Source organism: Ornithinibacillus sp. 4-3 (genome assembly GCF_040958695.1).
In the GTDB taxonomy this organism is placed as follows: domain Bacteria; phylum Bacillota; class Bacilli; order Bacillales; family Amphibacillaceae; genus CALAMD01.
In genome coordinates, this window is the sequence record NZ_CP162599.1 from 2,479,870 (window position 1) to 2,595,212 (window position 115,343).

The 115,343-nt window shown below is 35.2% G+C and carries 115 protein-coding genes and 1 riboswitch (2 of these 116 only partly in view); of the genes, 28 read left to right on the forward strand and 87 right to left on the reverse strand.

The window, feature by feature from the left end:
• Positions 1 to 924, reverse strand: partial view of a metallophosphoesterase gene (locus AB4Y30_RS12165; RefSeq protein ID WP_368652501.1) — the 5' portion only. Its footprint begins 126 nt before the window's first position; the window shows 924 of its 1,050 coding nt (coding positions 1–924); the start codon lies at positions 922 to 924; its stop codon lies off the left edge, out of view.
• 161 nt (positions 925 to 1,085) lie between these two features.
• Between AB4Y30_RS12165 and AB4Y30_RS12170 the strand changes: the two genes are divergently transcribed.
• A complete protein-coding gene (locus AB4Y30_RS12170) occupies positions 1,086 to 1,640 on the forward strand; it encodes a flavodoxin family protein (RefSeq protein WP_368652502.1) in 555 nt (184 codons plus the stop codon).
• Between the two features lie 65 nt (positions 1,641 to 1,705).
• A complete protein-coding gene (locus AB4Y30_RS12175) occupies positions 1,706 to 2,449 on the forward strand; it encodes a sulfite exporter TauE/SafE family protein (protein ID WP_368652503.1) in 744 nt (247 codons plus the stop codon).
• Between the two features lie 38 nt (positions 2,450 to 2,487).
• Here AB4Y30_RS12175 and AB4Y30_RS12180 read toward each other — a convergent pair whose 3' ends face one another.
• A complete protein-coding gene (locus AB4Y30_RS12180) occupies positions 2,488 to 2,844 on the reverse strand; it encodes a DUF4367 domain-containing protein (RefSeq protein ID WP_368652504.1) in 357 nt (118 codons plus the stop codon).
• Positions 2,845 to 3,156: 312 nt separating this feature from the next.
• On the opposite strand from AB4Y30_RS12180, the gene AB4Y30_RS12185 reads away from it, so the two are divergent.
• The 3 genes from AB4Y30_RS12185 to AB4Y30_RS12195 all read left to right on the forward strand — a co-directional run bounded on the left by AB4Y30_RS12185 (position 3,157) and on the right by AB4Y30_RS12195 (position 6,580).
• Complete coding sequence (locus AB4Y30_RS12185; protein ID WP_368652505.1) at positions 3,157 to 4,017, forward strand: PhzF family phenazine biosynthesis protein; 861 nt, start codon at positions 3,157 to 3,159, stop codon at positions 4,015 to 4,017.
• Positions 4,018 to 4,092: 75 nt separating this feature from the next.
• Positions 4,093 to 4,548: an ASCH domain-containing protein gene (locus tag AB4Y30_RS12190; RefSeq protein ID WP_368652506.1), complete on the forward strand. Its 456-nt coding sequence runs from the start codon at positions 4,093 to 4,095 to the stop codon at positions 4,546 to 4,548.
• A gap of 385 nt (positions 4,549 to 4,933) precedes the next feature.
• Positions 4,934 to 6,580 (forward strand): catalase, encoded by a 1,647-nt coding sequence (locus tag AB4Y30_RS12195; RefSeq protein WP_368652507.1) that lies wholly within the window; start codon positions 4,934 to 4,936, stop codon positions 6,578 to 6,580.
• A gap of 68 nt (positions 6,581 to 6,648) precedes the next feature.
• Here the strand turns inward: AB4Y30_RS12195 and AB4Y30_RS12200 are convergent, their stop codons facing one another.
• Positions 6,649 to 8,697: a catalase gene (locus tag AB4Y30_RS12200; RefSeq protein ID WP_368652508.1), complete on the reverse strand. Its 2,049-nt coding sequence runs from the start codon at positions 8,695 to 8,697 to the stop codon at positions 6,649 to 6,651.
• Between the two features lie 172 nt (positions 8,698 to 8,869).
• The gene (locus tag AB4Y30_RS12205) at positions 8,870 to 10,027 is read right to left on the reverse strand and encodes an alanine--glyoxylate aminotransferase family protein (RefSeq protein ID WP_368652509.1); all 1,158 of its coding nucleotides are present in this window, start codon (positions 10,025 to 10,027) and stop codon (positions 8,870 to 8,872) included.
• A 510-nt stretch (positions 10,028 to 10,537) separates the two neighbouring features.
• On the opposite strand from AB4Y30_RS12205, the gene AB4Y30_RS12210 reads away from it, so the two are divergent.
• Positions 10,538 to 11,737 (forward strand): benzoate/H(+) symporter BenE family transporter, encoded by a 1,200-nt coding sequence (locus AB4Y30_RS12210; RefSeq protein WP_368652510.1) that lies wholly within the window; start codon positions 10,538 to 10,540, stop codon positions 11,735 to 11,737.
• Between the two features lie 98 nt (positions 11,738 to 11,835).
• Here the strand turns inward: AB4Y30_RS12210 and AB4Y30_RS12215 are convergent, their stop codons facing one another.
• The 32 genes from AB4Y30_RS12215 to AB4Y30_RS12370 all read right to left on the reverse strand — a co-directional run bounded on the left by AB4Y30_RS12215 (position 11,836) and on the right by AB4Y30_RS12370 (position 47,931).
• Positions 11,836 to 13,506 carry a DUF2207 domain-containing protein gene (locus tag AB4Y30_RS12215; protein ID WP_368652511.1) on the reverse strand — a complete coding sequence of 557 codons (1,671 nt, stop codon included), beginning with the start codon at positions 13,504 to 13,506 and terminating at the stop codon, positions 11,836 to 11,838.
• 121 nt (positions 13,507 to 13,627) lie between these two features.
• Positions 13,628 to 14,620, reverse strand: a complete 993-nt coding sequence (locus AB4Y30_RS12220) for an LLM class flavin-dependent oxidoreductase (RefSeq protein ID WP_368652512.1) — start codon at positions 14,618 to 14,620, stop codon at positions 13,628 to 13,630.
• Between the two features lie 206 nt (positions 14,621 to 14,826).
• Positions 14,827 to 16,800, reverse strand: coding sequence for an iron ABC transporter permease (locus AB4Y30_RS12225; RefSeq protein WP_368652513.1), 1,974 nt, complete (start codon positions 16,798 to 16,800; stop codon positions 14,827 to 14,829).
• A complete protein-coding gene (locus AB4Y30_RS12230) occupies positions 16,787 to 17,764 on the reverse strand; it encodes an ABC transporter substrate-binding protein (RefSeq protein WP_368652514.1) in 978 nt (325 codons plus the stop codon). Before AB4Y30_RS12230 ends, AB4Y30_RS12225 begins: the two co-directional genes overlap by 14 nt.
• Before the next feature lie 6 nt (positions 17,765 to 17,770).
• The gene (locus AB4Y30_RS12235; protein ID WP_368652515.1) at positions 17,771 to 18,577 is read right to left on the reverse strand and encodes an ABC transporter ATP-binding protein; all 807 of its coding nucleotides are present in this window, start codon (positions 18,575 to 18,577) and stop codon (positions 17,771 to 17,773) included.
• Positions 18,578 to 18,754: 177 nt separating this feature from the next.
• Positions 18,755 to 20,263 carry a gluconokinase gene (locus AB4Y30_RS12240; RefSeq protein WP_368652516.1) on the reverse strand — a complete coding sequence of 503 codons (1,509 nt, stop codon included), beginning with the start codon at positions 20,261 to 20,263 and terminating at the stop codon, positions 18,755 to 18,757.
• A 13-nt stretch (positions 20,264 to 20,276) separates the two neighbouring features.
• A complete protein-coding gene (gene gnd / locus AB4Y30_RS12245; RefSeq protein ID WP_368652517.1) occupies positions 20,277 to 21,173 on the reverse strand; it encodes a phosphogluconate dehydrogenase (NAD(+)-dependent, decarboxylating) in 897 nt (298 codons plus the stop codon).
• Between the two features lie 183 nt (positions 21,174 to 21,356).
• Entirely contained in the window at positions 21,357 to 22,145 is a 789-nt protein-coding gene (locus AB4Y30_RS12250) for a polysaccharide deacetylase family protein (RefSeq protein ID WP_368652518.1), read from the reverse strand.
• Between the two features lie 370 nt (positions 22,146 to 22,515).
• On the reverse strand, positions 22,516 to 23,802 hold the full coding sequence (locus AB4Y30_RS12255) for a (Fe-S)-binding protein (RefSeq protein WP_368652519.1): 1,287 nt from the start codon (positions 23,800 to 23,802) through the stop codon (positions 22,516 to 22,518).
• The gene (locus tag AB4Y30_RS12260; protein ID WP_368652520.1) at positions 23,795 to 25,204 is read right to left on the reverse strand and encodes an FAD-binding oxidoreductase; all 1,410 of its coding nucleotides are present in this window, start codon (positions 25,202 to 25,204) and stop codon (positions 23,795 to 23,797) included. The genes AB4Y30_RS12255 and AB4Y30_RS12260 overlap by 8 nt, the downstream gene beginning before the upstream one ends.
• 126 nt (positions 25,205 to 25,330) lie before the next feature.
• Complete coding sequence (lipA, locus tag AB4Y30_RS12265) at positions 25,331 to 26,275, reverse strand: lipoyl synthase (RefSeq protein ID WP_368652521.1); 945 nt, start codon at positions 26,273 to 26,275, stop codon at positions 25,331 to 25,333.
• Positions 26,275 to 27,114, reverse strand: coding sequence for a biotin/lipoate A/B protein ligase family protein (locus AB4Y30_RS12270; protein WP_368652522.1), 840 nt, complete (start codon positions 27,112 to 27,114; stop codon positions 26,275 to 26,277). Before AB4Y30_RS12270 ends, lipA begins: the two co-directional genes overlap by 1 nt.
• Before the next feature lie 250 nt (positions 27,115 to 27,364).
• Positions 27,365 to 27,982: a kinase gene (locus tag AB4Y30_RS12275; protein WP_368652523.1), complete on the reverse strand. Its 618-nt coding sequence runs from the start codon at positions 27,980 to 27,982 to the stop codon at positions 27,365 to 27,367.
• A 160-nt stretch (positions 27,983 to 28,142) separates the two neighbouring features.
• Positions 28,143 to 28,697: a cupin domain-containing protein gene (locus AB4Y30_RS12280; RefSeq protein ID WP_368655222.1), complete on the reverse strand. Its 555-nt coding sequence runs from the start codon at positions 28,695 to 28,697 to the stop codon at positions 28,143 to 28,145.
• 440 nt (positions 28,698 to 29,137) lie between these two features.
• On the reverse strand, positions 29,138 to 29,701 hold the full coding sequence (locus AB4Y30_RS12285) for a hypothetical protein (RefSeq protein WP_368652524.1): 564 nt from the start codon (positions 29,699 to 29,701) through the stop codon (positions 29,138 to 29,140).
• Positions 29,702 to 29,902: 201 nt separating this feature from the next.
• The gene (locus AB4Y30_RS12290) at positions 29,903 to 30,664 is read right to left on the reverse strand and encodes a MerR family transcriptional regulator (RefSeq protein ID WP_368652525.1); all 762 of its coding nucleotides are present in this window, start codon (positions 30,662 to 30,664) and stop codon (positions 29,903 to 29,905) included.
• A gap of 381 nt (positions 30,665 to 31,045) precedes the next feature.
• Positions 31,046 to 32,379 (reverse strand): IS3 family transposase gene (locus AB4Y30_RS12295; protein WP_368652526.1). Its coding sequence is split into 2 segments (ribosomal slippage): positions 31,046 to 31,995 and positions 31,995 to 32,379, totalling 1,335 coding nucleotides; the frame shifts between segments, so codons are not numbered across the junction.
• A 118-nt stretch (positions 32,380 to 32,497) separates the two neighbouring features.
• Positions 32,498 to 33,895, reverse strand: coding sequence for a Fe-S cluster assembly protein SufB (gene sufB / locus AB4Y30_RS12300; RefSeq protein WP_368652527.1), 1,398 nt, complete (start codon positions 33,893 to 33,895; stop codon positions 32,498 to 32,500).
• 34 nt (positions 33,896 to 33,929) lie between these two features.
• On the reverse strand, positions 33,930 to 34,400 hold the full coding sequence (sufU, locus tag AB4Y30_RS12305) for a Fe-S cluster assembly sulfur transfer protein SufU (protein ID WP_368652528.1): 471 nt from the start codon (positions 34,398 to 34,400) through the stop codon (positions 33,930 to 33,932).
• A complete protein-coding gene (locus AB4Y30_RS12310; protein WP_368652529.1) occupies positions 34,390 to 35,610 on the reverse strand; it encodes a cysteine desulfurase in 1,221 nt (406 codons plus the stop codon). The genes sufU and AB4Y30_RS12310 overlap by 11 nt, the downstream gene beginning before the upstream one ends.
• The gene (gene sufD / locus AB4Y30_RS12315; RefSeq protein WP_368652530.1) at positions 35,610 to 36,917 is read right to left on the reverse strand and encodes a Fe-S cluster assembly protein SufD; all 1,308 of its coding nucleotides are present in this window, start codon (positions 36,915 to 36,917) and stop codon (positions 35,610 to 35,612) included. Before sufD ends, AB4Y30_RS12310 begins: the two co-directional genes overlap by 1 nt.
• A 21-nt stretch (positions 36,918 to 36,938) precedes the next feature.
• A complete protein-coding gene (gene sufC / locus AB4Y30_RS12320; protein WP_368652531.1) occupies positions 36,939 to 37,724 on the reverse strand; it encodes a Fe-S cluster assembly ATPase SufC in 786 nt (261 codons plus the stop codon).
• A 424-nt stretch (positions 37,725 to 38,148) separates the two neighbouring features.
• Positions 38,149 to 38,469, reverse strand: a complete 321-nt coding sequence (locus AB4Y30_RS12325; RefSeq protein WP_368652532.1) for a thioredoxin family protein — start codon at positions 38,467 to 38,469, stop codon at positions 38,149 to 38,151.
• Positions 38,470 to 38,492: 23 nt separating this feature from the next.
• Positions 38,493 to 38,849, reverse strand: a complete 357-nt coding sequence (locus tag AB4Y30_RS12330) for a toprim domain-containing protein (RefSeq protein ID WP_368652533.1) — start codon at positions 38,847 to 38,849, stop codon at positions 38,493 to 38,495.
• A 184-nt stretch (positions 38,850 to 39,033) separates the two neighbouring features.
• Positions 39,034 to 39,417 carry a glycine cleavage system protein GcvH gene (gene gcvH, locus AB4Y30_RS12335; protein ID WP_368652534.1) on the reverse strand — a complete coding sequence of 128 codons (384 nt, stop codon included), beginning with the start codon at positions 39,415 to 39,417 and terminating at the stop codon, positions 39,034 to 39,036.
• Between the two features lie 149 nt (positions 39,418 to 39,566).
• Positions 39,567 to 39,923, reverse strand: coding sequence for an arsenate reductase family protein (locus tag AB4Y30_RS12340; RefSeq protein WP_368652535.1), 357 nt, complete (start codon positions 39,921 to 39,923; stop codon positions 39,567 to 39,569).
• Between the two features lie 228 nt (positions 39,924 to 40,151).
• Complete coding sequence (lhgO, locus tag AB4Y30_RS12345) at positions 40,152 to 41,345, reverse strand: L-2-hydroxyglutarate oxidase (protein ID WP_368652536.1); 1,194 nt, start codon at positions 41,343 to 41,345, stop codon at positions 40,152 to 40,154.
• A gap of 270 nt (positions 41,346 to 41,615) precedes the next feature.
• Positions 41,616 to 43,190: an ABC transporter substrate-binding protein gene (locus AB4Y30_RS12350; RefSeq protein ID WP_368652537.1), complete on the reverse strand. Its 1,575-nt coding sequence runs from the start codon at positions 43,188 to 43,190 to the stop codon at positions 41,616 to 41,618.
• An 81-nt stretch (positions 43,191 to 43,271) separates the two neighbouring features.
• On the reverse strand, positions 43,272 to 44,099 hold the full coding sequence (locus AB4Y30_RS12355) for a carbon-nitrogen hydrolase family protein (RefSeq protein WP_368652538.1): 828 nt from the start codon (positions 44,097 to 44,099) through the stop codon (positions 43,272 to 43,274).
• A 130-nt stretch (positions 44,100 to 44,229) separates the two neighbouring features.
• Positions 44,230 to 44,934, reverse strand: coding sequence for a FadR/GntR family transcriptional regulator (locus AB4Y30_RS12360; protein WP_368652539.1), 705 nt, complete (start codon positions 44,932 to 44,934; stop codon positions 44,230 to 44,232).
• A gap of 190 nt (positions 44,935 to 45,124) precedes the next feature.
• Positions 45,125 to 46,474, reverse strand: a complete 1,350-nt coding sequence (locus tag AB4Y30_RS12365) for a M20/M25/M40 family metallo-hydrolase (protein WP_368652540.1) — start codon at positions 46,472 to 46,474, stop codon at positions 45,125 to 45,127.
• Positions 46,475 to 46,566: 92 nt separating this feature from the next.
• Positions 46,567 to 47,931, reverse strand: a complete 1,365-nt coding sequence (locus AB4Y30_RS12370; protein WP_368652541.1) for a M20/M25/M40 family metallo-hydrolase — start codon at positions 47,929 to 47,931, stop codon at positions 46,567 to 46,569.
• A 301-nt stretch (positions 47,932 to 48,232) separates the two neighbouring features.
• Here AB4Y30_RS12370 and AB4Y30_RS12375 point away from each other — a divergent pair, with 301 nt between their 5' ends.
• On the forward strand, positions 48,233 to 49,042 hold the full coding sequence (locus tag AB4Y30_RS12375) for a hypothetical protein (protein ID WP_368652542.1): 810 nt from the start codon (positions 48,233 to 48,235) through the stop codon (positions 49,040 to 49,042).
• Between the two features lie 60 nt (positions 49,043 to 49,102).
• Here AB4Y30_RS12375 and AB4Y30_RS12380 read toward each other — a convergent pair whose 3' ends face one another.
• The 5 genes from AB4Y30_RS12380 to AB4Y30_RS12400 form a co-directional block, all read right to left on the reverse strand.
• The gene (locus AB4Y30_RS12380; RefSeq protein ID WP_368652543.1) at positions 49,103 to 49,396 is read right to left on the reverse strand and encodes a hypothetical protein; all 294 of its coding nucleotides are present in this window, start codon (positions 49,394 to 49,396) and stop codon (positions 49,103 to 49,105) included.
• A gap of 44 nt (positions 49,397 to 49,440) precedes the next feature.
• Positions 49,441 to 49,572: a hypothetical protein gene (locus tag AB4Y30_RS12385; protein ID WP_368652544.1), complete on the reverse strand. Its 132-nt coding sequence runs from the start codon at positions 49,570 to 49,572 to the stop codon at positions 49,441 to 49,443.
• Positions 49,573 to 49,674: 102 nt separating this feature from the next.
• A complete protein-coding gene (locus AB4Y30_RS12390; protein WP_368652545.1) occupies positions 49,675 to 50,856 on the reverse strand; it encodes a CaiB/BaiF CoA transferase family protein in 1,182 nt (393 codons plus the stop codon).
• Positions 50,857 to 50,993: 137 nt separating this feature from the next.
• Positions 50,994 to 51,782: an enoyl-CoA hydratase-related protein gene (locus AB4Y30_RS12395; RefSeq protein WP_368652546.1), complete on the reverse strand. Its 789-nt coding sequence runs from the start codon at positions 51,780 to 51,782 to the stop codon at positions 50,994 to 50,996.
• Between the two features lie 17 nt (positions 51,783 to 51,799).
• Positions 51,800 to 52,474 (reverse strand): GntR family transcriptional regulator, encoded by a 675-nt coding sequence (locus AB4Y30_RS12400; RefSeq protein WP_368652547.1) that lies wholly within the window; start codon positions 52,472 to 52,474, stop codon positions 51,800 to 51,802.
• A gap of 236 nt (positions 52,475 to 52,710) precedes the next feature.
• Between AB4Y30_RS12400 and AB4Y30_RS12405 the strand changes: the two genes are divergently transcribed.
• The 8 genes from AB4Y30_RS12405 to AB4Y30_RS12440 all read left to right on the forward strand — a co-directional run bounded on the left by AB4Y30_RS12405 (position 52,711) and on the right by AB4Y30_RS12440 (position 59,651).
• Positions 52,711 to 54,129 (forward strand): amidase, encoded by a 1,419-nt coding sequence (locus AB4Y30_RS12405; RefSeq protein ID WP_368652548.1) that lies wholly within the window; start codon positions 52,711 to 52,713, stop codon positions 54,127 to 54,129.
• 419 nt (positions 54,130 to 54,548) lie between these two features.
• Positions 54,549 to 55,724, forward strand: coding sequence for a M20 family metallopeptidase (locus AB4Y30_RS12410; protein WP_368652549.1), 1,176 nt, complete (start codon positions 54,549 to 54,551; stop codon positions 55,722 to 55,724).
• Between the two features lie 190 nt (positions 55,725 to 55,914).
• Positions 55,915 to 56,853: a metal ABC transporter solute-binding protein, Zn/Mn family gene (locus tag AB4Y30_RS12415; RefSeq protein ID WP_368652550.1), complete on the forward strand. Its 939-nt coding sequence runs from the start codon at positions 55,915 to 55,917 to the stop codon at positions 56,851 to 56,853.
• 16 nt (positions 56,854 to 56,869) lie between these two features.
• Positions 56,870 to 57,625 (forward strand): metal ABC transporter ATP-binding protein, encoded by a 756-nt coding sequence (locus tag AB4Y30_RS12420; protein WP_368652551.1) that lies wholly within the window; start codon positions 56,870 to 56,872, stop codon positions 57,623 to 57,625.
• Positions 57,626 to 57,640: 15 nt separating this feature from the next.
• Positions 57,641 to 58,489 (forward strand): metal ABC transporter permease, encoded by an 849-nt coding sequence (locus AB4Y30_RS12425; protein WP_368652552.1) that lies wholly within the window; start codon positions 57,641 to 57,643, stop codon positions 58,487 to 58,489.
• Between the two features lie 18 nt (positions 58,490 to 58,507).
• The gene (locus AB4Y30_RS12430; protein ID WP_368652553.1) at positions 58,508 to 58,933 is read left to right on the forward strand and encodes a Fur family transcriptional regulator; all 426 of its coding nucleotides are present in this window, start codon (positions 58,508 to 58,510) and stop codon (positions 58,931 to 58,933) included.
• Positions 58,909 to 59,307: a fluoride efflux transporter CrcB gene (gene crcB, locus AB4Y30_RS12435; RefSeq protein ID WP_368652554.1), complete on the forward strand. Its 399-nt coding sequence runs from the start codon at positions 58,909 to 58,911 to the stop codon at positions 59,305 to 59,307. The genes AB4Y30_RS12430 and crcB overlap by 25 nt, the downstream gene beginning before the upstream one ends.
• Complete coding sequence (locus AB4Y30_RS12440; RefSeq protein WP_368652555.1) at positions 59,304 to 59,651, forward strand: CrcB family protein; 348 nt, start codon at positions 59,304 to 59,306, stop codon at positions 59,649 to 59,651. The genes crcB and AB4Y30_RS12440 overlap by 4 nt, the downstream gene beginning before the upstream one ends.
• A gap of 327 nt (positions 59,652 to 59,978) precedes the next feature.
• On the opposite strand, the gene AB4Y30_RS12445 is transcribed toward AB4Y30_RS12440, so the two are convergent.
• The 5 genes from AB4Y30_RS12445 to AB4Y30_RS12465 all read right to left on the reverse strand — a co-directional run bounded on the left by AB4Y30_RS12445 (position 59,979) and on the right by AB4Y30_RS12465 (position 66,200).
• On the reverse strand, positions 59,979 to 61,178 hold the full coding sequence (locus AB4Y30_RS12445; protein WP_368652556.1) for a DUF4129 domain-containing protein: 1,200 nt from the start codon (positions 61,176 to 61,178) through the stop codon (positions 59,979 to 59,981).
• Positions 61,168 to 62,376, reverse strand: coding sequence for a DUF58 domain-containing protein (locus tag AB4Y30_RS12450; RefSeq protein WP_368652557.1), 1,209 nt, complete (start codon positions 62,374 to 62,376; stop codon positions 61,168 to 61,170). The genes AB4Y30_RS12445 and AB4Y30_RS12450 overlap by 11 nt, the downstream gene beginning before the upstream one ends.
• Positions 62,376 to 63,317 carry an AAA family ATPase gene (locus AB4Y30_RS12455; RefSeq protein ID WP_368652558.1) on the reverse strand — a complete coding sequence of 314 codons (942 nt, stop codon included), beginning with the start codon at positions 63,315 to 63,317 and terminating at the stop codon, positions 62,376 to 62,378. Before AB4Y30_RS12455 ends, AB4Y30_RS12450 begins: the two co-directional genes overlap by 1 nt.
• A 199-nt stretch (positions 63,318 to 63,516) precedes the next feature.
• Complete coding sequence (locus AB4Y30_RS12460) at positions 63,517 to 64,818, reverse strand: CapA family protein (protein WP_368652559.1); 1,302 nt, start codon at positions 64,816 to 64,818, stop codon at positions 63,517 to 63,519.
• Between the two features lie 26 nt (positions 64,819 to 64,844).
• Positions 64,845 to 66,200 carry a M20/M25/M40 family metallo-hydrolase gene (locus AB4Y30_RS12465; RefSeq protein WP_368652560.1) on the reverse strand — a complete coding sequence of 452 codons (1,356 nt, stop codon included), beginning with the start codon at positions 66,198 to 66,200 and terminating at the stop codon, positions 64,845 to 64,847.
• 619 nt (positions 66,201 to 66,819) lie between these two features.
• On the opposite strand from AB4Y30_RS12465, the gene AB4Y30_RS12470 reads away from it, so the two are divergent.
• Positions 66,820 to 68,121, forward strand: a complete 1,302-nt coding sequence (locus AB4Y30_RS12470; protein ID WP_368652561.1) for an amidohydrolase — start codon at positions 66,820 to 66,822, stop codon at positions 68,119 to 68,121.
• Positions 68,122 to 68,177: 56 nt separating this feature from the next.
• Here AB4Y30_RS12470 and AB4Y30_RS12475 read toward each other — a convergent pair whose 3' ends face one another.
• Together AB4Y30_RS12475 and AB4Y30_RS12480 are read right to left on the reverse strand one after the other, a co-directional pair.
• Complete coding sequence (locus AB4Y30_RS12475) at positions 68,178 to 69,596, reverse strand: amidase (protein ID WP_368652562.1); 1,419 nt, start codon at positions 69,594 to 69,596, stop codon at positions 68,178 to 68,180.
• An 85-nt stretch (positions 69,597 to 69,681) separates the two neighbouring features.
• Positions 69,682 to 70,887 (reverse strand): MFS transporter, encoded by a 1,206-nt coding sequence (locus AB4Y30_RS12480; protein ID WP_368652563.1) that lies wholly within the window; start codon positions 70,885 to 70,887, stop codon positions 69,682 to 69,684.
• 185 nt (positions 70,888 to 71,072) lie between these two features.
• Between AB4Y30_RS12480 and AB4Y30_RS12485 the strand changes: the two genes are divergently transcribed.
• Positions 71,073 to 71,654 (forward strand): TetR/AcrR family transcriptional regulator, encoded by a 582-nt coding sequence (locus AB4Y30_RS12485; protein WP_368652564.1) that lies wholly within the window; start codon positions 71,073 to 71,075, stop codon positions 71,652 to 71,654.
• 74 nt (positions 71,655 to 71,728) lie between these two features.
• Here AB4Y30_RS12485 and AB4Y30_RS12490 read toward each other — a convergent pair whose 3' ends face one another.
• The 11 genes from AB4Y30_RS12490 to AB4Y30_RS12540 form a co-directional block, all read right to left on the reverse strand.
• On the reverse strand, positions 71,729 to 73,024 hold the full coding sequence (locus tag AB4Y30_RS12490) for a hemolysin family protein (protein ID WP_368652565.1): 1,296 nt from the start codon (positions 73,022 to 73,024) through the stop codon (positions 71,729 to 71,731).
• Positions 73,025 to 73,375: 351 nt separating this feature from the next.
• Positions 73,376 to 73,963 carry a nitroreductase family protein gene (locus AB4Y30_RS12495; protein ID WP_368652566.1) on the reverse strand — a complete coding sequence of 196 codons (588 nt, stop codon included), beginning with the start codon at positions 73,961 to 73,963 and terminating at the stop codon, positions 73,376 to 73,378.
• Positions 73,950 to 74,072, reverse strand: a complete 123-nt coding sequence (locus AB4Y30_RS12500; RefSeq protein ID WP_368652567.1) for a hypothetical protein — start codon at positions 74,070 to 74,072, stop codon at positions 73,950 to 73,952. The genes AB4Y30_RS12495 and AB4Y30_RS12500 overlap by 14 nt, the downstream gene beginning before the upstream one ends.
• 47 nt (positions 74,073 to 74,119) lie before the next feature.
• Positions 74,120 to 75,436, reverse strand: a complete 1,317-nt coding sequence (locus tag AB4Y30_RS12505) for an NlpC/P60 family protein (RefSeq protein WP_368652568.1) — start codon at positions 75,434 to 75,436, stop codon at positions 74,120 to 74,122.
• 370 nt (positions 75,437 to 75,806) lie between these two features.
• Positions 75,807 to 76,448 carry a response regulator gene (locus AB4Y30_RS12510; RefSeq protein WP_368652569.1) on the reverse strand — a complete coding sequence of 214 codons (642 nt, stop codon included), beginning with the start codon at positions 76,446 to 76,448 and terminating at the stop codon, positions 75,807 to 75,809.
• The gene (locus AB4Y30_RS12515; RefSeq protein WP_368652570.1) at positions 76,441 to 77,478 is read right to left on the reverse strand and encodes a sensor histidine kinase; all 1,038 of its coding nucleotides are present in this window, start codon (positions 77,476 to 77,478) and stop codon (positions 76,441 to 76,443) included. The genes AB4Y30_RS12510 and AB4Y30_RS12515 overlap by 8 nt, the downstream gene beginning before the upstream one ends.
• Entirely contained in the window at positions 77,475 to 78,206 is a 732-nt protein-coding gene (gene liaF, locus AB4Y30_RS12520) for a cell wall-active antibiotics response protein LiaF (protein ID WP_368652571.1), read from the reverse strand. The genes AB4Y30_RS12515 and liaF overlap by 4 nt, the downstream gene beginning before the upstream one ends.
• Positions 78,207 to 78,498: 292 nt before the next feature.
• On the reverse strand, positions 78,499 to 79,134 hold the full coding sequence (locus tag AB4Y30_RS12525; protein WP_368652572.1) for a PspA/IM30 family protein: 636 nt from the start codon (positions 79,132 to 79,134) through the stop codon (positions 78,499 to 78,501).
• 28 nt (positions 79,135 to 79,162) lie between these two features.
• Entirely contained in the window at positions 79,163 to 79,507 is a 345-nt protein-coding gene (locus AB4Y30_RS12530) for a flagellar basal body rod protein (protein WP_368652573.1), read from the reverse strand.
• Positions 79,508 to 79,692: 185 nt separating this feature from the next.
• A complete protein-coding gene (locus AB4Y30_RS12535) occupies positions 79,693 to 80,031 on the reverse strand; it encodes a hypothetical protein (protein WP_368652574.1) in 339 nt (112 codons plus the stop codon).
• 80 nt (positions 80,032 to 80,111) lie between these two features.
• The gene (locus AB4Y30_RS12540) at positions 80,112 to 80,636 is read right to left on the reverse strand and encodes a GNAT family N-acetyltransferase (protein ID WP_368652575.1); all 525 of its coding nucleotides are present in this window, start codon (positions 80,634 to 80,636) and stop codon (positions 80,112 to 80,114) included.
• Between the two features lie 467 nt (positions 80,637 to 81,103).
• Positions 81,104 to 81,199: riboswitch (guanidine-I (ykkC/yxkD leader) on the forward strand.
• A 65-nt stretch (positions 81,200 to 81,264) separates the two neighbouring features.
• On the opposite strand from AB4Y30_RS12540, the gene AB4Y30_RS12545 reads away from it, so the two are divergent.
• Together AB4Y30_RS12545 and AB4Y30_RS12550 are read left to right on the forward strand one after the other, a co-directional pair.
• Positions 81,265 to 81,606, forward strand: a complete 342-nt coding sequence (locus tag AB4Y30_RS12545) for a multidrug efflux SMR transporter (RefSeq protein ID WP_368652576.1) — start codon at positions 81,265 to 81,267, stop codon at positions 81,604 to 81,606.
• Positions 81,606 to 81,920 carry a multidrug efflux SMR transporter gene (locus AB4Y30_RS12550; protein WP_368652577.1) on the forward strand — a complete coding sequence of 105 codons (315 nt, stop codon included), beginning with the start codon at positions 81,606 to 81,608 and terminating at the stop codon, positions 81,918 to 81,920. Before AB4Y30_RS12545 ends, AB4Y30_RS12550 begins: the two co-directional genes overlap by 1 nt.
• Positions 81,921 to 81,971: 51 nt before the next feature.
• Here AB4Y30_RS12550 and AB4Y30_RS12555 read toward each other — a convergent pair whose 3' ends face one another.
• From AB4Y30_RS12555 to AB4Y30_RS12585, 7 genes are all read right to left on the reverse strand, one after another.
• Positions 81,972 to 82,739 carry a class I SAM-dependent methyltransferase gene (locus AB4Y30_RS12555; protein ID WP_368652578.1) on the reverse strand — a complete coding sequence of 256 codons (768 nt, stop codon included), beginning with the start codon at positions 82,737 to 82,739 and terminating at the stop codon, positions 81,972 to 81,974.
• Positions 82,740 to 82,832: 93 nt separating this feature from the next.
• Complete coding sequence (locus tag AB4Y30_RS12560; protein WP_368652579.1) at positions 82,833 to 83,258, reverse strand: DUF6157 family protein; 426 nt, start codon at positions 83,256 to 83,258, stop codon at positions 82,833 to 82,835.
• An 88-nt stretch (positions 83,259 to 83,346) separates the two neighbouring features.
• Complete coding sequence (gene menG, locus AB4Y30_RS12565) at positions 83,347 to 84,057, reverse strand: demethylmenaquinone methyltransferase (protein ID WP_368652580.1); 711 nt, start codon at positions 84,055 to 84,057, stop codon at positions 83,347 to 83,349.
• Between the two features lie 190 nt (positions 84,058 to 84,247).
• Positions 84,248 to 85,348, reverse strand: coding sequence for a P1 family peptidase (locus tag AB4Y30_RS12570; RefSeq protein WP_368652581.1), 1,101 nt, complete (start codon positions 85,346 to 85,348; stop codon positions 84,248 to 84,250).
• 87 nt (positions 85,349 to 85,435) lie between these two features.
• The gene (locus AB4Y30_RS12575; protein ID WP_368652582.1) at positions 85,436 to 85,666 is read right to left on the reverse strand and encodes a hypothetical protein; all 231 of its coding nucleotides are present in this window, start codon (positions 85,664 to 85,666) and stop codon (positions 85,436 to 85,438) included.
• The gene (locus AB4Y30_RS12580) at positions 85,663 to 86,163 is read right to left on the reverse strand and encodes an RNA polymerase sigma factor (RefSeq protein ID WP_368652583.1); all 501 of its coding nucleotides are present in this window, start codon (positions 86,161 to 86,163) and stop codon (positions 85,663 to 85,665) included. The genes AB4Y30_RS12575 and AB4Y30_RS12580 overlap by 4 nt, the downstream gene beginning before the upstream one ends.
• Entirely contained in the window at positions 86,150 to 86,521 is a 372-nt protein-coding gene (locus tag AB4Y30_RS12585; RefSeq protein ID WP_368652584.1) for a hypothetical protein, read from the reverse strand. Before AB4Y30_RS12585 ends, AB4Y30_RS12580 begins: the two co-directional genes overlap by 14 nt.
• 109 nt (positions 86,522 to 86,630) lie before the next feature.
• On the opposite strand from AB4Y30_RS12585, the gene AB4Y30_RS12590 reads away from it, so the two are divergent.
• Entirely contained in the window at positions 86,631 to 86,831 is a 201-nt protein-coding gene (locus AB4Y30_RS12590) for a hypothetical protein (RefSeq protein WP_368652585.1), read from the forward strand.
• Between the two features lie 98 nt (positions 86,832 to 86,929).
• Here AB4Y30_RS12590 and AB4Y30_RS12595 read toward each other — a convergent pair whose 3' ends face one another.
• The 9 genes from AB4Y30_RS12595 to AB4Y30_RS12635 form a co-directional block, all read right to left on the reverse strand.
• Positions 86,930 to 87,421: an RDD family protein gene (locus AB4Y30_RS12595; RefSeq protein ID WP_368652586.1), complete on the reverse strand. Its 492-nt coding sequence runs from the start codon at positions 87,419 to 87,421 to the stop codon at positions 86,930 to 86,932.
• Positions 87,422 to 87,432: 11 nt separating this feature from the next.
• Entirely contained in the window at positions 87,433 to 88,413 is a 981-nt protein-coding gene (gene sppA, locus AB4Y30_RS12600) for a signal peptide peptidase SppA (protein ID WP_368652587.1), read from the reverse strand.
• An 84-nt stretch (positions 88,414 to 88,497) separates the two neighbouring features.
• Positions 88,498 to 89,529 (reverse strand): low-specificity L-threonine aldolase, encoded by a 1,032-nt coding sequence (ltaE, locus tag AB4Y30_RS12605; protein WP_368652588.1) that lies wholly within the window; start codon positions 89,527 to 89,529, stop codon positions 88,498 to 88,500.
• Positions 89,530 to 89,616: 87 nt separating this feature from the next.
• A complete protein-coding gene (locus AB4Y30_RS12610) occupies positions 89,617 to 90,615 on the reverse strand; it encodes an LLM class flavin-dependent oxidoreductase (RefSeq protein ID WP_368652589.1) in 999 nt (332 codons plus the stop codon).
• A gap of 11 nt (positions 90,616 to 90,626) precedes the next feature.
• Positions 90,627 to 91,820 carry a CaiB/BaiF CoA transferase family protein gene (locus tag AB4Y30_RS12615; RefSeq protein WP_368652590.1) on the reverse strand — a complete coding sequence of 398 codons (1,194 nt, stop codon included), beginning with the start codon at positions 91,818 to 91,820 and terminating at the stop codon, positions 90,627 to 90,629.
• A 35-nt stretch (positions 91,821 to 91,855) separates the two neighbouring features.
• Positions 91,856 to 92,413 (reverse strand): hypothetical protein, encoded by a 558-nt coding sequence (locus AB4Y30_RS12620; protein ID WP_368652591.1) that lies wholly within the window; start codon positions 92,411 to 92,413, stop codon positions 91,856 to 91,858.
• A 179-nt stretch (positions 92,414 to 92,592) separates the two neighbouring features.
• A complete protein-coding gene (copZ, locus tag AB4Y30_RS12625; protein WP_368652592.1) occupies positions 92,593 to 92,799 on the reverse strand; it encodes a copper chaperone CopZ in 207 nt (68 codons plus the stop codon).
• Positions 92,800 to 92,869: 70 nt separating this feature from the next.
• On the reverse strand, positions 92,870 to 95,242 hold the full coding sequence (locus tag AB4Y30_RS12630; protein WP_368652593.1) for a heavy metal translocating P-type ATPase: 2,373 nt from the start codon (positions 95,240 to 95,242) through the stop codon (positions 92,870 to 92,872).
• Between the two features lie 252 nt (positions 95,243 to 95,494).
• Complete coding sequence (locus tag AB4Y30_RS12635) at positions 95,495 to 96,514, reverse strand: DUF1646 family protein (RefSeq protein ID WP_368652594.1); 1,020 nt, start codon at positions 96,512 to 96,514, stop codon at positions 95,495 to 95,497.
• Positions 96,515 to 97,075: 561 nt separating this feature from the next.
• Here AB4Y30_RS12635 and AB4Y30_RS12640 point away from each other — a divergent pair.
• A complete protein-coding gene (locus AB4Y30_RS12640; RefSeq protein ID WP_368655223.1) occupies positions 97,076 to 98,680 on the forward strand; it encodes a Na/Pi cotransporter family protein in 1,605 nt (534 codons plus the stop codon).
• A 348-nt stretch (positions 98,681 to 99,028) separates the two neighbouring features.
• On the opposite strand, the gene AB4Y30_RS12645 is transcribed toward AB4Y30_RS12640, so the two are convergent.
• Both AB4Y30_RS12645 and AB4Y30_RS12650 read right to left on the reverse strand, forming a co-directional pair.
• Entirely contained in the window at positions 99,029 to 99,199 is a 171-nt protein-coding gene (locus tag AB4Y30_RS12645; RefSeq protein ID WP_368652595.1) for a hypothetical protein, read from the reverse strand.
• Positions 99,200 to 99,232: 33 nt separating this feature from the next.
• Positions 99,233 to 99,457, reverse strand: coding sequence for a hypothetical protein (locus tag AB4Y30_RS12650; protein ID WP_368652596.1), 225 nt, complete (start codon positions 99,455 to 99,457; stop codon positions 99,233 to 99,235).
• Positions 99,458 to 99,620: 163 nt separating this feature from the next.
• Here AB4Y30_RS12650 and AB4Y30_RS12655 point away from each other — a divergent pair, with 163 nt between their 5' ends.
• Positions 99,621 to 100,259 (forward strand): S24 family peptidase, encoded by a 639-nt coding sequence (locus AB4Y30_RS12655; protein WP_368652597.1) that lies wholly within the window; start codon positions 99,621 to 99,623, stop codon positions 100,257 to 100,259.
• Between the two features lie 133 nt (positions 100,260 to 100,392).
• Here the strand turns inward: AB4Y30_RS12655 and AB4Y30_RS12660 are convergent, their stop codons facing one another.
• From AB4Y30_RS12660 to AB4Y30_RS12690, 7 genes are all read right to left on the reverse strand, one after another.
• On the reverse strand, positions 100,393 to 100,695 hold the full coding sequence (locus tag AB4Y30_RS12660) for a hypothetical protein (RefSeq protein WP_368652598.1): 303 nt from the start codon (positions 100,693 to 100,695) through the stop codon (positions 100,393 to 100,395).
• 31 nt (positions 100,696 to 100,726) lie between these two features.
• The gene (locus AB4Y30_RS12665; RefSeq protein ID WP_368652599.1) at positions 100,727 to 100,921 is read right to left on the reverse strand and encodes a hypothetical protein; all 195 of its coding nucleotides are present in this window, start codon (positions 100,919 to 100,921) and stop codon (positions 100,727 to 100,729) included.
• Positions 100,922 to 100,923: 2 nt separating this feature from the next.
• Positions 100,924 to 101,814, reverse strand: a complete 891-nt coding sequence (locus tag AB4Y30_RS12670; RefSeq protein ID WP_368652600.1) for a YIEGIA family protein — start codon at positions 101,812 to 101,814, stop codon at positions 100,924 to 100,926.
• A gap of 415 nt (positions 101,815 to 102,229) precedes the next feature.
• Positions 102,230 to 102,961, reverse strand: coding sequence for an ABC transporter permease (locus AB4Y30_RS12675; protein ID WP_368652601.1), 732 nt, complete (start codon positions 102,959 to 102,961; stop codon positions 102,230 to 102,232).
• Complete coding sequence (locus AB4Y30_RS12680; RefSeq protein ID WP_368652602.1) at positions 102,961 to 103,896, reverse strand: ABC transporter ATP-binding protein; 936 nt, start codon at positions 103,894 to 103,896, stop codon at positions 102,961 to 102,963. The genes AB4Y30_RS12675 and AB4Y30_RS12680 overlap by 1 nt, the downstream gene beginning before the upstream one ends.
• The gene (locus AB4Y30_RS12685) at positions 103,886 to 104,629 is read right to left on the reverse strand and encodes a MerR family transcriptional regulator (protein ID WP_368652603.1); all 744 of its coding nucleotides are present in this window, start codon (positions 104,627 to 104,629) and stop codon (positions 103,886 to 103,888) included. Before AB4Y30_RS12685 ends, AB4Y30_RS12680 begins: the two co-directional genes overlap by 11 nt.
• A 285-nt stretch (positions 104,630 to 104,914) precedes the next feature.
• Complete coding sequence (locus tag AB4Y30_RS12690; protein ID WP_368652604.1) at positions 104,915 to 105,325, reverse strand: hypothetical protein; 411 nt, start codon at positions 105,323 to 105,325, stop codon at positions 104,915 to 104,917.
• Between the two features lie 321 nt (positions 105,326 to 105,646).
• Here AB4Y30_RS12690 and AB4Y30_RS12695 point away from each other — a divergent pair, with 321 nt between their 5' ends.
• From AB4Y30_RS12695 to AB4Y30_RS12710, 4 genes are all read left to right on the forward strand, one after another.
• Entirely contained in the window at positions 105,647 to 106,588 is a 942-nt protein-coding gene (locus AB4Y30_RS12695; protein WP_368652605.1) for a WD40/YVTN/BNR-like repeat-containing protein, read from the forward strand.
• Entirely contained in the window at positions 106,581 to 107,438 is an 858-nt protein-coding gene (locus AB4Y30_RS12700) for a hypothetical protein (protein ID WP_368652606.1), read from the forward strand. The genes AB4Y30_RS12695 and AB4Y30_RS12700 overlap by 8 nt, the downstream gene beginning before the upstream one ends.
• Before the next feature lie 562 nt (positions 107,439 to 108,000).
• Positions 108,001 to 109,086: a hypothetical protein gene (locus AB4Y30_RS12705; protein WP_368652607.1), complete on the forward strand. Its 1,086-nt coding sequence runs from the start codon at positions 108,001 to 108,003 to the stop codon at positions 109,084 to 109,086.
• A 113-nt stretch (positions 109,087 to 109,199) separates the two neighbouring features.
• A complete protein-coding gene (locus AB4Y30_RS12710; protein ID WP_368652608.1) occupies positions 109,200 to 110,426 on the forward strand; it encodes an amidohydrolase family protein in 1,227 nt (408 codons plus the stop codon).
• 423 nt (positions 110,427 to 110,849) lie between these two features.
• Here the strand turns inward: AB4Y30_RS12710 and AB4Y30_RS12715 are convergent, their stop codons facing one another.
• Together AB4Y30_RS12715 and AB4Y30_RS12720 are read right to left on the reverse strand one after the other, a co-directional pair.
• Positions 110,850 to 111,875, reverse strand: coding sequence for an ABC transporter ATP-binding protein (locus tag AB4Y30_RS12715; RefSeq protein ID WP_368652609.1), 1,026 nt, complete (start codon positions 111,873 to 111,875; stop codon positions 110,850 to 110,852).
• A gap of 2 nt (positions 111,876 to 111,877) precedes the next feature.
• Positions 111,878 to 112,861, reverse strand: a complete 984-nt coding sequence (locus AB4Y30_RS12720) for an ABC transporter ATP-binding protein (RefSeq protein WP_368652610.1) — start codon at positions 112,859 to 112,861, stop codon at positions 111,878 to 111,880.
• A 582-nt stretch (positions 112,862 to 113,443) separates the two neighbouring features.
• Here AB4Y30_RS12720 and AB4Y30_RS12725 point away from each other — a divergent pair.
• Both AB4Y30_RS12725 and AB4Y30_RS12730 read left to right on the forward strand, forming a co-directional pair.
• Positions 113,444 to 113,806: a YxeA family protein gene (locus tag AB4Y30_RS12725; protein ID WP_368652611.1), complete on the forward strand. Its 363-nt coding sequence runs from the start codon at positions 113,444 to 113,446 to the stop codon at positions 113,804 to 113,806.
• 189 nt (positions 113,807 to 113,995) lie between these two features.
• Positions 113,996 to 114,256 carry a hypothetical protein gene (locus AB4Y30_RS12730; RefSeq protein WP_368652612.1) on the forward strand — a complete coding sequence of 87 codons (261 nt, stop codon included), beginning with the start codon at positions 113,996 to 113,998 and terminating at the stop codon, positions 114,254 to 114,256.
• A 438-nt stretch (positions 114,257 to 114,694) separates the two neighbouring features.
• Here the strand turns inward: AB4Y30_RS12730 and AB4Y30_RS12735 are convergent, their stop codons facing one another.
• Positions 114,695 to 115,343 carry the 3' portion of a sensor histidine kinase gene (locus AB4Y30_RS12735; RefSeq protein ID WP_368652613.1) on the reverse strand. It continues 1,181 nt past the right edge of the window, so the window shows 649 of its 1,830 coding nt (coding positions 1,182–1,830); its start codon lies off the right edge, out of view; its stop codon occupies positions 114,695 to 114,697.

Below are 115,343 nucleotides of genomic sequence, written 5' to 3' on the forward strand. Positions count from 1 at the left end.
TGGAAAAATTGCATTGGTAATATAATTAAATGGGAAGATTTGTCCATGATGTGTATGTCCAGAAACAATTAAATCGACATAATCCTCATATTCATTAACCTCTGATGGTTGATGATCTATAACAAAAACGGGCTTTGTAAGGTCTGCATCTTGTACTACATCATCCATTGGCAAACGTTCTCCTCCTTGTTCACCAATTGGCTGGATATCCCTTCTTCCAATCACAACAAAAGGACCTACATCTATGTATTCATCTTCTAAGAGGACAATATCTGTCTGGTCAATTATTTCTTTCATCTCTTGAAAAGTATTCCCAGCATCATGATTTCCCCATGCTAAATATGTACCATACGTTGATTTGAAATTATTTAATGCTTCCCGTACACCATCTAAATTATATATGGTGTTCACACTGCTATCAAATAAATCTCCTGCAATTAATATAACATCTGGATTTGTTGCATTTACTCTATCTACGATTGTCTCTAGTTTTTTTGCCCCATTCACATAACCTAAATGTGTATCACTAATCAAAGCTATTCGCATATTTTCTGTATCTTTAGCAAGCTTTATTTGATAATCTGTCTGTTTCAGTGACTGGGCGGTGTAAATACCGATACCTAAGAGAAGTACCAAGATTGCTGTGCTTAACCAAAATGTATCCTTTGGAATAAGTGCAAAAATACCGTAAACAACTAGACCTAAAAAACTAACCGCAATCCAATAATGACCAATGGTGCCAATGAAATTCATAATTGATAAATCTCGTAAAACCATGGAAATCACACTAGTTAACGCGAATAAAATAACAATCATGTATATCAATAATTTGTGGTTAGGAAATTGCATCGCTATTGTTCTAGCGATAAGCCAATTCATACTACCAAAGACGCTAAAAACCACAACTAGAAATAATGCAAACATCTCGTGTCCCCCAGTTTTCTATTTTGAATAAAAATACCCCTTTATAAAGTACCACCAATTTATGATAATTAAAAATGATAAGGCTCTTCATTTCTTTAAATACACTTATTGTCATGATAGACTAGAATTAGTTACTTTAAATTTAATTGGAGGGATTGAATTTGTCTATTGCAGTAATATACGGAGGAAATCGACCAAATGGAAATACAGAATCACTTACAAAGTTAGCTACACTTCACCTTGAGGTTGAAGAAATATATTTATCTGAATATCATATTGAGCCTATTATTGATAAAAGGCATGATCCAGAAGGTTTTTCTGACATTGATGATGATTACAATACTGTCATTGATAAAGTTTTAGCACATGACATTCTGATTTTTTCCACTCCCATTTATTGGTATACCATGACTGGAATTATGAAAAATTTCATTGATCGTTGGTCACATATGATGCGCGATGAAAATCGCCCCACCTTTAAAGAAGAGATAGCTAAAAAGCATACCTATGTTATTGCAGTAGGTGGAGACTCTCCGTATATTAAAGGATTGCCCATGATTCAACAATTCAAGCATATCTTTGATTTTATGGGAATGACCTTTGAGGACTATATTATTGGAGAAGCAAATGCACCTGGAGAAATCACCCAGGATGTTCGTGCGCTTGTTGCAGCAGAACAGCTACGGAAAAAACTAGAACAGACTCAAAAAAGTTAAATATACTTCTTCTCTTCTAACAATTTACTAGATAAGAGAAATTTTACATATTATTGGAGGCAATTATGTCTACATCCATCATAATCCTAATCATCTTAATTGTATTTCTCGGTGCCCTTACTCGTGCTACTTTTGGATTTGGCGAAGCAGTAGTTAGCATGCCATTACTCGCATTATTACCAATTGATTTACATCTATCTATTTCCTTAATTGCTCTAGTTGGATTGATTGTTGCCTTATTAGCTGCATTTAAAGACTGGCAACAAGTTGATCGTGTAGAACTAAAAAGACTAGTGATTGGTGCAATTCTTGGTATTCCTGTAGGTATTTTATTTATTCTATTTGTACCGGCATCAATCATCATGACCGCACTTGGAATATTCCTAATTATTTATGGTTCGTATTCTTTGATCATACGTCTCGTGATAAAAAAGGAAATTACCGTAAAGTTTCAAACACGTTACTTATCCATTCCAGTAGGTTTTATCTCTGGAATTTTAGGTAGTGCATATAACTCCCATGGTGTACCAATTGTAGTATTTGGTACACTCAAGGAATGGACCCCAGCAGTATTTCGCGGAACTATGCAGTCCTATTTTTTAATTGTTGGTTTGTTTATTGTAGCTAGTCATGCTATTGGTGGATTATGGTCTATCGATACTTTTATTCTTTTTGGATTATCTTTACCATTTATTTTACTAGCTGCACGACTGGGAAGATGGATATATGAACATATTCCTAGCGAAAAATTTATCCATTTAATATTTATCTTACTTGTTATCCTTGGTGTGTTACTACTGATTAAATAAACTGGAGGGAAATGAATAACTCTTCCCTCTTCCTATTTTTAAATCGATTCTAAAATACGAATTAATTCCTCTTCGGTAAGCGTAGATGAAACTACTTCAAAAATAATATTATCTTCTGTTTTCATTAACACTCGTTTATCTGTTATCTTTTTAGATTCACCAATCAATGCAGACAAACCATCAATTTCAGCATCTTTCCAATCGAACGCTTCAATAACTTCTACAAAATCTTGTAAAGAATCCTCTGTACGAAATGCTGTTAACTCAAAAAAATTATCACCGTCATAGTTATAATGCAGAACGATAGTCATTTGCTCTGCTAATGTATAAACAACTGCCCCTTTTGCTTTTGAACCTTCAGGCATATAGCTTGGTAATTTAAAGTCAAAATTCAAAGTACTGATTGCCTCTTCTACTTCATCTTCTTAATAAACTTTATTTTCTAATGCTATATTTTTTTGACTTGCAATAACATACCAAACAATTCCAAGCAATGCGATAACTAATATAATCATTATTTTTCTCATGTACTTAACTCCATTTCTTTTCTCGACGCCCCATTCATTATTTTACAGCACCGAAATGGAGTTACTAGTCAATTCTTACATTCTTTATATTTTGTTTACTTTTCTCTAGCTGATTAAAAAAGAGATTGATATACTCGGAATAAATAAAACACCCTTTACGACTACTAGGAGGAAATTAATATGACACAAAGCATTCCTTTTCAACAAGTTGATGTATTTACAAAAGTACCTTTTAAAGGAAATCCTGTTGCTGTTGTGCTTGATGGAGACCATCTATCCGCAGAACAAATGCAAGAAATTGCGAATTGGACAAACTTATCTGAAACAACTTTTGTCTGTAGTCCTTCTCATCCAGATGCTGATTATAAACTAAGAATCTTCACACCAAATAATGAATTACCATTTGCTGGACACCCAACTCTAGGTTCTGCTCATGCCTTACTTAAAAATGGACTGCAACCGAAAAATAAAAATAAAATAATTCAGGAATGTGAGCTAGGTCTTGTTGAAATTTTCACAGAAAAGGATAAGCTTTTTTTCGAGCTACCGAAACCAAAAATCACTGAAATTGATGAACACCAATTAGAACAAATTGCTGATGCCCTTCAGATCTCCATTGAAAATGTATTAGCTAGACAAACTATTGATGTTGGTGCAAAATGGATGACCTTACAATTAACAAGTGCTGAACTAGTAAGTACCATTGAACCAAATCAAGAAAAGCTATCGTCCCTCATTCCAGCTGGATGTACAGGTGTTACTATTTTTGGTGCTTATCCTGATCATGCCGAAACGGAATTTGAGGTACGCGGTTTTGCGCCAAATGAAGGGGTTCCAGAGGATCCAGTTTGTGGAAGTGGGAATGGTTGTGTTGCCACAATGGTGAAAAGTTTTAATTTACTTTCAGAAACTAGCTATGTTGCTAGTCAAGGACATTGTGTCGGTCGTGATGGAAGAATCGAAGTACGTTTTCCAAGCGAGGAATCCACATTAATTGGTGGACATGCAGTCACATGTATTGAAGGAAATTTAACAATCTAAAAATGTGGGACGTGACCACTTTAGATAAATATTTACACCTCGAAAATATTATGAATTCCTAATTTAGGAGGAACTATGGATAATAAGGTGCATGCTTATTGGGAAAATTTTTTATTGGAAACAAACAGAGCTAAAGAAACAAAATGCTTTGAAGTTTTCTATTTTGGAAGTACTGAAAAATCCGCAAATTATTTGTTAAAACTGGTCCTGCAGGGAAGAAAAACAGCAACAGCATCTAGCATTTATCAATATAAATTGACGGATAGTAATTATCCAAAAGTAGGAGACTTATCAATTGTTACAGATTATAATGGAAATCCTAAATGTATAATTGAAACAAGAGAAACTTTACAACTTAAGTTTAGTGATATGACCTATGATATTTGTAAACGCGAAGGAGAAGATGACACTCTTGAATCCTGGCAACAGAAGCATATTGAATTTTTCACGAAAATAGGTGAAGAACTTGGCTTTGAATTTTCGTTTGATATGGATATAATTTTTGAGGACTTTGGAGTTGTTTATAAGTAATTTGCTAGACTATGTACTGCTCTAGAATAATTCATCGCAGCCAAACTCATTCATAAATCGGTCATCCTTGAAAAAATTCGATAAGTCCAGTATTTATGCGAACAACTCGATTTCCATGTTTTAAATAAAGCATCCACTCATTACTATAGCTAATGAATGGATGCTTTTAGACTTTTTCAACATAGAAACATCACTTCTTGCCTAACCTTCTGAATAAATAATAAAGAACACTCCACAATATAAAACAACTAAGATTTTAATAAAATGAATTCAAAATCCACTTACTCTGTCTTACAAAAGACGGTTAAATCATAATATTTCCCCAACTGAAGAGCATACTAAGGCTGTATATATAAATCCTGATAAGAATAAGGAGGCTTTTATTTTGGCTGAAAATCAAGATAAAAAAACAACAAATGAGAAAAAAGTGAAGCGTGAGACGTTAACAACGCGTCAAGGACAACCTGTATTCGATAATCAAAATATCCGTACGATTGGGAATCGAGGTCCAGCAACACTTGAGAATTACCATTTCATTGAAAAAATCTCTCATTTTGATCGAGAAGAAGTACCAGAGCGTGTTGTACATGCTCGAGGTAGCGGGGCATTTGGATACTTTGAAACATATGGTAAAGTTGGCGATGAGCCAGTAGAAAAGTACACACGTGCAAAAGTATTTTCAGGTGCTGGGAAGAAAACACCATTGATGGTCCGTTTTTCTACAGTGGCTGGAGCAAAAGATTCACCTGAAACTGCGCGAGATCCGCGTGGCTTTGCAGTAAAAATGTATACTGAGGATGGCAACTGGGATCTAGTTGGAAATAACTTAAAAATTTTCTTCATCCGGGATGCAATGAAATTCCCTGATATGATTCACGCATTTAAAGCAGATCCTGCCTCAAACGTACCTAACCCTCAACGAATGTTTGATTTCGTTTCTCGTTCACCTGAGGCAACCCATATGATAACATTTTTGTTCTCTCCATGGGGGATTCCAGCTACATACCGTCATATGCAAGGATCAGGTGTAAACACTTATAAATGGGTCAATGATAAAGGCGAGGCTGTACTTGTAAAATATCATTGGGAACCGAAACAAGGAATTCGTAACTTAACACAAGATGAGGCAAATGAGATTCAAGCAAAGAATGTCGGACATGCAACTCAAGACTTATATGAAGCAATTGAACGCGGTGATTATCCAGAATGGGAGCTATATGTACAAATCATGGAAGATGATTATCATCCAGAACTCGACTTTGATCCACTTGATGATACGAAATTGTGGCCAGAGGATCAGTTTCCATGGTTACCAGTAGGTAAAATGGTGCTCGATCGTAATCCAATAGATTTTCATGCGGAGATTGAGCAAGCTGCCTTTGGTACAGGAGTACTTGTTGATGGTATGGATTTTTCAGATGATAAAATGCTCCAAGGACGTACCTTTTCCTACTCTGATACACAGCGTCATCGCGTCGGTGCAAACTATTTGTTATTACCTACAAACGCACCAAAAGCACCAGTACGTACAAATCAACAACGGGGTCAGATGGATTTCCGAAACCCTAAAGAATCAACGGATAATCCTCATATCAATTATGAACCGTCCATGCTAGGTGGTCTTGAGGAAGCAAATGCAGAACGACCACCACATCGACCAATATATAACGATGCAGCTATGAGCGCTCCAATTGATCGTCCTAATCACTACGGGCAAGCAGGTAACACATATCGAGAATTTGAAGATTGGGAGCGTGATGAATTAATTAAAAATTTATCTGAAGCGCTTGCGGTCTGTGATAAGAGCATTCAAGATGCTATGGTCGAACATTTTACCAAGGCTGATGAAGAATACGGCAAACGTGTCAAAGAAGGAATCGCTAAGAAAATGGCAGAAATAGAAGAAATGGATAAAGAAAACAATATTCCAGGTCGTGAAGCAGGCAAGTCAAAATTTGAACAAGGTTCTCTAGCAGCAAACGAAGCAGCAAAAGATGCTGTGAAGAAAAGTCATGAAGTTGATCCTTATTAATCATTTGAAAAAGCTGTTCGGAAAAAGATTCCGAACAGCTTTATTTTAGTTACTTGCTTAGCTTGTTCTTAAACAGTCTTACGATTCCAATGTCGATGTTCTGCAATAGCTTTAGTAAAATTCTTCACAAACATTGCCCCTTCTCCTGCTACCACACCTTGACTTCCGATGAAATCATTCTCTTCTAAAAACATCATTCCGTCTTGCGAGGCACCAATTGGTTTGTAATGTTTATATGCCTCCTTTAAATAATAAGTGGTATGCATATAAAAATCACTATTCTGACCTGCCCCTGACGCAACATAGATTGCATCATATAAGACAGGATCTGTTGTTGTAAACGTATGATTAGCCATCAATTCCTGACCAACTGTTCCCTTTAACATTCCCTGTTTCTCACTAATGATCTCATAAATAACACCATTTGTATTCAGGCCATGCAATATTTCAATGACCTCCTTCTCATTAAAAGCATGATTTAAAATAACGCCTACTTTGCGAGTTGCAGCAGTCTTTATCGTATTCAGTTGACTTAATGAAGGAAAGGTTTTAGTTACTGGAGAATCTTGTACACCTGCTGGAGCCACTACACCAAGATTAGCAGCAATTTGAGTAGCTAAATGGATATCCACATTGGCAAACATGTTTACTACTTGCTGGCGTACATTCATATCCTTCACATGCCCAACCTCAAAGCTAAAGGCATCGATAATATACTTTCGCTCTGGATCACTCACACTATTCCAAAAGATTTTTGCTTGTGAAAAATGATCATTGAAGCTTGCACTCCGTTGACGTACTTTTTTACCTTCAACTTTTTCTTGATAATGTGCAAATCCACCTTGCTCTTCACTTATAGGAGCTGGAGTATTATTTGCCATTGAATTCTTATGATAGGCTACTTTCCCCTTATTGATCGTTTGACGATGGTACCCATCACGCTGATTATTATAGAAAGGTACGACTGGTCGATTAATAGGGATCTCATGAAAATTTGGGCCACCTAGTCGAATCAATTGTGTATCCGTATAAGAGAACAATCTCCCTTGTAATAACGGATCATTCGAAAAATCGATTCCGGGAACAATATGTCCTGGATGAAAAGCAACTTGCTCCGTTTCAGCAAAGAAATTATCAACATTTTTATTTAATGTCATCTTTCCAATTATTTTTACTGGAACTTCTTCTTCCGGCCAAAACTTTGTTGCATCTAAAATATCAAAATCAAAGGCAAACTCATCTTTTTCCTCAATCATTTGCACACCTAACTCATACTCAACAAAGTTCCCCATCTCAATGGCATCATATATATCCCTGCGATGAAAGTCTGGATCCTTCCCGCTAATTTTCTGTGCTTCATCCCACACTAAAGAATGCACACCAAGTTTCGGCTTCCAATGAAGTCGTATAAAGCGGGCAACACCCTCTTTATTTACAAAGCGAAACGTATTGATACTAAAGCCCTCTACCATTCGATAACTTCTTGGAACTGCTCTAGGTGACATAAGAAACATAATTTGATTAGCTGTTTCTTGATTGTTTGCTACAAAATCCCATAATGTATCATGAGCGGCAGTTGCTTGCGGTATTTCATTATGTGGCTCAGGCTTAATCGCGTGAACAATATCAGGAAACTTAATACCGTCCTGAATAAAAAATACAGGATGAATGTTATTAACTAAATCATAGGTTCCCTCTTCTGTGTAAAACTTGGTCGCAAACCCTCGAACGTCCCGAACCGTGTCTGCAGATCCTCGAGACCCTACCACTGTTGAAAAACGAACAAAGACAGGCGTCTTTTTACCCGCTTCTGATAAAAATTTTGCTTTTGTGTATTCTTCCATCGATTCGTATGCTTCAAACTCACCATGTGCAGCGAACCCGCGTGCATGCACAACACGTTCAGGAATTCGTTCATGGTCAAAGTGTGTTATCTTTTCCCGAAAATGAAAGTCCTCCATCAAAGTCGGACCCCGTTCACCAGCTGTTAAGCTTAGTTCATCTTCAGAAATTTTTAATCCCTGATTTGTTGTCATATCTTGATTCATATCATCTACTTTAAAATTCTCCAATTGATCCTGTTTACTCTTTTCATTAATATTATCTTTTTCATGCATAAGCATTTCCCTTTCATTTATGTAGTTATTACGTAACCTTTCCAAAAGAGGCAATACTATACTCGCTTAATAAAAAAAGAAGCCTTTCCTAAGTTAAGTAAACTTAAGGAAAAGCCTCTTTTAAATCTCTTTAATTTTTCTAAAATAAACTCTATCATTTGAAACTAATCTGTTATTTTTTTAATGAGGATAAGAAAACATCTTGTGCTGCTTTTACCCCAGCTCCACTCTCGAATGAATAGCCAAAGTCCTGTAACCCTGCTTCCATGAGAGAAACTGCTTGAAGGATATCACTAGGGAAGCAATAGCCCATATGACCAAACCTAAAAACTTCGCCTTGAAGATGACCAAGAGCACCAGCAAGATCCAGATGATATTTTTTCTTTAAGTGTGCTAAATAAGCGGAAAGGTCCAATCCCTTAGGAGTACGGATCGCTGTTACCGTTGGTGATGCATACTCATCACTTGTTAATAATTCAATGGAAAGAGCCTTCATGGATTCTCGAACCATATTTTTCATGACTTCATGGCGTTCTACTGTTTTCGGAAATCCACCTTCCTCTTCGATTAAATCACAGACAGCAGATAATCCCATAATCAACGAAACCGTTGGTGTATTAGGGGTCATACCTTTTGCTGCCCATTCACGATAGCTTAATAAATCTAAATAATAAACTGCTGTACAGTTTGTCTCTATGACCTTCCAAGCTCTTTCACTAACAGCTAGTAAGGAAAGTCCAGGTGGAAGCATCATTGCTTTTTGTGAACCTGTTACTAAAATATCAATACCCCACCCGTCCATTTCAGCAGGAGCTCCTCCAATACAGCTAACCCCATCAACAATAAAAAGAGCATCTGAATGATCTCGTACTGCCTCTGCTAGCTGTGCGACTGGGTTTAAAATACCTGTAGAAGTTTCATTATAAGTGGCAAAAACAGCCTTGATATTGGATAAAGGTTTTAAAAAATCAATCAGATCTTCCTTCGTACAAGCTTCTCCCCACTCTTTTTCAAGCTTATGTACATGCAAGCCATGTTTTTCACATATCGAAACAAAATAATCTCCAAAAGCACCAACTGTAACAACAACTACTTCGTCACCTGCAGAAGCCGTATTAGCTACAGCTGCTTCTAATGCCGCCGTCCCACCTGAAGGAAGAAGCAAAATATCTTGTTTCGTTCCGAATATTGGTTTTACACGTTCTGTAGTCTCTTGGTATAGTTTGACAAATTCCTCTGAACGATGGCTAAATATATTTTGTGCCATTGCTAGTTCCACTCTTTTAGGAATTGGAGTAGGACCAGGATGTCTAAGAATATTTGAATACATAATTTTTTCTCCTCCCCAAAATCATATTAATATTTTATATATTTACAGTAAAATTTTGTGCAAAACTTCTTTTTCAATTACTTTAATAAGTCTTCGTATAAAAAACTAATTTCATTTTTAATGATTTACTAGCCAATATTGTTTAGAATCTAGCAAAATACTTATGCAAACTCTTAATTATACTAATTTTATCATTGTTCCATTGCAAAGTATAGCTTATTTCTAGGGAACAAAAGCACGGATCACCCTTATAACCAATGCTTCTTGCAAGTTAGAGTTGTAGGAAATACTAGCAAATGCTTTCTCATTCTCTGCTTAGTCGTTAAAATAATTTGCGTAAATGTAATATTTTTTAACACTATGCTAAACAACCCCTTCTTCTGGTATACTCTTGTTGTGCCCTAATTTTAGAAAAATTATATAATAAACTTTTTAAATTCTCTTTTATACATTTACAAAAAGCTTTATAAGTTCTATCATATTTTTAGTACAATGCGGATGGTGAAATTATTGAATAACTCATGGAAGCAAATTCGTAGTAATTTAACAAACCAAACCTTCAGTGCTGGTCTAGTAGCTGCTATTTTTGGCTTTACTGGACCGGCTCTAATTGTTATTGATGCAGCAAATAGTGGTGGGCTTAGTCATAATGAATTGATTAGCTGGATATTTTCCATCTATGTTTTCGGAGGCTTATTTAGTCTATTTATGTCCATTAAATATCGGCAACCAATTATCGGCGCCTATTCTATTGCAGGTGCCGTATTAATTGCAGGCACAATCACTGTTTTTCCATTTCAGGATATTATTGGTGCCTATGTAATAGCTCACACATTAGTGTTTATCTTTAGCATTACAGGATTAGTTGATAAAATCATGAAGTACATTCCAACGGAAATTGTGATGGCAATGATTGTTGGTGTATTAATTCACTTTGCTATAGAAATGATTCAAGTAATAGAAGTTTCACCATTCATTACTTTAACAACGATTACAGCATTCCTTTTATCTACAAGACTTTTAAAGAAAGTCTCTCCTGTACTAATCGCTTTGATTGTTGCCATCATTGCAATATCTATTACAGGTGATTTTCAACTTGCTGGAATTGAAAGTTCTTTTGTTCTACCATCATTAATCTTCCCTACTTTTAGTTGGGGAGCAATACTTTCTGTTAGTATTCCACTTGCATTAATCATTATCTGTGTAGAAAATGCTCAAGCAATAAGTATTTTAAAGGGCGCTGGATATCAAGCACCTAATAAAGCGATTTCTAGAAATGGATCTTTATTTAGTCTTGTTGCAGTATTTTTCGGTGCACATTCGATTAATGTAGCTGGACCAATGACAGCCATTTGTACACCTGAAGAAGTGGGGACAAAAGAAGGGCGTTTTACAGCGGGAGTTTTTAATGGAGTATTCATGATTACTTTTGGTTTGCTGTCATCCCTCATCATTCCTTTTATTCTAGCAATGCCTGGATTGATTTTAACATTGATTGCTAGTTTAGCTATGTTAGGTGTAATGATGACTGCATTAAAAAGTGCATTCTCCAGCAATTCTTTTCAAATGAGTGCCTTTTTTGCATTAATCATCGGAATGTCAGGAATTAGCTTTTATAATATTAGCGCACCTCTTTGGGCTATTTTAGGAAGCTTATTTGTCGCATTTATTGTTGAAAAAGAACATTTTGTTAAGAGAGTTTATTTGTAGGATTTCTTTAGTTTTATTGTTATCAGAAATCTATTTGATCTTTTATAAAGAAGAATATAAAAAATCTGGCTCTAATTTATAGAACCAGATTTTTTTCTTTAAAAGGCGCCTGAACCTCCGCCTCCACCACCAGTTCCTCCTCCGCTTGAGGAACTGCCACTACTACTTGAAGACTGACTTGTCACCTGTTCAGCATGAGTGAATGAATGTTGCACTCCACCACTATTCATAATTAAGAGATAAGTTAATGAGGAATCATTAGCTGATGAGGATAATTCGAATTTTGAAATCAGTTCCTTCATCTGCTTATTATTCATCCCCATACTAAATAAATAGGCACGTGCCTTTTCATCTTCTGTCATTCTTGGAACTTCTGTTGCTGAAAGATTTTCAAATCGTTTCGCAAAATCTTGCCAGCTTAATTTGATTAACATTCCCTGTTCCGTTAATGGGTAATAACCAATGATGTATCCAAGAATAGCTAGGTTAGAAACAAATCCAGCAACAATCATAAGTATTGGCAGTTCATAGACAATCGTAAATACACTTAATGCGGTAGAACATAACCATACAGCAAATAGAATCAAACGTAATCCTTTAATGGATTCATATACTGGAACTTTCTTTAATTCGCCATTTATCCCCTTGTGCCAGTTGGTCATCTGTTTATAGTATTCTTTATGATTTTTCTTATCATCTATATATGTCTTCATGTCATCTAGGTTGAAAATACGATTTTCTCCAACTGTGTAAAATAACCATTGGATTAACTCTTTCTCATGTTCTAATAAATCATTCTGATGAATCAGTTTGTACTGCTCTTGATCCTGCTCTACATTACCCCTACGTACAAAATCAAGTAATGCTATACCAACCAATCCAGATGTTGTTTTTCTTAACAACAAGATTGTAGCAGCTAACGATAGATGCTCTCGTGGTACAAACGATGTACGCTCAGAAATCATTCGAAGCACATAATTTTTTCTTTCTTTTTTCTTTCGATAGGCTGTAAAGTATAGAAAAATCATTAAAGCAATCGTACTAATAATAAAAATCATTGCAATATTTTGCACCACATTTTGCTTCTCCGCAAATGCTATCTCTTCGTCATGCAATTGTTTTTGCTCAGATTTTATTATTCTTGCAAGAGAAATATCACTAGTCTTTTCTACACCTGTAAATAATTCAGATGGATAGGCAACTCGAATATCTCCCTTATTTCCACTTGGTACTTTACCTAATTGAAAGCTTACAACACCTTCACCATCTATCGAATCTGTATCATAAGCTGAATCATATCCTAAAGCCAACACGTCATCCGTTGGTTGAGGAGGATGAACAGCAATTTCCATGTTTAAATAATCTGCTTCATTACGATCATCAAAGAATGGCCAATAAAAATCTGTCATATCTCCGTGTTTTACTAATGCATCACGAATCGTATATTGTAATTCTACTTTGATGGTCTCATCTTCACCACTACGAAAAATTTTATATAAATTACCTTCTTTAGTAGTTGATAAAGTCTGACCGTTTTCAGTTGCAGACAAACGGTCAATACTCGTTCCCGTTTTTGGATAAATTGTACGAGTTATCCCATTAAATTCTCCATCAAATTCATATGTAAATTGTTCCACTACATGTACTTCACCATCTGCTTGTAAATAAGCATTAATTTCTGCATCTGTTATCTCAAAATCAACTGCAAAAGCGTGTAGCGGAAACAGAAAACAAAAAATTAATGTAAGTACAATAATAAATTTTTTCATTGATATCTCTCCTGATTAAAGTATCAATTAAGCTTCCCGTATATTTTCATCTGCGGGAAGCTCTAACTGTTTTATCCTTATTCAGCAGAAATCCTGCTAGACAAAGACAAACATTTTACTTTTATAACAGTTCCCTTGCTAATAAACGATAAACATTTAAACGCTTTTCTTGTGCATGTGGGATACTGACAATCATTGTTTCGTCAAATCCATATTTTTCCTGATCGGCTTGGAGTTTTTCTGCAACCTGTTTGACATCTCCAACAATATGTATTTTTCGATTCTCTTCTATCATCATTTTATCTAATTCTGTAAGTGGATAATCTTTCGCTTCCTCAGGCGTTAAAAACGGAATAATATGCCCTCTTGCAAATTCTAATCTCCATAAGTCTTGAGGTTTTGCTTCATATTCGGCTTCTTCCTTTGTCTCTGCAGTTGTCACCATATAAGAAACATTAATCATTGGTTTTTCCATAAAAGCGGAAGGCTTGAAGCTCTGCTTGTAAATGTCTAATGTTTCCTTCGTCAGCTCTCCATTGAAAAATTGCGCAAAGGAATAACCAACCCCTCTTTCTCCTGCTTCCAGTGCACTATTCCCTGTCGATCCTAGTAGCCATGGCTCAGGTAACACAACTTTTTGGGGAGCTGCGATTGTCTTAGCATAAAGCATATTATTTGGAGTTTCATCATTTAATAATTGTAATGTCGTTTCAAATCGCCCATACATATTGGTAATATCCGGCTGGCGACCTTGCGATAATGCATAAACAGCATATTGATCGCCACCAGGAGCACGCCCAACACCAAAATCAATTCTACCCGGTGCAAGTGCACTCAATGTTTTAAATACTTCTGCCATTTTCAAAGGAGAATAATGCATCATCATTACTCCACCAGTACCAACACGAATCTGCTTTGTTTTTCCAGCAATATAAGCTGCAGACACCTCTGGCGCTGAGCTTACAAAGCTGTCTGCTCCATGATGCTCTGCCATCCAAAAACGGTGATAGCCTAATTCATCACCTAATAAAGCTAATTCTTCAGCTTTTTTCAAAGCATCTGCCGGCTGATTTCCACTTGTTACAGGTGCTTGATCTAATATACTTAATTTCATAAACAATAACCCTCTCCAATTAAAATCGTAATTTATCTAAAAGTGAATAAATCACCTACTGTGTTAATTACTCTTCTAATTGTATCAAATATTCTGTACCCGTAAATAAAGAATATCTGCTGGGCTATTTAATTATTCTCTTCTTAAAATCATTTTCTAGAATAACAACAAAATCCTGCTCTCAGATGAGAACAGGATTTTGCTCACTATTTGACACTTACTTCATTTGATTTTTTCAATAGATAAAGTAAATACGGTGCTCCAATTAATGAAACGATAATTCCAGCGGGAATTTCCATTGGAGCAAGTAGGAATCTTCCAAGAAAATCAGCAATTAATAATAAGCTACTTCCAATTATTAATGTTAATGGAATAGAAAAGCGAAAACTAGGTCCAACTAATTGCCGGGCAATATGTGGAGCAAGCAAGCCGATAAATCCTATTGCTCCAACAATAGAAACACTAATGGATGATAAAATCACAGCAATAATAATCATCATTAATCGTGTTTTCTGAACAGAAACCCCTAAGCCAGTAACAATTTCCTCCTGAAAATACATCATTTCAAATATATTAAAATACCGAATAATAAGCGGAAAAACAATTAAGACTGTTCCAAGTGCAATATACATTCCTGTCCAATTTGTTCCATAAGTACTACCGGCTAGCCATGTTAATGCAGCAGTAGCATGGACATTTGCTCGAACTAATAAAATTTGAATAATCGATGCACTAATCGCTGAAATGGCAATTCCGACCAATAATAAAATAAGTGGATCATAACCTTTTTTCCTACTTAATAAAAGTAATAAGAACATCGTTCCTAATCCACCTATTAAAGCACCAATCGGTACGAAGATTGCTGGGCTCCACGGAAAAACAAGTAGGAAAAATACTGCTACAACATTTGCTCCTGATGTAATCCCAAGCACTGAAGCATCTGCTAATGGGTTTCTTAAAACAGTTTGTAAGAGCAATCCACTCACCGCCATCATCATCCCAATTAAAATACAGGTAAGTACTCTCGGCAATCGAAATTCTATGATAAACATATTGCCAATCCATTCAGAGATTGGTGTAAAGCTTGTTCCACCATATCCAATGCTAACGAGAAACATAGCAATAATTGCAATGATCACAACAGGGAAAAACAATTTTTTGTTTTGAATTCGATTCTTTCCACCTACAACCTGACCTGCTTTAGAATTTCTGGCCATTTTCAATGCTAGATATACTAATGCCGGTGCTCCAATAATCGCTGTCATCGCCCCAACTGGTAATTCTGTTTGTGGAGAAAGATAACGAATAATAATATCTGCTGCAATTAATAAAGATGATCCAACAAAGATATTGGCAATAATCATAGAACGATGTGTTTGAAAACCAAGTAATCTTACAAGGTGTGGAGCTAATAAACCAACAAAACCAATAGGACCTACAACTGTAACAGTTGTACTTGCTAAAACAATCGCTCCACCCCATCCTAGCCATTTTACGTATTGCACATTCTGGCCAAGTCCAGTTGCAACCTCTTCTCCAAGCAGTAGTAAATCAAACCGATGACCGAATAAGATTAAAATCAATATAGTTGTAATTAATATCGGTAAAGAGAATTGTACACCGCTCCAATCTAACTGTAACAGTGTTCCAGATCCCCATAAGAATAATCCAGATACTTCCTCCTGAAACAGAAGCTGAAGTGCACTTGTTAGTGATGAAAATAATAAAGTAACAATTAAACCAGTAAGTGCGACTCGAACTGGATCAAAGGACTTTCCAACTAAATAACTCACTAAAAATGCAGCCAGTAATCCTCCTGCTAGAGTTAGGAATAAAGGATTGCTCCCTTTAATAGCAGGAAAGAAAACTGTTCCTAAAACAACGAAGAAAAATGCTCCTGCATGAATACCTAATGTACTTGCGCTTGCTAAAGGGTTCTTCGTCATCGTTTGTAATAATAAACCACATACAGCCAGAGATGCTCCAGCTAAAAGTCCCATGACGAGGCGTGGAAGTCTCGATCCGAGTGCAAATGCTTGTTCTGTAGGATTATTCCATACATTGGTCCAAAAAGATATAAATCCATCTGACGCTTGCCCTTGACTAACATGAATTGCACTAAGTATTAAAAACAGGGCAAGAACAAGAAAGCCTGCCCCGATTTTCTTACTGTGTTGCATGTAAAGCTTCCTCAACATGATCCACTAATGTTTCCATAGATAAAACAGAACCAAATGTCCAAAGACCAGCACCAACATCATATAATTGTTCTTCTTTTACAAAAGTAAAGTTGTTCCATCCAGCATGATTCTCTAATTTACTAAACAGAGGATCATCTTCTTGAACAGTGTAAAATAACATAGACTCTTGATATGGTGTAATTCCTTCTACACTTGTCTCAATCATTCCTGAGCCCTCTCCATTTTCATCCATAATATTTTCAAGTCCCATGCCTTCCATGACCTGACTAACAATGGAGTTGTTCGCAAATAATCTAAATGTTGGTGCTTCATTTACTGTGAATGCTTGAGTAAATAAAAACTTATTACTAGCTAATTCTAATGATTCTACTGTTTCTTTCGCACCCTGCATTTTTTCTTCTAGACTTGTGATTGCCTCTTCTGCTGCATCTGCTTTTCCTACTAATTTTGCTGTTTGTCGTAAAGTTTTTAATGCATGCTCATATAAGTTTTCAACTGCTTCCGGTGTTGAACCATCATATAATACAACAGGAGCAATTTTTTCTAATTGATCTTTTACTGCTTCATGACGCCCCTTTATTCCAATAATTACATCAGGCTCTAGCTTTGCAATTTCTTCAATATTTGGCTCTGTACGTGTTCCTACGTCTACGACATTATCAGCAATTTTGGCATCAATGGTTACCCATTTATTAAATCCTTCAATGTCCGCAACTCCTACAGGTTGAACATCTACAGTTAGTAATTCTTCAACAATACTCCATTCTAGTGCAACCACTTTTTCCTGTACATTATCAAATGTTTGTGTTCCAAAACCATCTTCTATCTCTATCTTTTCCTTACTAGAATTATTATCATTACCGCCTGATTTACTTTCATCTTTCTGGCAAGCCACTAAAACCATTAAACCAATAACAAATAATACCAATAATTTCTTTTTCATTTATTTTTATCTCGCTTTCTCTTCCGTTAATTTGGGATCATTTTTTCCATAAGCTAAACAAATGGGATGTCCACTAAATGGACAACTCGTGAAAATTGGATCAATATTAAAAATATGTTTTAGCCAACTACTGGTCATTACTTCTTCAGGACTTCCTGTTATTACTATATCTCCATCGCGCATTCCGATTAGATGATCAGAAAACCTTGACGCATGATTCAAATCATGTAGGACCATAACAATTGTCTTACCATCTTCCTGATTAAACCTCCGTAATAACTCTAATATGTCTAATTGGTAGGTCATATCTAAGTATGTAGTTGGTTCGTCTAAAATAATTGTTGTGGTATCTTGTGCAAGTGCCATCGCTATCCATGCCCGCTGTCTTTGCCCACCAGATAGAGCTTCTATTGGTCGATCTGCAAATGCTTCTAAATTTGTCCACTCTATCGCTCGTTCCACAGCATCATAATCCTCTTTCTTTAAACGACCAAATGCACCTTGATGTGGAAATCTCCCATATGTGATTAGTTGTTTTACTGTTAATCCAGTCGGTGCTTCAGCAGATTGTGGTAAGATTGCCATTTTTTTAGCTACTTCGATACTAGGTATATTCCAAATATCCTTTCCATCTAAATAAATAGCTCCTGTTGTAACTTGTAAAATTCTAGCAATTGCTTTTAATAATGTTGATTTTCCACAACCATTCGGGCCAATAATGGTAGTAACTTTTCCGGTTGGAATACTAACAGAGAGATTCTCGATAATTGCTTTTGTCTGATATGAAATAGCAACATCTTTAATATTTATCAATTTCGCACCTCCTCTTTAATATCTATTGACTCTTCAAATGATAATGATTTTCATTATCATCATAGCATGGTTATTTTTAAATAACAATCCATTTTTTAATACAATCTTTTTATGAGCACAAAAAACGCTATTCAACCAATAGCTAGGCTGAATAGCATTTTTCTTCAATATATTTAATTAATCAATAGAACGTAGTGCAACGCCTATTTTACTATATTTCACAAAAATTTTATCGTAGATTTCTGCTAAACCATGATTTGGAATATGCTCATTGGATAGATGAACTAATGATTCCACCTCTGCAAATGAGGATATTTCTTTCGTAGCTAATAGACCTAACAGCACAGCACCAAAGCAAGAGCTTTCATAGCTTTCAGGAATTAAAATATTTAACTGAAAAATATCAGCCATCATTTGACGCCAAGTTTCTGATTTGGCAAAACCACCACTAGCATAAACCCTTTCAATAACTCCACCTTGGTCCTCAATTATTTCTAAGACTTCACGCAGATTAAATAAAATCCCTTCCATTACTGCTCGTAATAAATCAGCTTTTTTATGATGCATGCGAAGCCCTGTGAAAGAACCACTTGCCTCTGCATCCCATATTGGTGCACGTTCGCCTAATAAATAAGGATGAAACAGGATACCATTAGCGCCTGGGGAAACAGATTGTGCCATTCTAGTTACATACGCATAAGCATCCTCATTTAATAATTCAGCTTTTCTAGACTCTGACTGTGCAAGTTCATTTTTTGCCCATTTTAAGATAACTCCACCGTTATTTACTGGACCACCTATTGTCCAATGATTTTCTACTAATGGATAGCAAAAAGTCCTACCTTCTTTATCTAGTAATGCCTGATCATGAACAAGGCGAATTGCTCCACTTGTTCCAATCGTAACAGCTACTGTACCTTTTTTGATTGCAAATAAGCCTAAATTAGCTAACACTCCATCACTAGAACCAATAATAAACTTTGTCCCAGCATCGAAGTCTAATTGTTCTTTCCACCGTTCCTGTAACTCAAAATCATCATAAGTCGTTGATACAACGGCTGATAATTGCTCACGCGTTATTTGCATTTCTAAAAGCAATTCATCATCCCAATCTAAAGTATGTAAATTAAGAAAACCAGAGGATGCTGCAATAGATTGATCTACTACAAATTGATTAAATAGCTTAAAGCATACATATTCCTTTATTGAAATAAATTTACTGATTTTCTCAAACTGCTCTGGATCCCGCTCACGTAACCAAATAATTTTAGAAAAAGGCGTCATTGGATGTATTGGGACTCCTGTTTTCTGATAAATAGCATCTGCCTTACCTTCTCCAATTAAACGTTCAACAACCTCGTTGCTTCGTGTATCCGCCCAGGTTATGCTTTGTGTGATTCGTTTTAATTCCTTATTTAAACCAATAATACTATGCATAGCACTGCTAAAGGAAACAAATTTGATTTGCTTCGGATGATCTACTTGTTTGAGTATATGCTGTAAAGTCTCAACTACTGCCTCAAATACTTCATCAGGATCTTGTTCCGCAACAAATTCATTAGGCGTATGTAGATCATATTCTTTAGCTGCTTCATAAATTGCTTTACCTTGTCGATTAAACGCAACCGATTTTGTACTTGTTGTCCCAATATCTGTTCCAATATACAGCTCTTCCAGTTCAGTCATAAATTATTCTACCTCACTTCTTCACAACTGCATGACCACCAAATTGGTTGCGTAATGCTGCTACAACTTTACCACTGAATGTATCATCCTCTAACGAGCGATAACGCATCATTAATGATAGGGCGATTACGGGTGTTGGCACTTGAAAATCTAATGCTGTTTCCACAGTCCATTTCCCTTCTCCTGTTGAATGCATAATTCCACGAATATTTTCTAGCTTTTCGTCTTCTGAAAAAGCATTTTCCATTAACTCCATTAACCATGATTCAATAACTGAACCATTGTTAAATACTCTCGCCACTTCTTTAAAATCATAATCATATGGACTTTTATCTAGTACTTCAAATCCTTCCGCAATTGCTTGCATCATCCCATATTCAATTCCATTATGTACCATTTTTAAAAAATGCCCACTACCTACTTCACCTGTATACAAATATCCATTTGGTAATGCTAATGCCTTTACAATTGGCTCGACTTTTGGAAAAGTTTCTTTATCTCCCCCAATCATGAGACATGCTCCATTACGAGCACCACTTACTCCTCCACTTGTCCCGCAGTCAAAGAAATAAATGCCTGATTCTTTCAGATTTTCTCCAGTTGCGACAGTATTTTTATAATTAGAATTTCCTCCATCAATAATGATATCTCCTGCTTGTAAATAAGGTGTGATATTATCAATTGTTTGCAATGTAATATCACCAGGAGGAACCATTAACCAAATAACTTTTTCATCTGGTAAGGCCTGCATGAATGCTTCCAAATTACTTGTTGTATGTATATGTTGATGATGTTTTTCTTTCGTAATTTCTTCGTTCACATCAAAACCAATAACCTCAAAGTTTTGTTCTGCTAAATTTAAAGCCAAATTTAATCCCATTTTTCCTAATCCTATTAAACCAATCTTCATAAGACAACCTCCAGATCAAAATGTTTTCTCTCTCTTTAAAAATAATTTCTCTAAACCTATTATAACATTTTCATAATAGATGGCAGAACTCTAACAAATAGTAAAGTAAAGACAAAAATCCCCTTATAGGCTCTGAATTTGATAAAACCTATAGGGGGACTTTTATCTTTTATTATTTCTTGTTTACCAAAAACTCATCATTTCACTAACTGTTACAAAGTGGTATCCTTCGTCTGTTAAATACTCTAAAATTGCTTCAAGTCCATTAGCTGTTGAAGCATGGATATCATGCATTAGTACAATTGCATCATCATGAATATTATCTTTGATTTGCTGTAAGGTTTGTTCCTCATTTTTATGCTTCCAATCATTCGTGTCAAGCGTCCAATTCACCATTGGTATTGGAATAAGATCCTCTACACTAGGATTCTTTGCACCATATGGTGGTCGAAATACGGTAGAAGGCTGGCCAATTGCTTCCATAATTGCATCGTCTGTCTGTTCATATTGATTCATAATCTGCTCTGCAGTCAATGTAGTCAAATCTAAATGATTATATGTATGGTTACCAATCTCATGTCCTGCCTCATAAATCCATTGGACAATTTCAGGGTGCTTTTCTACTCGTTCACCAAGCAAAAAGAATGTTGCTTTTGCATTATACTTATCTAATAAAGATAAGACCTGTGGTGTAGTGTCAGGTGAAGGTCCATCATCAAAGGTTAAAGCTATTTTTTTCGTATACTCTGTGATTACCTCTTCTTCCTCTTCTTCCTCTTCTTCTGGTTCTTGAACTTCTTCTTCCTCTGAATCTGGTTCCTGCTCTTCATTCTCCTGACTTACCTGTAAAAAAACAAGCTCAGGCTTGATAATAATAAATGAAATTATTATTACTAATAAAGCAGCGCTTCCTAATAACATCATGTTGTTTCTAAATCTCTTTTGCCGTCTCATGCCACTTCTTCGTTGCATCTGCCTTGCACTCCTTTTATCTAAGGAAAAATGCGCTACTAGCACAATGTTCCTTAATTACCTCTTCAAGCTGGTTCCATAAATCATCTATCGACTAAAGTTTTTTGTCAAAAATTGTATTATTTTCTATTATTATGTATCCTATGAAAATATCAATTTATGGTAAATAAATCAATGCATTTAACAAAATTGATAAAAGAAAAAACAATCTCATTAAAAAAATGAACAACTAAGACTTATTTATCATCAACAATAAGCAAAAAAAATTTCTTGGTTATAAATTTATACTCAACAATCCGTAGAAATAATCCATAAAAAAACTACATCCTAGTCAATAAAACATTTTAACGACTAAAATGTAGTTTTTCTTTCACGATGCTTCAATTCCACATGCTCTAGCAAGTAATTCCACAAGATGCACTACTTCTACTTGATCTGTTAGTTGTTCTCTTTCTACTCCTTGAAGCATTTGCAGATGGCAGCCTGGATTAGACGTTACAATCATCGTTGGTTTGATTTCTTTAATTCTATTAATCTTTAAATCTAATACTTGCATGGAACGTTCATAATGAATAACATTATAGATTCCAGCAGATCCACAACAAAGATTTGCCTCAGGTAATGCGAGAAATTCTATTCCTTTTACTTGCTTCATTAATTGTAATGGTTCATTCACTACCTTTTGTACATTCGTTAAATGACAAGAGGGTTGATATGCCACACGTTGATCAATCGCAATATCCATTGGTAAATCAGCTTTGGCTAGTAAATAACTTATATCTTTATTTTTTGAAGCAAATATTTCTGCACGTCTATGCCATGGATCATCTTTCGTAAAATGTAAAGGATATTCCACCAATGCTGCACCACAGCCTCCAATCGTATTAATGACATAGTCAAACTGATAGGCCTCAAATGCTTCAATATTTTTCATTGCTAATCCCTTAGCGATTTTATGTTCTCCCGCATGATGCTGCAAGGCTCCACAGCATGTCTGCTCTTTAATGGTTATCACTTCATAGCCAGCAAGCTCTAGTAATTTAATCGCTAGATCATTAATCTTCGCAAAGAATGTATCCATCACACAGCCGGAAAAGAAACCAATAACAGGCTTTGTTGGTGCTTTAGGATAGGTTCGTTTACGCTTCTTGGCTGGTGCTACTTTTGGTGTGATTTTCTCCATCTGCCTCACTGCTTTTGGTAGCACATAATTTAACCTTAAGCCACGAACTAATTTATAAGCTCTTGTTTTTTGATAAAGAAACAGACCCTTGCCAGCAGTATTTAATAAAGTTTGATTAGGTAAAACTTTTTCAAACATCCACTTTCTCGCCGTTAAAGTAGATTTCTTTGCTGTTTGCTTTTCCTTATCTGTTAATACATTAATAGCTGAAGTGAATATCTTCCCATATTCCACATTGGTTGGACAAACTGTCTCACAAGCTCGACAGCCTAAACATAATTCAATCGGCCCACGTATCTCATCTAAGCTAATTTTTCCTTCTGCAGCCATCTTCACTAAATTAATTCTTCCGCGAGGGGAATGTGTCTCTGTTTCAAATGCTACATACGTTGGGCAAGTGGGCAAGCAATAACCACATTGCACACAGCTAAAGGTTTCATCATAAGCTAACTTTTCTTTCAGATCCTCAGCCATCAGCTAACACCAACTTTTGACCAGGTGATGGGAAAATTTTTCCGGGATTTAAAATATTTTTCGGATCCCATGCTTGCTTCATTAGTTTCATCATATACACACCATCTTCACCAAGCTCTTGTTCTAAAAATGGTGATTTCATCGTTCCAATTCCGTGCTCACCAGATAATGTACCGCCTAGTTCAATTGCCGCTTCAAATATTTCTCCAACCGCTTTTTCTACACGCTGCATTTCTTCTTTATCCCGCTTATCTGCTATGATATTAGGATGTAAATTACCATCTCCTGCATGCCCAAAAATAACTAGATGAACATTATATTTCTCTCTAATCCGCTTTAATCGTTCGAACATATCAGGAATTTTACTACGTGGTACCGTTGCATCTTCAGAAATTTTTGTAGGCTTTATCGTCACGATTGCTGGTGAAACAAGCTGTCTTGCTCTCCATAATTCTGCTTCCTCAGATTTACTTTGTGCAATGGTCACTTGCCTCGCATTTACCTCTTCACAAGCACGCTCCACAACCTTCATTTCTTCTTCTAATGCATTTGGATGTCCATCTAATTCAATTAATAAAATAGCTTCAGCATCTGTAGGTAATCCAAGTGGTTGATAATTTTCAACAGCAACAATGCTATATTGATCCATAATCTCCATCTTAGAAGGTAACACTCCAGAAGTTAATACTTTTGAGATGGCACGACCTGCATCAGTAATTTCATCAAAAGTAATCAAAGCTGTTTTCGTTGCTATAGGCTTAGGAATAAGTCGTAAAGTTGCCTCTGTTATGATTCCAAGTGTCCCTTCTGATCCAACAAGTAGCTTTGTTAAATCATAGCCTGTAACATTTTTCACTGTACGTCCTCCAGTGCGAATAACCGTACCGTCAGCAGTTACTACTTCAAGCCCTAATACATAATCTTTGGTTACTCCATATTTCAGCCCTCGTGGTCCACCAGCATTCTCTGCTAAGTTTCCACCTATTGTTGCAACATTAGAACTACTAGGATCTGGAGGATACATTAACCCAACTTCATTTGCTTTCTCATTTATCTTAGAAGTAATTACTCCGGGAGAGACAATCGCAATTAAATCATCCTCATATATTTCCAATTTGGTATTCCAAAGAGAAAAATCAAGTACAATCCCACCTTCTACAGGCAAGGGACCACCACTTAAACTCGTTCCTCTTCCCCTAGCAACTACCGGTATATTCTCTTCATTAGCTAATTTCATAATGCTAGAAACTTCCGCTGTCTGCATTGGCTGACATACTACATCTGGCTCAAATGTGCCAAATGAAGCATCATAAGAAAAACTAACAAGATCAGCTCTATCTGTTAAAACTCGTTTATCTTCCATGATTTGTTTTAATTTTTCTATTATTTCTTTGCTCGACATCTCTTTTTCTCCCCAAGCGTAATAGTCATTTTATATTACTTTAAACATATCATAAAACCGATTAGAAATAAAAAAAGACTGGTTGTGAGAATGCTTATAAACATTCTCACAACCAGTCCAAATCATTTAAAAAGTAAAATCAATTTCTTTATTTTCTTGTTTTTCTACACCTTGCATATATTTAATACGACGTTGTGCAGAAGCTTGACTTACCTGCTCATCCGCATGGTAAGAAGAACGTACAAGTGGTCCAGCTTCACAATGTGTAAATCCTTTTGTCATTGCGATTTCTTTTAGCTCATTGAACTCATCTGGATGATAATAACGATCTACCATCATATGTTTTTTCGTTGGCTGTAAATATTGACCAATTGTCATAATATCCACATTATGAGCACGTAAATCATCCATTGCTTCAATAATTTCTTCCTTTGTTTCCCCTAATCCAACCATAATACTGGATTTAGTAGGTGTGTTTGGAGAAATTTCTTTTACACGTCTTAATAATTCTAAAGAACGGTCATATGTAGCTTTCGCACGAACTCGTTTTGTTAGACGACGAACTGTTTCAATATTATGGTTAAAAATATCTGGTTCACTATCCATTAAGTTTTTTAAGCTTTCATAATCACCTTTCATATCAGAAGGCAATATTTCAATAGTACAACCCGGAACCTTACGACGAATCGCACGCACTGTTTCAGCAAATACAGCAGCTCCACCATCATCTAAATCATCACGTGCTACAGCTGTTACAACCACATGCTTTAACTGCATAATTTCTACAGAATCAGCAACACGTTCTGGCTCTCCCCAATCAAGCTCATTAGGACGACCAGTATTTACCGCACAGAAGCGACAAGCACGTGTACAAATACTACCTAAAATCATAAATGTTGCAGTCTTACGTTCACTCCAACACTCATAAATATTTGGGCAACGCGCTTCCTCACAAACTGTATTTAATCTATTTTCACGCATTAATTTTTTTAATCCAGAATAAGATTTATTTGTGTTAATTTTTGTCTTTAACCACTCTGGTTTACGAAGAAATTCTTTTTGTTCTGCCATTAGGACTGTACCTTCTTTCTATTTCTATTCATATTCCATTCTTTACTGCGGTATTTATTTTCAGCTAATGCTTCTACTTCTTTCCATTGTTCAGCCGTTAGCTCTAAATCTTCAAACTTTAAATTTAATGCTTGTTTAAATCCTTCTTCAAATGCTTTTGCAGCTTGTTCATATGTAATATTGTTTTCAGACGCTTCATTCATTGTAATAGCTTTCTCATAAAAGCCTTTTCTTTGTCTATCACGTACTCTGTCCGATGGGTAATTAAACAGATTAAACAATAGCTCTGTATCCATCGTAAACGGTAATGAGCCATGTTGCATTAGTACACCCTGTACTCTTGTCTGTGCATGACCAGATAACTTCTTACCATCCACAAGCATTTCATAGTCAGATGCCCTTTCAAAACATACTTCAGTACGCTCTTTCTTCTTACGTTCTTCATGTAAGAAAGATTCAACAGGGATATTTAGAATTTTAAACCCTGCCATAATACCTTTAGATAAGGTGTAATATGCCTCTAAAACGGACTCAGCAATATAAGGCTTATCTTCTGATACAACGATACTGTAGGTCAATTCATCATCATGGAGTACTGCACTACCACCTGTTAATCTCCGAACAAATTGACAATCATTTTGTTCAATTGTTGCGAAATTAATCGACTTTTCAACTTTTTGAAAGCGTCCCACTGATAAAGTAGGTTTCGACCATCCATAAAAGCGAAGGACTGGTGGAATATCTCCATTACTATGCCATTTAATCAATGCTTCATCCAATGCCATATTAATTGCTGCATCTTGATGACCAGTATGAAGTAATCCCCATATTTCCTCCATTGTCATTCATCTCCTTTTCGCTAAGAAGTATTTTGAGTATGTTAGAAACTAAAGAGATTATGTCTTGCAAATACAATTAAAGTCATACTCTATACCTTAAATTATCATAAAATTTGATTGTTAACTTCTTCTCTAATGGTAACTAATGTAAGAATAAGTGTAAAGGGTGAATATTACTAAATTGTAAACTTTTATCATGGAAACAAGTGCAGTACCAATACTTTCAAAGATTCATCATTGCAAAATATTTCTATACTTGATAAATAATATTTGCATTTTTTGTTGGCTGTTGTTTATCTAAATAATGTTTTTCACCTAGCCAATATCTCGTTTGATATTTTTTAAGCCTTGCTTCATGGTCACCAATATAAGAATCACGATTCAAAACTCTCTTATGTCTTACATCATCTGAACAGGATAAAAAAATAATAAGATCATAAAACTTTCGCCATTCTTTCCTTTGAAGAAATACACCTTCAATCAGAACAATACAATCCGAAGTAATTTCTATTTCTTTTTTAGTAAAAGAGTCAGTATTTTTATCATAGTAATCTAAAGACATTGGACTTTTATTATGATGGAGACATCCAAAAAAATAAGTAGTTAAATGTTTAATATCCCATTGTAAATAATAGTATTCATACCATTCCTCATAGCCTGTATCATATCGTTTATTTCTTTCAACGATATGATCATCAAGATGAAAAGTAACCACCTGATAATTTCTATTGATCAATTCCTGCTCTATCTTTTTACTGATTGTTGTTTTCCCAGCCCCACCTAATCCATCTATTCCAACAATAAAAGGACGTTGCTTATTAGAGCGTGTTGAAAATTGAAATAATATTTTTTCTACTGTTTTTTTCATTATTTTCCAACTCCCCCTATTATGAAGCATAGTTTTGAAATGCTATCTTTATTTGGTTATTGAAAGCTTAACAGAAAGTTGAAATATTAGTAACTTCGGATTGCTGTCATATGAATAGAGCATCTTAGAATATAATTTAGGACAAAATGGATAAATAACTTTATATCCGATACCCTAATACTTTAGCAAGCTTTGCCAATCCTCCAAGAAATATTTTTTGCACGAGCTTAGGAGGGCCAACAAGATAACCATCAATACATTCCCATGCTACTCCCAGCCACAAAGGATTGCGTGGAATTCCCTTTTTGTTCATTTTCCCTTCACATTCTAATTTATGAACTAAAACAAACATCTTCCAATGAAGTCCAGGAGGGCGAATTTCATGGGTCATTATTAGTTGTTGTTCACTTATATTCCCAAATTGATGAACTTGGTTTGGATAGACCGTTATTTGACCCCCAGACTCGACAATTTGTTCCTGCCCGTCAACAAGGAAACGCATCCTTCCTTCCCTTACTTTGAAAGATTCTGTAAGCATTGGATGCCAGTGGGGACCATTTATCATTCCTTCCCTCTTTATTTGATGTTCTAAAATCAAAAAATCTCCCTTTTCGTCTATTCCTTGTTCCAGAAAAGTGACTGTTCTTCCATCGGGATGAACCAATGTTTCTCCTATTCTATTTTTCCATTCCAATCGTTCCTGTTCCTTGTTCACAATCAATGAAGCCACCTCACTTGATTTTTACTTTTCACGAAATTTTGTTGCCGTATTTCAATAAAAAAGAAGCTATTCGTAGTGCTTCTTTCTTTATATGAATTTGAAAAATATTATTGGGTAACAAATTATTAATGAGCATTGACTTCTTTGTTTTAATTTACAGATATTCTTTTATTCCACGATAGCATTCAACAATTATGGTTTTTGTTTCATATAATGATAGACAAGCCCTACTTTTGGCCGACTCCATATAGAATCAATCACAAGCGTGATAGGTATGCTATTCTATTAAATAACTTTTCAAAGACAGATACTGGCTTAAAGAGCGGGTCATTTCTCTTGAAGAGCAAAGAGCACTTCAAGAGATATTCATTTTTTATAAGTACTATATTTGAAATGTGAATATAAAATATGATACTCCAAAATTTTTCTAAACCCTATTGTCCAGGGTTAGGTAACTCAAAATGTGTTTCTTCATCAGACATCATTTCAAACTTTAATAAAAAAGTATCGGCATAATCCACTCTTTCTACATATACTAACGGTCCTGTTACTTCTTCTCCTGGAGCTAATTCTTCATCTGCTTCCGGGAAAAATTCATTATAAGATATTTCCCCGCCACCTTCGTCTATTGCCGATAAATTTGCAGAATACATCTGATGAGGTACATAGGCTTCATCACTTATATTTTTAAATGTAACTTCAGCTACTGCTAATTTAAAATCATCGTCAGATGTAGACATAACATCCTCCATTGGCTTTCCATTTGCTTCATCGGCAAAGTAAAAGTCGTTAACTGTTACCTCGTAATCAAACTCATACAAATCACTTGTAATTATTGCGGTATCGCCAATACTATAAACCTCTTTTTTCTCTTTATCAGTAGAATCTGTTCCATCTTCTGTTGCACTTTCCGGACTTTCATTGTTTTCTGCATCATTACTACTGCATGCTGCTAACAGTAAGCTTGAAAATAATACTATCAGTAATAATTTCTTCAAAATTTTCGTCCTCCAAAAAATATTTTATATAAATAATGTTAACAAAGTTACAGTATCTATGACAATTCATATGGCAGCGATACAAAAATCATATTGCAGCTATGTAATCAAAAAAAGCGTAATCAATAAGCCCATTCTTTTTTTATTTATTTTTAGCAATAGGAAAAACGAGAAGGTGCTCCCTTCTCGTTTATATCATAATCAGTCTTTTGCGTATTTAACAATCGCATCATGTAAAAGTGAAACAACCTCTTTTCCTGCACGGCTGTTATAATGTTTTGCAAATCGTTCATCTGCAATATACATTTGTGCCAAACCTTTGTGCGCTTCTGCGGAATAATTTGGCCAAGAGTACATCAACCATTGCTTATGAAGTTCGTATACTTCTTTTGCTTCAGATGTGTCTAAATCTTTTGTTTCTGTTAATTGCTCCAATTTCGCAAACAATTCATCCTCAATTCTTCCCATTTTTTGAAAATCAGCTTCACTAAGATTCATAAACTTTTCATTTGATTTTTCAATCGTTTCCTCACCATATTTTTCTCTAATTTCTTCCCCATACAGTCTTTCATTTTCTTCCAAACGTTTTTTCTTAAATCCTTCAAATTTTTCTTCTGCTGTCATCGTAATCTCTCCTTTAGTATATTGAATTGTTTTTTTCACAGTGGCTAACAATTGATTTATTTTGTCTTTTTCTGCCTCCAGCTTGCGTTGATGCTCTTCTAAAGCAGTAAGCGTATGAAACGCAGGATCATCCAGTATAGAATGAATCTGTTCTAGTTTTATTCCTAAAGAGCGATAGAGAAGAATTTGCTGTAGACGATTTATTTCTTTTTCTCTATATAGACGATATCCTGAATCCGAAAATTCTGCTGGTTTTAATAAATCAATTTGGTCATAATATCGCAGTGTACGTGTGCTGATACCAGACATATCTGCCACTTGTTTGATGGAGTATTTCATTTTTTTCCTCCTTTCAATTCTTAATATAGAGATTTACGCAGCGTAAAGGTCAAGTCTTTTTTAAATTTTTTTCTAGAGGCTAGCAACTGAGCAACTCTTATAATGATTCATCAACCTAATAATGATAGATAACATATTAAATCTCTCGCATAATCGAAGTTTTTCTAAACCACAAAAATAATCCCGTCGTATAAATATATGGAAGCGATGCTAGAATCAAATACTTTCTTATAATCTTTTGTTCATATGAAGTGTCAGAGTTCTATTCCAACCATTGAACTCTGACATGGCATTTTCCCATTTGTTTTCATTTTAAAAAACCCCGCCATATAAATAAAGTGTACCCTTTGTAAAGGACATTTTTAAAAAGACTCTAGGGAATTAAGTAACTTGAAGAAGATGATGACTGTATTGTGCAGGCGTCATCTTTTTTAAGTTCCATTGACCTCGATAATGATTGTAATAAATCATATAACTCTTAATCTCTCTTTTTACCTCTTCTAATGTTTCACACGATTTAAAGTCTGTTTCATCTTTAAAATGCCCAAAGAATGATTCTTGAGGGGCATTGTCCCAACAGTTTCCACGGCGGGACATTGACTGACCTAGCCCCATTACCTTCACCTTCTTTTGAAAATGGGGGTTCGTATAGTGAACTCCTTGATCTGAGTGAATGAATGCGTCTTCAGCCAACTTTATCTTACTGTTTTTTAACTTCTTGACTGTATTTAATGCAATATCTAGGGTGATTCTATCAGATGTTTCATAGGCTAAAATTTCATTGGTTTCGGCATCTTTGATAGTGGATAAGTAAGCACGTTTTCCTTTTCCATAACTCAAGTAGGTAATGTCTGTCAATAATACTTTTCTAGCGATTCCTTGTTTAAATTCACGGTTTAATAGGTTCGGTAGTGTTCTATGTTCTTTCGTTGCTTTCGCGATTCTTCGATAAGGATTGGCTTTTCGAATGGGACAAATAATTTGAAACTTTTTCATGATACGACGAATGCGTTTCAAGTTATAGGTAATGTGATACTGATGTTCTAATGTCATTTTGATTTGACGTGCACCTTTCTTACGACGGCGGAAATTGAACGCTTTTAAAATGATTGCCTTTACTTCTTCATCTGCTTTATCTCGTGCTTGTCTATTCAGTTGTGCTTCTTCTGAAAAATAACGATAATAACCTGATCTAGAGACGCCAACTAATTCACAAAGATACCTCACCATTCGATTTAAACCGTATTTTTCAATGACGAATTGGACTAACTGAAATTTCTGTTCCGCAGTTAGTTTTTCTTTTCCTTTATCAACAACCTTTCTGCTAGATCGATCTTTTTTAGTAATTCATTTTCTGCGCGTAATAATGCGTTTTGTGCTTCTAATCGAGCATACTTTTCTTCTATACTTAATTCACGCGCAAGAAGACGTCTTGAAGAAGAGTTACGTGAATCCTCAAGCCCTTCCAAACCCTTTTCTTGATAGGCAGTACGCCATCTTTTTAAAGCCGATTTAGCGCGTTCAATCCCAACGATTTCAATATCAAATCCTGCATCTTCAAATATTTGACGAGGAAATTTTCCTTCTCCATATTCTTTAACAGCTATTGCTTTAAATTCATCCGTGTATGTAATTGCCTTTTTACTAACCGCTTTTACATAAGGATGTTTCATCAATAAGTACTGTTCTTGATCTGTAAATAATATTTTCGACATTTTCATCCGCCCCATTCGCAATTTCTTTCATTATAAATAAAAGTACCCCATAAGAGAGACTTTTTAAAGTGTCTATCTTATAGGGTACATTTTAAAATATGACGGGGTTTTAACTTTATTAACCGATGGAACCTTCCATCTCATATGAAATTAGTCTGTTCATTTCAACAGCATATTCCATTGGGAGTTCTTTAGTGAATGGCTCAATGAATCCCATGATAATCATATCTGTTGCTTCTTGTTCTGTAATTCCTCTACTCATTAAGTAGAATAATTGCTCTTCAGAAACTTTAGATACTTTTGCTTCGTGCTCAAGGGATACATTATCATTATAAATTTCATTATACGGAATAGTGTCTGAGAATGACTTATTATCTAAAATCAGTGTGTCACACTCAATGTTAGATTTAGCACCGCTAGCTTTACGTCCAAAGTGTACAATACCACGGTAAGAAACTTTTCCGCCGTCCTTCGAAATAGATTTCGAAACGATAGAAGATGATGTGTTTGGTGCTAGGTGATACATTTTAGCACCTGCATCCTGATGCTGTCCTTTTCCAGCTAAAGCGATAGAAATTGTCATTCCACGTGCACCTTCTCCTCTTAATAGAACAGAAGGGTATTTCATTGTTAACTTAGATCCCATATTACCATCAATCCACTCCATTGTCGCACCAGCTTCACACGTAGCACGCTTCGTAACAAGGTTATATACGTTGTTCGACCAGTTTTGGATTGTTGTATAACGGCAATAAGCATCTTTCTTAACGAAAATTTCAACTACTGCACTATGCAGAGAGCTTGTTGAGTAGATAGGTGCTGTACAACCTTCTACATAATGTACAGAAGCTCCTTCATCAACAATAATTAATGTTCTTTCGAATTGCCCCATATTTTCTGAGTTAATTCGGAAATATGCTTGTAATGGAGATGGAACACTTACACCTTTAGGTACATAAATGAATGATCCACCTGACCATACTGCTGTATTTAGTGCAGAGAATTTGTTATCAGAAGCAGGTATTACTTTTCCAAAATACTCTCTAAATAATTCTTCATGCTCCTGTAACGCAGAATCTGTATCAGAGAAAACAATTCCCTGTTTCTTTAAATCTTCTTCAAGGCTTTGATATACTACTTCGGATTCATACTGTGCAGATACACCTGATAAATATTTTTGCTCTGCTTCAGGAATTCCTAAACGATCAAAAGTTTGCTTGATTTCATCAGGAACCTCATCCCAAGTACGTCCTTGCATTTCAGATGGCTTAACATAGTAAATGATCTCATCGAAATCTAGTTCTGAAAGATCTCCACCCCATTGTGGCATTGGCTTACTATAGAAAATATCTAATGCCTTTAAGCGCTCTTCTAACATCCATTGTGGTTCTTCCTTTATACGTGAGATTTCTTCAACAACTTCTTTTGTTAAACCTCTTTCCGTACGAAAAACCGATACGTCTTTATCCTGAAAACCATACTTATATTCTTCAAATCCAGGCGCTTGTTTCGCCATGCGAAAACCTCCTTTGATTTTCTCTGAAAGATAGTTATTTACTATCTTCCACTTTTTCTGATTGCTCTGACTGCTCGTGCTTTACACCCTTCTCCATTGCTTCCCATGCTAATGTTGCACATTTAATTCGTGCTGGAAACTTTGAAACACCTTGTAAAGCTTCTATATCGGCTAAATCTAAATCTCCTGGATCAATTTCTTCTCCAAGCATCATATTTGAAAAGAGTGCTGACATTTGTAATGCATCTTCGATTTTCTGGCCTTTTATCGCTTGTGTCATCATTGATGCAGAGGACATACTAATCGAACAGCCTTCTCCTTCAAATTTCACATCTTTTACGATACCATCTTCGATTTGTAATTGTAGGGAAATACGGTCACCACAAGTTGGATTATTCATTTCAACCGTAAGTGCTCCATTGTCCAGTTTACCTCGATTACGAGGATATTTATAGTGATCCATAATTACTTGTCTATACAGTGTATCTAGGTTATTAAAAGACATCCCCGAAATACTCCTTCGTTTTGATGAGACCTTCAACTAAACGATCAACATCTTCCTTCGTGTTATATAAATAAAAACTTGCTCTAGCTGTTGCTGTTACTTCTAACCACTTCATTAACGGTTGTGCACAATGATGTCCTGCGCGAACAGCAATTCCTTGTGAGTCAAGCACTGTTGCAACATCGTGTGGATGAACATCACCTAAATTGAAAGTAATTACTCCTGCACGCTGCTTTGGACCATAAATAATAAGATCATCAATTGTCTTTAGCTTCTCCATTGCGTAAGCCACTAATTCTTGTTCATGCTGGTAAATATTATCCATACCAATTTCAGTCAAGAAATCAATTGCTGCTCCTAGTCCAACTGCTCCAGCAATAATTGGAGTTCCACCTTCGAATTTCCAAGGCAGTTCTTTCCAAGTCGAATCATAGAGGTTTACAAAATCAATCATTTCACCACCAAATTCAACTGGCTCCATTATTTCTAAATACTTACGTTTTCCATAAAGTACACCTATACCTGTTGGTGCACACATCTTATGTCCAGAAAACGCATAAAAATCACAATCTAATGCTTTTACATCAACTGTAGTATGTGGTGCTCCTTGAGCTCCATCAACTACAATAACTGCTCCATTTTCATGTGCAATTTCTGCTATTTCTTTTATTGGATTAACAGTACCAAGTACATTAGAGACATGAGCTACTGCAACAATTTTCGTGTTTTTAGTAATTGTGCTGCGTACATCATCTAAAGATAGTGTACCGTCTTCCTGTAATGGTATATACTTCAATGTTGCTCCAGTAATTTTTGCCGCTTGTTGCCAAGGAATTATATTACTATGATGCTCCATTGGTGTAATTACAATCTCGTCATTTTCAGTCAGGTTTTGACATGCATAACTACTTGCAACAATGTTTAAACCAGCTGTTGTTCCTCGATTGAAAATAATTTCTGCTGTACTATCCGCATTGATAAAGCGACGTACTTTCTCACGTGCTCCTTCATATAAATCTGTTGCACGTGTTCCTAATGTATGAACACCACGATGAACGTTAGAATTCACTGTTCGATAATAAGAATCTACCGCTTCTATCACAGAAATTGGCTTCTGTGAAGAAGCAGCAGAATCTAAATATACAAGAGGAGAGCCGTTCACTTCTTGATCTAAAATTGGAAAAGAGTTCTTGATGGATAAAATATCCATTAGCCTATTTTCCTTTCAATTAAATGTCTAAACTGATTTTGAACCGCTTCAACCGATAATTGGTTTACTACTGGCTCTAAAAATCCGTGAATAATTAATTGTTCAGCCTGTGCTTTTGTAATTCCACGGCTCATTAAGTAGTACATTTGGATTTCATCAACACGACCAACAGATGCTGCATGTCCTGCTGTTACATCATCTTCATCTATTAATAAAATTGGGTTTGCATCTCCACGTGCTTTCTCACTAAGCATTAGAATACGTGATTCTTGCACACCATTTGAGCGTGTAGCGCCTTTTTCAATTTTACCAATTGCATTAAAGATTGACGCTGTACGGTCTTTCATAACTCCGCGTTGCAGAATTTGTCCATCTGTATCTTTGCCAAAATGATGTGTTTTGGTTGTAAAGTTTTGTAATTGCTCCCCACTACCAATAGTCACCGTATTTGCATGACATACAGAATGGTCACCGACTAAATGTGTAATGTTCTCAGAAACTGTGTTTCCATCATTCATTTGACCTAATGCCCAATCAATCGTTGCATGGTCTTTTGCAATTCCACGACGGTTAATATATGTTGTTGTACCAGCTGCAAAGTTATCTACGGCACCAAATAAAATTTTAGCGTTATCCTCAGCAATAACCTCTGCTACTACATTGGAAACAGTTTTTGTCTCTTTATTATTAGAGAAGTAGTTCTCAATGTATGTAACAGAACTGTTTTCATCTGCAACTACTAATACATGATTAAATAAAGCAACTTCCTCATCTTCTTGCCAGAAAATTGTTTGAATTGGTTGTTCTACTTGTACATTTTTCGGAATATATACAAATACGCCACCATTCATTAAAGCACTATGAAGAGCTGTTAGTTTATGTTCATTTACAGATACAGCATCTGTCATATAATATTTTTTTACAAGGTCTGCATGATCACGAATAGCTGTGAAAATATCTGTGAAAATAACCCCTTGATTTTTTAACTCTTCACTTAAAGATGCGTATGCAACTGATTGGTTACGTTGAATAATTAAATTCTCTGGGAATTTTTCTGCATCTACATAATCTTGTAATTCTGTTGGAATTTCATGCAAGCATGAAATAGTTTCCCCTTCAGCTGTATGCTTAAAAGAAGTAAAATCCCATCTGCTGATATTTGTTTTATCAGGTTTTGGTAATTCTAATTTACTTGCTTGTTCTAACGCATCTAGGCGGAAGGATTTCATCCAATCTGGTTCGTTTTTATCTTTTGAAAACTGTTCAATATATTCTTTATCATATGGAAAAGCTGTACTAACAGTCATCTACTGATCCCTCCTACCTTATTATGCTTTATTACCAACTGTTTCGTCTTCAATACCTAGTTCTTCTTTAATCCACTCATAGCCTTCAGCCTCTAAGCGCTGTGCTAATTCTGGTCCACCAGACTTAACAATACGACCTTGCATCATTACGTGAACATGATCAGGCTCAATATAATTTAATAATCTTTGGTAGTGAGTGATCATCAAGCAACCAAAGTTTTCAGAACGCTGTTGGTTAATTGCTTTAGATACAACTTTTAATGCATCAATATCTAGACCGGAGTCAATCTCATCTAGAATAGCGATTGCTGGATTCATTAATGTTAATTGAAGAATCTCATTACGTTTTTTCTCTCCACCTGAGAATCCTTCATTTAAATAGCGTTGTGCCATATTTTGATCAATTTCTAATAAATCAAGTGCATTATCCATCTCTTTGATGAATTTCATTAATGGAATTTCATCGCCTTCTTCACGACGAGCGTTGATAGAAGAACGTAAGAAATCTGATGTTGTTACCCCACTAATTTCACTTGGGTACTGCATTGCTAAAAATAAACCAGCACGAGCGCGCTCATCTACTTCCATTTCTAAAACATCTTCTCCATCTAAATGAATGCTTCCTTCAGTAATTTCATAATTTGGGTGTCCCATAATAGCTGAAGCAAGTGTAGACTTACCTGTACCATTTGGTCCCATTACTGCATGAAATTCTCCACCTGTTATTGTAAGGTTTACACCTTTTAATATCTCATTATCTTCAACTGAAACATGAAGATTTTTAATTTCTAGTGTTGATCCTGCCATATTAATACCTCCAATTTGCTGGTGATGATATAGATTTTTAAAAAATCTATTCTCAATTTATTCTCATTATAATCTTAATGCATTACACACGATTTATCAACTGTTATGAATAATTATTATAAATAAGAAATGAACATAAAATATTTTAAGTGATTAAATTCCTAATCTTACTAGTGTAAATGTCTATTTCAAGGGTATAGATGTATGTCATGTCAGCATTTCTTGAAATTAACCGAATTACCCACCACGACGGACAAAACACCCTAACATCTGAGTCAATTCCAGAGCATAACCAGCTTTAGTCTACATTTTAAAACTAATAAATTTCATTTGTTCTATCTCTTATTTTATATTCTCTTAACACATGTTCATAAATCTTCTACCCTATTTTATTCAACAAAAGTATTTACTTTTCTTCCTACTATTATTCCTCGTCTTTAATGAATCGCTCTGGCTCATGATAAATTAAATGTTTGAAAATATTCGATACCGATCGAAATGCGTAGATTTTTTCTTTTGTTTCATTATCCTTACGAATTAATAAGCAAGGAACGCTTTCTATCTTATGTTCCTGCATAAATTCTGGAAAGAATGAGGCATTCATTTCATAGAAAAATTCCTCATGATAAATAGATTCAATTTGATCTAACATCGAACGCGCAACATGGCATGTTCCGCAGAACGGAGAGTTAATAAATAAAAAATAACTATCCTGCTTTAATATATCATTTGTAACTTTCTTCAAAAAAATCACCCAAATTCCAGTCTCTACAAATATGCTATATTTACTTCTATGTTTTTAGCTACTAATGCAATGGCTAAATCCTTTTCTGGAGTTGTTGCCACTTCTTTATATACCTTATTCACATGGATATGCTTTGCATGTGGTAGCTCTCTACTTAACTGTTTTCGCAGTTTTAATCCTGTCTTATCTTCATCCACTAATATATATACATCTTGATCATCTAATTCGTACTTATACAAAAGCTCATCAAATTGTTCTACACCTAATGTACCATTCGTGCATATAACCGTTACATCAGGATCAATAATTACTTTTTCAATTTTCTTCTTATCTGAACGACCTTCAACAATAATTATTTTCTCTAATCTATCTTCCCACATATTTATACACCCTTTATTTTGAGTTAAGAAACATAGATTGAAGCAATAGATCTAGCAAGATATATATAATATTAACGAAGAAAGGCTGATTGCAACCTATAGGTGCTAATCAGCCTTTTATACCAATAAAATATTAGCATAAGCATAACTAGCCTGTTAAATAGACCAGTCTTCCTTTATTTAATTAGTCTTCTTGAACGAATGATGCATATTCATCTGCTGTTAATAACTCATCAAGCTCAGCTGGATCAGATACTTCTACAACAATCATCCATGCACTCTCATAAGGAGATTCATTTACATATTCTGGACTATCGTCAAGGTCTTCGTTTATTTCAACAACTTTTCCGCTTACTGGAGCATATAATTCTGAAACTGTTTTAACAGATTCTACACTACCAAACGGCTCGTCAGCTTCTACTTCGTCACCAACTTCAGGAAGTTCAACGAAAACGATGTCTCCAAGCTCAGACTGAGCAAAGTCTGTAATTCCGATTCGTACTTTATCTCCTTCTTTTTTAACCCACTCATGTTCTTCTGAATACAATAAATCCTCTGGTAAATTCATTAAAAATCCCTCCGTTAATAAAATCTAATTTATTATACAAGCTATCTATAATTATTGCTAGCTTATAAACTTATAGTATGTGTTCAATTAAAAACAAGCCAACATAGAAAGTCACCTTATTATGTTTGTTGGACTGTTTGAACTTCCTATTATAACCAATTTTCTTCAAACATTGCTTCATTAAAACCAACAGTTACTTTCTCACCATCTGTTGTAATAGGACGCTTTACAAGCATTCCATTAGAAGCTAAATATGTAGCCATTTCCTCTACGCTTGCATCCTTTAACTTATCTTTCATTCCTTGCTCACGATAGACTTTCCCACTAGTGTTAAAAAACTTTCTTTCTGGTACATCTGCTTTTTCGAAGTAATCTAGAAACATTTCTTTTGAAGGTGTTTCTTCCACAATATGCTTTATTTCAAAATCTTTATTGTTTTCCTCTAACCACTTCTTTGCTTTTTTACATGTACCACAATTTGGATACCAATAAAAAGTTAAAGCCATTCTATTCTCTCCCTACTGTTGTCTACTCAATGACATATTACCACATATTTTCATCCTATACCTTCTTTTTTCTTAGTTTATATAAGAAAATTAAAAAGCATTTTTAAAATTATCCTCCGGAAAATTTAGAAGACTTGATTTTAACACATTATGTATTAAATTTAGTTGATGAAAATGTGTCAATCCCTTGTCTCATAACTATCAATAAAAATAATAAAGAGAATAATTTTATGACTTTAATGCGAAAATTCTTCTAGAAATTTCTTCACCAATTTGTAGTGATGCTGTCGCTGCTGGAGAAGGCGCATTACAAATATGAATACTTCTTTTTCCATCAATAATTTGAAAATCATCTACTAAGCTTCCATCAGAAAGCAATGCTTGAGCACGCACACCTGCTGGAGCACTAATCAGATCATCTTCTGTTATCTCTGGAATTAACTCTTGTAGACTTTTAACAAATAATCCTTTGCTAAAGGAGCGCTTCATTTCCTCAAGTCCTTCTTTCATGTACTTACCAGCTAATTTCCAAAACCCTTTATACATTAATGTTTCTCCAAGATCTTTTACGTGAAAATCAGTTTTTCGATATCCTTCACGTTTAAAGCTCAGTACAGCATTAGGTCCTGCTTCTACTTCTCCATCAATCATCCGAGTAAAATGAACGCCTAAAAAAGGAAAATCTGGGTTCGGAACAGGATAAATTAAATTTTTTACTAAATAACGCTTTTCTGGCTTTAATTTATAATACTCCCCACGAAATGGAACGATCTTCAAATCAGCATGATATCCAGCCATTTTTGCTATTCGATCACTATGCAACCCAGCACAATTGACAAGCAGCTTTCCTTTATAGTTTCCACGTTTTGTTTCTACAACAACTTCATCTGGATTCTCAGTAATTGCTTGAACTGGCGATTCTAAAAGGATTTCCCCTCCAGCTTCACGAATTAATTCTCCAAGTTTTTCGCTTACCTGTTTATAATTAACAATTCCTGCAGCAGGGACAGAAATACCTTCTATGCCATTCACATGTGGTTCTAATTCTCGCAATTCATCTTGATTTATTTTTTTAATAACAAGCTCGTTTTGCTGCCCGCGTTCATATAAATTTTGCAGTAATGGTAACTCCTCTTCTTTTGTTGCTACAATAATTTTCCCACACGGATCAAAATCAATACCATGTGCTTCACAGAACGCCTTCATAGATTCATTTCCTGCTTTAGCAAACCTTGCTTTATAACTACCTGGTTGATAATAAATACCTGAATGGATGACTCCACTATTATGCCCTGTTTGATGCTTTGCTAATTCATCTTCCTTTTCAAGTAAAAGAAGTTTAGCGTCTGGCTTCTGTTTTAATAACTCATAACTTACGGAAAGTCCGACAATCCCTCCACCGACTACGATATAATCAAACATACGAGTCCTCCTTATATATAATTAACGTATACTATGTTTAAAATTATCATTAAAAAATCAACAGATTTCAAGAAAATTTGGAACAAAATTTCATCTGCTTCTTAAGCCATCTTTTCTCTTCTATAGGTATCTGTTTATTTAATTCGTATCGTTAATTTTAATATTATCATAATTTAAATAAGGGAGTAGCATTCAAAATATTACAAACTTTTGAGATGCACTCCCTTTTTCATTCAACCTCTATTGCCAATTTAAGGTCTAAGTTAATACCTATTCTTTACTGACATTCCAGAATACATGAGATAAAGAATAGTCATACCCTTTTATATTGCTTCTAGTGGCATGAATATTTTTGGTATCTCCATACTTAACTAAAGGTAAATAATTATAAAACTCATCCTGAAGTTCACCAAAATAATCACTTGCTTCCTCTGGTGAAGCGGCTGTTCTTATTTGTTCAATAAAACTATCTATTTCAGGGCTATTTGTCCAACCAGGATATTGTGTTGCTGAATCAAGCCATATATTATTCAATGGATGTGGTTCATAACTAAATCCTGTTGCAAACATATCCCATGCTGTTTCATCTTCACGATGTGTTAATAAAGTCGCCCAATCATACACATCTAATTTAACATTTATCCCGACTTCTTTTAGTTGTTGTTGAACAGAAACTGCTGCATTATAATGATCTTCGTATGCTCTACTTACCAAAAACACTATTTCTTCACCATCATAACCTATCTCATCAAGTAATTCTTTCGCCTTTTCAATATCCTTCTGATTATATCTATCAATACCTTCTTCCCTGTAAAAACTTGTTTGTATCTCTGGAACTAATGCATGGGATGGTGCAGCAAATTTTTCACTTGAATAAGCCGCAAGCAACACCTCTTCTAAGTCTAAAGCATAGTTAATTGCTTGACGTGCTTTAACATCACTAAAGAATCCATGCTTTTTATTAAATACCATCATTGCAAATCCATTATCAGGGGTATAAACCGTAATATTTGGATCATTTTCTAACCTATCATAATCATCATAAGGTAATAATGTTGCCATATCATACTGGCCACTGATAAGACCAGCGACACGTGTTGAAGCATCATCAACAATTTCGAGATGTAATTCATCTACTAAAACTTCTTTTTTTCCTGCAAAACCATCTGCTGGTGTTGATAAAGGTTGATAATCCTCAAATTTTTTCAGATGTAAATATTGATCTGCCCTCCATTCTTTCACTTCATAAGGGCCTGTACCAACATATTCTGTAACCCCATCAGCTCCAGCATTATCAACAATTTCTTTCGGCATAATTGCCAAATATTGAATAGTATTGGAAAGCGCAATTAGTGTAACTGTATTTCTCTCAGGAAGTTGCATCACAACCGTATAATCATCTTCCGCTTCAAAAGTTGCATCTGCAAAATTACTTTTTCCAAGAGAAGATACTTCTACCCATTTATCATAAGAAGCAATTACATCCTCTGATGTCATTTCTTTTCCATTATGAAATTTAACTCCTTCTCTTAATTTAAATGTGTATGTTTTCCCATCCTCACTAATTTCCCACTCTTCAGCTAGCATAGGTTGTGGCTCTAACTCGCTATCTAGAGCTACAAGTGTTTCAAAAATTGGGGATGTGAAATCTTTGGTTATTGTTGCAGTGGTAATATGTGGATCCAAGCCAGGTGGCTTATTATCGTAAGCTACTGTTAATATATTTTTTCCATTTTGATCCTCTTGATTGTTATCATTTGTAGCATCTTCTTCTGAATTACAAGCAAGTAAACTTAAAATCACACCTAGATAGATTACTAACAAGATTGTTCGTTTATATTTCATATGCTCACCTTTCCTGAACGTGGAGTTAAGTGCTTCGTATATATAACAAATATAAACAGGTTCAATATAGATGAAATAAGCTTATAACTGATAATATTCTGGTTTACGATGTTCAAAACATGGGATTGTATTTCGAAACTCATCAACTTTTGTAATATCAATATCGGCTGTAATGATACCTTCGCCTTCTGGAGCTCTTGCAATAACAGTTCCCCAAGGGTCAACAATCATACTACTACCGTATTTTGCATCCTCCACCCCTTCTCCAGTATCATAAAAACCATACTGTCCTGTCGCAATCACATAACATTGATTCTCTACAGCTCTTGCTCTAATAAGCAATTCCCAATGTAGATATCCGGTATAGATAGGAAAAGCAGCTGGAATAAACATAATTTGAGCTCCTTGAAGTGCTAATGAACGATATAATTCTGGAAATCTTACATCATAACATATGCTTAATCCCATTTTTCCAACTGGAGTATCTACTACTGATAATTCCGTTCCTGGCTTAATTGCGTCAGATTCTTTGATTGAAATTCTATCTTCCATTTCAACATCATATAAATGCATTTTTCGATAAGTCGCAATGATTTCACCTTGGTCATTAAAAAGAACACTAGTATTATAGGAGCGGCCATCATCAGCCTTTTCCATAAAACTTCCACAGTTTATATAAATTCCTAATTCCTTAGCTTTTTCACTAAAAAGATTAGTAGTTGGGCCAGGAATTGTCTCACTAATCTTTTGCTTCAATTCCTTATCATCTGGCCCCATATAGTCAATATACTCTGGTAAACATACTAATTTTGCTCCTTCTTTAGCTGCTTGATCAACAAATTTAAGGGCTTTTTGAATATTTTTCTCTTTATCCTCTCGCACATTCATTTGAATGGAAGCTACCTTCATCAAATATCCTCTCCTTAATTTTCAAGTGTAATCGTTTACATTTTCCAACTTAAAGATACTATCATTTTCATTTGTGCTGTAATAACCTATTTAAGAATATCGAAGTTATCACCTCCATTAATGGTAACTTTTAAAGATTATCTCCAATTTTCTTCCTTACTGTATGAAGATGTTTTCTCATTTTTAATGCTGCTAATTTTGAATTTCTCGCTTTAATAGCATCAAAAATAGCCTTGTGTTCTTCGTATATATGTTCTCTTTTTAATTTCAAACCAATATTTTGTTTTAAGGAAAATTGTAATGCTTTATGATATAGCTCAGAAGTATTTTCAATGGTTTGGACTAAAAATGAGTTGTATGAAGAACGAATAATAATTTTATGGAAATTATAATCTGCTTCATCACCAAGGATTGTATCATCATTTACGAAGGTCTCTTTAAGTGTATATAATGCCTGTTCCAGTTCAATAATATCCTCTTGTTTATGCCTAATTGCCGCAAGAGCAGTTGCTTCTGTTTCAATAATCGTTCGTAATTCTAGCAATTCATAAACCTTTTCAATATCTAGCATTTCTAATCTTGCTTTTTCTAACATATCTGTAACTCTTACTTCTCTTACCCAGTTCCCTCCACCTTGCCTCTGTTCAACTATTCCAATTGCAGAAAGTATGCTTAGTGCCTCTCTCACTGGTGAACGACTAATTTTAAACATTTTCGCTAATTCAGTTTCTGAAGGAAGCTTAGTGTTTACTGGAAAAGTGCCATCCTGTATTAATATTTTTAAATTATCAAATACTTGTTCAGAAATTTTACGACGATCTATAGTGAAGGACACAGTATTCACCCCTACCTAATTTCATTATTATAACTTGAATGATTGTATGTTGTATGACAAGCATACATCTATATTCAGAAAATTACAATACTGTTTTTTCTAAAAATATTAACTATTTAGATTTCGCGCATAAAAAAGCGCAAAGATTACTTTGCGCTTTTTAAGGTAATTATTTAATTCAAACCGCTACCTATTTCTGATAAAATTCTGCTAATGCTTCAATTACATGACATGTACAACGAATTCCATTAAAGAAATTATCTACTCCAATATTTTCATTTGGAGAATGATTAGCTTCATCAAAATTCGCATATGGAACAATTACAGAGGGAACTTCTAAAACTTGTGTCCAGACATAGTCAGGTAATCCTCCGCCAAGGCTTGGTTGCATCACAGGCGGTTGCTTATAAGATTTTTCTACAGCATCTCGAATAACTTGAACAATTTCTTGATCTGGTGATGTGCGAGAAGGATGACGCATACTATGGACTTTAATTTCCATATCTGGTGCATGCTTTGCTACATGTTTTTTGAATTTCTCTAAAATATCATATGGATCTTGGTCTACAACGAGACGCATATCCATTTTTAGCACTGCTTTTCCTGGAATAATTGTCTTTCTACTTCCACAATTAAATCCAGCAATATTCATTGTCGGTTCTAAAGTCAGCTTACGGTAGTATTCTTCTCCAGTCATCTGAAGGTCCTTATAACCAATTTTTTCTCCTAATTCTTCTTGGTTATATGGTAAGGTTTTTAGTAATTCTAATTCGGTTTCTGTTGGTGTACGGACATCATCATAGAAACCTTCAATCAATACATTACCTTCTTTGTCTCGCATTGTATTTAATAACTCTACTAACTTCCATGCAGGGTTTGGTACGATATTTCCTTTGTTTCCTGAATGATTATCCCAATCAGCACCATGAGCTTCAAGTTCAACATAAACAATCCCTCTTGCTCCGAGTAAAACAAATGGTGCTCCACTATCATGCATAGGTCCATCAGAAGTATATGCTAAATCTGCTTTTAGTAATTCTTTATGCGCTTCTACAAATGGGATAAGGTTAGGACTCCCCTTTTCCTCTTCTCCTTCAAAAACAAACTTAATATTAATTGGCAGTTCTCCTGCTACCTCTTGATATGTCTTCACTGCTAGAAGCTGTGCCATAAGTTGTCCCTTATTATCTCCTGCTCCACGACCATAAATTCTTCCATCACGAATGGTTGGCTCAAATGGTGGGCTATCCCATTCTTCAATAGGATCTGGTGGCTGTACATCATAATGACCATAGATAAGCAATGTAAAATACTCAGGGTCATTGATAATTTCTCCATAAATCACAGGATGACCAGCAGTTGGAATAATTTGCGTTTTAATTCCAATCTCTTCCATCATTTTTGTTAATAATTCTCCTGTTTCAGCAATACCAATATTCTGAGCACTGATACTTTTTTGTCTTAAAAGGGTAAAAAGTGTTTCTAAGTATTCCTCTTGTTTTTCTTTGATTCGATTCTCTATTGCTGCAATTACCATCATTCATCCACTCCTCGTAAATATCTAAGATTGTCTTCTATGTATGTAAAAAGTGATAGGTGAAAAGCGTTACACACCTTTCACCTACCTATCCACTATTTCTTTTCAGAATGATATTTAGCTAATTCTTCGATCACATGACATGTACAAATAATTCCATTGAAGAAATTATCTACGCCAATGTTCTCATTTGGTGAATGGTTTGCTTCATCAAAGTTTGCATATGGCACTACAACAGATGGCGCACGTAAAATTTGTGTCCATACATAATCAGGTAAGCTTCCGCCCATACTTGGCTGCATAACTGGCTTTTGGCGATATGCTTTTTCTACTGCATTTTTCACTGCCTCAACCACTGGTGAGTCTGCAGGTGTACGAGAAGGTTTCATCGCACCTTGATCAACTACTTCGACATGTGGTGCATGCTTAGCTACATGCTTTTTAATTTTTTCTAAAATATCAGCAGGATCTTGATCAATAATCAGACGAGTATCCATCTTCACTGTTGCTGTTGCTGGAATAATTGTTTTCGAACCTTCACCAGCATATCCACTTGTGAAACCATTAATTGTAAAGGTTGGCTCTAAAGATAATTTTTGATAATATTCTTCACGTGTCATGTCAAAGCCTTTATAACCAATTTGTTCAGCTAATTCTTCTTTATTAAATGGTAATGTTTTAAGAATTTCTAACTCTGTTTCTGTCGGTGCAATAATATCATCGTAGAAACCTTCAATTAAAACTTTTCCGTTTTCATCACGCATTGTATTTAATAATTCTACTAAGTCCCAAGCTGGGTTTGGTACGATATTTCCTTTGTTTCCTGAATGATTATCCCATTCTGCCCCCTTAGCAGTTAGGTCAAAAGATAAAATACCACGAACACCTAATAATACAAACGGCGCACCACTATCATGCATAGGTCCATCTGAAGTATAGACTAAATCAGCCTTTAAAAGCTCTTTGTTTTCCTCAACAAATTTAGCTAAATTTGGGCTTCCACTTTCTTCTTCACCTTCAAAAACAAATTTAATATTAATCGGAAAATCTCCAACTACTTCCTGATATGTTTTAATTGCTAAAACTTGTGCCATTAATTGGCCTTTATTATCTCCTGCACCACGACAATAAATTTTCCCATCACGAATCGTAGGCTCGAATGGTGGACTTAACCATTCATCGATAGGATCTTCAGGCTGCACATCATAATGACCATAAATAAGTAATGTAAAATTGCTAGGGTCATTAATAATTTCTCCATAAACAACTGGGTAACCATCTGTTGGGATTGCTTTCGTTTTAATACCAACGTCCTCCATCATACCCTTTAACATCTCACATGTTTCTTCCATTCCGATATTTTGTGCACTAATACTTCTTTGTCTTAGAATGGTAAATAATGTATCTAAGTACTCGTCCTTTTTTGCAGTTACAAGCTCTCTTACTTTTTCCATGCTCATTACTTTCACTCTCCATTGTATAAAATCAGTTTTATGTTCACTGGTCTATTCCAGATTCTCTTCAACTGATTTCTTTATTTCAATAGAATGCTTTTTTATGTATTTTCAAATAATTCTACTTTTAAAAATTCAGAAGCAATTCTATCGTTTATCACACACTAACTAAAATTATAAATTGATTAGCATAAAATCGCAAGCGGTCAATAAAGTATCCGTTTACATAAGAATTTTGCAGAGAAAAAGAGTTCTAAGTCATGCTATAATAGGACTAACGCAAATTTCACACTAGGAGGAATGGAAAATGAAGGTATACGCATTAAGCGGTTCAAGTGGTACAGGAAAAAGCACAAGTGCACTGCTTTTTGCACATAATCATGACATTCCTGTAATCATCGATGATGGCCTACTTATTTATAATGGAACAAAGATTGCTGGAAGCTCTGCAAAATACGAGCAAAATACGATTACAGCAATTAAACGTGCTGTTTTTTTCTATGAGGATCATCGCTATGAAATTATTAATAAATTAAAAGATATTAATCCGCATAAAATTTTGCTTATAGGAACATCTAAACGAATGGTTAAGCAAATTGCTGAAAGATTAGAGCTTGGAGAAATTGATCAGCATATCGATGTAACAGATATTCGTACTTCAAGTGAAATCAAAATGGCAGAATTTATTCGAAGAACACAAGGGGAACATGTTATACCTATCCCTTCTATACAAATTGAGCACGGTCTTTTTAAAAAATTAATTTTAAAAGGGACACAGGTCTTTTCTAAACAGCGCAAAATAATTGGGGAGACAACTGTTGTTCGACCAAATTTCCAATTAGGGTCTATTTCCATCTCTCCTGATGTATTAAAACAAATTGTTGCCTATCGTTGTCGACAAACAAACGAAATCGAAAGCTATCAACACATTAAAATTACATTAGATAATTTCTTACCTATTATAAAACTACAGATTGAAATCAAAGCTGAAAAAGATGCAAACATTTCAGCAATCATCAAGAATCTTCAAGATGCCCTACGCCAAGATTTCTTACAGCATCTAAATGTTGAAGTTTATACCATTGATACCCAAGTAACAAAAATGAATTTTGTATAAGAAAAACATACTAAGGTTTAATAGTGACTCTAAGCTACACTACTAAACATTAGTATGTTTTTAATTTGCCTCTTCTATTATCTCTCCCAATCTATCAAAAAAAGGGTATCCAAATGAAAAATAAGTAAAATCATCATATAAAACTACATAATCATCATTCATTGTAAACCAGCCACCATTGGTCTTTACTTTTGCAATCGCCTTTTCTGTTTTGGGTGTTAGGATTTTGTATTTAGCAAGCACTTTATCTTCTTTTAGAAAAGCAATTCCATATTTCGTTTTCATACGAAATCGATTTAAACCCAGTTGTCCAGTATCATAAAGCCCAGTCCCAAACCCTTCTTTGAACAGCAAACTAGGATCATCTATTTCCCAAAATACTTCTCCATCTTTCTCAATTAAAATTTTATCGCTTGGGAGAACTCTTCAAAAGCAGGAGTAGAAATATCTAAAATAGTATCGATACAAACAAATAAAAGGATCACAATGATACCTAATTTAATTTTTTTCTTCATAAGCTGTACTTCCATTGGTCTTCATCCATCTTAAATAACTAACAAAAAATCCTATAGAGTAAGCCATTTAAAATGTCTACTCTATAGGATGCTATTCATGCTATGTTAAGTCTAAAATTATTTAGTAACTCCTGCTTCTTTTAATGCGGTAATTTCTTCATCACTATATCCTAAATCTTTTAATACCGAATCTGAATGTTCTCCTAGCCCTGGTGGTACAGTATTGATTTCTCCAGGTGTACGAGAAAGTTTCACTGGAATCCCTAACATGCGTAGATTTCCAACTGTTGGATGTTCCTTCTCCACAACCATTTCTCTATATTTAATATGCTCATCTTCAAGGATATCTGAGAATTTATTCACAGGCCCAACTGGAATTTTAGCATTTTCAAAGATTTCAACCCATTCTTTAACTGTGCGATTAGCGAAAAGCTCCTCTAACAATGCAAGTAATGTCTCACGTTGTTCTACACGCTGTGGGTTCGTTGCGTATTTTTCATCACGCAGAATATCCTCATCCATCGCTTCTACAAATGACTTCCAAAGGTTATCATTACCTACAGCTAGGATGAAATGTCCATCAGATGCACCAAACACTTGATATGGAACGATATTTGGATGTGCTCCTCCTAGAGGCTTTGGATCTTCTCCTGTTGCAAAATAGTTTCCTGCTAGATAAGTTTGCCATGATACCATTGTATCAAGTAAAGAAGCATCCACCCATTGTCCTTCACCAGAAATATCTCTTTCTCTTAATGCAGACAGAATACCAATAATCGCCCACATTCCTGTACCAATATCTGCAAGTGAATAACCACCCTTCACTGGTGGTCCATCAGGTTCACCTGTCACCGACATTAATCCACCCATACCTTGGGCTAATACATCATAGCCTGGTTTTAATGCGTACGGTCCTGTTTGCCCAAAGCCAGAAATAGAGGCTAATACTATACCAGGATTTAACTCTTTTAATGTGTCATAGTCTGCACCTAGACGCTTTAGTGTTCCTGGACGGAAGTTTTCTACTACGACATCTGCGTCTTTCACTAATTTATAAAATACTTCTTTACCTTTTTCTTCTTTTAAGTTCAACACGATACTTTTCTTATTACGGTTTACACTTAAATAATACGCACTTTCTTCATTAATAAATGGAGGACCCCATTGTCTTGTATCGTCTCCATTTGGTGTTTCAATTTTAATTACTTCCGCACCTAAGTCTGCAAGTGTCATTGTACAGAATGGGCCGCTTAGAATTCTTGTTAAATCAATTACTTTTATACCTTGAAGTGGTAACATATTTTTTCCTCCCCTTACTTCTATATATCTATCATAATTTATTGTAAGATTTCAGCCAAGCATTAGCTTGTTGAATAGCATATAGAGGATGTTCAAAAGACCAACAAAAATGACCTTTTTGAACACGTACATATATTTTATTTAAAATTAGGTTTTCTCTTTTCTTTAAATGCTAGCACACCTTCTGGGAAGTCATGTGGATCAACATTTGACTCAAAATGACTTGGATATGGAATGTCAATAGAATGTGTTGCATAAGCTACGCCTTCCTTCACTGCACGTAAGGAAGCTGGTGATTGTTCTTTAATTTTATGAGCCATATTAATAATGAAGTTACTTGGATTCTCATCTTCTGTTACTAAATAATTAAGCAGTCCCCATTGATATGATTCTTCTGCATCTAAAAGCCTTCCTGTAAACACGAAGTCTTTCGCTCTACTTGGTCCCACCATTTCAACAATTCTTTTGACAAACTTTTTACTTAATGTAATTCCAAGACCACCTACAGGAATACCCATTTTAGTCTCATGTGTACCAATTCTTAAATCACATGCTAATGCTAATTGAAATCCTGCACCAATTCCGTATCCATTAATTAGTCCAATGGTAGGGATCGGTAGTCTTTCAAAAGTAGAAATTGCATCTTCCATAATACGAAACGCTTCATCTGCTTCCTCTAATGTCATACGTGAAAATTCTTTAATATCTGATCCTGCGGTAAATGAACCTTTAGAACCTTTTAGGACAACAACTCGAGTGCGCGGATTTTTCGGTATTTCCCGACCTATGGATGCCAATTCATTCCACATTTTCTTTGTCATCGCATTTTTGAAGTTTGGGCGATGAATCGTTACAATTGCAATTCCAGCACTTTCCTGTAATGTAATTTTCCCATCTTCTTCAATTCTTGTGATTTTTACACGCATATGTGTTTTCCCCTTCCTTAGCCACTCGTGACTAAATTATCTTTTAAATGAACCTCAATGCGCTTCATGGATTCTTCATTGTGACGAACTAATATTTCTGTTGCAGCAGCTATCTCGTTTTCTTCTAATTTCTTAACAATTTCTTGATGCTCTTGTACAGACTTATCTATATTTCTTTCACCAAGAAAAGATATACGTTGTAGTGAAAGCAGTGGTCTTCCTAGCCTTGCATACATATTTTTTATAATTTCACTTTCACCCATACTAATGATGCAATTATGAAATTTTTGATTTAGCAAAGCATAAGCCTCTATATCTTCCTTATTTCTTTTCATCTCTTGCAATAAATCAATCATTACTTGTAATAGCTCTGTTTCAACACCGTTCTCTGCAATTCTTTTCATTGCTAGAGATTCTAAAAGCATGCGAATTTCTAGCAAATTACGAATCTCTGCTTCTGAATATCCTTTTACTACCGCACCCTTTCTCGGTATTCTCTCAACTAATCCTTCTATGGTTAAAAGATATAATGCTTCCCTAACAGGTGCTCTACTTGTGCCAAATTCTTCTGCATAGACAGTTTCAACGATTTTCTCTCCTGGCTGTAATGTACCAGTGATAATTTGTTCTGTGATTTTTTCGGCAATGATATGAGATAGCGAATTATTATCTATAATTTGATTTTTACTCACTTTAGCAACTCCTATCTCTTTCTTTTTAAAATTGTCGACAGTCAACTTTATACTGATTATACGAGTAAAAACGTTCTTTTTCAAGATTTTTTTACTAATTTTGTCACAATTATTTCTTCTTTATCTGAATTTCAATTTTTCAGACAATATTGCAAAATATTATATTTTATCATATACTCAAATTGATTATGAAGAGAAAACGTTTACACAATACGCACAACTAGAGGAGGTAAAAAATGAATTTAGATATTTGTTTTCTTTCAGCAAAAGAGTTAGCACATAAAATTAAAAATCGTGAATTAACAGCACGTGAAGTGATGGAAGCCTTTTTAGCACAAATCAAAAAAGTAAATCCAGAAGTAAATGCCATTGTAAATTTAAATGAAGAGCAAGCATTAAAGGATGCAGATTTAGCAGATAAAAAATTACAGGCTGGTGAAGAGATAGGACCTTTCCATGGACTTCCTATCGCAATTAAAGATACATATAATGTGAAGGGTTTACCTACAACTAGTGGATTTAAACCCTTTAAGGACAACATTGCCCAACAGGATGATATAGTGACAGAACGTTTACGAAACGCCGGCGCTATTATTATTGGTAAAACAAATGTACCAGAATTTGCAGCTGGATCTCATACGATTAATAAATTATTTGGTCCAACAAGAAATCCATATAACTTAGCAAGATCTGCAGGTGGAAGTAGTGGAGGAGCTGCTGCTGCACTAGCTAGTGGGATGTTACCATTTGCTGATGGAAGTGATATGGGTGGGTCTTTAAGAAATCCTGGATCATTTAATAATGTTATTGGTTTTCGCCCTTCACCTGGGCGTGTTCCATCTATACCAAGATCAGGACTATATGCAACAATGGGTGTACAAGGACCGCTTGCTCGTAGTGTAGAAGATGTTGCTTTTATGCTTACTGTATTAGCTGGCCCAGATAATCGAGTGCCATTAGCAATTGACGAGCCAGGCTCTATCTTCGAGCAATCATTAGATATTGATTTATCAGAAATAAAAGTTGCTTGGTCACCAGATTTAGACGGACAAATTCCTGTTCTTCCAGAGGTGCAAAAAGCAGTGGAAGAATCTGCAAAAGTATTTGAAAAATTAGGTTGTCAGGTAGTAAAAGCCTCACCAGATTTAACCGGAGCGGAAGAAGTATTCCAAACCATTCGTGCACATGAATTTGCTATAAATCATGAAGCAACTTATAAAAACTTTAAAGATGATTTGAAAGAAACGATGATTTGGAATATCGAAAAAGGAATGAATTCTACTCGTGAGGATGTGGCTCGAGCTGGGCAATTACAGGTAGAGGTTTATAATAATATGCGTAATTTTTTCGGAGAATACGATATTTTTATTATGCCAGTAAGTCAGCTTCCACCATTTGATGTAGATCTTGAATATCCTACAGAGCTAAACGGGGTAAAAATGGATAACTATATCTCTTGGATGCAATCTGCATATTTTGTAACCGTAACTGGTAGCCCTTCCATTTCTGTTCCAGCTGGATTTACAGAAGATGGCTTACCTATTGGATTACAAATTGTTGGCCCTCATCATGCTGATCTAAAAGTTTTACAGGTTGCCCATGCATTCGAACAAGCAACACAATTTGGGAAAATAAAACCTAAAATCGCTGAATAACTATATATGGAAGATGGTTTTCCCTCTATTAGTTCGTGTTCAAAAAGGGCGATAAAAAGGACTGTCATCGGTTAAGTACGCAACGTCCTGTTGCAACACCGATACTAGTACGTCCTGTACGTCGAAAGTTCAAGGCGACGTTATTTTTACGAACGGACTTGCGCGTGTGGTGGTGACTTCTGTGTTGCCCACAGGACGTGGGCGATTTTAACAGAAGTTCCTCTCTGCTTTTAAATACGTGAGTATCGGAAAAATGACGTCAACAACTTGCGCGTGATGTGATGACTTCGACGTTCGATACAGGACGTGTCGGAACTTAGTCGAAGTTCCTCTATTCATCGTGTCATTTTTATTGGACTTTTTGAACATCCTCTATTAGATTATTTTAATTTCACTTATTGAAGGGAGTATGTATAAACATGCTAGATTCTTTATTTAACAGATTAGAAGAAGTTTTTCCAGAGATAGTAGAATTCCGAAGAGATTTGCATATGTATCCTGAGCTTTCGCACACAGAGGTGAACACACCAAAGAAAGTTGCTGAGTACTTAACTTCATTAGGTATTGATGTAAAAACAGAAGTTGGTGGTCGTGGTGTTGTTGGGACACTTAAAGGCGGAAAACCTGGAAAGACAGTCGCTTTACGTGCCGATTTCGATGCACTTCCTATCCAGGAAGAAACTGATTTAGAATTCAAGTCACGCGTACCTGGTGTCATGCATGCTTGTGGTCATGATATTCATACAGCTGGATTACTAGGCGTTGCAAAGGTGCTAAGTGAAGTTCGAGATGAAATCCCTGGTAATATCGTATTTATTCACCAATTCGCTGAAGAAGTAATTCCAGGTGGAGCAAAATTCATGGTTGAAGATGGTTGCTTAGATGGTGTAGATGTTGTCTATGGTGCTCATGTTAGTTCTGCAAATCCATTAGGACAAATCAATTTAAAAGAAGGGGAAGCTATGGCATGTGGAGATACATTTGAAATAAAAATCTCTGGAAAAGGCGGACATGCTGCATCTCCTCATTTAGGTGTTGATCCACTCGTTGTAGGTAGCCAAATTCTATTAAACCTCCAACCAATTGTAAGTAGACAAGTTAATCCTGTTAAGCCAGCAGTAGTTACTGTTGCTACATTCCAAGGTGGAGATAGCTTCAATGTTATTCCAGATACAGCGAGACTAGCAGGAACTGTACGAACATTTGATGCAGATGTACGCGATCTGATTGAAGCTTCCATCGAACAAATTGCTACTTCAACGGCAAATGCACTTGGAGCAAAAATTGAATATAATTATGTTCGTGGTTATCCAGCAGTAGTGAATGATCCTGCGGAGACAAAACGCGTGGAACGTATCGCTACCAAATTATTTGGGGAAGAGAAAATTAAACATATTTCTAAACAAATGGGAATGGAAGACTTTGCCTATTATCTATTAGAAAAACCTGGAACATTCTTCTGGGTTGGTGGAAAAGTAGAAGATGAGTCCAAAGTATTTCCACATCACCATCCACGCTTTGATGTAGATGAAAAATCGATGCTTTATATTGGACGTCTATTTCTAGCAACTGTATTTGATTATTTAAACGAGTAAAAATAGAAGCATGCAAGAATAAGTGTTTATTTCACTTATTCTTGCATTTTTTCATACCTCTATCCCCCTTCACCCTTCTCAGCACATTATTTTCCTTCTTTTTTTAAAAAATCGTAATCATTCTTATGTACAAATCGTAATGCTTACTATAAAATAGTTCAGTACTGTATAATAGTAGGAGGAACTGTTTTTGAGAAAATATTTAATCATTACGATCATTGTCATCAGCTTATTACTTACAGCTTGTAGTTCATCTGAAAAAGAATTCTCTGATGATGATTTCGTTATATTTACTTCTATCTACCCTATTCAATACATTGTGGAAAATATTGCAGGAGACGTGGCAATGGTTGAATCAATTTATCCACCAGGTGTAGATGCGCATACGTATGAACCAACTTCAAAGGAAATTACAAAAATGGCGAATGCTGATGCATTTATCTATCTAGGTGCAGGCATGGAGTCATTTGTAGAAACAGCAGCTGATGCACTCACATCACAAGATATAACATTTGTGGAAATTGGCAAGCATGAAGAATTATTTATGGAGGCTGACCATGATCACACTCATGACCATGGCAATCATCACGAGCACGATGAGCATCATCATTTTGATCCACATGTTTGGTTTGATCCATTGCGAATGATTGAAATGGGGAAAATCATTACAGAAGATCTAAGTGAATTAAATCCTGAACTACAGGAAACTTTCACACAGAACTTTGCAACATTTGAAGCAAATATGAAAGAAATTGATCAAAAATATGTTGATACACTAGCAGATAAGCATCACCCTTCTATTATCGTGTCTCATGCAGCTTATGGTTATTGGGAGGAACGATATGGAATTGAACAAATTCCTGTGAGCGGGCTAACTTCTAGTGAAGAGCCATCACAAAAGGATTTAGTTGCAGTTACTAAAATGGCAAAGGAACAACAACTAAAATATGTTATATTCGAGCAAAATAGTTCTAATAAAACTGCTAAGATTATTCAAGAACATATTCATGCAGATGCTTTAGAAATTCATAATTTAGAAATGTTAACAGCATCAGATATAGAAAATAAAGAGGATTATTTATCCCTAATGGAAAAAAATTTAGAAGTACTCCGCAAAGCTACGGAGTAATAAAAGGTGGATATTCATGAGTGATTCTGTCATTACTTTAAAAGATATCAATTATGCTTATGAAGATAAAATAGCACTTCGCAATATAAATTTAACCATCAAGCGTGGTACATTTATGGGACTCGTTGGTCCTAATGGTGGTGGGAAAACTACGTTAATTAAACTAATTTTAGGGGAATTAAAAGTACAAAAAGGTTCTATTACTTTATTAGATAAACCTATTGATGCCTTTAAAGACTGGAATCGAATTGGATTTGTTTCCCAAAAGGCAAATTCCTTTAATAAAGGTTTTCCAGCAACCGTATTTGAAGTAGTTGCTATGGGATTAACTGCTAAAATTGGTTATTTAAAGTTTTTTAATAAAAAGCATAAAGAAAAAGTTATTCAAGCCATTCATCAGGTTGGCATGCAAGATTATATTCACAAAAATATAGGGCAACTTTCTGGTGGTCAGCAACAACGAGTTTTTATAGCTCGAGCATTAGTTAATGATCCTAAATTATTAATTTTAGATGAACCTACAGTTGGAATTGATATTAAAAATGTAGAACGATTTTACTCACTTTTACATGAGCTAAATGTTAAGGAAAAACTTACACTCTTACTCGTTACACATGATACTGGAGTAATGACACAATATGCTACTGAGGTCGCATGTATAAATCAAACCTTGCATTTTCATGGTAAACCACAAGAATACTCTTCTTTATCAGAGAAAGAATTGTCGAAAATATACGGACATCCTGTACATGTCGTTGTTCACGATCATTAATTTGGAGGAAATATCATGCTAGCGGATTTTTTACAATTTGATTTTTTACGTAATACCTTCTTTACTGGCTTATTAACAGGGTTCATTGCACCATTATTAGGCTCCTTCCTTGTTGTGCGTCGGCTATCATTACTTGCTGATGCATTATCACATGTTACTTTAGCTGGTATTGCCTTTGGTTTATTTTTAGAAAAAACGGTGATGTTTACTTTTATTACACCTTTATATAGTGGAATGACTTTTTCCGTCTTTGGGGCAATTTTAATTGAGCGATTACGAAGTATTTACCAAAGCTATCAGGAGATTGGTATACCAATTATTTTATCGGCAGGGGTAGGATTAAGTGTTGTATTTATTTCTTTAGCAAATGGGTTTAATACGGATTTATTCGGATATTTATTCGGCTCAGTTTCTGCAGTAAGCCGTAATGATTTATACACTATTTTATTTATCACGATTTTTGTTGTTATTATTCTCTTTATTTTTTACAAAGAACTTGTTACCCTGTCCTTTGATGAAGAACATGCAAGAGTATCAGGTCTTCATTCAAAATTGATTCATTTTATTTTTATCGTATTAACAGCATTAGTGATTGCCGCTTCTATTCGAATTGTTGGTGTATTGCTTGTATCAGCCTTAATGACATTACCTGTTGCTGCAGCAATGCGTCTTGCCAATAGCTTTAAACAATTGATTTTTCTTTCCATTGTTTTTGGAGAAACGGCTGTTATTACTGGATTAATTAGTGGTTATCATTTTAGTATTCCACCAGGAGGAACCATTGTTATCATTGCGTTAGTCATTTTGATCATCTCGATAGTATTGAAACGAATTTCACTTTCAAGACAAAGAAAATTTGTATAAGAAAGAGGCGATGAATAGATGGATGTCAAACAAGCGATGGATATTTTAGTTAGGAAAGGTTATAAAGTAACCAAGCGTAGAGAGGATATTGTCCATTATTTTTATGAAGCAGATGGTTATCGCACAGCTAAAGACTTAAATGAGTATATGGAAGCTAGATATAAAGGAATTAGTTTTGATACCGTTTATCGTAATCTCAGACTGTATCATGATTTAGGAATTTTAGAATCTACTGAGTTGAATGCTGAGCGACATTATCGAATCAGATGTGATCATGCACATCATCACCATCATTTTATTTGCAATGAATGTGGAAAAACGAAAGCAATTAGTGTTTGTCCTATGGATAAAGTGGAAAGTATGTTAACAGATTATGAAATAGAAGGCCATAAATTTGAAATTTATGGATTATGTCCTACATGTCAAAAAACATACGCCAAGTAAATACTTATCTTTTGATCGGCTGTGGAGGAATGATAGGCGCAACATTACGGTATACCCTATCTTTCCTCCTTCCTGTTACATATGGCTTTCCAGTAGCTACATTCACTGCTAATATAATTGGTTGCTTTCTACTTGGTTTCATTTTTCATTTAGAAACTTTGAGAAAAAGAATTTCTCCACAAGTATTTACAGCAATTACAGTTGGAATCATTGGTTCATTTACTACTTTTTCTGCATTTTCAATGGAAGCCGTTCAATTGTGGAAAACAGATTCCTTATTAGCACTTATCTATGTCTTATCCAGTGTATTTCTCGGTATTTTCGTTTGCTGGCTCGGATATAAATGTGCATTAAGGAGGAAAATCAGGATATGAATTTCATTATGGTTGCTGTTGGAGGATTCTTCGGCAGTATAACGCGTTTTGGATTAGCCAATTTGGTAAAGGGACATTTTATTGGCACGTGGCTTGCTAATATTTCTGGTTCAGGTTTGCTTGCCTTTCTTTTCTATCTTTACACTACAAATACTATCCACATGCCTATTTGGCTCTTAACAGGAGTAGGATTTTGTGGAGCTTATACGACCTTTTCTACATTTAGTAATGAAACCATTCAAATGCTAATAGAGAAAAAGTATATCCAAGCTATTATCTATGTGTGTAGCTCCATAGTAATAAACATTGGTATGTTTGCATTTATTTTTTATCTACTCTCATGAACGAAAAGCGCAGAGCTCCCTTACAGGCTAAAAACGTGACTTCACGAGCACAACGTCCTGCACTAGCACGTCCTATGCGTCGAAAAACGTAGAGATTGGAGCGGCACAACCGAGATAAAGGAAACATGCCCCTTCAGGGGTATCCAACGTTAGGCTTGAGCCTGGTTTTAGTTGGGCCTCCTTATAAAACAGAACCGATGTTGACTTATTGTAGGGTGTGACGTGAAATCTCTTAGTTTTTGGCGCTCGGAGCTAGACAGCGCTATCTCTGCCTAAGAATTAATTTGTGCAAATCCTTTATACTTTCTTATCTCTAAGAAAACGAGACTAAGTCTCATTTTGCTTCAGTCTCGTTTCCATTTCTGTTAATTCATCTTTTAATTGTTGGAGCTCTTCCTCGCTAATTTCCATATCTCCATAACGAACCCTTTGATAAATACCTATATCCGTATTTATCTCTATTCTCTTAAGCCATTCTTCAATCGTCTCAGAAGATTGACGACCTAATCCCTGCTTCTTAGCAAATCGTTCAAAGTGTAATACAGCTTTTCTTGCTGGATGCATAGAGCCTCTAAACATCTTACGCATACGCTCCGAAAAACTTTTTCGTTCTTCCTTTGTTTTTCCTGTTAACTGCTCATAAGTGACAGACTCAGAAGAGATTTCTTCTGTTTCTTCTGGTGTAAATTTTCTTTTCAGTAAACGCATCACAATAAATATTGCAATAACCGCTAAAATAATAAGAACTCCCCAAATTATGTATGGAAGGAAATTTGGTAATTGAGAAGGTTCTAGATCTCCAATTAAATCATTATAATCTCCATCCACTTCTCCTTCTAACTCTGGTTGTTCACCTGGACTTATTTCAAAATCAAGAAAAGGAAGAATAAGTCGAGATACCTCTCTGATAACAAATAAAAATATGCTTTGAAGAATAAACCATACTTGTGCCACTAATCCTCTTAAAATATCAAATAGAAAATAGATAATAATCCCAACAGCAGACGAGATTCCTAGTAAGTAAAGCCAAGTTCGTGTCTGAAATTGTTTTTGATCTTCTTTTTCAATAACAAGAAGATGACTCAATAAATATCCAATGATAATTATAAGAAATAAAAAAACAGCGTATAAAACGATTTCTATATCTTTGATCCAAAATACCAATACGACTGTTAACATAACTGTGGAAACAATATAATTGACCTCTGTATATTCTACTTTTCCTTCACGAAGTAAAATATATCGCCATGTTAATAAAATAGGAATTACGGTACAAAAGAAGATTGGGAGTCCAATCCACCAAGCTATAACCATAAATATTGGGGCTGTAAGTATATAAATCGCTTGATGATTAGTTCGGGTATACAGCGTAAATAAGGCACACATAAACCCGACCATTACTAAGTAGCTCCAGTAGGGTTTAAAATCATAGATGGCATGTAAAAACGGAAGACAAAGTAGAAAGAGAATGATTGCTTCAGACATAAAGCAATAAGCATTCGTTAATTGTGAATGTTTATTTCGCATTTATTCTCCCTCTTTTCCTTGGTGTCAAAACCGCTTGATTATTCTGTATTTCTAATTGCAGAACTCGGTGATGCTTCTCCCAATTGTCTACTATCTCTTTAGCCTCTGATGTGAGCTCTCCAATCAAAATAATCGTCTTTGATGTATGTAATTGTTGCCCAATTCGATAAAGCATATGTTCAAAAGGTACTACCATTGCTTCGTGAGGAATACGTGCAAGCATTTCTAAAGCATGTGCATAGTGGTTCTTTCCCTCTCCTTCTGGCAAATGCATATAAGGAGTCTTTCCTGGTCTTCGTGAATTGATATAAAGCTCATATGGAAATTCTTTCTCTGCAGCATATTTTGTTAAAAATGCTGCGTAGGATAAATAATCTTCGTAATCTGTTGCAGATTCATGACGCATCCCATAAAAGGCTCCGATATTCACAATAAATAGGAAAGACATATCGATTACCCGTTCATAGACATTTGTCTGCATCTTTTGTGTCTTAGCTGTTGCCTTCCAATTGATCCGATGAAATGGATCACTATAGCTATACTCTCTTGTTCCAAGAGGGACTAACAAATCCTCCATTGGTGAAAAAGGAACTCTTTGGGATCCACCCTGATTTTGAAAAGCAATTTCTAATCGTTGTACAGGTAATAATTTAGGGAAAACAACAATTTCCAATAAATAAGGTGCATTGTAATCTATCCGCATGTTTTGAAATTGTAATAAGTGTGGAAAGGAATAATTTATATTACTTATCTTAGCAATTCCTCGATCCTCAGCTATAAATGGCAAAGCTAGTTTAATTTTCTTCCTACCAGTTATGGATAAAGGAACATCAATAATACGCCAATATTTGTCTGCTGGGCTCGGATGTTTGGTAAAACGAATATTACGATTGCTTCGAAATCGAAATTCGCCATTAATCATCGGAATAAAGGATTTATTTTGAAATTCAAAAACAATATGCCCTTCTTCCTCTGGAAACAGCTTTATTGTCATTCGCTCATTTCTTAATTCTAGCCGATTCCCCACATATCGATCATATAAAATTGTAATAAGAAAATATGCTCCAATTAAACCTGTTAACAAATAGATAAAAGGCTGTTTCATAATCAAGCCCAAAATGGCTAGTGCTAAAATGATCAGAAGTAAAAAATCCATACTTCGCTGATTATGAAAATGAACATCTTTTCGCCACATCATTATCTTCCTTCTCCTGCTTCTACTGGGACAGGAATAGCATGCATAATCTCTTCAATGACTTGACGTGATGTTTTCTTCATCATGCCATCCATTGTTAAAATCAAACGATGTTCAAACACATACGGAGCAAGCTGCTTAAGATCTTCAGGCGTAACAAACTTTCTGTCATTTATATATGCTCTTGCCTGGGCTGCTCTCATTAGAGCAAGCATACCACGTGGACTAATTCCGATTTCTACATCAACATGATTTCGTGTAGCATGAACTAAATCAAGTAAGTAATTTGTCACTACATCTGATAATGTTAATGCTTTTAATTCATTTTGTAATTGCGTTAAATAGTCTAAGGTTAATATAGATTCAATTGCATCATATGGATCATTCATTCGATAAGTTTGGAGAATTTGTAAATCTTCCTCTAAGGAAGGATACCCAAGATCTACTTTGAAAAGAAAACGATCAAGCTGTGCTTCTGGTAGTGGAAAAGTACCATAATTACTTTCTACTGGGTTTTGTGTAGCTATTACGATAAATGGCTGTGGAATAGTAATTGTTTCCCCGTCTACTGTTGTTTGCTGTTCTTCCATAACCTCTAATAAACTAGACTGTGTTTTTGGTGTTGCACGGTTAATTTCATCTGCTAATAACACATTTGTTACTACAGGACCTACACGTAGCTCGAATTCTTGATTTTTTGGATTGAAAAACCGAATTCCAGTAACATCACTAGGTAATACATCTGGTGTAAATTGTACACGTTTATATGCCCCATCAATTACACGTGCAAAAGTTTTGGCTAATTTGGTTTTGCCTGTTCCAGGAACACTTTCCAGCAGCACATGTCCCTTAGCTAATATTGCGATAAATAATAAATCAATGACTTCTTCATTTCCAAAAATAACCCGGTTGACGGCTTCTTTCGCTTCATTTAGTTTTTCCATTTTATTAAAATCCCCTTTGGTTCTGTCTTTAAAGAGAGCTTGCATTATAGAAAAATAGAGGGAAAGATGCTCCCTCTATTTTATAAAATAAATCTCTTATCTTCATTCATCAAGTTCCACCAACTAGAATAGAATCGAAACATCTGGACTCTATTAATGAATAACTAGTGGAATGTATTTCTTTCCAACTGCAATAGAATTAATCTAATACAATTGTTCCTACACCGTCTTTAATATCAATTTTTGTGCCAAAAGGTTCAGACAGCTCTTGTAAATCTTTTAAGATTCTATCTGTTTTCACTAATGTTGGCCAACCAATTTTATAACGTGGTTGCTTATATCCTAATTCGATTGGATATAGCTTCACTTCTGTTAATTTATCTCCTTGCATTTTCCATACTGGTACAATGGAATCCCAAATTTTTTCGTTCACACCAAAGCCTTTAGTATTATTTTCAGTTCTTGTATCCAGCCCATCTGCAACAGTATGATCATTACCTAAACCATACTTTTCATAAAAGTCTGCTGGTAAATGAGTTACTGTTTCATTTTGGAAAATAAAGTTTCCTAAACTATAGAAAATTGGACGTCCATTATAAATCTCAATTCCCCTTAATACATGGGGTCCATGTCCTACAATGGAATCAGCTCCACCATCGATACATTCTCTTGCAAAAGTTTTAAGGAATTCAGCTGGTACTGATTTATCCTCTCCTTGCATTTCATGAGCATGAATACTTACTACTACATAATCTGCTTGTCTTTTTGCTTCAGAAATAGATTTTAAAATACGTTTCATATCACGTGGATCTGGTGAAGTTTCTTTCCCTTCTGGAGATCCTTCAGCAAACACATACTGTCCAAACTCAAATTTCCCGTCTTTTTTCTCGACTACAAAGCCTTCTTTAATGGACATTTTCGTCACTGCATTAATATCCACTGTATCAGCGATTTCTTTCAAGGTTTCTAATTTCTCCTTTGAAATCTTATGCACTGATTTATGGCGTAGTGGGTTAATACCAGGACGCCCAGACATATCATTTCGTTGATCACCAGCAATCCATGTTTCATGGAAGCTAGAAGTAGCAGCAATTAATGCAACTCGACCAGCTGGTGTTTCTAAATATCTTGGTGCACTAGCATCTGCTAAATTTTTCCCAACACCTGCATGAACAAATTCATATTCATTTATATATCTTTCTGTCGCTTCAAGTCCACCATATAAATAATCTAGTGTATGATTATTTGCCCAAGGTAGTAAATTAAAACCGTAAGCTTTAATATCTCTTAGTGCAAGTGGAGAAGTAATAGCCCAAGTACCACCACTTGCTTGTCCTGGATAGCCTTCAAAGTTATGTGTTGTAATTTCTAAGTTCGTTAAACGAGCATCTGCACTTTTAATTAAGTTTGTTAACTCGACAAAAGACTCAGAAGTTGTTGATGGTAATCGTCTAGTAATAAAGCTATCTCCTGTTGCTACAAATGAAATTGTCTGTTCCATGAAAAAACCTCCATCATTTTTCTTTATTATTTTTGTAATCGTTTTGGAAAATCTTCCATAATAGCAGCTATATGTTTAATGCCATTAATAAAATCTTCCAGGAAAATATTCTCATTTGGTGCATGATTTCGAGCATCAGGATGCCCTACACCAATAGACACTGATGGGATACCTAGCTTCTGACATAAATCATACATTGGTCCAGTTGCTGGAGACATCGGTACAGGATTTGGCTCTGTTCCATATACCTCGCGTGCTGTATCTGTAGCAGATTGTACCAATCTATCTGTCGGATCTGTTTTCGCTGCAGCTACTCCTGAATGACTTATTATTTCAATATCAGAAAACCCATTTTTGTCTAAATGTGCCCTTAACAATTGTACCACTTCTTCAGGATCTTGGTGTGGAACAAGTCGAAAATCTATTTTAGCTCTTGCTTCATTCGGTAAAACTGTTTTTGCTCCTTCTTGAGTATAGCCTGAATAAAATCCACAAATCGTACATGTCGGTTGATATACAAGCTTCTTCTTCAACTCTAAACCAGATAAATCAAGCAAGAAGCTATTTAGTTCTAATCGTTCTAATGTTTCCTTTTCCTGATAAGACATTTGCTCAAGCTGCTTTATCTCTTCCTCTGTTGGGATAGCCACCTTGTCATAAAACCCTTGAATATTTACATGCTCATCAGGAGTTTTTAATGTAGAAAGTGCCCAAGTTAATCTCCAAGCCGGATTTTCAATGACTGCTGCATTTGAGGAATGAAGATCTGTATTTGCACCTCGACATACTAATTCAACATAACACATTCCTTTTACTCCACATGTTATGTTCATTCGTCCATCATTATCACGATAGCCAAATTCCCAAATGTTCCCGTCTGCTTCTATGAGTGACGGGTGATTCTCAATAAACTCATTTAAATGTACACTACCAATTTCCTCTTCTCCTTCAATGAGAAATTTAATATTGATAGGTAATTCTCCTTTTACTTTCTGATAGGCATCAATAGCAGCTAATCTAGCAACTAAGTTTCCTTTATTATCTGCTACACCACGACCATAGATTTTCCCATCATGAATTTCAGCACCAAAAGGCGGATAATCCCATAATTCAACAGGATCCTCCGGTTGTACATCATAATGATTATAAAAGGACAGAATATGATTTTTTTCTGCATTAAATTCTCCGTAAACTACAGGATAGCCAGATGTAGGTACTTTTTGTGTTTTTCCACCGATGCTTTGAATCAATTGCTCTACCAGATCTGCTGTTTCCTTCATCCCTCGATTCTGTGCTGCTACACTTGGTTGTTTACATAAATCTTGTAACCACTTAATATATGTATCTTTATTTTGCTCAATGTACTCAAATACTTCTTTCAATGGATAATCCTCCTAATTCAGGGATATTTAAGACCGTGTGACAACATTAATTGTAAGAATAATTTCCTAGGCAATAATTTAGACTAGATTAGTAATTATCATTAAGAAAATACCGCTTACAAAGCTACAATCAAGATGGGAGGAGACAAAAGTATCTTTGATTAGTAGTTCCGAATATAAATGCTAAAATATCCGCTCCGGAAATATACTTCGCTTTCCATGGGCGATTGGAGAACCTCGACGGACAGGACGTCCTAGTGTTGGCGTTGGTCCTCGTGACGTGACCGACTTTAGCCGACGGGGAGTCTACGTATATTTCCAACACTTTTTTGTATTTTGTTCGGTTCTTTAAACTCAAAATTCCTTTTGCCCCAACCTCACTACTCTATATAAATCTGAAGTTCAATACTTTCTTAATGGACTAAAAAGTTAACATGAAATCACAAATTAAGTATAAACGAGCGAAAATCTAGTGTCAATATTGGTCATATTCTTACAATTCTCAAATTATTTCAATCAATAATTCACAATTTGTTCAATTTTTATTGTATAATGAAATGGTGATTAAGAAAAATGATTCAATTTCATAAAGATGAAAACACAAGGGAGAGAATCTAGAATGAGCGAGATTACAAAATTAGTGAAAGATTTATATCCTAGCCTAGTTGAGTGGAGACGTGATCTTCATAAACACGCTGAATCTGGCTGGGTAGAATTTCGTACAGCATCTATTGTAGCTACAAAGTTAACTGAGTGGGGATATGAGGTTAAAGCTGGTAGTGAGGTAGTAAATGAAAGCGCTCGTATGGGAGTACCTGCTGCCGATGTATTAGCATACCATGAAAAACGTGCTTTAGAGCAAGGTGCTGATCCAAAATGGCTAGAGAAATTCTCAGGAGGATTTACTGGAGTTGTTGGTATAATAGATACAGGTAAGCCTGGACCAACAATCGGTTTCCGTTTTGATATGGACGCGCTTGATATTCAAGAATCTTTAGAAGCAGATCATAAACCTGTAGCTGAAGATTTTGTATCTATTAATGATAAAATGATGCATGCTTGTGGACATGATTCACATACTACAATTGGTCTTGGTGCTGCTAAAGTGCTTTCTGAAATCAAAGATCAATTATCTGGTAAGATTAAAGTTATTTTCCAGCCTGCTGAGGAAGGCGTACGTGGTGCTAAGTCAATGGTTGAAGCTGGTGTAGTTGATGATGTAGATATTTTCATTGCTGGACATATTGGTACAGGTGCTGCAACTGGAGTATTCTCCTGTGCAAGTAATGGCTATTTAGCAACTACAAAACTAGATGTAACCTTTACAGGAGTTGCTTCACATGCTGGTGGTAAACCAGAGGAAGGTAGAAACGCATTACTTGCTGCTTCTTCTGCTGCATTAAACTTGTATGCAATTACAAGACATAGTGATGGTGCTTCTCGTATAAACGTAGGTGTTCTTGAAGCTGGAAGCGGGCGTAATATTATTGCTAATAAAGCTTTTATGAAGATTGAGACTCGTGGAGAAACTACTGAAATTAATGAATTTATTTATGATCGTGCGGTTAAAGTATTAAAAGGTGCTGCAACGATGTATGATGCTGAGCTAGATATTGATATTGTAGGTGGAGCACAGACAAGTAATGCTAGCCCTGAATTACTTCCATTCGTTCGTGCACAAGCTGAAAAAGTAGCTGGATACCATACAATTCATGAGGGTACTAGTGCAGGTGGTTCTGAAGATGCAACATATATGATGACAAGAGTTCAAGAAAAAGGCGGACTTGCTACATACTGTACTTTTGGATCTGATATTGCCGCAGGACATCATAATGAGCGCTTCGATATTGATGAGGATGCTATGCCTTTAGCAGTAGAATTTGTTGTAAACTGTGCATTGAATGCTAAAGAAGCTAAATAATTTTATAATGTAAAAAATGAGGTGTGGATAAATTTCCACCCTCATTTTTTTGATGATTATTTTGCAAGCTCTGGACGTGTTTTTCCATATTGCGTTGCTTGCTCAAAAGCATGTCCAATACGTAGTACATCTAAATCTCGACGATGACCACCAACAATTTGTAAACCGAATGGTAATCCATCCGCTGTAAACCCACCTGGAACAGATATCGCTGGTGATCCAGATACAGTGATATAGTAACATGTTTTCATCCACTCTAAATACGTATTCATTTTTACCCCATCAATAGATAATGGATATTCTAAATTCGCATCAAATGGAGATACTGGACTTACTGGTAATAAAAATGCATCATACTTCGCAAAAAATGCTCGGAAACGATGGAATAATTCTGTACGCATACGATCTGCTTGACCAATTTGAGGTCCACGTAAATTACGTCCCATCTCAATATTCCAGATTAAGCTTGGCTTAAACAACTCACGGTGTTTATCCATTAAGCCTCCCATAGCAGTTTCAAATTCATGCGCACGGAAAACTTGGAAAATTTCTTCAGCATTCGTCATATCCGGATGAATTTCTTCTAACTTACAGCCCATTGCCTCAAAGACTTCTAATTGTTTCATAAACTGCTCTCGAACTTGTGGTTCAATTGGAATTTCACCGCCAAAATCAGCTGAATACGCAATACGAGCACCTTTCATGTCTCTCTCTAATGACTCCAAGAAAATAGAACCTGGCTCCTCAATTGCGATTGGCGAACGGTTATCTGGTCCCGCAATAACTGATAGCATATAAGCCGCATCACTAGTGGTTCTTGCAATAGAACCTTGTACTGCCTGTGGAGAAAATGGGAAATCCTTTGGAAATCTAGGTACACGACCTGGTGATGTTCTTATGCCAACAACATTATTAAATGCTGCAGGGAAACGTAAAGAACCACCTGTATCACTTCCATCTGCAATTGGTAGCATTCCAGTTGATACTGCTACTGCTGCTCCACCACTGCTTCCTCCTGCAGTTCTTCCTAGATTATATGGGTTTAGTGTTTTCCCAAAAACTTCATTAAAGGTATGAGCACCTGCACCAAATTCTGGCACATTTGTTTTTCCGATAATGATAGCTCCTGCCGCACGAAGCCTTTCTGTAGCTATATTATCCTCAGTTGCAATTCTATCTTTAAATAATAATGACCCGCTTGTCGCAGGGAATCCTTTTGCTTGTTCCGTATCTTTAATTGCCATAGGTATTCCGTGTAACGGTCCTAGCTTTTCACCAGACTGAATTTTTTTATCTGCTAATTCAGCTTCCTTCATCGCTATTTCTTCATTTAATGAAACAATCGCATTTACTTGTGGATTCACTTTATTAATTTGGGCTAAATGTGCTTGCATCACTTCTTTGACAGAAACATTGCGATTTTGGATAGCCTTAACAATTTCTCTTACCGAATTAAAATAAATATCATTTACCATCTCGTATATACTCCCCTTTTACTATTACTTACTCATTCAAGTATATCAAAAATTAGGAAGAAGCCTAAGAGAAATAATGATATCTCTACATACTTTTATAAGTTTTTGCTTTTGTGAATAATATTGCTGTAATAATTAAACCAACCGACGCGAAGGTTAATAAAATCGCTTGAATAGGTATATTTACAGCAGATAGTCCTGAAACAAGCGCATAAGAAATTGGATCAAATCCATTCATCGCTAGAAAAATAATACTCATAACTCTTCCCATAATATAGGCTTCAGTCTGTTCTTGTGCAGCCGTAAAAAATGGAATAAATACAAATGACATGGAAAATCCAATAAAGAAAACAATGATTGTCAGCATCGCTAAATTAGAAACCAGTGCAAAAACAACATATGCAATTAATGCTCCCAGCAATCCAAATAATGACGTTTTTCCTTTTTTCTTTACTAATACAGAAGTTAGTATAGCTGTACCAGCTACTAAACCAATTCCAAGACTAGCTTCCATGTAGCTTAAATTAAGTGGTGTGCCTCCATAACTTTCTACTAAAAAAGGAATAGCAATATGCAATGTTCCAAATACAAAAAAGTTCAATGTAATTAAAACAACAATACCTGTCATCAGGAAGCTTGAGCTTCGAATATAGCTCATTCCTTCTTTAATCTCCTTAATTGGCTTCTGTTTTTCCTCAAGTGCAACGGGTCCTTCATTAATTAAACGTGGATAAATAATTACCGCAGAAAATAAGGCTAAAATCATTGCGACAAAATAGCTTCCACTAATCCCAATCGATTCCATCAATAAACCTGCTATAATTGGACCTGCTACAAATGAAATTTGATCTACACCTTGAAATAAAGCATTTGCTTTTTGAAGCTGATTTTTCTCGACAATTTTAGGAATCATTGATGAACTTGCTGGTCCAAAGAAAGCATCCAACATACCAAATCCAACTGCAATCAATAAAAGATAAGTAAGTGTTAATCCATCATTTTTCAGCAAAAGATATAAAATAAGCAATAAAACAGCCTGAGCAAAATTCGCCCAGAACATTATCGTTGTCTTTTTATAACGATCTGCCACAATCCCGCCAAAAATCATCATTGCAATTCTCGGAACTGTAGCAGCAATTAATACAATTCCTAAGGAACCTGCTGACCCACTCCCACTAATGACAAACCATGCTGTTGTAGTCAAAAACATACTAAAACTAACAACGCCAAAAATACCAGCTACAAACAACAGCACAAATGTACGATTTTTAAATAAAGATTGTGTTCCCATACTACCTTTCCTCCAATAAGTTTTAAAAGCATGTTTTCTCCATTTCATTAAATTCTTTGAATTGATTTTCAGATGACATGTAGATAAACTTACTTTATAATTAAGAAACAAACGGAACACGACCGACCGTTCGTTCTTTGAAAGATTTTACCTGATAATAATCACTTTGTCAAAGGAGAATTTTCATGCATACAAAAGAAAAAATACTACTTGAAGGAATGAAATTATTTGCAACACTTGGTTACAACGGGACTTCTATGACCAAGATTGCTAGTCAAGTTGGTTTAAAAAAGTCTTCTCTTTATACACATTACAATAGTAAAGAAGCATTATTTTTAGATGTAACAGCAGCTATAGCTGAAGATTATATTCGTTTTGTGAAATCTACTTTTGAAAATGAAGGAAAATCGACAGAAGAAAAATTATATCTTTCATTTCAAGCACATGTGGAAGATATGGCCAATCATGAGGATAGCCTTGAATTCTATAATCGTTTTTCATCTTACCCACCACAGGGTCTTGAGGACAAAGTATTAGAATTACTTCGTGAAAGTGAGAAACAAGCAAGAGAAGCTTTTAAGGATGTGGTTGAAAAAGCTCAAGAACAAGGGGATATTACAAGTGAGATTTCCGCAACAGAAATTGCTCATGCATTTTATGGTTTACTAGACGGCTTATCTTACGAAACCAATTATTTCAATTTTGATATTATTAAAAGTCATGGGGAATCTATGTGGAAAGTATTTTGGCGTGGAGTGATGGCTTAGCAGTTTTCCAGGAATTATTAAAAAACAAAACGAACTAGTACAAAGCTATCCAATAGCTCCATACTAGTTCGTTATTATATATCACGTTCTAATGATACGATTTTAACTTTTTTCACTTGGTAATTCTCAATTTCTTCAACAATGAATTGGAACCCATTATGTTCGATCATTGTACCTTGTTCGGATTCTAAATCATTCATAATCAGCCATCCACCAATGGTATCTACTTCATCATCAGTAATGTCTGTATTTAATAATTCATCAAGCTCTTTTAAACGAAGTTTTCCATCAGCCAATACCGTTCTATTATCAATTCTTTCGATCATCGGCTGTTCATTCACATCAAATTCGTCACGGATTTCTCCAACAATTTCTTCAAGAATGTCCTCAACTGTTACTAGTCCAGCAGTTCCACCATATTCATCGATAACAATCGCCATGTGGATTCTTTCTTTTTGCATTTTACGCAAGGCTTGCTTAATTGGCGTTACCTCTGAAATATGCAAGATTGGACGAATATATGATTCAATCGAATGTTCTTTATCACTGTAATAACCAGTAAAAACATGTTTTACATTCACCAAACCAATAATATCATCTTTATCTTCATCTGCTACTGGAAATCTAGTGTATTGACCCTCACTCATGATTTTTAAGTTTTCTTCATAGGTGTCTTCTTTGTACAAGCAAACCATTTCTGTACGAGGAACCATAATCTCTTTCGCTAAACGATCATCAAACTCAAAAATGTTGTTCATGTATGTCATTTCAAGTTTATTGATTTCACCGCTCTTATAGCTCTCAGAAAGTAATGAACGCAACTCTTCTTCACTATGTGCTACTTCATGACCATCAACTGGATTAATACCAAATACACGGACAAGTAATCTAGCAGATCCGTTTAATACCCAAATAAATGGATACAAGATTACATAAAATGCAATCAATGGTTTTGCAAGTAATAACACTGTAGCCTCTGCCTTTTGGATAGCAATTGTTTTTGGAGCTAATTCTCCAACAACAACATGTAAAAATGTCATTAACAGGAATGCTAATCCTACTGTAATAACAGGAGAAACAGCTGGATTCACACCAATTGCATCTAATATAGGACGAATAATTTGGCCTAATGTATGTTCTCCTAACCACCCTAAGCCGAGTGCAGTTACTGTAATTCCTAATTGACAGGCAGACAAGTACCCATCAAGATTATCTATTATTTTCTTTACTGAGACTGCTCGTTGATTTCCTTCTTCGATTAACTGGTTTATTCTTGTTGTTCTCACTTTAACAATCGCAAATTCAGTGGAAACGAAAAATGCGGTTAGCAAGATCAAAATTACAACTAAAGTAAAGTTAACAAATATCAATTAGTATCTCCTTATTAATATGAATAAGAAGATTTCACCTCCTGGTGTATTTAAAAGTACTTTCGTTACTTAGCTAAGTACGTCTTTGTTAACCATTGATGATCCAATGAGTCCATATAGTAACTAAAGAATCGTTGACTTAGCATTTTAGCAAATTGGCTTTGGATTTGTAAAAAATGAAACATCAACTTCCCATCGAATCACCCACTTCCTTTCTTTTTATTATATTATTTTTTAATGATTTTTTCCATTATAAAACAAAGGAATTGCCTAAAAAATTCTTAAGCATTTCCTTTATTTTTTATATTCATAGTATAGTCGCTTAAACTTGATTTGATTCGGCTTTCCTATTTATTTACGAAAGACACCTTCAAAGACAAATTCTTCAATTGGCTTTCGATTTGAAGGAATCTCACGTTGCTGTAATGATTCATCAAGCATTTCCTTTTCACCTTTATATCCTATAGCAATAATTGCATGGACATCATAATTATCTGGAATTTCTAATACTTCTTTAGCTTTTTCACGATTAAATCCACCCATTGCATGTGTATGTAATCCTTGACGTATTGCTTCTAAAGATAAGAAACCCCAAGCTGCACCTGTATCAAATCCGTGTGTTGGATTAATATCGTCACTATCCACTTTCCAGTTTTTCAAAGAAGTCACAGCGACTAGAACTGGAGCTTTATCACACCATTTTTTATTGCCATCATTAATAAATGTTAAAAACTTGGCACGATCTGTATCTGAACGGGCAATAATAAATCTCCAAGGCTGTACATTCGCTGCTGAAGGTGCCCATCTCGCTGCTTCAAATAAACAATTTAATGTTTCATCTGATATCTCTTTATTTAAATATGCACGTGGTGACCAGCGCTCTATATAAATTGGATTAATTTTGTAATTTGCTTTTCTTTGATTATTAGTTTCTGTCATTATGAATTGCCTCCAACTTCTTATTTTGTTCTTCCAGTAATACCCAACCATTTCTAATATACCATTCTTTATCTAGACTTGCCCACATAGCTAATCGGTTTTTAGACATCAAAAAACCAGCCTTATTTCAGTCTAAGGCTGGTTTATCATTTAATATTAGTTAACTCTTCTTACGTGACCGTTAAACTTGCTCTTCCAGTAAGAATTGTCCATACTAGCTATTGCTAATCCAGTAGAGTTTTGTGCTCCAATCCAGTTACCATTACCAACATAAATTCCTACATGACCATTCGTTTTGTATGTATCGAAAAATACAAGATCACCAGGACGAATATCACTATAAGAAACTTTGGTACCTACAGATTGTAAACCTGCTGTACTAGATGGGATACTATAACCTGCTTGCTTAAATGCCCATGATACAAATCCTGAACAGTCAAATCCACCTGGTCCTTTACCGCCCCATACATATGGTGTACCTAAATGTGCATTCCCAGCGGTAATCGCTTTACTAATGTTCTTACCAGTTGGTGGTGCTGGTGTACTAGATGCTGGCTCCGACTGCTTTTGAGTTTGTGGTTTTGCTTTAGTAGCATTGCTTGAAGCTGGTGCTTCATTATTTCCACTATTATTACTATTTCCACTTCCTGCGTTCTCTGCTGCTGTCGCACTAGCAACTTCTGGAGTAGGTTCTGGAACAGGAGTACGAGCAATTTCAATATCTGCTCTAACTTGAGCTTCTAGAGAAGCTAGATTACTATCTTTTGTTTCTAAATCAGCCTTTAAGCTTGTTAATTTTGATTCTTTTTCTTCTAATTCTGATTTCTTAGCTTCTTCTTCTTCTTTTTGATCTTTGATTAATTGAGCCATTCCTTCCAACTCAACTTTTTCTTCATTTAAAACAATTAGTTTTTCTTCTACTTCTTGTTTCTTAGCTTCGACAATTTCTTTATCTGCTTCAATGCCTGCTAAAATATCAGCATCTGCATTTGTTAATTGAACTACAGCATTAGCATTACTAATAAAGTCAACAAATGACTTAGCACCAAATAATACTTCTAAATATTGAATATCTCCACCATTTTGCTGATAAGCTACTACTCTTTCTTTTAACTTATCAAAACGTAATTCAATACTTTCTTCTAAATCTGCAATTTCTGCTTCTAAATCTGCAATTTCTTTTTCTGTTTTATCGATATTTTTCTCTGTTTTCTCAACTACTTTTTGGTTTTCAATTAAAGCTTGTTCCACGCGTGCAATTTCTTGATTAATTTCTTTTAAATCAATTAAAACATCCGCAATTTCTGCTTCTGCTTTTGACAAATTAGCCTTTACTTCTTGTCTTTCATTTTGAATTTCTGTTTGTTTATTTTCTAATTCTTTAACTGACTCAGCGTTTGCAGTATTCGTAAAAAAGACACTTCCTAGTCCAACTACAGTAACTGTAGTTGCTGTTATGATAAACTTTTTCAACCCGTATTCCCCGCTTCCGAAATTTCTATTTTTTAACTCTCTATGTATGTTTTTATCAAATTTTATTTTCTTCTAAAGACAACTAAATGCATTATAGCATGCGATAATTACATTCATATATTAATAATGTTACAGTTATATTTCAAAATATGTTTTTCTTCTACTTTCTATGAAATAAAACAAATAAAAGCACGTTTTCTATCATAAACCTAATCCACTATAAATTTCAATAGAAAATAAGTTTCGACATAAAAAGATATCTTGTCTGTATACGATAGAATAATAGACAAAAAAAGATGACATCCTTTTGATACAGTGCTTTCACAAGCATTTATATCAACTAAGATACCATCTTTTTATTTTGACAAATTTATTTTTTATGTTCAACAAGCCCATTTTGAAAAGCATAAACAACTGCTTGTGTACGATCTTGCACTTCTAATTTCCCTAATATATTGCTGACATGAACTTTAACTGTCTTTAATGCGATAAATAATTCATCTGCTATTTCCTGATTTGTTTTTCCTTCTGCTATGAGCATTAAGATTTCTAGTTCGCGCTTTGTTAAATCATCATGTAATACTCTTTCTTGTCCACTGCGCATCCGGTTCATTATTTTCCCAGTCACCTCTGGCTCCAGGATGGATTCCCCTTGATAAGTAGAGCGAATAGCATCAGCAATTTTATTTGCTGGCGATGTTTTTAATAAATAACTTGTAGCACCAGCTTCTAAAGCAGGATAAACTTTTTCATCATCTAGAAAGCTTGTAACAATAATGATTTTGGCTTCTGGCCATGCTTGCATAATTCGCTTTGTTGCCTCTATTCCATCCATTTCCTTCATCACTAAATCCATTAAAATAATATCTGGCTTTAGTTGTAGGGCCTTCTCAACTGCCACTGTTCCGTCATCTGCCTCCGCGATTACTTCCATATCTGACTGTGCTGATAGATAGGCTGAAACACCAATACGAACCATCTCATGATCATCTACAAATAATATTTTAATCATTTGCTTTATCCTCCTTTCCTACTTTAGGAATTTTCACTTCAAGCCTTGTCCCTTGATCCGGTATGCTAATTATTTTACATGTGCCACCTATTTCTACCGTTCTTTCCTTCATATTCTGTAAGCCATAGGAACTTGTTGGTGCTTCCTCCATATTAAAACCAATTCCATCATCTACTACGCGTAAAATAATTAATTCATCTCTTTCAATTAATAACACGTCTAGGCTTTCTGCTTTCGCATGGCGAAGTGTATTAGAAACGGATTCCTGCAGGATTCGAAATAAATGATCTTCTATTCCCTTTTCTACAGAGAATTCTTCGATTTTCCATGTAATGTGTAAAGGAACTTTTTGCTGTAGCTCTAAGAGTAATTCCTTTGCACCTTCTTGTAGTGATTTTCCTTTAAGAGCTACTGGTCGTAAATGGAGCAATAATGCTCTCATTTCTAGCTGAGATTGATGAATCATATTTTCTACCATTACTAATTGTTTCTTTATTCTTTCGTCCTGCTCAGGTGCTGCTTCATTAATTGCCGACATCATCATAGAAGCTGCAAATAATTGTTGACTGACAGAATCATGCAATTCTCGTGCTAACCTGTTTCTTTCCTGTACTACTACTTCCTGTAGCCCTTGTTCACGTTCTTTTGTTCGCTCCGTTGCTAAACGCTGGGACAATTCTGTTTGCTTCACTAGCTTGTCCTGTACTTGTATAACCATCTTCTCTACTTTAAGGACTTCTTTTCTTGTAGTTGAAGAAGTTATTTTTTGGCCTTGTGTAAGCTCATTTAATTGTTTTTCAATATGACGATAATCTTGTCTCGTATTTAGACCTATAATTAAACCAAAGACAACCCCAAAAATAATCGGCACAATCGATGCAAGCATGATGAAAGGAATATCAAATAAAGTTCTATTAAATAATTCTTCCCAGCTATCTAATGGATAGACAAAGAATATGATTCCTAATAAGAATATGGTAGTAAATATACTAAGTAATACAGTAACTATCACATGTCGAAGTATCATCATATGCGTCTCACCTCGATATCACCAGATATTAAGGAGCAGATGATTTTCACCCGTTGACGCTCTGCATCATAATCCTTCGTTTGATAAATTACTGTTTCATTCACCAAATTCTTTTGTGGATTGCCAAAAATAAATGCCTTTCCAAAAAACGTACTATGATGAATACTAACTTCTACTTCATATGGAATATAAATCGTTATATTTCCAAATATTTGTCGAATGGAGATAATTGCTGTATCTTCAGGAAGGACTGTATTACTTAAATCGATGATTTTATCTCCATACAATCCTTGGATATTTACATCGCGCCATGCATAGACCGTTTCATTCGTTCTTTGTTCTTTCCATAATTTTTGTGAGAAAAACGGCTGAACCTCCATAACTTCTTCGCGCTCATGTTCATCCACAATAAGTAATTCTGCTCTTATTTTCTTGGATTCTTCTTTTGACTTAATATAATGAAATACAAAAATAGCGATTGCTGCCAAGATCAAAAAACGAACCGCAAGCATGTTTAATATGCAGAAAATCACCAGAATAACCCCTACCCAGAAGCATACTTTTCCCCATAGTTGTAGGAAGTTTTTCCAGCCAAAATAAATAAGTCCTAAGCCTAATAATGCACCAACAATTAAACCACCATTGAAAAATACCAATTCTATAACAAAGAGAATCACCCCAATAACGATAATCCAATTAATAATATCTGTAGGTATACGTTGTAACATGAGGTGACCCTCCTTTCTTTTTTCTATGTAAGTAAGCAGACATTATAGCTAATGCCTGCTTTAGTATATCATTTTTCGAAACGAAAAGCGCAGAGCGCCCGCTTAAAAACGTAGAGATTGGAGCGGCACAACCGAGATAAAGGAAACACGGTGAGGTCACGAACCGATGTTGACTTATTGTAGGGAGTGACGCGAAATCTCTTAGTTTTTGGCGCTCGGAGCTAGACATCGCTATCTCTGAATAAACATTACTTTGCGCAATTTTTATACTTTCTTATTTCGCTAGAAAAATTTAATTTATTTCTTCTTTTGACTTTAGCTTTTTCTCAAGCTGCTCCATTTTATGATCAAAGGTATTACGGTAGTGATCACTATTTACTTTGTACTCTAGATTTTCAATATATCTTTCTAATTCTTCAAAACGAGAGAATGGCTTATCTGAAACCTCATTAATAACACGATTGATTTGATTACTTGCACGAACAATATTTTCTCTTCCCATTAATTCCATTCTTCTTAAGTGCATGTCCTTTAATTTATTCTGCATTTCTGAATACTTTTGTTCTAACATTTCTAGCTGTTCTAGTGCTTCATCACGTAGTTTCTTCATTCTATCTGCACGAGCTTGATATTCCGTATGCTCCTTCATCGCAAATTCGTATAATTGCACTTCTCCTGCTTGTTCAGCAATATCTGCTTGCTTTCTACGTCTATTTGCATGATCTTCTGCTTGTAAGTATTCTTTTGTAAACTCGTCCTTCAAACGATATTGGCGTTCAATTAACTTTCTTACTTTTTCTTTCTCTCTTTCACTCTCACGTAAATAATGATTTAAAGCTGTAATTGGATTTTTTTGTTCCTTATTGTCTAATAATTGATGTAAATCTGCTGAGATCGAATCTTTCATACGTGTAAAAATATTTGTCATGTAAATCTCTCCTTCTATTTTTTATTGATTAACGATTATATTCCGCCCACTGCTTTTCAAAGTTTGTAAATGGATCATCTGTTTTCGAGTCAATGATGTTATCATCATTTTTCCAATTCTTAATAATTAGATATAGACCGTAAACTGCTACGAGTCCAATCACTGCATAAATATTGGAAATACCTATCATTAAGACAACTAGTCCAACAATTGTCCAACCAATCTTTCCTGCTGTCGTCTCACTTTTCATAAATTGCTTGAAGACAACATAAAGTAACCAAATGCTAACCCCTAATAAAATCATTGGTCCAAGACTACCTACTATAATTAATAGTAAAACTAGTCCTCCGATAAATAATAGAAACTGTTTCATGTTCCTCCTCCTTTCGTTTACCTTGATTTAATCTTATCGTGATTCTCTTTTTGTAATAATGAGCTAGAGCTATATTTTCAAATAAGACTTGAGGCTTAGTTAAGCTAAGTCTTGCTATTTCAGAGCATAAAAAAGCTGTTCCACAATTAGCTAGCTAATTGTGGAACAGCTCTACTATATTTTAATTACCAAAACTTATACCAAGGGTCAGCACCATGACTATTAGTCACTCTAGTTTTCATTTCATATGCCATTAATGTTCGACTTGATCCTTGATCTACTACTTCAGTAAGATAATAGTTTTCGTCAGTCTGTACTTCGTATAAATGATTTCCTTTATATGTTATTTTCTTCACCGCTGATTTATCTGCTATTTCTCCTGCTTCTTGTAGAGCTTCGAATAAGGGCAATACTTTATCTTCTGCATTGAAATGATCTAAAACTCGGTATGGACCGAGGAATACTATTCCAACCACAATTCCTAAGAGAACAATATAAAGTATTAGTTTTTTGATGATATTCACTCCCTTATCCTTTTATTAAATTTCACTTATTATAACAAACTAGAGAAGAGAAGTATATGTATTAAAAAGATTCTGCCATTTTAGGTTCTACAAATTATATGTCTTTCTATTCCATTTCCCTCATCATTCGCTAAAATCTGAAAGCCTAATTTTTCAGCAATTCTAATGGAACCTTTATTCGCAGATTCAATATCAGCCACTATTTCTTTAATTATGAGATCATCAAGCGCGTAATCCAAAACTACTTTGGCAGCTTCTGTCGCATAACCCTTCCCCCAATATTGTCGTTTTAATCTCCAGCCAATCTCTATTTCGGGTCCTACCATATCCAGAGGTATCAACATAATCCACCCAATAAAATCTTTTTGCTTATCTTTTGTTTCTATTGTCCAATATCCCATTCCACTTGGATATTCTGCAGTAATTCTATCTTTTACAAATTTTTTATGTACTTCTTTATTCGCTAAAGAACCTGCTACTAGTTTTGCTAGCTCTGGAATGTATTTTATTACCTCTGGATCACTGTCCATCTCTACACATGCATCTAAATCCTCTAATGTTCTTTCTCGTAAGGTTAATCTATCTGTTTCAAAACTTTTTAACATTTATTATCCTCTCTCTATTTAATATTTTTACAATCTTCCCTGTTTTATTTAGATAAAATACCTAACAAGAGTCTGAATGCCAGCAACAGATACGCTGCTTGAATAAGAATAAACATACTTATTTCAATGAATGTTAATTTTCTCTCTTTCTTAATCTTGCTTAAAGTAATAAAGTAAAAAATGTTAGTAATTAATAGTAGAATCAATACTACACTATTTATGTTTTCTAAAAGATCCATAATTCACCCTGCCCCTTAATCGAACAATTTGCCTTTCATAAAAAGGATAACATATCTGAAATTAAACTTGAAAAACATCAAATTAAAATGGTGATTGGAATACAATTCTATTCATTGCCCTGACAGTCTCTGTTACACCTTAAAGGCAGGATTTGAAATCTCAAACTATCCACGAACCTTGAAAAAAAACTAAATTTGTGTATAATTCTATGTAACAAATGGCATAAATTAAATGTTTTCTAGGGTTCCGCAATTTTTTTGGTCTGGTCCAAGAGAAAACTCACAGCTATAGCTGTGCCACGGAGGGACAAAAGCCTGGGAGAAACTGTTAAACAGTTATCTCTCAGGCTTTTTTATTTTCTGGGAAGAATAAAATTGGAGGTTTTTACATGAATAAAAATTGGCTAAAAGTAATTATTGCCGCATTTTTTGAAGTTTTTTGGGTGATTGGATTAAAACATGCTGATAATTTTTGGGCATGGGGTGGTACCGTTATCGCAATTATTATCAGTTTCTATTTAATGATTATGGCTGGAAGAAACCTTCCTGTTGGAACTGTTTATGCTGTTTTTGTTGGACTAGGTACTGCAGGAACTGTTTTTGCAGACATTGTTTTCTTTGGAGAAGCATTTAAGCTAGAAAAAATCATATTGATTCTATTTTTACTAGCAGGTGTCATTGGATTGAAATTAGTTACCAAGGAAAAAGAAATAGAAGGAGCTGAATCCTAATGGCATGGGTTTCTTTAGTAGTTGCTGGTTTATTTGAGATGTTTGGTGTGGCGATGATTAATAAATTGCACAGAGATCGAAATTGGCAATCCCTCGCTTTGCTAATTTTTGGCTTTGGAGCGAGTTTCGTCTTTCTCGCATATGCAATGACTTCCTTGCCAATGGGAACTGCATATGCAATTTGGACAGGAATTGGTGCATCTGGTGGAGCTATTATGGGAATGGTTTTATACGGTGAGCCAAAAGACTGGAAAAGAATTATTTTCATTATGATGGTATTAGGTGCAGCAGTTGGTTTGAAGCTAGTGTCATAAGTAATCTCCCCTTTGAGATCAAATATTTCAAAGGGGAGTATTTTCTATCTATCATAACTTAGCTGTGATCAATCGAAGAGCACAGGTAAAATTAGCTTTCGCTCTGTATTCTCCATATTTTCTATCCCATTCACCTGATTGTAGATCATCCGAAAGTCTTTTCACAAGCATATTCTCCGTTTCATCAGATAAAAATCCCCATGCTGACTGTGAGAGCCGTACTTCTTTTTCTAAAAAGGCTTCAGGACGTCCATAAAATGCTTCCTGAAATCCATCTATGCAATCAAATGGAACTGGAATTGTTTGTATATCGCATTTCCCACCAAGTGCTTGTTTTATAAAATCTATCGTTGGATATCTTGCTTTCTCCACTTCAATAAGCTCAGGGAAATAGTGAGCATTCCAAAAGTTACCCAAAGCATCCGGGTCAAAGGTCATTATTATGATTCGATCTTTTGTTACTCTTTTTAATTCATCTAATCCTTTACGAATATCTGGCCAGTGGTGGACAGTCACCATCGCCATAGAAGCATCAAAGGAATTATCATCAAATGGCAAAGCATCTGCTGTCGCTTGAATAGCTGGAACTTTTCCTAATTTCTGACGCTGGGAACGCATCACGAGTGAAGGTTCAACTGCCACGACATATCGATCCTCTGGTTCATAGGAGCCTGCCCCAGCACCTATATTCAATACTGTTTTTGCTGAATCTAAAGCTTGATGAACGTATGCAGCAATTCTCGGATCTGTTTGTCTATATCCTGAATATTTCTGTCCATGTTTATCATAGTTGAAAGAAGGATCATTCATTTCCATCATATTTCCAGCCTCCAATTTTAGATTTCTTTAAATCATTATTGAATATTTACATTTTCTAATCAGATGCATAAAAAGATGAGAGTTACTATCAATTTATTTTTTTCTGCTGCTGCGCATAGCGGGAAGTATTTTCAGTTCTCCAGTTCTATTCTCCGAAAATTGGGTATACTCAGGAGTCTCGATTCCATAAAGAGCGATTTTCCCTTCCTCATTAAAATGCATGCCCCATCCTAGCTTTTTAGGCAAAGTAGAAGCTCGTAAACAAGCATGGGATTTCGCAAAAAATGCCTTTTCTTCTGCTTCCATATTCTCCTTTGAAATCCCCTTATGCCTTATATGTACTTCAAAAAGCAACTCGCTTTGGCTATAGACATAGGGGTTAGTCGATAATAGTTCATATTCAATTTGAACTTTGGTTGGCTTTGTACCACGAGCTTTAGGAGTCTCTCCTGCTGTTGCTGTACTATCTGGTGCTACCGTAATAAATGTTTGATAATAATTTAAATCATCTTTTGCCATCTACTTCTCTCCCTTTAGCTTCTAAGTATTAGTAACATGAAATTAAAGATACTGGCCATTTCCAAAAAACATGCTCTTTATTGACTGATCATGCTTTATATCCCATATGCATAGCTGCACCTCCGCCAGCATAACTTTTCACATCTACCTGTTCGAACCCAGCATCTAAGAACATTTGCTTTAATTGCTGTTTTCCTGGAAAATCTTTTGCTGATTCCTGTAACCAAGAATATTCCTTATATTTTTTCACAATCATTTTAGCTAATAATGGCATGATAAATCGGAAATAAAAATAATACAATTGCCTCCAGCCTATTAAAGTTGGTTGCGATGTTTCTAAGCAAACTACTTTACCACCTGGTTTTACAACACGATGCATTTCCTTTAATACGGCCATATAATCTGGTACATTTCTTAAGCCAAATCCAATCGTCACATAGTCAAAATGATTATCTTCAAATGGGAGTTCCATAGCATTCCCATGAATCCACTCCATTTGATTTAATTCTTCATTTCGTGATTTTTCTTTAGCAACAGAAAGCATGTTTTCACTAAAATCAAGACCAATTACTTTACCGTCTTCTCCAACAGCTTCTGCTAAAGATATCGACCAGTCACCGGTACCACAGCATACATCTAATGCTGTATCTCCAAGCTGTACATTCATGCGTTTCATCGTGTCTTTCCTCCAGTGTTTATGCATCTGAAAGGAAATTACTGAGTTCATTGAATCATAGTTTTCATATACATTCTCAAATATATCATGTACTCGTTCTTCTTTTGATGAGTATTCCACCATAACACTTCCTCACTTGTTAAATCTGTTAGACCTATTATACCTGAAAGAAGAGACATATTTCTTGTCAACTTTAGCAAACTTGCTTCAAATAGAGTAATAGATCACCCTAAGAACAAACACCGCGTTTTTATCAGCTAAACGAAAAAGCATTCATTTCCCTATAATATAGAAAAGAATGCTTTTATAAGTTCTACAAACGATTATATTGCTTCAATATATCAATTAATTGTTCATGATTAATAGCCTCTATCACTTTTCCGCTTGGTTTTAATGTCGTCATACTTTCTGCTGCAATCATAGCATTTACTACAGATTCATCAATCGCATGAACAGTCTGCTCATAAATCATATCGAAATGTTCATCATTGATAAAATCCATATTCAAGGTTACATCATTCGTATGTAAAATTCCCATTTCATTTGCGGTTGAGAATGCTAAGAAAATATCACCAGAGCTATTTCCTCCTGGACTACCTGTTCTGCTAATTCCGATCGCTGCACGTTTTGCTAAACGTTTTAATTGATGTGGCAACATGGGTAAATCAGTCCCAATAACAACAATAATAGAGCCCATTTCCTTATCATCTGGATTATGCAATTTCTCCTCTTTCAAATGCTTACCCACCGGCACTCCCATAATTTGTAACCAATCGCGTTTTCCATAATTCGCTTGAACAAGTGTTCCAATATGATATTCTTTACCATCCATCGTTATTTTTCGTGAAGAAGTTCCGGTTCCGCCTTTAAATTCATAGCAAATCATGCCAGTTCCGCCACCGACATTCCCTTCAGCAATCTCTCCACTTTTTGCTGAATTAAGCGCATTTAATACATGTTCTTCTTTAATATGTAGACCATTAATATCATTTAGGATTCCATCATATGTTTCAGCAATGACAGGCATAGACCATAAATGCTGATTGTGATACTGCTCTTTATATTGTTCAATCATCCAACGAACAGTTGCTTGATGAGCTGTTCCAATAGCATGTGTATTCGTAATACAAATGGGGCTTAAGAAATATCCACCATCATTAATCCAGTGTGTTCCGGTCATTTCTCCATTGCCATTTAAAGCATAAGTACCTGCCCAAATTGGCTTTAATTCATTTTGTTTACCACGAGGAAGAACGGCAGTTACTCCGGTACGAATTGGTCCTTTGCCGACTTCTAGTTCCCCTTCTCCTTCAATAATCGTGGTATAACCTACCTCAACACCTGGTACATCTGTAATTGCATTATATTTGCCTGGATTTCCTGTAAATTTTAATCCAATTGAGCGTCCAGCCATGAATCATCCACCTCTCTAGTTATTTCCTTGCTTATAACTATACGTCAAAGTTATCCTAAGGTCACGCACGATAATATGGAATAGAACTTATAAGAAAATAGGGGTACAGGACAAGACAAGTACAAATATTAATGGGAGCAATATAAGACCTGTAATGGAATTTCCTTTGATACCTAATAGATTCATTGGATTTTTTGCAGGAGCATAAACCCAATTCGCTAGTCGTTCCAACCTACTCTTTGCTGGAATTTCTGGTACTTCCACGTGAAATTCATCTAATCTATTTTGTAGTTCAGTTGGAATATCCTTTTTATTCATTCTCTTACCTCCAATAATCCTTTTAATTTTCTTAGTGATGTATGCAGTCTTGATTTCACCGTACCTATTGGAATATCAAGAACTTCTGAAATATCCTTTTGCGTCATATCATGGTAATAAGTTAATAAGATAACAGCTCTTTGTTCATCGGGAAGCTGGAGAATTGCTGACTGAACAGTGATTTTATCTTCATGTGCTAAGGTGTGCTGCTGAGCTTGCACATATAAAAAGGGCAGGATTTTCTCCAATCGACTGCGCCTTTTTAGCCGATTAATCATAAGTTGATAAGCCATACGAAATAAATATGTTTTGATACTAGATTTTTCTTCATTAAAGTGCTTTTGATATTTTTGAAATCGTATAAATGTATCCTGTACAAGATCTAAACATAACTGTTCATCCTGACAATATCGGTAGACAAACTGATAAATTGGCTTTTTATAAGTAATAAATAATTCTTCGATATCTATAGATACATCCTTATTATTTAAACTCATCAGACCACCGCTCTTTTATACCTTTAAATACAAATGCAATTCTAGTTATGAACCAAATAAAAGTGATTAATGAAAATACAAAGGTTTGATGAATGAAAAATTGTATCCAAGGGCTATCAATGTTATCACCACGAAGCAAAAATAATAAAAGACCATTTATACACAAAAATGTATAAACTGCTGTTATAATGATGACATAATCCCATCTTGTCCAATGAAAATAAATGTCCGATTTACTAAAGTCAATATCTCCCTTTTTATCATGAACAACTTTTTTATTCATTGTTATAATAATTATGAAAAATGTAGTTCCAAGAATTCCTGCTACAATCATACTGATTATCCAACCTAAACCCATATGTGATCAGCTCCTTTTCATCTTTTCACTAACTTATACATTCGGACATAAGAAAAGGTTCATTTTACTTTTATAGCCAAACTAATTTAATGAAAGAAGGAAAATCAAAATGGCAAAAACAATTGTGAAATATATACTCTACATCATTTTCACCTTAATTTATCTTTGGTTAATTCAAACATTTATATGGAATCATTTACCTATTCATTCATCTGCTGGCGTAACCATTGGTAGTATCATCGTCTTTATAATTTCTGCAGTGCTTGCGATATTGACGTCGGATAAAATTATTAAAATGCTGAAAGGTTAGCTTGATATTAAATAAGGATTAGCAACCATTATTCTGGTCACTAATCCTTATTTTTATAGCTTTTATTCAAGAATTCTCCCACTTTAAGCGTAACTAGTTCACTCCACATGAACTACTCGAGTATTTCCAACCATATCATGTAATCCTTGCTTTTCTTTTGTAAAAGCAACAACGAAATATAAAAATTGTAAAACAAAGAATGTCGTGTAGATGAATCTTACAATAACCTCGCGAAATAATAAATCACTCCAACGTAAGGATGTTTTATCCACACGTACAACTTTAATACCTAAAATCATTTTCCCTAATGTTTGCCCAAGCTTTTTAGTCATTAACACAAAATAAAGATAAAAGACTACAGAGCTAATGATGCCTTGCAATGTCCAATAACCTAGATGTATTATTGTACCTTCATTATATAAATGAATAGTTCCAGTGATAAATCCACTCAAACTAGAAACTACTGCAAAATCAATCGCATAAGCCCAAAAACGCATCCAAAATCCTGCATAGCGTTGATTTTCTAATTGATTTTCATTTGAGACACTAGTTGTTGACTGGGTTTGCATATTTTCTTCTTCCATCGTCATCTTAGCACCCCCTAATGCGAATATAAGTACATTGCTCGAGGTCCACCAGCATTGCGTATTTCTTGTAATAAACCGCCCCATTCTTCCTTAGAACCTGAAAAATATTGTGCAGTTAATCCAAAGACACTTTGCAAGTTAAATCCAACCTCGTATTCAACTACTGTCGTATTTCCAAACTCAAAATCTTCTTCCATCGCAGTAATCACATCATCTAGTGTTCCGATTTCATCAATTAATCCTAACTCTTGAGCCTGTTTTCCAGTATAAACACGCCCATCGCCAATTCTTCGTACTTCCTCTTCTGACATGCCTCGTCCTGCAACAATGACATCTACAAAGTCTGCATACAAATCATCAATCATTGTTTGCAGAATTTCTCTTTCTTCATCGGTCATAGGGCGAGATGATGAGAGAATATCTTTAAACTCACCGCTTTTTATTGTATTAAAATCAATTCCCACATTTTCAGCTAGTTCAGCGTAATTAATACTTTCCATAATCACACCAATGGAACCAGTTAATGTTGCTCGATTCGCAAATATTTTATCAGCGGGAGCTGCAATGTAATAACCACCAGATGCAGCAGTATTACCCATAGAAATATATACTGGTTTGTCATAAGCTTCCTGTGCTTCCACAATTTTTTCGTGAATCTCTGCACTTTCTACTACACCGCCACCAGGGGAATTAACGTTAATAATTAGCCCGTCTATCCCTGGATCAATTGCTGCTTTTTCTATCTTTTTCAAGAAATCCTTATGATTATAGGCTGAAAAAAATGAACTTCCAGTATCCATAATCACGCCATCTAAATGAATTACAGCAATTTTCCCAGCACCTAGGTTTCCTGTTTTCGTTACTTTTTCTACAAAATCTTCTGTTGAGAAAAAGCTATCTTGATTAGCTGTTTTATTCGTTGCTAATTGATAAAATGTTGAAATGAAAAACAAGGCGATTGCAATAATAAGTGCTGCCCATCGTTTACTACTCACTAAAATGTCCTCCTAATCTGTGCGTAAATTCTCTATGAGTGCATGTTCAAAAAGATAAATAGTGGGCTTTTTGAACACTCTCTATTAAGTTAATATTTTCATCATACGATTCAGTCTTACAACCACTTCTTCAATATTTTGTCGGCTCACATCAAAATGAGTGACAAAACGGACCGTATTTGGTCCAAAAGGGACAGCTAATATACCTTCTTGCTTTAACTGTGCTAAAAATTCAGCAGCAGTAAGCTTTGCCGCTTCCGTATTTACTAAAACAATATTTGTTTCTACCTCATTCTCAATAGAAAGTCCTTTTATTTCATTGATAGATTGTGCAAGAAGCTTCGCATGATTATGATCCTCAACTAAACGATCTACCTTTTCGCGTAAAGAAATAAGCCCTGGTGCAGCAAGGATACCTGCTTGTCTTAGTCCTCCACCTAGACGTTTTCTCCATTTTCTCGCTCGTTGGATAAAATCATTGGTTCCCGCAATAATAGAACCAACAGGTGCTCCTAGACCTTTGGATAAGCAAAATTGAACACTATCTACTTGAGCAGCATATTTTTTAACATCTACTCCTGATGCTACAGCTGCATTAAATATTCGTGCGCCATCTAAATGAATAGGTATATGATATTCTTTCCCAATTTCTGCAATAGCTTGCATATTCTCTAAAGGAATTATAGCTCCCCCTGCACGATTATGTGTATTCTCAATACAGATAAGACCTGTCTCGGGTGCATGAACATCTTCCCCGCGAATTGCAGCCTTCACTTCTGCTGGGTTTAATGCACCTCGATTCCCCTTCAATGTTCTCGGCTGTACACCTGCAAACACAGACATTGCCGCCCCTTCATAAAAAAACAGATGAGACTCTTCTTCCACAATAATTTCCTGGCCACCTACACATTGGGTCAACACTGCAATTTGATTCCCTTGTGTACCGCTTGTAACAAACATAGCTGCTTCTTTTCCTAACATATTTGCCGAGAGTTCTTCAAGTTCTAAAAGCGTAGGATCTTCTCCATAAACATCGTCCCCTACTACTGCATCAAAAGCTGCCTGTCTCATTTCTGGTGTTGGCTTCGTAACCGTATCACTGCGCAAATCAATCATAAAATCCCCTCCGATTGTATAATTTCAAGAAAATCATTATGAATATTTTATCATGATGAAATATTCAGAAACAAAATAACTTCTTTGTTAGAAAGAAAAAGCTTCTGCAATTAATTGATAAGAACGTAAACGTGCTTGAGGATCGTGAGTAATAGTTACAATCATCAGCTCATCTACCTTATAACTTGCCTGCAAACTTTTTAATTGTTCTCTCACCTGCAGTGGATTACCAAGTATCATTTTCTGTTTCGTTTTTTCTATAATCTCTCTATCTTCATCTGTAAATGTATATTGCTTCACTTCTTCTAAAGACGGAACACCATCTCTACGTATACCTTTTGTTTCTTGTATTCGTCTAAATATCGTACTCATTGCTAATTCCTCAGCTGCTTCCTTTGTTTCTGCACAAATTACGGAGATAGCCACAATTGACTCAGCTTGCTTATTCGGATGTAATTGCTGCATCTGATCTCGATATTCCTTCATAATTGTTGGACCATCTTTTTCTGTCATAAAATGTCCAAATGCATAATTCATTCCTTTTTCTGCTGCTGTTTTACTACTTTTCTCACTTGTTCCTAGTAACCAAACTGCTGGGGCGACGCTCGGAACAGGGGTTGGAATCACAGAATGAAATAGATGGTCTTCTGGGAAGCTTTGTTCTATAAAGCGCATGACTTCATCTAGCTTCTCTGGCATCATGCGGACTTGCTCCAGAAAATTTCCTGAAAGTGCTATCGAAGTTTCGGCAGATCCACCTGGAGCACGACCGATTCCTAAATCAACTCTTCCTGGATATAAGGTTGCTAGCAAATGATAGGTTTCCACAACTTTATAAGGTTTATAATGTGGTAATAGAACTGCTCCTGCACCAATCCGAATCGTATTTGTTTTAGAACCAATGATCCCTAGCATCACATCAGGATTTGGACAAGCCAAACCTGTTAAATTATGATGCTCTGCTACCCAGTAACGATGGTAGCCTAGTTTCTCAGCTTCTATAGCAAGCTGAATAGAAGAATCTAATGCACTTTTAGCTGATGCTCCACTTGGAATTGGAACTTGGTCTAATATGCTAAGTTTCATGCCACCCCTCCTCATAAAACTCCTTTTTCCATCAATTCCGCTAATTGCTCTTCATTAAACCCAAGCAGCCTTGCGTAAACTTCCTCGTTATCAGCTCCTAGTTTTATTGCACCAACATGTTTGACTTGCCCTGGTGTTCTACTTAGTTTCGGTACAATCCCTGGCATTGGAAACTCTCCTAAGACAGGATGCTCTGCATGAATTATCATTTCTCTAGCTTGATAATGCGGATCTTCAACAATTTCTTTCGCAGAATAAATTGGTCCTGAAGGCACACCATTTTCTTCTAAGACTGCCAAACAGTCTTGAGCTGGCATAGTTCTCGTCCATTGCTCAATTAGCTGATCTAATTCTTCCATATTCTCTCCACGAGCAATATGTGTTGCATACTTTTCATTTACTGCAAGCTCTGGTTGTTCCATTGCTTGACACAATCGCTTGAAGATACCATCTGCATTTGCCCCAATGACAATATAAATATCATCCTTTGTCTGATAAATATTTGATGGTGCAATCCCCTTTAAGACATTTCCCATTCGCTCACGAACATAGTCAGCAAGTAAATATTCAGGAATTACACTCTCCATCACAGAAAACACGGATTCATATATTGCCGTATCGACAATCTGTCCTTCTCCAGATCTACTTCTTTCATGTACTGCAGTTAAACAACCTATTGTTGCAAACAAAGCAGCCAAAGTATCTCCTATCGAAATACCAATTCTTGTAGGTGGACGATCAGGAAATCCTGTCACATAGCGTAATCCACCCATTGCTTCGCCAACACTACCAAAGCCTGCTCGACTCTTATATGGTCCGTCTTGCCCAAATCCAGATGTACGAACCATAATAATACCAGGATTAATCTCTTTTAATGTGTCATAAGATAAATTCCATTTTTCCATTGTTCCAGGACGGAAATTTTCAATAATGATATCTGCTTCCTTCACAAGCTTCTTAAAAATCTGCTGCCCTTCCTCAAGTCTTAGATTCAAAGTAATTGATTTTTTATTCCGAGATTGGACTGGCCACCATAATCCTTGCTCATCTTTTTGTTTTCCCCATTGTCTCATAGGATCTGCTTTATCAGGAGCTTCGATTTTAATAACATCTGCTCCAAAATCAGCTAGAAGTCTTCCAGTAAAAGGACCAGCGATTAACGTACCTAATTCTAATACTTTTATATCATCTAAAGGTAAACCCATCTCTTACTCCCTCCATTTACATCCAGTACTCTGTCTTACAAACTAATTAAACGCATGCTTGTAACTTGTTTTCCATCATGCCAAAATTGTATCTGTATTTTTGCATCACGATCTACATAATTTAAAGCTTCTCCATATTCCTTCTCTTTCAATCTATAATGATCCTCTCCATATGTAGATTTCACCTGCTCAATAGAATCACCGATTTTAATTCCTCTTGCTGTTGTTTGATTTGTATCGTCTGTATGGATATAGATAATTTCTTTCTGCTGATTCACACCAATTATTAGATGTTCAAAAGCTAACCATTCTTCATACTGGAGTGATTCTAACTCTTCAAATTCTCCAAAAGCTTTTTTACGTTCTTCATCTAAAATTTCCAATAAAGCCACATCACTGAAACGTTCACCTTGTAAATCTGTATCCCCAACAAATTGATGATTTACTTGATAAAGCCATATCCCTACTGTAATAAGCATTCCTATAAACGGTAGACTAATTAAAATATGCGCTATCTTTCTTGAACGTTTTAGTAAAAAAATTCCTGCGATAATAGGAATTATAAACAAAAACATAATTATATTTGCAATCATGTTTTACACTCCTCTAGTCATTTGCCAATTATATGTATGTTCATCGTACCGAGTTTCGCTTCGCTTTGTCAATTCAGAGTCCTATCTATATATAAGTGATTTTATTTATAACAATTGGAGCTAAATAGTCTTAACCATAAAAAAAGCGACTGCCAGATAACGACAGTCGCGAATAATATTTATTTTACATCATAGCCTTGATCTTCAATAGCTTCATGGATATTCTCTAATGATACCTTAGCATCATCATAGCTTACATCCACTTCACCTTTATCTAAATGAACAAGTACGCTAGAAACACCATTTAATTCATTTAATGCTCCTTCTATCGCTTTTTGACAATGTCCACAAGACATTCCTTCTACTTTTACTGTTGCTTCCATCATTTAGCCTCCTAATATAATCTATTTTTTAGCCTCTCCTCCAGCGAATTTTGTCTGCCGGAAGCAATGCTTATTATATCTTCACTCTTTTTAAACGAAGTGAGTTTGAAACTACACTTACAGAGCTTAATGCCATTGCTGCCCCTGCAATCCATGGTGCTAGTAATCCAAGAGCTGCAATCGGAATTCCTGCACTATTATAGGCGAATGCCCAGAATAAATTTTGTTTAATATTACGGATAGTTGCATGACTTAATTTAATCGCTTTAGGGATAAGTAGTAATTCTCCACCTAAAATGGTTAAATCTGCTGCTTCAATAGCTACTTCTGTTCCTGTACCAATTGCAATTCCAATATCTGCTATTGCTAAAGCTGGAGCATCGTTGATTCCATCTCCAACCATGGCTACTTTCTTACCTTCATCTTGTAGAGCTTTTATTTTAGCTGATTTTTCTTCCGGTAATACCTGTGCGATAACCCGAGTAATACCTACCTGTCTTGCAATAGCTTGGGCAGTTCTTTCATTATCTCCTGTAAGCATAATAACTTCCATGCCTTGATTTTGTAGCTGTTGAATAGCTGTTACTGCTGTTTCTTTTATCGTATCAGCAACTGCAATGATTCCTCTAAATTCTCCATCGATTGCAATTAGCATTGCTGTTTTTCCATCTTGTTCTAATTGCGTCATCGTATCTTCATTGTCCATCACAATTTGATGATCCTGCATTAATTTACGGTTTCCTACTAAAATCGTTTTCCCAGCAATCTCTGCTGAAATACCATGACCAGGTATTGCTTCAAAATCATCTACTTCTAATAAGGAAATATCATTTGCTTGAGCATAAGTAACAATTGCTTCTGCTAGAGGATGTTCAGAACCTTTTTCAGCACTAGCAAGTAATTGTAATGCTTCTTCATCACCAGTAAAATCTGTTACCTCAGGCTTTCCTTTTGTAATCGTTCCTGTCTTATCAAATACAATTGTATCCAATAGATGTGTACGCTCTAAATGTTCTCCACCTTTAAATAAAATACCCTGTTCAGCTGCTTTACCAGTTCCTACCATAATAGATGTTGGAGTTGCTAACCCTAGAGCACATGGACAAGCGATTACAAGAACTGCAATAGAAGCCACTAATGCAGACTCCAAATTACCTGGAGAAACAAGTGTAATCCAAATAATAAAAGTCAAGATGGCAATTCCTACAACAATCGGCACGAAATATCCGGAAATAATATCTGCCATTCGCTGGATCGGCGCTTTCGAGCCTTGTGCATCTTCTACAGCACGAATAATGGAGGCAAGTACTGTATCCTTCCCAACCTTTTGGGCTTCCATTTCAATTGTTCCGTTTTTATTCATTGTTGAACCAATGACATTCATATCCAAACTCTTTTCAATTGGTATGGATTCACCTGTAACCATCGATTCATCTACATAAGTTTTTCCTTTAACTACAATACCATCTACTGGTATTTTTTCACCTGGTTTTACAATGATGCGATCTCCTAATACAACATCTTCTGTAGGAATCATTACTTCATTTCCATCGCGAATAACTCTCGCTTGTTTTGCTTGAAGCTGTAATAATTCAGAAATTGCTGCTGTCGTTCTGTTTTTAGCACTTGTTTCTAAATATTTTCCAAATAAAATGAGTGTAATTAACATTGCGCTTGTTTCAAAGTATAGATGCGGCATATAATTTGGATTTCCTATTGTTAAGAAAGCTTCGTATAAACTATAGAAATAAGCGGCGCTTGTACCTAATGCGACTAATACATCCATATTAGCTGATTTATTTCGTAAATTCTTATAAGCACCTACATAGAATTGCCAGCCGATAATGAACTGTACTGGAGTTGCTAATGCGAATTGAAACCATGGATTCATAAAGATTCCTGGTAAATGAATACCTAATAAATGATCAAGCATTGTTACTAATAGCGGCGCTGTAAGCAATGCAGAAATAATTAACTTTGTTTTCATCCGTTTTAATTGCTTTTCTTTACTTGATTGCTTATTTTCTTCTGATTCTTTTACTTTCGCTCCATAACCGAGCTTATCAACAACACTAATCAAGTTTGATACATCAACCATACTCGGATAAAATGTAACAGTTGCTCGTTCATTAGCTAAATTGACACTTGCTTGAACAACTCCATTTTGCTTGTTCAACGCTTTTTCTATTCGATTAGAACAAGCAGAACAAGTCATTCCAGTAATATCTAAATCTACTCTTTCAGTAGCTACATCGTATCCTAATTTTTGAATTTTTTCTGTAACAGTCTCTATGGAATTTTCATCTGATTCAAAATCAATAGTTGCTTTCTCTGTTGCCAAATTTACCTTTGCTTTGACACCATCCATCTTATTCAATGTCTTTTCTATACGGGTTGAGCAGCTTGCACAAGTCATCCCCGTAATATCTATTGTCTTTTGTGGCATCAGCTATCCTCCATTCTTTTTTCTAATACCTTTTCTAGCATGCACTTAAGCTGTGGAGACTAATGATTTGTTATAAAAATTCTTTCTAGTTAGCTCCCTTAAATACACTATACCCCTATAAGGTATTTTTGTAAACCCTAAAAACTTATTTTTTTATTTTTTTACGGAATACAGCATTCTAAAAAAATGGTTGAAGTCAAACTCACAAAAAAAGACACTGTTCGCTGATAACGGAACAATGTCTTCTCTTATTTAGCCAATAATTAATAACACAATAAAGTAAATAATCATAACGATTAAACCAATAGGTGCTGCAACACGTGCATACTCTAAGCTAGTAATCTTAAGCTTACCTGCTGCAATAATATTAGGAATATTCCCTGGAATTAACATTCCTCCACTGATGATTAAACCAAGTAAAATATCGCGAATAACCGGATTACTCATTGCAGGGCTAATTTCTGCTGCTGCTAATGTTGCATTATCTAGAATAGCAGACACAATATTAATCCAATATAAAACAAGTGGGCTTAAATCTAATAAATATCTTTCAATAAATGGCTGGAAACCAGCTCCTAAGAATGTTAATGCCATTACAAATAAATAAATTTTCAAGCTTCGAATGATAATTTCACTATATGGTTCTACTTTTGTCTGGTTTGATAGCTTATTTTGTTTATTTTTATCTGGTGTTTTTACTACTAGAGCAGCTAAAATACCAAATCCAATCACGCCTGGAATAATATAAGCACCGATTAACTTTAATAAATAAAAGAATTCTTCATTTAACTTTCCAATTACAATTGTTGAAAGTGGTTCCCCAATTGGAGTTAATGCTGCTCCCATCCCAATTGCGAAACAAGCTAAAACTACCGTCCAAATTTGCGATTTGCGATCCATCTTCAGAACACTTAACACAGTTACTAGGATAATAGCAGCAATAATCGCTGTAATAATACTTGAGATAAAACCAAGAATAATAACAAATAACCCAATAAATAATCGATAAGGGATGGCTTGGCTCATTGTTAAAATTGCTTTTTCCAACGGAGCCTGGAACCATCTAAAAAGTAAGCCAGCAATTAAAACTGCTAAAGTAATATTAATAGGATGAATTAATGCTTCTTTCAATATATCCATAGTAAATGCTTGGCTTACAATAACAGCAGCAACTCCCATTATAAACAGGAAAACTTCTAAATTTCGTTCTACTAATTTTGTAAACGGTAAAAATAATACGAGAATTAATATAATTATTAATCCAATAATCATGAATGAAATCACTCCTTCTTCATTTTTTAATACAATACCTTTGCATACCCTATTTCATTAAAATCATATTCAAAAAAAGCTTGTACCATAGGATGTACTTTCCCTTAATAACAGGCTCTTCCCTTTCCGAACAATAATTGAAATATAATAATTTTTAACACATAAGGAAAAATTTGAGCTATTTATATCTTAATTTATTTCATCATTTAAGTGCAACATAATGTCTTTAATAATTATATTTTTAAGCAAAATAATCTGTAGATAATTATCATTATTGATTTAATAAGCAAGTTTTTTCTATATTTTTGTAAAATTTCTTTGCGAAAATTGTATATATCAAGTCGTATTTATGAAAAAAATGTAAATATAATGTAAATTTTATCGTAAATACCTTATATGTGCTATACAAAAAGTTATAGAATGGAATTACATATTTTTTAAATCACACGGTAATATGACTCTCTTTTTGTCTATCTAGTGTGGGACTACATAATTTTTAATAAAAAAATACTTATATCACAGATGAAAGGGTTGAACTACTGGAATATGAATGTACAAGAGATGATTTTCCAGTTCCTTGGGGGCTTAGGATTATTTTTATTCGCGATTAAATACATGGGAGATGGTTTACAAAAAGCGGCAGGTGACCGTCTTCGTGACACGTTAGACCGATTTACTACAAACCCATTAATGGGAGTTCTTGTCGGGATTATCGTAACCTGTCTTATCCAATCAAGCTCTGGAACAACAGTAATTACAGTTGGTTTAGTTAGTGCTGGATTAATGACATTACGTCAAGCTATTGGTGTAATTATGGGTGCTAACATTGGTACAACTATTACTGCTTTTATTATTGGGATCGATGTAGGTGCATATGCATATCCTATTTTAGCTTTAGGAGCTATCTGTTTATTCTTCTTTAAGAAAAACAAAGTGCAGAACGTTGGGCAAATCTTATTTGGTTTTGGTGGTTTATTTATTGGTTTAGAATTAATGAGTGGTGGAATGAAGCCACTTCGCGATTGGCAACCATTTATTGATTTAACTGTTCAAATGTCAGATTTACCAATTCTAGGTGTTATTGTTGGAACTGTCTTTACATTAATTGTCCAATCATCTAGTGCAACTGTAGGTATTTTACAAGGACTATATGCAGAAGGTCTTATTCCATTGCATGGAGCATTGCCAGTATTATTTGGAGATAATATTGGTACAACCATTACTGCAATTCTAGCTGCCTTAGGTGCTTCTATTGCTGCAAGACGTGCGGCAGCTGTACATGTCTTATTTAATGTTCTTGGTACAATTATATTTATGATTTTCCTAAGTCTATTTACTAATTATGTAGAGTGGATTGCTGGAGTTTTAAATTTAGATGCTAAAATGCAAATCGCGTTTGCACACGGGAGCTTCAATGTTGTAAATACCCTGATTCAATTACCACTAGTCGGTGTCTGGGCTTATATTGTAACGAAATTAATTCCAGGTGAGGATTCAAGAATTGAGTATAAACCGATGTATTTAGATAGAAACTTGATCGCAAAATCCCCTTCTGTGGCACTAGGACAAGCCAAAATGGAAATTCTCCGAATGGGTGAATATAGTGTTCAAGGACTTGAAAATACATTGACCATTTTGAAGACAAAAGACTCTAAATTGATGGAAAAAGTTTATCAAATAGAAGAAGCAATTAATAATTTAGACCGAAAATCAACGGAATACCTGGTAGAACTTTCGAAACAACCTCTATCAGGACATGACTCTCATATTCATCATGCTTTATTTGAAAACATTCGTGATATCGAGCGGATTGGTGACCATGTAGAGAATATTATTGAATTACTACAATTCAGAGAAAGCAACCGTGTTCGTTTAAGTGATGATGCGAAACAAGAATTAGAAGAAATGTTTATTTTAACATTAGATACAGTGAAAAAATCTCTTGAATGCTTAGACACGCTTGATCCAGAATTAGCAAAAGAAGTAATTGCAAAAGAGGATAAAATCGATAGTATGGAAAGAACCTTACGTAAAAGACATATTATTCGTTTAAACGAAGGTACTTGTACTGGTGATGCTGGTGTTGTCTTTGCAGATATTGTGAGTAATCTAGAAAGAATCGGAGATCATGCTTCTAACATTGCTGAATCCATTGAAGACGTATAAAAAAACTCTAAAAAAGCGGCATGGATTATAATCCATGCCGCTTTTTTTATACTTTACTTCCTCTGTCCCATACAACTAACGAGTCCTTAGATGAAATGTGGGCTAAAGAAATATAAGTATTCGTTTAGAGTGAGTATTTACAAATGAACCTATCTTACATCTAAGCTTAACTTATAAGGTAAAATTCTTGGAACTATACAACATTATGTACTATAGTGTACGTATTTTGATACATTTGAAATGCAGGGAAAATTATGAGAACGCTGAATCAAACTTTGATAGAAGTATTGCTTTTTATGTATTATATCCGTGGTGAATTTCGTTGAAAGTCTATTGAAGTTTAAATATTTATAATTTCAAAATTTCTGCCATAGCTACTACTGTAGCAGAATGGCCTTTTTCTATCTCTTTTTCAAGATGTTTCAATACAATGCTTTGAGCTTTAGAAATATTTCCTATTTTCTCAAGGCGCAATTCTAACAATTTCTTATCGACTTCATATGCATTTAAGTTTTCCATTTGTCCCTCCTGTTGTTTACGATATGTAAACTGTTAATCAAAAAAAATAGACTCACTCGCACCTGACGCATCCGCAAAAGCAACAATATCCTCCCAGTAGAGCTTTGTTTCTCCCTTTAACTTTCTTAAAACTGTCATGTATTTATAATCATATCCTTTATTATTAAGCATCATTGTTAATACTTTAACATCCATGCCTTTCTCTGCTAAATAGGCCATAAACTTCGGGAATTTAGGTTGTTCTATATCTCCTTTCATTTATTATCACCCTTTCGTTTATTTGTTACCTATTAATCTATCATAATGTTTACATTTTGTAAACCATAATACAAGAAATTATAATGAATATATATGTGTGTTATGTTCAGTTTACATTTATAGTAACTACATATATAATTAAAATAGAAGAAGAGGTGACAAAATGACAACTTTCGGTGATAGAATTAGAAGCCTTGCTAATGTGGTAGGAAAAGAAGAGCAGCTGATTGCCAAAGAGTTAGGTTTAACAAAATCACAATTAAGTCATTACATTAACGGCAGAAGGAAAGTTCCAAGCGAATTACTTCAAAAAATTGTAGAAGTATATAAAATAAATCCACAATATTTATTTGATGAAAATGCCCCACTCTATGTGGAAAAGGAAGTAGAAACATTTCAATATAATTTCTTCCCAACCGCAATATCAGCTGGGCTACCATTTGACGTGGAAGCACTAACTAAAACAGAAAAAATAAATATACCAAATAATCTGATGGGAAAATGGGCAGGAAATCAAGATATCTTTTTTACTAAAATCTATGGGGATAGCATGAATAATGTTATTCCAGATGGCTCGTTAATCGCTATTAAGCCAACACCACTTGAAAGATTAAAAGATGGTGAAATTGTCGTATTTAATAATAGTCATGATTATAGTGTCAAACAAATCTATCGACAAGAAGATAAGCTTATTTTTAAACCAAATAGTAAAAACAATGTACATCATGATCAAATCTTCAATATCAACGATAATATTACAATCAATGGCAAAGTTGTGTTATATATTGTTGAGATGGATTGATTAGTCGAGAGGGTATAACTCCTCTCTTTTTTTATTTATTGCTTATTTAAGTATGTGAAAGCTCTTAAATATTACATATTTTCATTTAAATTTGTCCAGGCACTTGAATTAATGAGGAAACAAGGAAGGCATTCTAACTTAAAACACTCCTTCTATCTTTTTTCTTTTTCCTATTTTTATAAGCCAACAACGCTGTTTTTAATGAAGAGTAAGTCCCTACAGCAGCTGCTCCATAAAATGCTCCCATAAAGATACCAGCCCATAAATCATTTCTATGACTAATAAAAATGGAAATTATAAAACCTATAACACTTGCGATAGTTGGGAAATATTGACGTGGGATAGGGAATAATTTAAAACCCTGTGTTAGTAACACTACGACAGGTACAGCAATAACACCATCCCAGAAGTTTGTATGAATAGTTGGGAAGTCCATGTGCATTGATTCCTTTCACTAAATATTAGAACTAATGTTTCACAATAATCATTGTCTCTTGATCCACTTCATGAGCGGATGCATCTAAAGTTTTTTCAAGTGTTGAACTAATTATTTGTAAGTTTTCCTTTTGTTTGGCTACAAAAATTGGTACTCCTCCGCCTGCAAAATTCTCACGATTGGTCGTAATAATAGCAAGAATTTGGGTCGTTTGTCCTTCTTCCATGTTCAATTCTCCTTCTTATTTTTGCCCTTATCTGCTTCACTTGGTAAACGCATAGCGCTATCCAAAATAGGTACATGTTCTAGTACCTTTTGTATTTGTTGAAAGTCTTTTTCCTTCGGTAGAAAAAATAAGGCAACTCTTCCGTCTGCCATATCCCGTTTGGAAAGTGGAACTAGGTCCGGTTCCCCAGAGTCTAAGTATGCACCTAATACGTTAGCTATATGATGTAGCATAGCCTGCCGCTGACCTAGATTAGACAAGGTAATAACACTATCTTCATCTTTAGGTGTAACAATAGCTCCCATTGCTTTTTCCATAATAATCTTCTTACTTTCCACTAATCCTACATTCTTTATATGTATGTCATTAACATAAAGATTAGGACCTTCAAAGCGAATATCTCCTTCTGATATGTTGGCAATTTGAGTTAACAATAATCCTTTCATTTTGGCTTTAATAAGGAAAGTTATTCCGATTCCAATAACAACTCCTAGCCAAATATTATAAATACATATTAATGTCGTTAGTAGTGCAACAAACATAACAATATAACTTCGTCCTTCGAATGCCTGGGCCATTCCTTCTATAAAGGCTTCTCCACGCTTTACTAGTTCCTTTCTATCTACTTTTTCAAGTGTCTCGCGTTCCATTTTCCGTATTTCTCGAAATTGTGTAGCTGCTAGACCTAAAAATGTAACAGCAGTCCAATCCGATTCTAGAACAGAAGGAACTGCAACCGAACCAATAAATGCAGCAATGAATCCTGATGAAATATGAATGATTCTTCCAGTAGGATATGTAGGATATTGCCTAAAATCCGTTCGCAATAAAATGAGTCTTGCCACTAAGCCCACCAGTGTACCGACTACTACTGGTATTAAATATTGATCCATCATTATCTCTCCTCAATCATGCTGACTGTTTTTTATCTATCAGATGCTTCATCTGCAAAATGTTAGTCCTAAAATAATTATGGACAATTAACTTTGATTTCATTCGTTTGATGATGCTTTTTCACACACATAGATCTGTAATTTGAAATATTGAATAACGGAAGGGCTTGGTTTATTTTGATTTACACCATTTCTATAGGTCTGAGTAGTAATGAAAATTCCTTAATTTCCTTTTTCATGCGTTTAAGTTCTAGTCCTATTTATAACCTATCCAATATCAATTTTGATGCCCACAAAAAAACAGGAAGGTGCACCTTCCTGTTTTTTTCATAACTTATTCAGCATAATTTCTCTTTCCTTTTTATCGATAAAAGAATAATATCCAATATTATATTCTTAGATTTTTGCTATTAATCTACTTCCGATTTAAAATATAAATAGCTCCCCCAAATCCTAACACACACCATATCATTAAGTTAATATAGTTTCCTATCGTTGCATCAAAGGTAGACGTAGCAAGTGATGCACGCATCACTTCCGCCATAGAATAGATTGGCAATACCCCGTGAAGTGTCTGGAGCCATTCTGGTAGCCGCTCCATTGGGAAATTTACTGGTGAAAACATGAGTGCGCCAAATACAATAATTTGCGAAATGCTCAGTGAGGCAGTTGGGGACAACAGATAGGAAAATCCGTATCCAACACCGATGGAAGTTAATGCAATCATAAGCAAAGCTGGAACTATTGTCCAGGAAATATCATATCCGGGACTGAACATAAGGTGAGCAACAATAGAGGAAATGATAATACCCGGCACAGTAATGATTAACCATATGGTTGTATCGGCACCAAGAATGACGGAACGATTCACTGGCCAGGTACGCATATACTCCATATATCCATCTGTCTTTGCAGTTCCAATCTGCTGCGGTAGAATCACCAGCCCTGTAAATATTAAAATAATTGTCGGGGCTCCTGTTGCTAAAAATAGAATCGTTTCCGTGTCCGGATTTGGTATGAGATAGGTAAAGCCAATAACGATTCCTATAGATATTAATATTTGTATCAAAGCCATAAAAATGAAAAAACCAGCGTTTCTAAGAAACTGTATCTGAAAAACATACTTATAATGACTGACTATATTCATTATGAAACCGCCCCCTTTTTTGAAGTTAATTCAATATAAGCATCCTCAATGGTAGTTGGGGACAAAGAATAGTCTATAACAAGCCCTTTATCCGTCCCATGCTTTGCCCAATCGACTGCAGACGGTACGTTCGCTGGATCCATAGAGAAAATCAGACGGGAGCCGTTTTGATGGGAAGAAAGTACCCAGCTGGGAACATCAATATGTTTAAATTCCTTTTCCAGGCTAATTTCCATTCGCATACGGTCACCTACTAAACTTTTTACTTCCTTTGGATCTCCTTGTGTCAGGATTTTCCCTTTATCCATAATCGCCACTCGGTCCACTGCTTTTTCTGCTTCTAGAACATTGTGGGTCACTAAAATAACAGCATTCCCATTCTTTGCCAGGTCACGTATCACTTGCCATAGATAACGTCTGCGAACTGGATCAACATCATTGGTAGGTTCATCAAGAATGACCAGTTCACCTGGGGCAATAACTGCCATACAAAAGGTTGTTAGCCTTCTTGCGCCACCTGAAAGCTTTTCACCTTCTGTATTTGCCCAATCACCCATATCCAATGCCTCAAAAAGTTCCTCAACCCGCCTCGGATTGAATTTTTTCCCTGCCCGCATTTTCCCCATCAGTGTTACTGCCTGTTTCGGTGTTAGCATGCCCAATGGTACCTGGGATTGCGGCTGCATGGAACAAATGGATCTGGCACGCTCGGCTGAAGCAGTTACTGATTCACCCAACAGGTGAATGTCACCACTGTCTGGTGTTAATAGCCCTAATATTTGATTAACCAACGTCGTTTTACCTGCCCCATTTTGTCCGAGAAGACCAAATATCTCTCCTTCTTTGATCGTAAATGTGAGATTATCATTAGCAATTTTTTTAGATTTTCCCTTACCACGAAAAGCCTTAGTTACACCCTTAACATCAAGAATCATTTCTCCAGTCCCCCTTTGCCATATAAACACTTTCAATGAAATGGATAACTTCTTTATTTATTGGGTAAAAGGCAATTCCTTCTTTAAAATTTCGCAGTGCCTCTCCCATATTTTCCAGCAATTCTTCATCATTTCCAAACATTTTATTTGCTTGATTTTCAAAGTTTTCTACCAATTTCTGTGCCTTTTTTGAAGCTGGATCAATGTCCAGGTTATTTTTGATCTCGCTGATGACCTTCATCCAATCCCTAATGTCTTCCTCACTCATATTTTTTACATTCATATCCATTATTTTTTTCATTTCATCATTATTAAGATAATCTTTATATTGCTTCAGGGCATCTTCAGGATCTTGCTGATACAATTGAATGATGCTAAAAATAATCTGCCAATTAATACCTCCCTCCATTTCAATGGAATACGAGACACCAAGCAGTGCTTGTTCCAGTGTTTGTAAACGCTCCTGTTCCCGTTTCACCAATTCTAGCTGCTGCTTGATTGATTCCTGCCAAGTCAACATTGAATTTTCTAGAATAGATTTAATCTGCTCCAGTGAAAATCCCATATATTTTAAAGCCAAAACACGTTCCAGCCGCAAGATGTCATCCTCACTATATAAGCGATGTCCTCCCTCTGTTTTTGATGAAGGCTTAATCAAACCAATTTCATCATAATAATCTAAGGTCCTCACGGTAACTCCCGTATTCTTTGACAGCTTTCCAATCGTGTACATTGCATCACCCTACCTTTGTTAACAATAGTATAAAACAACACGTAACGTGCGGTTCAAGAGGAAAATGAAAAAAGTTTTAAAAAGCGGTATTCGTGTAGAGGCGATTCCAGAATTACTTGTGAAACCAAAAGCAATTGGCAGTTAATGTATACGCAAAAAAGGCTCCCCCTAAGGCAAAACAGATTTTTATTTTTTAATCTGCCTACCTTAAGTGGAGCATGTCAATTTATCAGATTGCCTATTGTAGTTTAAACATTAATTTGTTTGTCGTTTTTTTCTTTCAATTTACAAAATTATTGTTGCTAAACCAATAAACAGTACTCCTACCAATAACATATTGTAATGATTAGTTGATGTACTTAATAAAACTTCAGCCTCTTTTATATCTTGATTTTTTTCATCTTCAATAATGGTTCCATTATCATCATCATTTCCATCTTCAATAATGACATGACTATCGTCACCATTTTCATCCTCATCCGCTGGGGTCTCCGGTGCTGGCGGATCCTCTTTATCTTTTGGTTTTTCCTGCTGGTCAATTTCGGAAAACACACCATAATTAGAAAAGTGTGATACAGTTAAACTGATTTCATTCGTTTCTGAATTCATTTCACCTTTTTTACTTTTCCATTTATTTGTAGCTTCATTAAAATAATAGATGTCTGCTTTTTCAGTGGAATCGTTATCATACCCCATTAGCCTCTTTAACAACATAGACAGAAAGGTTGAACACGGATTATCGTTAAATTAAAATAGAGGTGTTGAGAAAATAGAGCTATTGTTAATACTTGTTGTCTAGGATGGAAACAGGAAAAGAATGTTTAGTGAAACATATTAGATTTAGATGAAAAATATAGAGGATTGATAAAAAATAGCTTTCAAAGAGTTCGCAAAAACTAATTAAAACAGAAAAACAACAGATATCATCACGATGCTCGAGAACACTAAAAATCTTTTTGAGCAAGCCGGTGCATTTCCGTTAGAAAAGTAAAGCATTAAAAAGAAGGGGAATTCCTAATGAAATACATTTTATTAAGTGCATCAAGCGTAATCATACTTGTCTTAATGGTTGCTTCCATATTCTATTATCAAAATCAATTTCCAGCTTCGCAATGGCCACAGTCGGATGAAATGCGTGATAATCAAAAATCACCCCATATAGATGAACAGACCCAGCCCCAAGAACTTCAAGCTACCAATCCAGATGAGCAAATCTCCTATACATTACAAAATGATGAGTTGAATATTACTTTTAATCAAGGGAAGGACTGGACGACAGTTCCAGTTGGGATAGAGCAATTGTTTAGTGGGGAATACAATGGGAACAAGCAGAATCTGATTGAAAATAGCTATATCCTTACAGAAAATCGTGCTGCTTTCTTATATTCTGAGGGAAATAACTGGGATAATCAAAGGATTTTGTTACTTCACTCAACAGATCAAGGAGAAACATGGGAGGAACAATTAGTTACGGAACCCTTCGTTGCCATGCGTTTTAGAAAAGTAGAATTTCTCAATGAAAATTTTGGATACATCATTATTTCTGGTGGTCGTACAATGTCACAGGAATCTTCACACGTCTTTCTAACACATAATGGTGGAATGAGTTGGGAGGAAACCACCAATTCTGGAGTAACAAGATTAATCTCTAATGGTGGCTTTGTAGATGAAGCAATAGGATTTTTATCCTTTGGCACGATAAATCCAGAGGAACCAGATCTTTATGTGACACTAGATGGTGGTAATACTTGGAATAAAGCAACCATGCATATTCCAACTGAATATAATCTAATTTTTGTACAGGCTGAAACTCCTGTAAAAGAGCAAGACCATTTGTCCGTATTGGTGAATCAAGGTCCTAATGGAGATTATAAAGGCGGAAAAGTAAAAGGAAAGTTTATTTCAACTGATCATGGGGAAACGTGGGAATTTCAAATGGAGGTAAAGCCGAATGATTAAACATAGGAATAATTTACTGAATGTAGTTGGCTGGATTCTATTTGTTATTTCTGTTGTCATATTCTCTTTTCAGATGGGATATTTATTCATCTCTGCAAAGTATCAAGTGGAGTACATTGATAATCGGTTATTTTACATCATCAATATCTTATGTATTTTATTTCTAACCCCAGTAATTCTGCTTCTAGTCACGAAAAAGATAAAAGTGCTTAGTATCAGTATAGTGGTTATGTTTATTACGGCTAATGTATTCATGCTTGTTTCCAGTAATCAAATAGTCAAAAACATTACAAGTATATCGCCTAATTGGAAGCATGTTTTATCTATTAAAGAAAATGTAGAGAACGGTGAGGCCATGTATTATCGGAACTACTACAGCATTCTAGCTCGTGCAAAGGAAAGATTACCTTTTGAAACAACAGGGGAATTCCATGTGAAATGGTTAGCGAATGATATTGCTGCCGTTACATACAAAACAAAAGAAAATACCATTCAACAATTTATTGGTACTTATGGTGAACGTGGTAGCGGCGGATCTTATTATTATGTAGCAGCTGAGATACATGGTCACTGGCAAGGTGAAAATATTGATGTAATCAGCGATACAGAAGGTATTACTGTGATTAAAGATGGTAAAACGGAGTTGTTTGAATGGAATGATATTCAACAATTTGGCACACTTGCAGTCGTCTTAAAGAAAAATAACGAAGCTGTTTGGACGGTATCCCTAAATGAAAACTTTGAAATTCATTCTGACGCATCTAAAGCAACTGTAGGAAATATCAGCATTTATGAAGCAACATTGGAAAAAAACGAGCCAATTATACTGCACTATAGTAGTTCTAACTAGCACCTACCGTATTAGCTATTTAACACGAATTGTATTTAATTGAATAAACTCCATGAGAAAAAGAACTATTTTTATACGGGCAATGACAATGCTATTGGATTGGAGAATAATAGAACGAATAATTGAGAAAAGGGTGCGCTTAAGAAGCCATCCTTTTTAATTTTTAAAAAAAATTATTCTAAAACTATCATTGCACCTTATTCCCACTAATTTTCATGGTAACAAAACCTCCCACTTCTCACAGCATCTTTGCGCACACATTCCTTCGTTCCATCTATCCATGAAGTGGGGGTCGACGGTGCTTTCTAATATAACCGAAGCGTTCATATTCGTCTAAAAACTGCTTATGTGTGAGGTTATCCAATTGTCTAAGATCCGAAAAACCTCTCATCCTAGGTATTCGCACACACATTATTCGCTCCAGCATAAAATATAAAACCTGGCACCCGTTAAAGTTTTTATGAAAGCGTTCATAAATTTACTCATGCTCTGAAATACCCGTCTTTAATGGGAGTCTTAACTTATATATATGCAGTTGAAACATGTTTGGAGGAGGTGAATCATGGCATTGAATCAAAAGAAACCAAAAAATCGAAAGACATGGCATATTTATGAAATCACTGGCTTCTCTCTCGTCATCATATCTCTTTTACTGCTTTTCATAGCCCCAAATCAACTTTCAGAGCTATTAGATACTGTTATCAGCGAAGTCAAACCTATTGTGATTGATACGTTTTTAACAAGTGAGGTTGGTGTTGCGATCATTGTCAGTGTCATCATTGGGCGAATGCTTGAGAGATTAGGATTTACAGATGGATTAATCCGAATACTTGTTCCAATTATGGGATGGTTTAAAATCAATCCAGCCGTCATTATTCCCAGCGTTTATAATATCCTTGGTGATATTAATGCAGCCGGAAAAATTGCTGCACCAATCCTTGTAAAAGCAAAAGCAACAAAATCAGAGCAAAAAATCGCTATCGCAACAATGATCCAATCCCCTCAATCTTTCGCAACGTTTGTGCTAGGACTTATCGCACTGGCTGTATTTGAGATCAATTCTTTCCCACTTGTTATCTTATCTATTTTCGCTCCGCTTATTATCGTGCCATTTATCCTATCTCGTACCATTTACCAAGATACGAAAAAAGTAGAATTAACGGAATTACCACGTTTCACACCAAAGACAAGATTTCTAAATACGTTATTCGGTTCCGCCAAAGAAGGGGTTAGCCTTCTCCTATTAACAATTATTCCTGCGGTTGCTGTTGTGTTTGCATTTATCGGTATTTTAAATTTCTTAGATGTATGGACCGCTATTGAATCCAGTTTAAGTTCATTTCTTACATTGCTTAGCATTGAACCTGGCACAGGAATTGTATCTATTCTAGCTGCCCCGACACTCGCAGTCGCACAGTTAGCTGACTTAGCAACAACTATTGACCCACGATTTGTAGTCGGTTCATTCGTAATAGCCAATTCTGGATTACCACTATCCGTTATTCTAGGGCAAATTCCTGTGACATGGGCAGAATCATCAAGCTTAAATGAACGCCAAGTATTAGAAGCAGCAATCCTTGGAATGATCATCCGACTTGCAACTGCATGTCTACTTGGCTATTTCTTGACACCATTTTTGCTAGGATAAATCTCTTATAAATAATGATTCAATCATTCTATAGTGAATTTATCATTACTATAAAAACGCATATGCACAAATATCCTTTGTGCACATGCGAAACGAAAGGCATGGAATTTATAATGAATAATCATTATGTCATTCGAGGAAAAAAACTTGTCACGGTTAGTCAAACTGGAACAATTGAAAACGGAGCGCTTGTTGTTCAAAATGGAAAGATTTCTGATGTTGGTAAATGGCAAGATATGAAGAGAAATTACGCACATCTCCCCATCCTTGATTATCGTGATTTTGTTATTACGCCAAGCCTTGTCGATTGCCATACTCATTTGCTGGAATTTGCACCTACATCTCTTTATCCCGTTACTAGGGAGACTCATTTTATGGCTGCAAAGGGAATATTATTTCAGGCACTTGTTTCAGGAATCACTGCTCTTGGAGAGCAAATTTGCGGTCATCCAAATTTAGATTTCTCTATTGATGATTACCGAGAAATGGTTCGTGACCTTCCGATTGATATTTCTTTTGCAGGAACAAATATTTCAATCGGCTTTGAAGAATTAACACACTTTACTTCGATTACAAAATCACGTCCTGTTGCACGCGAGGAATTATTAGATCCTCGCATTATCATAAATATGGCCAAACAAAGTGATTATCCAGGAGAGCATATTTTCATTAACGCAACCCCAGCAAATTTCACTCCTAATCAAGTACCGCGTGCGGGAGAATTGGTTTATTCACTAGATGAAATAAAACAATTTGTTACAGTTTTTCATCATTATCACAAACAAATTGGAGCTCATGTTGGTGGAGAAATGGAAATTAAGCTAGCAATAGATGCTGGAATTGATGTCTTACATCATGCACATGGAATTTCAGATGAATTGATTTCGGAAGCATTCAAAAAAGGAGTAAAAATAATTGCCACTCCACTAGGCGGAACACATCTTAAACCAAATTCGCCAGAGGATATTTTAAAATTAGTAAAGCATAATGTTCATGTTTCCATTGGAACTGATTCTTATTTACCTCCACATGAAGAAGCCAAGTGGTTACCATTCGAGAATCAAACATTAAGAGGGCCAGAAGCTTTCATGCTTTTAGCCCAGCCAGCGATGCAATTTTTAAAAAAACATGGCTACAATGAAAATGAAATCCTTGCACTTATAACACGAAATCCAGCTGAAATTTTACAAAAGGGCAACCGCTTTGGGTCACTTGCTCCTGGTATGGAGGCTCATTTCTTAGTTGCAGAAGGAATTCCAGGTCTTGAGATAACTGATATAAATGCAATCAAACAGGTTTACTTTAATGGCAATAAGGTAATTGATCGACTTATGTCATGAAAAGTAAAAAAAGCGAACAGCTTAATCCGCTGTTCATTTTTTATTCGTCTGGATATGATCTCCCTTACGCTTGTCCCTTATCTTCTTAACAATTATAAATATAATCGGCCCATATTTAATCAGTCTACGAATTAATTTTCCCATTGTAATCCTCCAATTGGTTTAAGTAATCCTGGTTTCTATATATCAACCTTATAGCTATCTTATCCCCAAAATCATGCGTTTGTATTCTGCAGTTTTAACGCTAAACAAGTAAGGCGGACAGTCTTGACTGTCCGCCTTACTTGTTTAATTATTTATCTAATGTGTCCTTATCAAATAGTCCATGATTCTCCTACCAATTCTCGAAATAGATTGCTGTCCGGCACTTAAAGCTATGTCTAGCAACTTCTCATTTCCCCCTAATTTTTGTATTATCAAGTTTTAATATAGATGACAAGCAACATAGTGGTTAGCCTTTATTTTTTGTAATTCTGGTATTGCTTGCTTACATATATCCATAGCCGCTGGACATCTCGTATGAAATACACAACCCGGCGGAGGATTTGCTGGACTCGGCAGATCCCCTTTTAAAATAATTCTTTCTTTTTTTACCTCACCTTTCTTTCTTACAGTTGGGACTGCTGAAAGTAAAGATTGTGTATAAGGATGTAGAGGTTCCAGGAAAAGTGTTTTCTTTTCAGCAACCTCCATAAATTTTCCAAGGTACATTACACCAACTCGGTCAGATATATGGCGTACGACACTTAAATCATGAGAAATAAATATATAAGAAAGGTTAAATTCATCTTGGATATCTTCTAACAAATTAATAATTTGCGACTGGATAGAAACATCTAAAGCAGAAACAGCCTCATCAGCTATCATTAATTCAGGGTCAAGTGCTAATGCTCGTGCAATTCCAATCCTTTGTCGTTGTCCTCCTGAAAACTCATGTGGATAGCGATTAGTAAATGCTGAATTTAAACCTACAACCTCAAGTAATTCTTTTACTCTTGTTAGTCGTTGTTTATTGTTCTTATAAATTCGATGCTCTTTTAATGGCTCCATTAAAGTTCCCCCAAGGGTTTTCCTCGGATTTAGCGAGGCATATGGATCCTGAAAGATCATTTGCATATCCTTACGAATGGAGTTTCTTAGTTCTCTTTCATTTAGGCTAGTAATATCTTTTCCATTGAAAATGATTTCTCCATCTGTGGGCTTATATAGACGAATAATGGAGCGACCTGCAGTAGATTTACCACAACCTGATTCACCAACAATTCCAAATGTTTCTCCTTTTTTAATTTCAAAATTTAAGCCATCTACTGCTTTGATGTGACCAACTGTTCTTTGTAGTACACCAGCTTTAATAGGAAAATGCATTTTTAAATTACTTACTTTTAAAATAACGTCTTGATCTACTGCTTGTGTTTCAGCACCATGATCCTCTTTCATAGTAATATCCATTCTTAACTTTCTCCTTTCTGGTTCTCATACAAAAAACAACGCACTAAACGATGTTCTGTAGGCGCTTTTAATTCTGGCTTTTCTTCAAAACAACGATCAAAAGCCTTGCTACAACGTGGTGCAAAACGACACCCTTTAGGTAAAGCACCTGGTAAAGGTACTGTTCCTTCAATAGCATGTAATCGAGTGATTTCGCCAGTTAATGTTGGAACAGAATTAATAAGCCCTTCTGTATATGGATGATATGGAGCATCAAACAGATCATCTACTAGAGCTTCCTCAACGACTTCCCCTGCATACATTACGATTACTCTCTCTGCCATTTCCGACACAACACCGAGGTCATGAGTAATTAGCAAAATGGAAGTCTCATATTTTTTAGTTAAATCTTTTAATAACTCCATAATTTGGGCTTGAATCGTAACATCTAAGGCTGTTGTTGGTTCATCTGCGATAAGAAGCTTTGGATTACAACTCATGGCAATTGCGATCATCACCCTTTGTCTCATCCCTCCAGATAATCTATGAGGATAATCAGAAAGAACCTCTTTTGCCCGTGGAAATCCTACCATTTCTAGTAATTGCACCGCTTTTTTTGCAGCTTCTTTACGTGTAAGCATTTGGTGATATGTAATAACTTCAATAATTTGCTCTCCTATTGTTAGAACTGGATTTAGAGAAGTCATCGGTTCTTGAAAGATCATCGATATTTCTTTTCCACGAATTTTACACATTTCATTTTCGGTCAACTGCGTTAAATCTATGTCTCCCATTTTTATTGAGCCATCTACAATTCTCCCACCTGGTTGAGGAACTAATCGCATAATCGATAATGCGGACAAGCTTTTTCCACATCCTGATTCCCCAACAACCGCAACCGTTTCCCCCTTGTTTATATGAAAATCGACACCATTTACTGCTGGTATGACCCTTTTGTTTTGAAAAAAATGGGTTTTTAGATTTTCTACTTTTAATAACGGTTCCATAGGTATACACCCCTTTTTTATCATCATAAGTATATTTATTAATCAGCTTTTAACACGCTCATAAACTACCTGTCCACCACTAATTATCTTATAAATACATGACTTAATGTCACTCCAACTTACTTAGGTGATGTGGAAGTATCTTATCTTAATTGAAATAGGTGAGGTGTCTTTTTCCTGGAAGAAGTATGTCATTATCTCCAATCAGACTTTTTATGCAGACTTTCTAGAAGACCATCCATCGCTTTATGCTATGAGAATTTAAAATTCATTTGCAAGTAAGCTACTAATTTCTTATACATCAAGGAGAAGAAGAGCGTCTTTTAGATCTATATGTCCTTTACATTTAAGATATTCATTTGTCACATGGAGGACTTATTGTTTATGAACACCAAGATAAGTTAGATTTTCGCTTTTGGTACGTGGTCCGTGCCACTTTTAAATTTGAAATGCTTCACAAAAAAAATGTTGAGCATTTTTATCTTACAAATATGTAAGGTAACTGTAAGAGAAATCAATTTCTACAGGAGAACTTCTTTCTTAAAATAAAGATAATAAAGAAGGAAAAAGGAGTGTCGTGCTATGAAGAAATTAGTGAAATTATTAATTGGATTACTAATTATTTTAGCTATCATGTTTATATTCATTCAAAAGGCTACAGCCGGAATCATTCCATTATCAGACTGGGTATTGCAGCATCCAGTAGAAACCTACTATGTAGAAACAACAGAAGATAATTATGAAAAACTATGGACTGGAAAATATCGCTATGCTTTTTTAGGATATAACGGAGAAGGAGAAGAACAAGAAATTATTAAAGTAATGGATAGAAAGCTACGTCCAAATGCCTTTCTGAGAATTGACGCATCGGGCAGCTATGGAAAAGGCTGGGTAGAAATTACAGAAGAAGATATTCCAGAAAAAGCTTTAATGCATTTAAAGTGAAATAAAAAGTTTGTCATTTAGAATGTAATGATAAAATTCTATTTCGTATTGTATTTTTTACAATAACTCCTAAATATGATCTTTATTTTCGATGCTCTGTCACTATGTTTTATTGAGCGGTTTCTTTAATAATTGAAAGGTTAAGATCATAAATATATTTAGCGAGAAAATACTTTTTTGGAGTTGCTTATGAAAAAAATATATATTTTATCTTTTCTTATATTCTCTTTACTGCTTACTGGTTGTCTTGAAAATAATAATCCAGCAAAATCATTAACCTTAAAACAAGCAATAAACCTAGCTAATTCAGAAGCTTTAATTTGGCATCAAGAAGCGAGATTACTAGACGCAACTAGTGTTGATAATGATAAAAAAATCGCTGGAAGTAATGGGAAACGCAGGTATTGGAACATCACTTTTGGTGTACCGAATACGAGAGACATATTTTAGTAAACATTCATGACGGTAAAATCAATGAACGATTGGAAATACCCAATGAAGGAGATGAGGATCGTCCATACAGCTATTTTATTAATGATTTGTCAAAAATTAAATATGACTCTCCTGAACTACTGAAGAAAGCAAAAAAAAATAACAAATTTATACCCAGGAGATATATTTGCAAAGGGATACAACTTAGGAATCACAAAACATCCTGAAGAAGGCCTTATCTTAATTAAAATTATTGGTTGGGATAAAGAAAGAAAAAATATCATATATGTATTTTTTGACGGAGAAACGGGGGAATTCTATCTTGAATTTTTAGATGAGCAATATCAATAAAAAAACGTTGGTAAATTTCCATCTTAGGACCTGCCAGCAGGATGCCAAAATTTCATTCACCAACGTCAAGTTAAGTTGTTTGTACCATGTATTTAAAGAACAAAATCATTTCTTTGCTAAAGGAAAGCTAATAACAACTTTAAACATATCGCCATCTATATCTACTTTAAATCTGCCTCCACTAACATGTGTAAAACTTTCTGCAATGGATAGGCCGAGACCACTTCCGTCTGCTGTTCTCGCTTTATCCCCCCTGTTAAATCTCTGAAGTATTTCCTCTGCAGTAAAATCTATTTCATATGACGAAGTATTTTTTATTGTTACTATTCCTCTACCGTTCTTTTCTTCTACTTCAATAAATATCCTAGTTCCTTTTAATGCATATTTAAATGCATTATCAAGCACATTTTGAATGACTCTATAAAGCTTATTCCCATCTGAAACTATTTCTATAGGACCATCTGGAAGTTGCATTTTTATTTGATGTCCGAGGTCTTCTATATTATCTACCATATCCCCTAATGTTTGTTCAACCAATGTTCTCATATCGATGGTTTCTAAATTTAGGTTAATATCCCCACTATTACTCTTCGCTAAATCAAATAAATCCGAAACGATATTCTTTAATCTATCCGATTTTTCATCTAGGACTTTAACATAATCTCTTGCAGCCTCTGAAAGATCCGTTTCCTTAGATAATAAATCTACATAGCTTATGATTGAAGTTAAAGGAGTCTTCAAATCATGGGAAACA

Coding starts and splice junctions, on each gene's coding strand:
- AB4Y30_RS12175 (WP_368652503.1), top strand. CDS start 1,706: ATGTCTACATCCATCATAATCCTAATCATCTTAATTGTATTTCTCGGT.
- AB4Y30_RS12185 (WP_368652505.1), top strand. CDS start 3,157: ATGACACAAAGCATTCCTTTTCAACAAGTTGATGTATTTACAAAAGTA.
- AB4Y30_RS12190 (WP_368652506.1), top strand. CDS start 4,093: ATGGATAATAAGGTGCATGCTTATTGGGAAAATTTTTTATTGGAAACA.
- AB4Y30_RS12200 (WP_368652508.1), bottom strand. CDS start 8,697: ATGCATGAAAAAGATAATATTAATGAAAAGAGTAAACAGGATCAATTG.
- AB4Y30_RS12205 (WP_368652509.1), bottom strand. CDS start 10,027: ATGTATTCAAATATTCTTAGACATCCTGGTCCTACTCCAATTCCTAAA.
- AB4Y30_RS12215 (WP_368652511.1), bottom strand. CDS start 13,506: ATGAAAAAATTTATTATTGTACTTACATTAATTTTTTGTTTTCTGTTT.
- AB4Y30_RS12220 (WP_368652512.1), bottom strand. CDS start 14,620: ATGAAATTAAGTATATTAGATCAAGCACCTGTAACAAGTGGAAATCAG.
- AB4Y30_RS12225 (WP_368652513.1), bottom strand. CDS start 16,800: ATGCAACACAGTAAGAAAATCGGGGCAGGCTTTCTTGTTCTTGCCCTG.
- AB4Y30_RS12230 (WP_368652514.1), bottom strand. CDS start 17,764: ATGAAAAAGAAATTATTGGTATTATTTGTTATTGGTTTAATGGTTTTA.
- AB4Y30_RS12240 (WP_368652516.1), bottom strand. CDS start 20,263: ATGACTGAACTGGAAGAGCTGTATATTGGAACAGATATTGGGACAACA.
- gnd (WP_368652517.1), bottom strand. CDS start 21,173: ATGAAGATTGGTTTAATAGGATTAGGAAAAATGGGATTAAATTTGGCT.
- AB4Y30_RS12250 (WP_368652518.1), bottom strand. CDS start 22,145: ATGCAACGAAGAAGTGGCATGAGACGGCAAAAGAGATTTAGAAACAAC.
- AB4Y30_RS12255 (WP_368652519.1), bottom strand. CDS start 23,802: ATGGCTGAGGATCTGAAAGAAAAGTTAGCTTATGATGAAACCTTTAGC.
- AB4Y30_RS12260 (WP_368652520.1), bottom strand. CDS start 25,204: ATGTCGAGCAAAGAAATAATAGAAAAATTAAAACAAATCATGGAAGAT.
- lipA (WP_368652521.1), bottom strand. CDS start 26,275: ATGGCAGAACAAAAAGAATTTCTTCGTAAACCAGAGTGGTTAAAGACA.
- AB4Y30_RS12270 (WP_368652522.1), bottom strand. CDS start 27,114: ATGGAGGAAATATGGGGATTACTTCATACTGGTCATCAAGATGCAGCA.
- AB4Y30_RS12275 (WP_368652523.1), bottom strand. CDS start 27,982: ATGAAAAAAACAGTAGAAAAAATATTATTTCAATTTTCAACACGCTCT.
- AB4Y30_RS12290 (WP_368652525.1), bottom strand. CDS start 30,664: ATGAAATACTCCATCAAACAAGTGGCAGATATGTCTGGTATCAGCACA.
- sufB (WP_368652527.1), bottom strand. CDS start 33,895: ATGGCGAAACAAGCGCCTGGATTTGAAGAATATAAGTATGGTTTTCAG.
- sufU (WP_368652528.1), bottom strand. CDS start 34,400: ATGTCTTTTAATAACCTAGATACACTGTATAGACAAGTAATTATGGAT.
- AB4Y30_RS12310 (WP_368652529.1), bottom strand. CDS start 35,610: ATGGATATTTTATCCATCAAGAACTCTTTTCCAATTTTAGATCAAGAA.
- sufD (WP_368652530.1), bottom strand. CDS start 36,917: ATGACTGTTAGTACAGCTTTTCCATATGATAAAGAATATATTGAACAG.
- sufC (WP_368652531.1), bottom strand. CDS start 37,724: ATGGCAGGATCAACACTAGAAATTAAAAATCTTCATGTTTCAGTTGAA.
- AB4Y30_RS12330 (WP_368652533.1), bottom strand. CDS start 38,849: ATGTGGGAAGATAGATTAGAGAAAATAATTATTGTTGAAGGTCGTTCA.
- gcvH (WP_368652534.1), bottom strand. CDS start 39,417: ATGAATTTACCAGAGGATTTATTGTATTCAGAAGAACATGAGTGGGTT.
- AB4Y30_RS12340 (WP_368652535.1), bottom strand. CDS start 39,923: ATGGCTTTAACTTTTTATTGGTATCCAAATTGTGGTACATGTAAAAAA.
- lhgO (WP_368652536.1), bottom strand. CDS start 41,345: ATGTTTGATTATATCGTAGTCGGTGGAGGGATTGTCGGACTTTCCGTA.
- AB4Y30_RS12350 (WP_368652537.1), bottom strand. CDS start 43,190: ATGAAATATAAACGAACAATCTTGTTAGTAATCTATCTAGGTGTGATT.
- AB4Y30_RS12355 (WP_368652538.1), bottom strand. CDS start 44,099: ATGAAGGTAGCTTCCATTCAAATGAATGTGCGAGAGGATAAAGAGAAA.
- AB4Y30_RS12365 (WP_368652540.1), bottom strand. CDS start 46,474: ATGATGGTAATTGCAGCAATAGAGAATCGAATCAAAGAAAAACAAGAG.
- AB4Y30_RS12370 (WP_368652541.1), bottom strand. CDS start 47,931: ATGAGCATGGAAAAAGTAAGAGAGCTTGTAACTGCAAAAAAGGACGAG.
- AB4Y30_RS12375 (WP_368652542.1), top strand. CDS start 48,233: ATGAAGGTATACGCATTAAGCGGTTCAAGTGGTACAGGAAAAAGCACA.
- AB4Y30_RS12385 (WP_368652544.1), bottom strand. CDS start 49,572: ATGGAAGTACAGCTTATGAAGAAAAAAATTAAATTAGGTATCATTGTG.
- AB4Y30_RS12390 (WP_368652545.1), bottom strand. CDS start 50,856: ATGTTACCACTTCAAGGTATAAAAGTAATTGATTTAACAAGAATTCTA.
- AB4Y30_RS12395 (WP_368652546.1), bottom strand. CDS start 51,782: ATGCGTGTAAAAATCACAAGAATTGAAGAAGATGGGAAAATTACATTA.
- AB4Y30_RS12405 (WP_368652548.1), top strand. CDS start 52,711: ATGAATTTAGATATTTGTTTTCTTTCAGCAAAAGAGTTAGCACATAAA.
- AB4Y30_RS12410 (WP_368652549.1), top strand. CDS start 54,549: ATGCTAGATTCTTTATTTAACAGATTAGAAGAAGTTTTTCCAGAGATA.
- AB4Y30_RS12420 (WP_368652551.1), top strand. CDS start 56,870: ATGAGTGATTCTGTCATTACTTTAAAAGATATCAATTATGCTTATGAA.
- AB4Y30_RS12425 (WP_368652552.1), top strand. CDS start 57,641: ATGCTAGCGGATTTTTTACAATTTGATTTTTTACGTAATACCTTCTTT.
- AB4Y30_RS12430 (WP_368652553.1), top strand. CDS start 58,508: ATGGATGTCAAACAAGCGATGGATATTTTAGTTAGGAAAGGTTATAAA.
- crcB (WP_368652554.1), top strand. CDS start 58,909: ATGTCAAAAAACATACGCCAAGTAAATACTTATCTTTTGATCGGCTGT.
- AB4Y30_RS12440 (WP_368652555.1), top strand. CDS start 59,304: ATGAATTTCATTATGGTTGCTGTTGGAGGATTCTTCGGCAGTATAACG.
- AB4Y30_RS12445 (WP_368652556.1), bottom strand. CDS start 61,178: ATGCGAAATAAACATTCACAATTAACGAATGCTTATTGCTTTATGTCT.
- AB4Y30_RS12450 (WP_368652557.1), bottom strand. CDS start 62,376: ATGATGTGGCGAAAAGATGTTCATTTTCATAATCAGCGAAGTATGGAT.
- AB4Y30_RS12455 (WP_368652558.1), bottom strand. CDS start 63,317: ATGGAAAAACTAAATGAAGCGAAAGAAGCCGTCAACCGGGTTATTTTT.
- AB4Y30_RS12460 (WP_368652559.1), bottom strand. CDS start 64,818: ATGGAACAGACAATTTCATTTGTAGCAACAGGAGATAGCTTTATTACT.
- AB4Y30_RS12470 (WP_368652561.1), top strand. CDS start 66,820: ATGAGCGAGATTACAAAATTAGTGAAAGATTTATATCCTAGCCTAGTT.
- AB4Y30_RS12475 (WP_368652562.1), bottom strand. CDS start 69,596: ATGGTAAATGATATTTATTTTAATTCGGTAAGAGAAATTGTTAAGGCT.
- AB4Y30_RS12480 (WP_368652563.1), bottom strand. CDS start 70,887: ATGGGAACACAATCTTTATTTAAAAATCGTACATTTGTGCTGTTGTTT.
- AB4Y30_RS12485 (WP_368652564.1), top strand. CDS start 71,073: ATGCATACAAAAGAAAAAATACTACTTGAAGGAATGAAATTATTTGCA.
- AB4Y30_RS12495 (WP_368652566.1), bottom strand. CDS start 73,963: ATGACAGAAACTAATAATCAAAGAAAAGCAAATTACAAAATTAATCCA.
- AB4Y30_RS12500 (WP_368652567.1), bottom strand. CDS start 74,072: ATGTCTAAAAACCGATTAGCTATGTGGGCAAGTCTAGATAAAGAATGG.
- AB4Y30_RS12510 (WP_368652569.1), bottom strand. CDS start 76,448: ATGATTAAAATATTATTTGTAGATGATCATGAGATGGTTCGTATTGGT.
- AB4Y30_RS12515 (WP_368652570.1), bottom strand. CDS start 77,478: ATGATGATACTTCGACATGTGATAGTTACTGTATTACTTAGTATATTT.
- liaF (WP_368652571.1), bottom strand. CDS start 78,206: ATGTTACAACGTATACCTACAGATATTATTAATTGGATTATCGTTATT.
- AB4Y30_RS12525 (WP_368652572.1), bottom strand. CDS start 79,134: ATGACAAATATTTTTACACGTATGAAAGATTCGATCTCAGCAGATTTA.
- AB4Y30_RS12530 (WP_368652573.1), bottom strand. CDS start 79,507: ATGAAACAGTTTCTATTATTTATCGGAGGACTAGTTTTACTATTAATT.
- AB4Y30_RS12540 (WP_368652575.1), bottom strand. CDS start 80,636: ATGTTAAAAAGTTTTGAAACAGATAGATTAACCTTACGAGAAAGAACA.
- AB4Y30_RS12545 (WP_368652576.1), top strand. CDS start 81,265: ATGAATAAAAATTGGCTAAAAGTAATTATTGCCGCATTTTTTGAAGTT.
- AB4Y30_RS12550 (WP_368652577.1), top strand. CDS start 81,606: ATGGCATGGGTTTCTTTAGTAGTTGCTGGTTTATTTGAGATGTTTGGT.
- AB4Y30_RS12555 (WP_368652578.1), bottom strand. CDS start 82,739: ATGATGGAAATGAATGATCCTTCTTTCAACTATGATAAACATGGACAG.
- AB4Y30_RS12560 (WP_368652579.1), bottom strand. CDS start 83,258: ATGGCAAAAGATGATTTAAATTATTATCAAACATTTATTACGGTAGCA.
- menG (WP_368652580.1), bottom strand. CDS start 84,057: ATGGTGGAATACTCATCAAAAGAAGAACGAGTACATGATATATTTGAG.
- AB4Y30_RS12570 (WP_368652581.1), bottom strand. CDS start 85,348: ATGGCTGGACGCTCAATTGGATTAAAATTTACAGGAAATCCAGGCAAA.
- AB4Y30_RS12575 (WP_368652582.1), bottom strand. CDS start 85,666: ATGAATAAAAAGGATATTCCAACTGAACTACAAAATAGATTAGATGAA.
- AB4Y30_RS12580 (WP_368652583.1), bottom strand. CDS start 86,163: ATGAGTTTAAATAATAAGGATGTATCTATAGATATCGAAGAATTATTT.
- AB4Y30_RS12585 (WP_368652584.1), bottom strand. CDS start 86,521: ATGGGTTTAGGTTGGATAATCAGTATGATTGTAGCAGGAATTCTTGGA.
- AB4Y30_RS12590 (WP_368652585.1), top strand. CDS start 86,631: ATGGCAAAAACAATTGTGAAATATATACTCTACATCATTTTCACCTTA.
- AB4Y30_RS12595 (WP_368652586.1), bottom strand. CDS start 87,421: ATGACGATGGAAGAAGAAAATATGCAAACCCAGTCAACAACTAGTGTC.
- ltaE (WP_368652588.1), bottom strand. CDS start 89,529: ATGATTGATTTGCGCAGTGATACGGTTACGAAGCCAACACCAGAAATG.
- AB4Y30_RS12610 (WP_368652589.1), bottom strand. CDS start 90,615: ATGAAACTTAGCATATTAGACCAAGTTCCAATTCCAAGTGGAGCATCA.
- AB4Y30_RS12615 (WP_368652590.1), bottom strand. CDS start 91,820: ATGGGTTTACCTTTAGATGATATAAAAGTATTAGAATTAGGTACGTTA.
- AB4Y30_RS12620 (WP_368652591.1), bottom strand. CDS start 92,413: ATGATTGCAAATATAATTATGTTTTTGTTTATAATTCCTATTATCGCA.
- copZ (WP_368652592.1), bottom strand. CDS start 92,799: ATGATGGAAGCAACAGTAAAAGTAGAAGGAATGTCTTGTGGACATTGT.
- AB4Y30_RS12630 (WP_368652593.1), bottom strand. CDS start 95,242: ATGCCACAAAAGACAATAGATATTACGGGGATGACTTGTGCAAGCTGC.
- AB4Y30_RS12635 (WP_368652594.1), bottom strand. CDS start 96,514: ATGATTATTGGATTAATAATTATATTAATTCTCGTATTATTTTTACCG.
- AB4Y30_RS12640 (WP_368655223.1), top strand. CDS start 97,076: ATGATTTTCCAGTTCCTTGGGGGCTTAGGATTATTTTTATTCGCGATT.
- AB4Y30_RS12645 (WP_368652595.1), bottom strand. CDS start 99,199: ATGGAAAACTTAAATGCATATGAAGTCGATAAGAAATTGTTAGAATTG.
- AB4Y30_RS12650 (WP_368652596.1), bottom strand. CDS start 99,457: ATGAAAGGAGATATAGAACAACCTAAATTCCCGAAGTTTATGGCCTAT.
- AB4Y30_RS12655 (WP_368652597.1), top strand. CDS start 99,621: ATGACAACTTTCGGTGATAGAATTAGAAGCCTTGCTAATGTGGTAGGA.
- AB4Y30_RS12660 (WP_368652598.1), bottom strand. CDS start 100,695: ATGGACTTCCCAACTATTCATACAAACTTCTGGGATGGTGTTATTGCT.
- AB4Y30_RS12665 (WP_368652599.1), bottom strand. CDS start 100,921: ATGGAAGAAGGACAAACGACCCAAATTCTTGCTATTATTACGACCAAT.
- AB4Y30_RS12670 (WP_368652600.1), bottom strand. CDS start 101,814: ATGGATCAATATTTAATACCAGTAGTAGTCGGTACACTGGTGGGCTTA.
- AB4Y30_RS12675 (WP_368652601.1), bottom strand. CDS start 102,961: ATGAATATAGTCAGTCATTATAAGTATGTTTTTCAGATACAGTTTCTT.
- AB4Y30_RS12680 (WP_368652602.1), bottom strand. CDS start 103,896: ATGATTCTTGATGTTAAGGGTGTAACTAAGGCTTTTCGTGGTAAGGGA.
- AB4Y30_RS12685 (WP_368652603.1), bottom strand. CDS start 104,629: ATGTACACGATTGGAAAGCTGTCAAAGAATACGGGAGTTACCGTGAGG.
- AB4Y30_RS12690 (WP_368652604.1), bottom strand. CDS start 105,325: ATGGGGTATGATAACGATTCCACTGAAAAAGCAGACATCTATTATTTT.
- AB4Y30_RS12695 (WP_368652605.1), top strand. CDS start 105,647: ATGAAATACATTTTATTAAGTGCATCAAGCGTAATCATACTTGTCTTA.
- AB4Y30_RS12700 (WP_368652606.1), top strand. CDS start 106,581: ATGATTAAACATAGGAATAATTTACTGAATGTAGTTGGCTGGATTCTA.
- AB4Y30_RS12705 (WP_368652607.1), top strand. CDS start 108,001: ATGGCATTGAATCAAAAGAAACCAAAAAATCGAAAGACATGGCATATT.
- AB4Y30_RS12710 (WP_368652608.1), top strand. CDS start 109,200: ATGAATAATCATTATGTCATTCGAGGAAAAAAACTTGTCACGGTTAGT.
- AB4Y30_RS12715 (WP_368652609.1), bottom strand. CDS start 111,875: ATGGATATTACTATGAAAGAGGATCATGGTGCTGAAACACAAGCAGTA.
- AB4Y30_RS12720 (WP_368652610.1), bottom strand. CDS start 112,861: ATGGAACCGTTATTAAAAGTAGAAAATCTAAAAACCCATTTTTTTCAA.
- AB4Y30_RS12725 (WP_368652611.1), top strand. CDS start 113,444: ATGAAGAAATTAGTGAAATTATTAATTGGATTACTAATTATTTTAGCT.
- AB4Y30_RS12730 (WP_368652612.1), top strand. CDS start 113,996: ATGAAAAAAATATATATTTTATCTTTTCTTATATTCTCTTTACTGCTT.